Genomic DNA, 115343 nt, shown 5'->3' with positions numbered 1-115343 from the left:
AATTCTTGATGATAACCCTAATGGATAAAAGATTTTGGAAAAAGAAAAAATTTAATTTTTGAAATTCTTAAATAGTTAAATAAAAAATTAGGTGGAGAATAAAGATGAAAAAAGGATTTTTTTGGTTATTCTACTTATTGTTTTTAACATTTTTTGACATTATTTTGACGATTATAAGATTTAATAATAGCATTTATAGTTTTTTAGAAAGTTTAAATATAAAAAATAAGTGGGTTTTAGAAAGATTATTTTCACTAGAAGAAATTATTTTTATTATCATTAGCTTCATTTTTGCTTATTTAATTTCAAAAATAAAAGCGGGTAAAAAAAGTTTGTTAATTCCTCCATTAGCTATAGTAACAATAAAAGCGGTAATACTTTTTTGTATATTAAAATATATAACGTCCCTTGATGATACGGGAGAAAGTATATTTTTTGCATTTTTCATGGTAGCAGGCTTTGGAGCTTATATGGGAATGACAAATTTATACTTCTATTTGGGATTATTGTTCAATTTATTTAGAAGGAGAAGAAATGACAAAAATAATTCTTAGAAGTTCATACTTTGTTTACCTGCTTTGTTTTAATATTCTTGCATCAAGTTCATTATTTTGGTTAGGAGAATCGGTTTTAGGAAATTTAAAAATTGATGGAGATGCGTATTTTGGAATAAGTTATCTTTTATTGGCTTTGCTTAATATATTTTTATCATATTTTTATGCAAAAGCAAGAATAGAAAAAACCCCATTGATAATTTTAACAATAGTTGGAGTGGCAGTAAAAATATTATTATTTTTATTGTGGGCTCAAGAAGAATTTTCAGAAGTTGGAGATGATAAAATGGGAATATTTATGGTCGCTATTGTTTATGGGTATTTTGTTTACATAGGATCTTTAGATGTAATATTTCTTATAGGGATGGGTATAAATTTATTAATAAGGAGAAAAAATTGAAGGTAAAAAGCTGGATTTTTAAAATTTTATGGAGTTTTCTGGGACTGATTGTTATATTTCTGCTATATTCACATTATGAATACAGACATATAAAAATAAGGACAATAGAAATAAAGTCAAAAGATATTCCGAAAGAATTTAATGGGAAGAGAATATTATTTGTTGCAGATTTTCAGTATGATACGATGGCACGGTATAATAGAAAACAGCAGAAAAAGGCGATTGAGCTGATTAATGCACAGAAGAAGGATATGATACTGCTGGGAGGAGATTATGCGACTTGGGAGAAAAATATTCCTAAGTTTTATGAGGATGCGAAGGATATAAAGATTCCAGAACTTGGAGTGTATGCGATTTATGGTAATCATGAGTATCCAGGAGCAGAAGAAACGGCTGAAAATATGAAAAAACTTGGATTTAATCTGCTCGTAAATGAAAATAGGAAAATAACAATAAATAATGAAAATATATATATCGCAGGAGTAACAGACTTGTGGCATGGAAAGCCTGATGCGAAAAAAGCTCTTGAAGGATTGAAAAAAGAGGACTTTGTATTATTTTTGACTCACAATCCAGAATATTTTGAGGAAATGACAGAGAATGAGAAGAAAAAGGCGGATATGACGCTTGCAGGACATACACATGCAGGACAGGTTACTTTCTTTGGGAAAATTATTATGTCGGCAATAAAGGATAAGAAGAAATATGGATATGGAATGAAGGAATATAACGGTCATAAAATATACATTACTTCAGGATTAGGTGGAGCTTTCCTTGAGATGTTTATTAGATTTTTTGCACAGCCTGAGATTGTGATTTTTGAGTTGAAGAAAATTTAAATGGAGGAATAATGAGCAAAAAGCATGAAATGGACGAAATATTAAAAGAAGTGAATAAAAAATATAATTTAAAATATATAAATGAAAATTTCTCTGAACCTGCTATAGGTAGTATAGAATCAATAGAAGGAATTGTAGATGAATTTTATATAAGTATAAAAAAAGATGGATTTAGAGATTATATGATAATATTAAATGTAGATATACGTAAAATGAAAGATAAAGATATGATGTTTCTTAATAACGAAAAAATAGACATGGCTCTTAAACAAGAGAAAATAGAAAAATTGTTTAAAAGATTAAAAAAACATGTTGAAAAATTTAAATCAGCAAATTTTACAGAAAATTATATAGAACTAGAAATTGGTGAAAGTGCAAAAGATATACAACAAGCAATAGACATATCATTAAAATTTTTAAAAAAAGAAGAAATAAAAAGTAAGTGTGCTTTATGCGGGAAAGATGATAGTCCGATAGAATATACAATAATAATAAAAGCGATTGGTAAAGATGGCTATCATTTGTGTGATAGTTGTACTAAAAGAAAAGAAATTGAATTAAGAAGAAAAAAAGAAACAGCAAAAGAGAAGAAACTGTTAGGCTTTTTAGGTTCTTTATTAGGTGGCTTAGTTGGAGGTATATTTTGGCTCCTGACATTGATATTTAACTTAAATTTGTTATTAAAAGTTTTTACGTTAATTCTAATACCACTTGGAGTAATATATGGATTTTTAAAATTAGGAAAAATAGTTAATAAAAATGGAATAACTCTAATTTGTATTTCAACTATAATGAGTGTTTGGTTTTATCGTTTATTATTTATATTAATAGCAGGAAAATTAAACTTTACCAAAGCTGGATATATAATTTTAGATAATAATATGATAATAATTTCTGTTATATGTTTTATACTGTCGATAATTGGGGGATATTTAGCAGCAGTAGGTTCTTCAACAGATTATATAATTAAAAGATTCGGAAGAGATAACAACACTTTATTTGTATCTTCAAACTCTAAAGAAGCGGAAAATAGTAAAGAGATTTTAGATATAAAAATACCAGCAAGTTTAATTGATAATTTTGAAATGACTGAAAAAGATAAGGAAAGAATGGCTAGAAATATTGAAAAAATCAAATTGGAAGGGTTGCCGTTTCATCTGGCTATGCCTGTAAGTATTTCTGAGAGCAAAGCTGTTATTCCAAATAAGGAAGCAATTATAAAAAGGGCGGTTGCAATGCAAATGACAGGTGTTGTTTCAGAATTGTATAATGAATTTGGAGAAAATGCACAAGAAAATATAAATCAAGTCTTAGAAATGTTTAATCAAAAATATGGAATTAAAGAAATTTTAACAGATGAAGAAAAAAAATATTTAGAAAAATATACAGATGATGAAATAGTGCAGACAAACTTTAACTGGCGTTATGAATGTCCACCTGTATTATTATGGACATTATCTTTGAAAGAATTGACAGATTTGAATACAATTTGTGATTTCAGAAAAACAATAGAATATTTTATGGAAAATGATTTAGAAACGTTGATGAATAAAGCAGAATTACGTTCAAAAGATGAAATAATGGATATGCTTGATTATTTGTACAGACTTAACTGGAGTGCAGTGGAACTGAGAATACGTCCTGAAAATCATAATAATAAGAAATTTCCTTATGATGAAAGTATTATTCATTTCAGAAGATTGGCACTAGAATGGCTTGTACAGCCTGAAAAAAGTATTGCAGATGTTGAAGCGGAGATGCATACTTAGAAAATTTGATAAAATGAAAAACTAAATAAAAAGGAGTTGCTGGATTATGGATAAAAAGATAATAATTGGGATATTTGCAGTATTATTTCTTGGTAGTGGTTTTTTACTTTATAATTCCTATCAGGAAGCTAGAAAGTTGAATGTACAGACAAAAAAATTAGAGAATAGAGCTAAGGAGCATGAAATTTTAAAAACTCAATCTGAAAAGCAAGCAACAATAAGTACACCTGTATCCACAACAGATAAAACTAAAAATATAACTCAACAACTAACAACTTCAGTAAATAATACTAATGTTGTAAAAAATAAAACTACTTATGAAAAAGATTTGAAAAGTAGAATGACTTCTGCAAATGAAGGTAATGTTAGTTCTGAAATAGATGCTTTAAGAAATAATGAAGATGCTAATGAGGCATGGACTAAGGAGCTTAATAAAATATATTCACTTTTAATGTCAGAACTTTCAGGAAGTCAGAAAGCAAAACTTCAAAATAGCCAGAAAGCATGGATAAAAAGTGTAGAAAAAGAAGTAAATACAGCAATGGATGAATATTGTCCTGCGGATTCAAATGGAGAAAGGGTAGGATGTGGAACATTAGGAGGATTGGAAGAGATGAGGATAAGAGTAAGAAGAACAAGGTCAAGAACGTTGGAATTAGCAAGAATGTATGATGAAATGCACAACTAATAAATTTAGTATTTAAAAAAATTAAGAAGGAAAAAGTTTATGAAAACAAAAAAGAAAATATTATCAGTTTTGGGAATTTTAACAATATTTTTTTGATTTGTCTAATTTATGCACATTATGAGTACACACAGCTCAAGGTTAGAACAATAGAAATTGCCTCAAAGGACATCCCACAAGAATTTGATGGAAAGAGAATTGTGTTTGCGGCAGATTTTCAGCTGGATACTTATGCGAGGTTTAATCAGAAGCAGCTTGATAGAATTATTAAACTGATAAATGAACAGGAAAAGGATATTATAATTCTGGGTGGCGATTATACCAACTGGACTGGTAAAATTCCACGATTTTACAAAGGAATGGAAAAGTTAGAAAAGCCTAAATATGGAATTTATGCAGTTTTGGGAAATCATGATTATAATTCTGTGGAAAAAAATATGGCTGGACTGAAAAGCCTTGGGTACAAAGTGCTGGTAAATGAAAATGACAAAATAACAGTAAATAACCAAAGTATCTACATTTCAGCAGTTGATGATTTACTAAAAGGGAAACCTGATGCAAAGAAGGCGCTTAATGGTATAAAAAAAGATTATTTTAATATCTTCATTACACATAATCCTGAATATTTTGAATATATGACAGATGATCAGAAGGAAAGGGCAGATATGACTTTGGCAGGGCATACTCATGGTGGGCAGATAACACTGTTTGGACTGATACTGCATGCTGAGATTAAGCATCCATGGAAGTATGGTTACGGTCTGAAGGAATATGACGGACATAAGATTTATACTACTTCAGGTGTTGGTGGCGGAGCTTTTGAGATGTTTATAAGATTTTTTGCACAGCCTGAAATTGTGATTTTTGAACTTAAAAGAGGATAAAAAATAATAAACATTTATTATAAACTTTTTGAAACACAGAATATTATTGGTAAGTATGAAATTTTGAAAGGAGTTAAATTGATGAGAAAAAATATAAGTGGAAATTCTCCATGGGAGGACATTGTAGGATATTCGAGAGCAGTAAGGATAGGAAATATTTTTGAAATAGCAGGAACAACAGCCGTTAGGGATGGAAAGCCTTATGCAGCAGGAAATGCCTATGAACAGACAAAATATATTCTTGAAAATATAAAAAAACTTCTTGAAAAGGAAGGATTGGGGTTAAAAAATGTTATTAGAACAAGAATGTTTGTTACAGATATTTCAAAATGGGAAGAATATGGAAAAGCACATGGAGAATTTTTTAGGGACATTAAACCAGTTGCAACAATGGTAGAGGTGTCTTCATTAATTGATAAGGAATTGATGATAGAAATAGAAGTAAGTGCAGTTGCTGATTAAGAAATAAATAGAAAAGTTATAAATTCAAAATTAGAGAGAAAATAAAACAATTGAAAAGGAAAATTTTATGATAACTAAAAAAACAGTATTTTCAGTTTTAGGAATTTTAGCAATATTTTTTATAATTTGCCTAATTTATGCACATTATGAATATACACAGCTCAAGGTCAGAACCATAGAAATTGCTTCAAAAGATATTCCACAAGAATTTGATGGAAAGAAGATTGTCTTTGCGGCAGATTTTCAGCTAGATACTTATGCGAGATTTAATCAGAAGCAGCTTGACAGGATTATTGATTTGATAAACAAGCAGGAAAAGGATATTATAATTCTGGGTGGTGACTATACTAACTGGACTGGTAAAATTCCACGATTTTACAAAGAAATGGAAAAGTTGGAAAAGCCTAAATATGGAATTTATGCAGTTTTGGGAAATCATGATTATAATTCTGTGGAAAAAAATATGGCTGGACTGAAAAGCCTTGGGTACAAAGTGCTGGTAAATGAAAATGACAAAATAACCGTAAATAACCAGAGTATCTACATTTCAGCAGTTGACGATTTACTAAAAGGGAAACCTGATGCAAAGAAGACGCTTAATGGCATAAAAAAAGATGACTTTAATATCTTCATCACACATAATCCTGATTATTTTGAAGAAATGACAAATGAACAGAAGGAAAGGTCAGATATGACTTTGGCAGGGCATACTCACGGTGGGCAGATAACACTGTTTGGACTGATACTGCATGCTGAAATTAAGTATCCATGGAAGTACGGATATGGATTAAAGGAGTATGATAGACATAAAATTTATACTACTTCAGGTGTTGGCGGCGGAGCCTTTGAGATGTTTATAAGATTTTTTGCACAGCCTGAAATTGTGGTATTGAAATTGAAGAAAGTCAAGTAAAGAATTGAAAGAGGTGTAAAATGGAAGAGAAAGAATTAAAAATTTCAGCAAAAGATATTTTTAAGGAAATAGAGAAAAAATATCAGGAAACGGCAAAAGAAATGATGGTTGCAGATGCTTCGGTCAATGCTTCAAAAGAAATAAAAATAACGGATAGCAAAATTGAAGGGATTCCGTACATTCCAATAGGGAAAAAAATTCCAACAAATTCAAAAGGACAACAATTTATGTTCCTTGCACAGATAAATTGTGAAGATTTGAAGGGGCTTGAAGATTTCCCGCAGGAAGGGATTTTGCAGTTTTGGATTTTGGGAGAAGATTTGCTGGGATTGGATTTTGACGATTATACAAATCGAGATGGTTTTGATGTGATTTATTATGAAAAAATTGAAGATTATCATTCGGAAGTTGAGTTTAAGAAAATGTACAATCCTTATAGAGAAAATTCAGGAAATTTAGAAATAGCAAATAAGCCTTGTAAAATGAATTTTTCTTTGAAAAGTAGTGAAAAAGAGACTTTTGATTATACGCTTTTGGAAAAGTTATTTGAAGAAGTGCTAAAAGAAAAAAATATCGATGTAAATGAAAAAGAAAAATTGTATCAAAAAGTTGAGGGAATATTTGAAAGTAATTCTGATGGGGAAAATGGTGGAACAAAATGCAATGGATTTCCCTTTTTTACTCAATTTGAGCCAAGAGATGAAGAACAATTGAAAGAATATGACACTTTGTTATTTCAAATTGACAGTGGAGGGGAAATTATGATTGGAGATTGTGGAGTGATGAATTTCTTTATAAATCGTGAAAAATTGAAAAATAAAGATTTTTCAGATGTTTTTTACAACTGGGATTGTTATTAATTTTATAAGAATAGAAAGTTGGGAAAATGGATATAAAAACTATAAATTATGAATATTTTTTAGATTTATCAGTAAGAATAAAACAATTTTAATAAAAATATTATAGAAAAATTTGGAGAGAAAAATAAAATTGGAGGATAAAAAGATGTCAGAAATGAAAAAACCAAAAACTTTGTTTGATAAAGTTTGGGAGAAACACGTAATTACAGGAGAGCCTGGAGAAGCACAACTGCTTTATATAGATTTACACTTAATTCATGAGGTTACTTCGCCACAGGCGTTTTCGGGATTGAGACTTGCTGGAAGAAAGGTAAGAAGACCTGACCTGACATTTGGGACAATGGATCACAACACTCCAACCATAATGTCACAAAGACTAGATATAAAAGATAAGATTTCTAAAGCTCAGCTTGATGCACTTGCTGCGAACTGTAAGGAATTTGGGATTGAACTTGTGGATATGTTTAATGAAAATAATATGGAATTGTGCATATGGTGGGGCCTGAACAAGGACTTACACAGCCTGGAAAAACTGTAGTTTGTGGGGATAGTCATACTGCGACTCATGGAGCATTTGGAGCAATTGCATTTGGAATTGGGACAAGTGAAGTTGAGCATGTTCTGGCAACACAGACAATTTGGCAAAAGAAACCTAAGACAATGGGAATTGAAATTACTGGAAAATTACAAAAAGGTGTATACGCAAAAGATATTATTTTACATATAATTAAGACTTATGGAATTGGACTTGGAAATGGATATGCTTTTGAATTTTTTGGAGATACGATAAGAGGGCTTTCAATGGAAGAAAGAATGACAATATGCAATATGGCGATTGAAGGTGGGGGAAAATCAGGAATTATCGCACCTGATGAAACTACATTTAATTATGTGAAAGGAAGAAGATTTGCACCAAAAGGTGAGGAATTTGACAAAAAGGTGGCTGAATGGAAGGAGTTGTATACAGATTCTGTAGAAGCCTTTGACAAGCATATAAAAATAGATGTTACAAATCTTGAACCGCAAGTTACTTGGGGAACAAATCCTGAAATGGGAATCAATGTTACTGAAAAATTTCCAGAAATCAAAGATCATAATGATGAAAAAGCATACGAATACATGGGCTTAAAACCAGGACAAACTCCATTTGACATACCTTTGAAACACGTATTTATTGGTTCGTGTACAAATGGAAGGCTGAGCGATCTGGAAATTGTTGCAAAAATTGTAAAAGGAAAGAAAGTTGCACCAAATATCACAGCAGTTGTAGTTCCTGGCTCACAAGTTGTTAAAAAAGCGGCTGAAGAAAATGGAATTGCACAAATATTAAAAGATGCGGGATTTGAATGGAGAGAAGCTGGGTGCTCCACTTGTCTTGGAATGAACCCTGACTTGATACCAGCTGGAGAGCACTGTGCCTCAACTTCTAACAGAAACTTTGAAGGAAGACAGGGAAAAGGGGCAAGAACTCATCTGGTAAGTCCTGCGATGGCTGCTGCGGCTGCAATTTATGGGAAATTTGTGGATGTTAGAGAATTGGAAGAAGTGAGATAAGAGTATTAATACTGGTTAATGATAATTAATAAAAATAAAAGAATTGAAAGAGAGAAAAATACTATGAAAAAGATAACTTTTTATACAAATCCATATTCAAGAGGAGTGTCTGTAAGATGGATGTTAGAAGAATGTGGAGCAGAGTATGATGTGGTGCCTGTTCATTTTGGTAAAGAAATGAAATCTGAAAAATATCTTTCAGTAAATCCAATGGGGAAATCTCCAGCTCTGGAGATAGATGGAAAAGTTATTACAGAAACAGCGGCAATTTTGACATTTTTAGCGGATATGTATCCTGAAAAAAACTTGATTCCTCCAGTTAATTCTGTGGAAAGAGGAGAATTTTATCGTTGGATGTTTTTTGCGATTCATCTGGAGTATGCTTTTATGGATAAATTTTTTGATGTTCCGTCAAGTGAAAAGAAAAGAAGGAGCATAGGATATGGAGATTATGATACAGCTTTAAAAACATTAACTGAATTTTTAAAAGACAAAAAATATGCGATAGGAAACAGTTTTACTGTTCTAGACTTATATTTGACAGGATTATTGAGATGGGCGACATTTGTAGCTGGAGTTCTTCCAAAAGAAGGTATGCTCGCAGATTACATGAAACTGCACGGAACAAGAGAAGCTAATATAAAAGGACAGGAGCTAGATCAGGAATTAGCAAAATCAATGGGATTAGATTAAAAAATTAATAAAAGCAAGGAGAAAAAACATGAAACCATTTACAAAATATGAAGGAACAATCGTTCCAATAATGAATGACAATATTGACACGGATCAATTAATTCCAAAACAATATTTAAAAAGTATCGAAAAAACAGGATTCGGACAATATGTATTTGATGAATGGAGATATAATGAGGACAGAACAGATAATATGGATTTTAATTTAAATAAGTCTGAATATAAGACAGGGACAATTTTGATTACAGGAGATAACTTTGGTTGTGGTTCAAGCAGGGAACATGCGGCTTGGGCATTGCAGGATTATGGATTTCATGTAATTGTTGCAGGAGGATATTCTGGGATATTCTATATGAACTGGCTGAATAATGGGCATTTGCCGATAACTCTACCGGAAGCGGACAGACTGGAGCTGGCTAAACTTCCTGGAGATGCAAAAGTGACAGTTGATTTGGAAAATAACAAGCTGACAGCAAATGGGAAAGATTATTTCTTTGAGCTGGAGGAAAGCTGGAAACAGAGATTGCTGAAAGGATTGGATTCGATTGGGCTGACTTTGGAGCATGAGGATGAGATTAGGAAATATGAGGAGAATCATAAGTAGTCAAAAAAGGAGTAAAAATGAAAAATTGGGAAATCATAGATGGAGAGCATACTCGTAAAGTGATGTGGATAAATCATGAAATAGAGATGAAATTATACTGTAATGGTGAAGATGATATTGATGAAGATGAACTTGATGAAGCAGAAGTCGAAGAAATGGTTGAAAAAATTTTAGAAAATAAAGAATATTGGGATACAAAGTGTAAAAATTTGTTTGCTGAAGAGTTTGTTGACTGGTTTAATGAAGAAAAATGGGTAAAGCCTGAGTATGCTGAAATTTATTATGAAACAAAGAGTATTGATGAAGTGGAGAAAAAATTACTTAAAATTATTGAAAAAGAAGATACAGAAAAGATTATGAAAAATAATTTTCTTACAAAAGAAGCGTTTAAAAAGTTACTTGATAATGAAGATATGGAAATAACAATTGATTTAACTGACGATGATGAAAATAGTTTTTCTATTACTATGTACGAAAGATTGTTTTTTGTTGATAAAATGTTTTATGCTGAGTGTAATTTTAATGGTGAAATAGACGAGTTTTATATGGATTAATTTTCTTAAATTTTTTTAGAAAGGAAAATCAGATATGGAAATTCAGGATTTTGGTGAAAATACATCTAGTAGTTATTTTAAAGAATGGTATGGGAAAGTTATTTGGAAAGGTGAAGAAATACGAGTAAGTCTAACAATTTCCAAAAAATGTGATAATGTTGAACTTGAAAAAAATGTTTAGAATTTTGAAAGAATTGTATTTTAATCAGGATGAATTGACTAAAAAGATTAATTATGTTAATGATGTTACTGAGGAAGAATTTATTTTCTGAAAAAAATAGGAAAGAGAACTTTTTAAATGCCAGAAAAATCAAAAGAACATTTGAAAGTAGAAGAGTATTTCAAGCAAAATGGGATAGAGTACCATAAAATTTTATTTATGGTATTAATTAAAAAAGAAAGAAATTTAAATTTGTAACTGAAATTTTTTGTATTTTGCGAAGGGAGAATATTGATTTATGTTTTCAATATTAGGTGCAGTATTATTTGGAGTTATAGCAACTATGACAGTTCTTGTTGCCTGCGGTTTGCCTCTGGGCGAATTTACAATGGGTGGACAACATAAAATCTTACCTAAGAAATTTAGAGTTATGGCAGTCATTTCAGTGGGTATCCAAATTTTTGCAATGATAATTATTTTGCAAGCTGGAGGTTTTATTTCCTTGTGGCTGTCTTTTAAGGTTACTAAATATATTTGTTTCTTCTTTGCTGCCTACCTATCTTTGAATACTATTATGAACATGATTTCAAAAAGCAGGAAAGAAAAATATGTGATGACTCCGCTTTCGTTTATAGCCGGAATATGTTTTTGGATAACGGCATTTCAGATGTAGTATGTAAGATAAGGATAATTTATAGTGTATCAAATTCAAAATTTAAAGTAAAAAATATGTACAAAAAAATTTGTTTTTAGTATTGATTATTTATAAGCTCATGTATTTTTAATTATATATACAAATAAAACATTACATTTTTTTGGTTGGTACTATTTAATTTACAAAATAAAAAAATATAAATGAAAAATATTGGAAATGGAATAAAAATTATTGGTAACGAGCATACAGAAAGATTAGCACTAGGAAAAATTACAAAGTTTAATATTTCAAAAGATGTTTTGGAAATTACAGAAAATATTAATAATTAAATATATAGAGTTTTAAAGAATAATTTAGTATTATATGGGCTAATTTCTCCGATTATTTGTGAAAAATTGACAAAAAAGTTTAACGATATTGCTGAGAAGGAAGTTGTTTATTGAAATAATAGAATAAAAATTAGAAAGGAAAATTTAAAAGATGGCAGAAAAATCAAAAGAACAGTTGAAAGTAGAAGAATATTTCAAGCAAAATGGGATAGAATATGATAAAAATTGTATTTATGGTATTAAAAGAGAAAGAAATTTGAATTCATTTTTGATGATGGGACTTATTGGATTGATTATGAAAGCAGGAATGAAGCCGTGTTATATACTTTTTAAGGAGAAGGAAATATTATTTTTCGAAGTTGGGATGCTTGGCGGAATTAAAGGGCTTTTAACAAGAATAGATGTTGATGATATAGAAAAAATTGATTTAAAAAAAGGAATCTTAAACTATAAATTGACAATATCAGTAAGAGTTGGGGATAAAATAAAAAAAGAAATAATAAATTTTGCCCAAATTAATGGAAAGGCATGGTGGATGCAGAATAGAAATAACTTGATTGAAAGTGGATACTTTGAAAAATTGGCTGAAAGAGTGGGCAAAAGAAGAATGTTGGAACAATAAATAAAAAAAGAAAGGTGACTTTATGAAAAAAATATTACTTTTATTGCTAATTTTAACAACTTTTGTAGTATCTTGCGGGAACGGAGGTAAAAATTCAAACGCAAATACAGAAGTTCAAAAGAGTGAAAAAAATAGCAAAGAAATTGATAATAGTTTTGATTTTGAGATATATGGAGAAACATTGGAAGAGGCTCATAAAAATTTTAAGACAAAGATTGTCGATGGGCAAAAAACGGAATTTGTACCAGATGGAAAACCAGGGATTCCGCCTAAAAATAGCAAGTTTTCATTGGTAAATTATCCAACAAAATTAGGAGAAATGCCAATGTATATTACAGCAAAAGAAAATAACGGGAAAAAATATCCAGCAATCATATATTTAAATGGTGGATTTGGTGGAATTGGAGATAGTGAGTTTGGCTGGGATGAAGAATCGCCTAAAAATAATTATCAAGGGGCAGGTGCATTTAAAAGAGATGATTTTGTACTTGCAATACCAAGTGCTAGAGGAGAAAATGCAAATGCTGGAAAATATGAAATGTTTTATGGGGAAATTGAAGACTTGGAAGAAGCCAGAAAATATGTGGCATCACTTCCTTATGTTGATCCAAATAGAATTTATCTCGTTGGACACAGTACAGGTGGGACAAAGGCTTTGCTTCTAAGCGAATATTCAAAAGGTTTTCGAGCAGTTTTTGCAATAGGTGCCTTGCCAGATTTCTTTTGGGCAACAGAAAAACCAGATGAATATGGCGGAGTTCCATTTGATTTAACAAATCCTAGAGAAATAGCAGTAAGATCATCACTTCGATACGTCCGTTCAATAACAGCACCAACTTTTCACTTTGAAGGGCAGGAAGAAAGAAGAGATATTCTATTTGAGCCTATGCAAAAAGCCGCAGACAAATACAAAATACCATTCAAGAAATACCGAATTGCAGGTGGAGATCATTTTAATATACTTTATCCATTAACGACAATGATTGCAAAAAAAATACTAGCTGATACAGGGGCAAAAACAAATATTCAGTTTAGCAATGGGGATTTGGATGTGATTTCAAAAGGGATTGTAAGAGAATAAAAAATAAGTAGGAGATAAAAATGAAAAATCAATTTTTTAAAATAGTGTTATTAGCTGTTTTATCTTTCGGAATTATAAGTTTTTCTGCAAAAAATAAAATGATGACTGCAAAAGAATATACAGAGTATCAAAGAAAAAAAGCTGGAAAAGTAACTGCAATAATTGAAGATGGTTTTTTAAAAGAATTAGAAAGAAAAAGTGAAATAACTAATGGAAGTTTTAATTATAAGCAGATAAAAGGCGATAGAGGCATCTTAACTAAAATTTATGAAAATCAAGAGAAGAAAGTTGCAGAAGCTAAAGTAGAAATAGAAGATAATAATGGATTTAAAATAAATCCTTCAAGTGTTGAAGGAATTCCTTTTGAAGATAAATATATTAAATTTATAGAGATAGGAGTATCTAAGTGGTATGATAAATTTGGAAATTTAAAAACTGAACGAACTCATAGTGAAGATGGTGTATTAATGAATATAAATTTCTATGATGAAGCGGGGAAACTAATTAAAAATTATAGAAGAGAAGGTGACAAAGGAATAGTTGAAGAATATAGTCCCGTGAAAAAAACTTATGAAGCAATATTATTAGAAGATAGTGCAGAATCAAAATTAACAACTCTTACTTGCTGTTTTCTTGATTAATTTTTATAAAAATTGATTTTAAATAAAAAAATTATTGAGGCAATACAGGAAACTGAAGATGCTTCGATTAAGAAAATTTAAAGAAAAGGGCATCATATTACAGAGGAATTATTTTAGGATTTGGAATTTAACATTGGAAGTAATTGAGAGATTTAATAATTAGATGGAGGAAGTAAATGTTAAAAAAACTTATATTTTTAATAATGTTGTTAAGTATGCAACTAATTTTTGCAGATATAAATGAGATTAAAAAATTAGGAAAGGCAATGGATGATTTGTCATTTGAGAAAGAAGCAGTAAGTGGTTCTAAAACAGCATATAAATTAGGAGTAGCAAGTTATACTTTTAATAGACCATATAAAAGTGGAGAAAAGCAATTAGAAGTAAAATATCTTAATGGAAAAAGAGAAGGAGAAGCAAAATTTTATTATCAAAATGGAAATTTGATAGGAAAAGGTAATTATAAGAATGATAAAAAAGATGGACTTTGGGAATTTTTTGCTAGTGATGGTGGAAAAATTGTAGAAGTAAATTACAAAAATGGTCTTTTTGATGGGATTGTTACGGAATATTTTGAAAATGGGCAAATAAATACAGTTTCAAATTATGTTCAAGGGAAAAAAGAGGGTGAAGAGAAACAGTATTATATGTCTGGAAAATTACAATCAACTGGAACTTATATAAATGATAAAGAAGAAGGAAAGGTTGTGATTTATTATCCTAGTGGAAAAATTTATATGACAAGTAATTTTTTGAATGATAAACATAATGGTGAAATTAATTATTTTTATGAAAATCAAAAACCTCTTTTAAAAGGAATTCTCAAAAATTCCGAAGCTACTGGAATTTGGGAATTTTATGATGAAAAAGGAAATCTAAAATATAAAGGTGAATACAATAGCATAAAAAATAAATTTATGCCAGAATTTGAAAGAAATAGACAGAAAATATTGAAGAAAAATTAAAAAAGATGTAAAAAGTTTAAATGAATTAAGAAAGGAAGTATAAAAATGAACTACAAAATTGCAGTATTAAATGGAGATGGAATTGGACCAGAAATAGTGGCTGAGGCGATAAAGGTTTTGGATAAGGTTGGAGAGAAGTTTGGACATCAATTTGAGTATGTTCGGGGGTATCTTGGAGGGGAGTCTGTGGATAAGTATGGATTTCCTTTGTCAAGTGAAACTGTGGAAGTTTGTAAAAATAGTGATGCTATTTTGCTTGGAGCTATTGGTGGGCCTAAATGGGATAATATCGAGCCTGAGAAACGTCCTGAGAGAGGGCTTCTTGCGATTAGGAAGGAACTTGGAGTTTATACGAATTTGCGACCTGCTATTTTGTTTAAACCGTTAAAAAGTGCGAGTCCTTTGAAGGAAGAAATAATTGGAGATGGACTTGATGTGATGATAGTAAGAGAACTTACTGGAGGGCTTTATTTTGGGCATAGGGAATATTCTGATGAAAAGGCGTTTGATACACTTCCTTATACAAGGGATGAAATTGAAAGAATTGCGAAAAAGGCGTTTGAAATTGCAAAACTTAGAAATAAAAAACTTACGAGTGTAGATAAACATAATGTTTTGGATACTTCAAAATTGTGGAGAAAAGTTGTGGAAGAAATTTCAAAAGATTATCCAGAAGTGGAAGTTTCGCATATGTATGTGGATAATGCCGCAATGCAGCTGATTGCCAATCCTAGACAATTTGATGTGATTTTGACTGAAAATATGTTTGGAGATATTTTGTCAGACGAGGCCTCAATGCTTACAGGATCACTTGGAATGCTGCCATCAGCGAGTCTTGGGGATGGAAAAGTTGGACTTTATGAGCCAAGTCACGGTTCAGCACCTGATATAGCTGGAAAAAATATTGCAAACCCAATAGCAACAATACTTTCAGCAGTAATGATGTTAAGATATTCATTTAATCTTCAAAAAGAGGCTGATGTGATAGAAAAAGCTGTGGAGGAAGTGCTGGAAGCAGGATTTAGAACGGCTGATATTTATACAGATGGTATGAAAAAGGTTGGAACTGATGAAATGGGAACTGAGATTGCTAATAGAATTTAATAAATTTTACATTATGAGAAAAAGAAAGGAATAAATATAGATTTATGAGAAAAATTTTATTGTTTTTATTATTGATTCTGTCTTTTCAAATTATTGCAAAGGAAGAAGAAGTAAGAATTTGGTATCAAAATGGTAAAATAACCGAAGTTGGTATAACAATTGAAGAAATAGTCGATTTAAGAAATATAGAAATTAATGAAATTAACAAAGTGGAAATAGAAATGAAAAATTATAAATTTTTTGTTGACAAATCAGATTTGATACAGGAATATAACAATAATAAAGAAAATATTCAAAATAAAGTTTCTAAATTAAGTAACTTAGGAAGTAAAATTGATAAGAAACAACTTAAAGATATTGATTTTAGAGAAACTTTATTTTCATTAATAAAGAATAAAAAAGTTATTATTTATGATAAAACGAAAAAGAAAAATTTACAAGAAGTAGCTATTTGTAGTGGTTATTCTGAAGAAACAAATCAAAAAAGACAAGATTTTTCGGGAGTTATATATGAAAAACTTATTTATAGTGTTGATTTGAAAGATAAAATAATTATTCCTGATTGGAGATTTCACTATAGTGGAGTGGTGAATAATAAGCCAAAAGATAATACAAAACGTAGTGAAAAATCCGAGAATGTAAAAAAATTTAAAGAAGAAGCTATAAAAAATCCAGGAAAAGAATTTAGATTTCATGTGACTAAATAAATTATAAAAAGAAAATGAGGAATAGTTATGGAAGAAATATTACACTATGAAAATGTAACTTTTAAGCGTAATGGCAGAGAAATATTGAAAGGAATTGACTGGCACATAAATAAAGGTGAGAATTGGGTACTTCTGGGGCTTAATGGTTCTGGAAAGTCAACTCTTCTTGGAATGATACCAGCCTACATTTTTCCAACTTCTGGAGAAGTGAGAGTTTTTGGGCATAAATTTGGTAATTATTCTTGGAAAAAAATAAAGAATCGAGTCGGATTTGTAAGTTCCACATTAAATAATTTTTCAAGCACATTAAATGGCGAAAAACTCGGAGATATTGTAATTTCTGGAAAGTTTAATTCGATTGGGATTTATGATGAAGTTACGGATGAGGACAGGGAAAAGGCTGATAAGATTATTGAGGATTTTAAGATTTCGTATATAAAAAATAATCACTTTGGTACTTTGTCACAAGGAGAGCAGCGACGGACATTGCTTGCAAGAGCGTTTATGAATGAGCCTGATTTGCTTATACTGGACGAGCCTTGTTCAGGGCTTGATGTAACTTCGAGAGAGTATTTTTTGAAAGTGCTTGAGGAAAATTCCAAAAATGATAATGCAATACCGTTTATTTACGTAACTCATCAGATTGAAGAAATTATGCCATCGATAACTCACGTGGCACTTCTTCACGATGGAAAGATTTTGGCAAAAGGGCTTAAAAAGGATATTTTGACTGGTAAATTGCTTTCTCAGATGTTTGGTTTGGATGTGAAGATTATTTGGGAAAATGAAAGACCTTGGCTGATTGTGAGATGAATTTAGGATTTATCTAAAAGGAGATGATTTATTAAACATGGATAAAAGCAGAAAATTTATGGCGGTAATTTTAGCATTACTTGCAGCTATTTTTTATGCAATAAATACACCATTTTCTAAAGTGCTTTTAAATAAAATTCCACCCACATTGATGGCATCTTTTCTATATCTGGGAGCTGGAACGGGCGTAGGTATTATGTATTTGTTTCATAAAAAAGTCGAAGAAAAGTACGAAAAGTTGAATAAGTCAGATTTACCTTATACTATTGGAATGATTGTCCTTGATATTGTGGCACCTATATTCCTGATGATTGGTATAAATATTGGGTCAGCCTCAAATGCTTCACTGCTTGGTAACTTTGAAATTGTAGCAACAACAATTATTGCTCTTTTAATATTTAGGGAAAAAGTAACATCAAAGTTATGGATTGCTATTGGCTTTATCACAGTATCAAGTATAGTTCTTTCAGTTGAAGGGGCTGAAAGTTTCAAGTTTTCATTAGGTTCATTGTTTGTTATACTGGCAACTTGTTGTTGGGGACTTGAAAATAACTGCACTAGAAAAATTTCAGATAAAAGTACTTATGAGATTGTTTTACTAAAAGGCTTTTTCTCTGGTAGCGGTGCATTTATAGTCGCCCTTATTTTGGGAGAAAGAATTCCTGAAATCAAATATATAATAGCTGCTTTGCTACTTGGATTTGTGGCATATGGACTCAGTATTTTTATGTATATCAGAGCACAAAGAGATTTAGGTGCTTCAAAAACTAGTGCATATTATGCTGTAGCTCCGTTTGTAGGAACTTTTTTAGCATTTATAGTAAATGGAGAAAAACTTACTTTGGTATATTTCATTGGTCTTGTTTTTATGATAATCGGCAGCGTAATTGTTGTATATGATACAATAGTTAAACGTCACAGTCATAGTCATTCTCACATAATTGTTCATACTCATGATGGAAAAACACATACTCATATTATCATGCATAAACATGAGCATAGTCATTTTATATCAGAGAAAAAGCATAATCATAAACATAAAGATTATATGAACAGCAAAGAACATAAATTGATACATGAAAAGGGATTGTAGATTTATAAAAGTGCTGTATTTGAAACATAAAAAATTAAAGTTTCAAATAAAAAAAATTAAGTAAGATTAAAATTGTTCAAGAAATTAGAAATTTGTAGAGGTGAGAAAAGTGTAATGGCAACACATTTAACTTAAATCGAAATAGTATAAAATTACGAGGAGATTATAAGATGAACAATTATATAAAATTAAATGAAGATAGATGGAATAATGTAAAAAATGACTATACTGAGCCATTGACACATGAAGAATTAGAAGAAGTTAGAAATAATCCAATTTCTGTTGCATTAACTGTTGGGAAAAAAGTTCCAAAAGAATGGTTTGAAAAAGCAAATGGAAAAAAGATATTAGGTTTAGCTTGTGGTGGTGGACAGCAGGGTCCAGTTTTTGCTATAAAAGGTTACGATGTAACCATAATGGATTTTTCTAAATCACAATTACAAAGAGATGATATGGTTGCTAAAAGAGAAGGTTTAAAAATCAATACAGTTCAAGGCGATATGACAAAACCATTTCCATTTGAAAATGAAACTTTTGATATTATTTTTAATCCAGTTTCAAATGTATATGTAGAAGATTTAGAAAATATATATAAAGAAGCCTCTCGAGTATTGAAAAAGGGTGGATTGTTAATGGTCGGATTTATGAATCCTTGGATATACATGTATGATGCTGATATTGTATGGGACAAACCTGATGAGGAATTACTTTTAAAGTTTTCAATACCTTTTAATTCAAAAGAGCTTGAAGAGGAAGGCAAAATAACCATAAATCCAGAATATGGATATGAATTTAGCCATACCTTAGAAACTCAGATTAGAGGACAACTTAAAAATGGTCTCGCTATGATAGATTTTTATGAATCGTGTGATAAAAGACATAGATTATCACGTTATGGAAATGACTATATAGCTACACTTTGCATTAAATTATAATGTTATAGAACATACTTCAGGAGAATAGCCCGTTTTATTTTCCGTAAGGGTTAAAATCTAAAAATTAGAATTTTGTAATTAATAGAAATTAATATTTTTAATAAAATGAAAAAAGAGGAAACTTATGGATTTTAATAAACTTTATGAAGAAATGATTCGGCATAAAAATGAAGAACAGGCTCAAAAAATGTCAAAATATATGCTTAATAAATTTGAATATATTGGGATCAAGACACCTGAAAGACGGGAAATATTTAAAATTTTTTTTAAGGAATACAAGAATGAAGAAAAAATCGACTGGGAATTTGTAAATAAATGCTGGGAAAATAAGTACAGGGAATTTCAGTATATTGCAGCAGATTACCTAAAGAATATGAAAGATAAGTTGACAATAGATGATATTCCAAAGTTTAAACAGTTAATCTTGAAAAAATCGTGGTGGGATACGATAGACAATTTAGATATGACAATAGGAGCTTTGGGATTAAAGGATTCAAATGTGAATAAAATATTGCTGGAATGGAGTATTGACGAAAATATTTGGCTTAGAAGAATTGCGATTGATCATCAACTTTTGAGAAAAGAAAAAACAAATACTGAATTACTGGAAAAGATTTTAAAGAATAATCTGGGTCAGGCGGAATTTTTTATCAATAAGGCGATAGGCTGGGCATTGAGAGATTATAGCAAGACTAATCCTGAGTGGGTAAAAAATTTTATTGAGAAAAATAGAGAAAATATGGCAAAATTAAGTATTAAAGAAGCAAGTAAATATTTGTAAGTATTAAAGCAAAAAATATTTATAAAAAAATGAAAATATATAATTTTAATGATAGAATACCTGAAATATGCTGGAATTACAATAAAATATTTTAAAGTTAAACTCAAATGGTTGTAATATGTTATCAAAATTGGATATTTATTTAATTTTTTTAGATAAAAATAAATAGGGCAACTATAATTTTACTGTATTGTAAGCATAAAAAATATCGAAAGGATTTAGTGAATTATGAAAAAAATACTAATAATAACGGGAACGGCTTTAGTTCTTTCATCTTGTGGAGTTGTTGGAGCGACAGGAAGTATTGCTGGAGGGACAATTAAAGCGGCTGGAACTGTTACTGGTGCCGTAATTAAGACAACTGGAAATATTATCGGTGGGATAATTGGCGGAAATGATGGAGAAATTAATGCGAAAGGCGTTAAGTATAAATTTTCTAAGGCGAAAGTTGAAAACGATGGAAATACGACAATTGTAACAGGAGTTTTAACAAATAGTGGAACTAAAAAGGAAAATGTTACTATTGAAATCCCTTGCTTTGATAAAAAAGGAACAAAAATCGGAGATGCTGTGGATAGCGCTGATTCCATTGATAAAAATAAAAAATGGGAGTTTAGGGCTGTTCTAAATTCAGGAGATGTAAAGGCGTGTAAAGTGAAAGATGCTTATGTAAATGCACAATAAATTTGATAATAACATCCTATACTAAACACAGTTTAAATAATGAAATTATTACAATCTCTTCTAATAAAAGATAAAATATAATTTTTATTTTTTAAACAAAGTCTAGTATAAACTAATCTGTAGGATTTTTGACAATAAGCTATCCTATAAAAATAAAAAAACATAGCGATATGAAAAAATATTTATTAATAAAAATATCTAAAAAATAAAATTCAAAAATATATAAAATATATCATTACATTAAAAAGAAATATTTGCAAATATTTTTAAAAAGTGTATAATATATACATATAAAATTTAGGAGGATAAAAAATGGCAGGAAATATTTTAGGAACAACAGTTTATTATGATGCTGACTGTGATTTGAGTAAATTGGAAGGTAAAAAAATTACTGTATTAGGGTATGGTTCGCAAGGGCATGCACACTCTCTAAATTTAAGAGAAGGTGGATTTGATGTAACTGTTGGACTTAGAAAAGGTTCAAAATCTTGGGATGAAGCTACTGAAGCTGGGTTTACAGTAAAAGAAACTGCAGATGCTGTAAAAGGTGCAGATATAGTTATGATTTTGATTCCAGATGAAATTCAGGCTGATGTATATGCATCTGATATTGCACCAAACTTGAAAGAAGGAGCATATATCGCATTTGGACACGGATTTAATATTCATTTTGGGAAAATTGTTCCAAGAGAAGATATAAGCGTATTCATGGTTGCGCCAAAAGGACCTGGACACTTGGTAAGAAGAACTTTCCAAGAAGGAAGTGGAGTACCTTGTCTAGTAGCTGTTTACCAAGATGCTAAAGGAGACACAATGGAAGTTGCTAAAGCATGGGCATCAGCTATTGGTGGAGGAAGATCAGGAATCCTTGAAACTACATTCAAACAAGAAACAGAAACAGATCTATTTGGTGAACAAGCTGTATTATGTGGTGGAGTAGTAGAACTTATGAAAGTAGGATTTGAAGTATTGACAGAAGCTGGATATGATCCTGTAAATGCTTACTTTGAATGCTTACACGAAATGAAACTTATCGTAGACTTAATTTATGAAGGCGGATTGGCAACAATGAGAAGTTCAATTTCAAATACTGCTGAATACGGAGATTATATTACAGGACCAAAAATTATAACTGCTGAAACAAAAGAAGCTATGAGAGGTGTTTTAAAAGATATTCAAGATGGTAAATTTGCAAACGACTTCTTAGCTGACTCAAAAGCGGGGCAACCGTTCTTAAAAGAAAAAAGAGCAGAATTTGCAAATCATGGTGTAGAAAAAGTTGGGGCTGAATTAAGAAAACTTATGCCTTGGATTAAAAAATAAAAATTAGAAAATAAAAGAACAACTTTAGAATTTTAGCAGTCTTTCAAATAAGGCTGCTAAATTTTTAGTAAATGTTTTTTATAAATAGATAAGAAAAAATAGGATTAGATAAGGAGTAAAAAATGGGAAAAAAATTCTTTGATGAAATTGAACTGTTTTTGTTTGATATGGATGGTTTGTTGTTTGATACTGAAACTATTTATGTGGAATATGGACGTGAAATTGCAGAGAAAATGGGATATACAATTACAAAAGATGTTGTGGAAAAAACAACGGGCGTTACAAATGATAAGGCAAGAATATTGTTTAAAGAAGCCTTGGGACAAGATTTTCCGTATGATGAAATGATGGGAACAGTTAAGGATCATATAATGGAAAAAGCTGAAAAAGGCGAAGTTCCATTAAAACTTGGTGCATTGGAATTGCTTGAATTTTTGAAAAAAAATAATAAGCAGATGATTTTGGCAACTTCATCGGACTTGGATATGGCTGAAACTTTGACTAAAGGAAAGGATATAAAAAAATATTTTTCCCATTTTGTTACGGCAGAAGATGTAACTCATGGAAAGCCAGATCCTGAAGTTTTTCTTATAGGAGTAGAAAAGGCTGGAACATCTCCTGAAAAAACAGTTGTATTTGAAGATTCGTTCAATGGAATAAGAGCGGCTCATGCAGCTGGGACATTTCCAATTATGGTGCCAGATAAATTAAAACCGACAGAAGAAATTAAAAAATTAGTTTATAAAAAATTTGATAATTTGTTGGAAGTGCTTGATTACTTTGAGGGAAAGTAAATTACTAAAAATAAAATAGAAATTGATTAATAGGAGTTATTTGTGGGAAATAATATAACTTCTATTTTTTTGTGAAAATTATTTTATTAAAAGATTTAAATCAATTGAAAAAAAATAGCAAATATAGTAAAATAAATAGTAAAAAGATAAAATTTTAGTAAGTTAGATTTTTTAGTTTTTACGGTTCAGTTTTTAAAAAAGTAAGAAAATTCTAAAAATTTAGGAGGAATGAAATATGGAAAATAATACTTTTGTAATTGTGGGAACGCAGTGGGGAGATGAAGGAAAAGGTAAAATTATCGATGTACTCTCTCCAAAAGCGGATTATGTAGTTAGATTTCAAGGTGGTAACAATGCCGGGCATACTGTCGTTGTAAATGATGAAAAATTTATTTTGCATTTATTGCCGTCTGGAATTATTAACTCGGCTGGAAAATGTATAATTGGGGCTGGAGTTGTTGTTGATATCGAAGTATTATTGACGGAAATTGACGAACTCGAAAAAAGAGGGAAAAAGCTGGATAATTTATTTATCGACGAAAGAGCGCACATAATAATGCCTTACCATATCGAGATTGACAAGGCTAAGGAAGAAGCTATGGGTGAAAACAAAATTGGGACTACTCAAAGAGGAATTGGACCTTGCTACATTGATAAAATTGCAAGAAATGGAATTAGAATTGGTGATTTACTGGATCCTGAAAGATTTAGGGATAAACTTACTTGGAACGTAAAAGAAAAAAATGATATGCTGACTAGATACGGTAAAGGAACTTTCGATTTGGAAGAACTTTATGAAAAATTTATGAAACTTGCTGAAAAAATAAAATTTAGAATAATTGATGCGGTTGTAGAAATCAATGAAGGAATTGAAAACGGAAAAGTAGTGCTTTTTGAAGGGGCTCAAGCGTTAATGCTTGACATTGACTACGGAACATATCCTTACGTAACTTCATCATCGCCAACATCTGGCGGAGTAACAGTCGGAACAGGAGTCGCTCCAACAAAAATCTCAAGAGTGCTGGGAGTTATGAAAGCCTATACAACAAGAGTGGGAGAAGGGCCTTTTCCAACAGAGTTAGAAAACGAGGACGGAGAAACTTTGCGAAAAGTAGGACACGAATTTGGAGCAACAACTGGACGTCCAAGAAGATGTGGATGGCTTGACTTGGTAATTGGGAAATATGCGGTGTTAATCGATGGATTGACAGACATTGTATTGACAAAACTGGATGTATTGACAGGATTTGAAAAAATAAAAGTGGCAGTAGGTTATGAAATTGACGGAAAAGTATATCATTCTTATCCTGGAAACTTGAGAAAATCTAAAGACTTGAAAATAATTTACGATGAATTAGATGGCTGGAAAGAAGATATTACACAAATAAAAAATTACGAAGACTTGCCAGAAAATTGTAAAAAATATGTTGAATATATTGAGAAAAAATTAAAATGTAAAATCTCTATGATTTCAGTAGGACCTGAAAGAAGTCAGAATATTTATAGATATGATTTGGGAGAGTTTGTGAAATAATTTTTGAAAGTTGGAGGAAATTATGAGCAAAAGGTTGATATTGTTTCTTTTGATAAGTTTTTGTAGTTTTTCTGGTTGTGTAGATGGAAAAAGTATTGAGGAAAGTTTAGAGGAAATTTGTGATAGAATATCTCATTGTCGTTCTGATGAAGAAGAAAAAAAATCTAGTATCCGAAGAATATTGGATAATTCTTTGTATGAATTTGATTATAAAGATAAAAATGGGAATTATAAATTTTATATTCCTGAAGATACAGAAATTGTAAAAGGAAAAAATAAAAATATATTTTTAATAATATATAAAATTCATTTGGCATATAGTACAGAAAACATTATAGTGGCAGAATTAACAAAAGGAAAAACATCGAAGTTTACGTTTAATACTGAAAAATTTGAAGATTATGTGAGCTGTCGTTTAGGAAATGAAGTAAATTCAAAAGATAAGATTTTGGAATTTAGGAAAAAACTTTTGGATAGAAATAAAAATTTTATAAAAGAAAAGCAAGATATTGAATTTGAGAAAAAATTATGAAATAAAAAATTTGAATAATGAAATGGAGAGATAAAATGAAAATAAGAAAAATAGCGTTATTAACAATGGTTGGAGTAATTTCTGTGTTGGGATTTTCGTGTAGTAAATCAGGAAATGAAAAAGAAACTTTAGCGATGTCAAAAGAAACGAAAGCTGCGAAAAAAGCAGAATATAAAAAGATAACTTCAGATGAAGCTAAAAAGATGATGGAAACTCAAAAAGTTATAGTTGTAGATGTTAGAACTTTGGAAGAATATAACGAAGGGCATATTCCAAATGCGATTTCTGTTCCGTTGGAAACCATTGAAAATGAGGCAGAAGCAAAATTGAAAAATAAAGATGCTTTAATTCTAGTTTATTGCAGAAGTGGAAGACGAAGTAGGGAAGCAGCATTAAAATTGATTGAAAAAGGTTATACAAACGTGATTGATTTTGGTGGAATAAAAGATTGGAATGGAGAAGTTGTAAAATAAAAAATGTAGTATTTAAAGATGTAAAAGAAAAAATACTGTATTTTGAATAAGAAGGGAATAGGTAATGAAAAAAATACTAATAATGTTAATGCTAGGGATTGCAATTATTTCCTTTTCAGCTCCAGCACAAAATGGTAAAAAGTCTAAAATTGATAAAACTGTGAATGAAAGTGCTGCTCAAAATTTGTCTTTTAATACGATTACATTGAAATTAGTTGGAACTAGAGTTTCAAAAACTGATAAAAATAAAATAGAATTAGAATATGAAAATTTTAAGGCAACTGGAAATAATAAAAAAGTTTATACAGAAAAAGACTTTCAAGTAAATGGAAAAAATCCCAAAATTATTATAAATAAAACAATTTCAACTGCAATGATGGAAAATTTTGTTAATAGTGATGAAGAAATTTCTATAATAGGATTTTTGGAAAATAATGAAGGAATTAAGTATAAACCGTTTAATTTTAGTTTTACTGTGAATAAAGATGAAGTGAAAAAGATTTATTTTAAGGACGGAGCAATTTATATTTGGGATAATTAATTTTTTAATTTTATAATCTTTTGTCAAGAAAGGAATGAGAAATGAAAAAAGTCTTAATTTCAATCGTATTTTTAATTTCAATAAATGTATTTGCAGATATTAATAGTGAAATAAAAAATTTGAAGCAACTTAAAGTAGAGAATGAATTTATTGAAGGATATAAAAAGGCAGTAAATGAATTTTCTTCTACGAAAAAATTATCTGAGAAATATATGACAGAATATCTTAATATCGGTATGATTTATTTAAAAAATTCAAAATACGATGAAGCAATAGAGCTGTATAATAGAATTTTAAAAAGTAATTTAAAAAATGTAAGTACTAATTATTGGGCTTATTATGGAATTTCATCTGCGTATTTTTACAAAAAGGATTTTAAAAATTCATTTGAGTATGGGAAAAAAGCAATAGAAATGGATATTAAGCAGAAAAAAGAATTACCGTTCATTCCAAAAGATGAAATGGAAGATTATAGAAGAAAAAATTTAGCAGAAAGAACTTTTTTATCAGGGTATTCACAAGAAAAATATGAAGAAATATTAAATATATTTTTAGAAATAATCAAAGACGAAAATTATAAAAATGTTATTTCAAAAGATGAGGTAATAATAAAAGCGTTAGTGAGTGCAACGATGCAAATTAGGAAAAAAGATGAAAAACTTTCTGATAAGTATTTGAAAGAATTAGAAAAGTTAAAAATTTTTAAAGTTGTCAAAGTTGATTAAAAAAGTAAAATTTGTGTATATAAAGGAGAATTATGAATAAAATAGTAATTATATTATTTGGAATTTTGAGTATTTTATCATATTCTTCCGAAGCTCAAATAATAACATGTTGTGAAAATTGTTATCGTAAAAACTCAAAAATAAAAAATAAAAATTATGATTGGGATAAATTAGGTACTGGATTTAACTGGAATTTAGATTCAGAGTATAGATTTTTAAAAAAATAAATCAAATCAAGTAGGAGGAAATGGGAAAATGGAAAATATGAGTATATATTCAAATCCGTTGGCGGAAAGATATTCTAGTAAGGAAATGTTGCATATTTTTTCACCAGAGTTTAAATTTAGAACTTGGAGAAAGTTGTGGATAAATTTGGCTGAGGCTGAGAAGGAACTTGGGCTTGATTTTATTACAGATGAGCAGATTGAGGAACTTAAAAAATTTAAGGATGATGTGGATTTTGAAGTTGCGGCCGAATTTGAGAAAAAATTGAGACACGATGTGATGGCTCATGTTCATACTTATGGAGAACAGGCAAAAAATGCAAGAAAAATTATTCACTTGGGAGCAACAAGTGCGTATGTTGGGGATAATACTGATTTGATTCAAATTAAGGAAGGACTTTTAGTTATTAAAAGAAGAATGCTTACTTTGATTGAAAAAATGAGAGATTTTGCATTGGAATATAAAGACTTGCCTACTTTAGGATTTACGCATTTTCAGGCGGCACAGCTTACAACGGTTGGAAAAAGAGCGACATTGTGGCTTCATTCTTTGCTTCTTGATTTTGAAGAGCTGGAATTCAGACTTGAAAATTTGAGATTTAGAGGAGTCAAAGGGACTACTGGTACACAGGCTAGTTTTAAAGAATTGTTTGAAGGAGATTTTGAAAAAGTGAAACAATTGGATGAACTGGTTACGGAAAAAGCTGGATTTAGTAAGAAACAAGGCGTTTCGGGGCAAACTTATGATAGAAAAGTAGATGCACAAATTTTAAATTTATTGTCGAATATTGCTCAATCTTCTCACAAATTTACGAATGATTTTAGATTACTTCAGCATTTAAAGGAACTAGAAGAGCCATTTGAAAAAAATCAGATTGGTTCAAGTGCGATGGCCTACAAGAGAAATCCGATGAGAAGTGAAAGAATTTCATCACTTGCCAAATACGTGATTTCAAGCTCACAAACAGGAGCATTAGTTTTTGCAACACAATGGTTTGAAAGAACATTGGACGATTCTGCAAGCAAAAGACTTTCAATTCCGCAAGCATTCTTGGCAGTGGACGCAATTTTAATTATTTGGCTTAACATTATGGACGGAGTTGTCGTTTATCCAAAAGTAATTGAGGCAAATATTCAAAAGGAATTACCATTTATGGCGACTGAAAATATCATTATGGAATCAGTTAAAAAAGGAATGGACAGACAAGAAGTTCACGAAATTATTAGAGAACTTTCAATGGAAGAAACAAAGGAAATTAAATTGAATGGAAATCCGAACAGACTAATTGACAGAATTATAAAAGACGGCAGATTAGGGTTGAAAGCAGAAGATATGGAAGGAATCTTGGTTTCAGCTAATTATACTGGATTTGCTGGACAGCAGACTGAAGATTTTGTGAAAAATGAGATTAATCCGATTTTGGATAAGTATAAGGATGAGATTGTGGAGGATAGGGAGGAATTGAGGGTTTAATGGAAAAATAAAAAAACTCTTACAAGAAACTAGAATATGAAAACAAAATCTCAAAATGCAAAAACTAATATCGAAATATCAGTTAAAATAGGAATATATTTAAGTGAAATATATAATTACATCGAGAATATTTTTCAAAAATTAGTAGAAAAATTAAATCGTATAAATAATTTTAAGAAATGCAAAAAATAAATTTACCAAGGAGAGATAATAAAAATGAAAAAAACAAAAATTTTAGTAATATTATTAATGTTGGTATTGTTAATTTCATGTGGGAAGAAAGGTAATAACAAGGATAAAGGATTTGATTTGAAAAATTCTGGTGGAACGAATCAGAAAGTTGATGAGGTTGAAAAGTATAATTCGTATATTGGGGTTTATAATAAATTAGTTAGTTTTGAGAAAACGGCTAATTCTTATTTTAAAGAAGCAGGTACAGAAGCACAATTTAAAAAATCAGAAGGAAGTATAAATGCCAATTTTTACGATGTTAAGAGTATCATAACAGAATTAGAAAAGGCAATATCAGCAAAACCTAAAATGGGAGAACTTGATAAGGTTTCCGAAAATTTACTTGGAGTATTTAAAGAGTTGAAGCCATTAGCAGAAGATATGGATTCTTATTATTCTGGGAAAGATTATACGAGTGATAATTATAAAAAAGCTCAAGAATTTCATACAAAATTTTTGGAAATTATAAAAAAATATGATGCAGCAGTTTTGGCATTTAGAACAGAAATGGATAAAAAAATAGTTGAGCAAAGGGAAAAAGAAGCTCAAAAATTGCAAAAAGAAGGAAGAGTTATTGCGTATAACAGAATGGTAATTTTGAGTGTGGGAGAAGAAGTTTTAAATGAAATTAGTAAACAAAAATTAACTGGAGCAAATGTTGTTTCTGGTGATGCTGCTAAATTTAAAGCTTTACAGGAAAAATTGATTAATGCAGTGGGAGAATTTAATAAACATGCAAAAGATCAAAAACAAATGGAAAAAGAAGGTTACAAAGATTATCAATTAAGCAGTTTTATACATGAAGCTGATAGATTTAAAGCAAGTTTAGCTAGTCTTGTGGAAAGAATCGAAGCAAAAAAACCAATATCAGAATTTTCATTAAGAGATCAATTCTTCTTGGAAAATGAAACAGGTTCGCCTGAAAATGTTGTTAAATCATTTAATGAGCTTGTAAAAGCATATAATGATATGAATAGATAATAATGGTGTGTAAAATAAAAGCTATACTATTAAATATTTAGTATAGTTTTTATATTTTGTAAATGTATTTGAATTATTTGAAAATTAGTCAAAAATAAAGGTTAGTTATAATTTTTGAGTTTTATTTTAAAATTTTTATAATAAAAAATATAGAGAGGGAAAATATGATAATAACAGGAGAGCTGAAAAATAAAATTGATAAAATATGGGAAATATTTTGGACAGGAGGAATAACAAATCCTTTGTCTGTAATAGAACAGTTTACATATTTGATATTTATAAAATTATTGGATGATAAGCAATTAAGAGCTGAAAGAGATGCAATTTTATTGGGAATAGAGCCTAAAAAATTTTTTAATGAAGAACAGCAAAGTCTTAGATGGAGTAATTTTAAAGAATTAGAAGCACAAAAAATGTACGATATAATGGTAAATGAAGTGTTTCCATTTATTAAAAACTTAAATGGGGATAACAGTTCATCATTTTCAAGATATATGAAAGATGCGATATTTCAAATACCAACTCCACAAATGCTAGAAAAAATTGTTACAGGAATTGAAGATTTGGCTTTAGAAGGGGATATAAAAGGTAATTTATATGAATATTTGTTATCTAAATTGGCTACTTCTGGAACAAATGGACAGTTTAGAACTCCTAGACATATTATTGACATGATGGTAAAACTTGTAAAACCAGTGCCTACTGATATGATAATTGATCCTGCCTGTGGAACTTCTGGATTTTTAGTTGGAGCTGGTGAATATTTGAAAGAAAATCATAATGAAATTTTTAATTCTGAAGAGTTGAAAAATCATTATCAAAATAATATGTTTTATGGAAATGATATGGATACAACTATGCTTAGAATAGGTACAATGAATATGATGTTACACGACATAGAAAATCCAGATATAGATTATAAAGATTCCCTTGCAAAATCAAATACAGACAAGGAAAAATATACCTTAGTGCTTGCTAATCCTCCTTTTAAAGGTTCGCTAGATGCAGAATCAGTTGCTGATGATATATTAAAAATAACAAAAACTAAAAAAACAGAACTGTTATTTTTGGCATTAATGATAAGAATTTTAAAAAATGGTGGAAGATGTGCTGTTATTGTACCTGACGGAGTTTTATTTGGTGCCAGTAATGCTCATAAGCAATTAAGAAAAGAAATTATTGAAAATCACATTTTACAAGGAATAATATCGATGCCAAGTGGAGTATTTAAACCATACGCAGGAGTCAGTACAGCTGTATTGTTATTTACGAAAACAGGTGTTGGTGGAACAGACAAAGTATGGTTCTATGATATGCAGGCAGATGGTTATTCACTAGATGATAAGAGAACTAAAATAGAAGATAACGATATAGAGGACATCATCAATAGATTTTCAAATTTAGAAAATGAAACTGACAGAAAAAGAACTGAAAAATCTTTTTTAGTTCCAAAAGAAGAAATCATTGAAAATGACTATGATTTATCAATAAATAAATACAAGGAAATAGAATATGAAGAAATCGTTTATGAAAAGCCTGAAGTTATTATTGGAAAAATAAAAGAACTAGAAAAAGAGATAACATTAGGTTTGGAAGAACTTGAAAAGTTGGTGAAGTAGATGGAAAATAGAAAAGTCCAATTAGCTGAATTAATTGAAACTCCAATCACAGGTGAATGGGGCAATGAAATTAAAGATGCTGATAATCAAAATATAGTAAAAGTTATAAGAACAACAAATTTTACTAATAGTGGAGAAATAGATTATTCAGATATTACATTGAGAGACATTGAATATACAAAGTGTGAGAAGAAGAAATTAAAATATGGAGATATAATTTTAGAAAAATCTGGTGGAACTGATGTAAATCCTGTTGGAAGAGTTGTTTTTTTCGATAAAAATGATTCTAATGATGTATATTTAACAAATAATTTTACTACGACATTAAGAGTTAAAGATAATAAAATAAATAGTAGATTTTTATTGTTATTTTTATTATATAATTATAAATACAAAGGAGTACATAAATTTTATAATAAAACAACAGGGATACAAAATTTACAAGTATCAAATTTGATAAAAAACATATATGTACCTTTACCAGAAATAAATATACAAAGTGCAATAGTAGAAATATTAGATAAAATCAAAAATATAATAAAAAGAAGAGAGAAACAAATAATTTTATTTGATGAATTGATTAAATCCCGATTTTTAGGGAGGGAAATTTTATGAAATATGTTACTTTAGAAGAAGTATGTGAAAATAGAACATCCAATATATCGCAAAAAGATTTAAAAGGAAATGAAGGAATTTATCCAATATATGGTGCAAGTGGATTGATAAAAAAAGTAGATTTTTATATACAAGATAAAGAATATATAGGAATAGTAAAAGATGGAGCAGGAGTTGGAAGAACAATGTTGTTACCTTCAAAATCTTCTGTTATTGGTACAATGCAATATATAATTCCGAATGGAAGTTTAAACATTAAGTATTTATATTATGCTTTAATTTCTAAGAAATTATCAAAATATTCTTCAGGAGCTACAATTCCACATATATATTTCAGAGATTACAAAAAAGAAAAAATATTATTAATTTCTGAAATTGAACAGCAAAAAATAGTTAGTATTTTAGATAATATAGTTAGTCTAATAGAAAAAAATAAAAAAAGAATTATTTTGTTAGAAGAATTAGTGAAGTCCCGATTTATAGAGATGTTTGGAGATCCGATTAAGAATGATAAAGGTTGGAAAAAAGAAAAATTATTAGAAAATGTAGTAGAGAAAGTTGAAAATATATCAAAAAATTCAGAAATTAATAATTTCTTACATAGATATTTCTTCAATAAATAATTTAAAAAATAGAATAGAAACATATAAAAATTATTATATAGACGAAGCTCCTAGTAGAGCAAAAAAAATAATAAATAGAAATGACATTTTAATTTCTACAGTAAGACCTAATTTAAAAAATATAGCATTATTTGATATAGAAACAGAAAATAAAGCAATAGCTTCAACAGGTTTTTGTATATTAAGAACAAAAACTAAACTAAATACCCTTTATTTATTTAATGTATTGTTATCAAATTCATTTACCAATGAGTTATCAAAAAAAGAAATAGGTGCGAATTATCCTGCAGTTACTGAAAATGATATAAAAAATGTAAAAATAGCATTACCACCATTAACTCTCCAAAACGAATTTGCAGAGTTTGTAACTAAAATTGACAAATTAAAGTTTGAAGTCGAAAAATCGTTAAAAGAAATGGAAAATTTGTATGATTCTTTGATGCAAAAATTTTTTAAACAATGATAAATTAGTTTGATAAATCAGAATTTCGATGTTTTATTTCAAATAATTATTGTATAATTTATTATATAGACAATTGAGAGGATGATTTATTATGAAAAAAATAATTACTGAAATTGAACAAAAAATGCTTGGAATTTTGGATAATGCTCAAATGGAACATTTACACAAGGTTTTAGTTTATTATTTGGAAAGTGAAGATATTTTAGTACAAGAAGATGTTTCTAATGAAAAAATTTTAGAAATGTTTTTATCAGCGAAAAAAATTGAAGGATGTTCAGAAAAATCCATTTTGTATTATCAGTCAACTATCCAAAATATGTTTAAACATATTGAAAAAACTATTAAACATATTGATACAAATGATTTGAGAGAATACTTGTCAAATTATCAAGAAAAAGGAAATGCTGGAAAAGTAACTATAGATAATATAAGAAGAATACTTTCTAGTTTCTTTTCTTGGCTTGAAGAAGAAAATTATATACTAAAAAGTCCTGTTAGAAGGATAAAAAAAGTAAAAACTGGACAAGTGATAAAAGAAACATATTCAGACGAATCCCTTGAACTATTAAGAGATTTTTCAGGAAATATACGTGATTTAGCAATGATAGATTTGCTTTCTTCAACGGGAATGAGAGTTGGCGAACTCGTAAAACTTAATATATCAGATGTAGATTTTGAAAATAGGGAATGTATAGTTTTAGGAAAAGGTGATAAAGAAAGAAAAGTGTATTTTGATGCAAGAACAAAAATTCATTTAACAAGATATCTTGAAAGTAGAAAAGATAATAATGAAGCTTTATTTGTCAGTTTATTAAAACCATATTCACGTTTAAAAATCAGTGGAGTAGAAATAAGACTTAGAGAATTAGGAAGAAAATTAAATATTCCTAAAGTTCATCCTCATAAATTTAGACGAACATTAGCTACAAGAGCTATTGATAAAGGGATGCCAATAGAACAAGTTCAAAAATTGTTAGGACATACAAAAATAGATACAACTTTGCAGTATGCAATGGTAAATCAAAGTAACGTAAAAAATTCACATCGAAAATATATTGGATAGTTTGAAAATTTCAAATCCCGATTTATAGAGATGTTTTTTAAAAATAAAAAATATATTGTGATGACTTTAGAACAGTTAACGAGTAATAAAAAAGAAAATTTAGTAAGAGGTCCTTTTGGTGGTAGTTTAAAAAAAGATGAATTTATAGAAGATGGTTATTTAGTATATGAGCAAAAACATGCTATATACAGTGATTTTAACTATCAGAAATATTATATATCAAAAGAAAAATATCAAAAAATGCTTAGATTTAAAGTAGAATCTGGAGATTTAATAGTCAGCTGTTCTGGTACTTTGGGGAAAATAGCTGAAATTCCTAAAGAATATAAAGAGGGAATTATAAATCAAGCGTTATTAAAAATAAAATTAGATAAAAATATTATCAATAATAAATTTTTTATGGTACTGTTTAGAATGAAATATAATGAAAAAGAATTACAGCGTGTGTCGTTGGGGAGCGGAATTTCAAATTTTCCTTCGATGAAAGAAGTAAGAAATTTTGATTTTATAGTTCCTCCACTTTCGCTCCAAACTGAATTTTCACAATTTGTAGAGAAAACGGATAAATTAAAGTTTCGTTTATTTTCATCGATTATTTTAGGCAAAAATTTGTTTAAAAACTTGACATTATTGATATTTTTGGATAATATAAGATTAGTTTTAGAATTAGATAAGAGAAATAAAAATAAAAAATTAAATATGGGAGTGAAAAAGGATGTCTAACTTTGAATATTTGAGAAAAGATAGAAGTTATAGAGTATTTGCGGATGTTTGTATTGAAGCAGAAAAGTTGATGAATGTTTCTTATACAGCGTCAGTTACATTTGCTAGAAAAGCATTGGAGTTAGCTGTAAAATGGGTGTATAAGAATGATCAAGATTTAAGATACAATTATCAGGATACACTAGCAATTATGTTAAATAGCAGAAAATTTAAAGAGATAATTCCTTATAATATGCCAGGTTTACTTTCATATATACAAAAATTAGGAAATAAAGCTGTTCATTCCAAAATAGTTGTAGAAAGAGAAGAAGCAATTTTGAGTTTGAGAAATTTATTTTCGTTTACTTCGTGGATTGATTATTCGTATTCAAGACACTATTCAGATGTAAAATTTGACGAGTCGATACTTGGTGAAATAAATAATATTGTCAAAGTTCAAGATGAAAAAAATAAATTAACTAAAATGCTTGATGAAATGGATAAAAAACTTGAAAAATTAACAAATGAAAATGAGACGTTGAAAAAAGAGAACGAAGAAAAACGTAAGATTTATCAAAGAGAAAAAGAATTTCAAGTAGATAAAATATCTGAAGCTGAAACAAGAAAGAGATATATTGATTTGATATTGGAAAGTGAAGGCTGGGTTATAGGAGATAATTGCTTGACAGAAGTTGAAATTTCAAATATCTCTACTCCAAGTGGCAAAGGGAAAGCTGATTATGTTTTATATGGAGACAATGGAAAGCCTTTAGCTGTAATAGAAGCAAAGAAAGTAGATGTTGATCCTAGAATAGCGAAAAATCAAGCAAAAGAATATGCAGATGCACTTGAAAAAAAATATGGCACAAGACCTGTAATATTTTTTACAAATGGTTTGGATTATTATATTTGGGATGATACCGATTATGCTGAAAGGAAAGTTTCGAGCATATATAGTAAAAAAGATTTAGAAAAATTGATATTTAAAAGAAAAAATAAAAATAGACTAAAAAATCTAGCTATAAAAGATGTTATTACAAATAGAGCTTATCAAAAGGAAGCAATTATAAGAGTAACGGAGGCTTTGGAAAGCGGGCGTAGAAAAATGCTGCTTGTAATGGCGACTGGAAGTGGGAAAACTAGAACAGCGGCTTCTATTGTAGATGTGCTAACAAGACACAACTGGGTAAAAAATATATTATTTCTTGCAGATAGAACGGCATTAGTAAAACAGGCAAGAGACAACTTTAAAGAATATCTTCCAAATCTATCTTTGTGTAATTTATTAGATAATAAAGATGACATAAACAGTAGAATGGTTTTTTCTACTTATCCAACAATGATGAATGCCATTGATGAAGCAAAAGATAAAAAAGGCAATAGAATTTTTACAAGTGGGCATTTTGACTTGATAATAGTTGATGAAAGCCATAGAAGTATTTATAAAAAGTATCAGGCGATATTTGATTATTTTGATGCAAGTTTATTGGGATTGACAGCAACGCCAAAAAGTGAAATTGATAAAAATACGTATAAAATATTTGAATTGGAAGATGATAATCCGACATTTGCGTATGAATTAGAAGAGGCAATAAAACAGGGATATTTGGTTCATTATGGAAAACCACTGGATGTTGGATTGAAAATTGTAAGAGATGGATTGAAATATAGTGAACTGAGTGAAGAGGAAAAGGAAGAATTTGAAGAAACATTTGATGGAGAAGAAAAAGAAGAGATTTCAAGTGAGGAAGTAAATACAACATTATTTAACCAAGATACTGTGGATCTTGTTATCAAAACCTTGATGAATAATGGACTAAAAGTCGAAGGTGGTGATAAACTTGGGAAAACGATAATCTTTGCAGTAAATCAAAAACATGCAAATTTTATTGTGGAAAGATTTAATAAATTGTATCCTGAATATAGAGGAAAGTTTGCAGAAGCAATTTATCATAATATAAAATTTGTAGATAATATAATTGCTCAATTTAAAGATAAAAATTCTTATCCTCAAATAGCAGTGTCTGTTGATATGCTTGATACAGGGATTGATGTTCCTGAAATACTTAATTTGGTATTTTTCAAGAAAATACGATCGAAGGCTAAATTTTGGCAAATGATAGGTAGAGGAACAAGACTTTGTAAGGATTTGTTTGGACCTGGAATAGATAAGAAAAGATTTTTAATTTTTGATTGTTATAAAAATTTTGAGTTTTTTGAAGTAAATGGGGATGGAAAAGAGGTAAAAAATTCTAAATCAGTTTCAGAAAATATATTTGGAGCTAAAATAGAAATAATAAAATCATTGCAACATTTAAAATACCAAGAAAAACCGTTTATTGAATATAGAGATAAATTAATAAGTGAAGTGATATTGGATATTTTGGGAATAAATGAAAATCGTTTTGATGTGCGGATGAAAGGTGCGATTGTTGATAAATATAAAAAATTGGATAAATATGAAGCACTTGATGAAAAAGATGTGAAAGAAATTAAAGATGTAGTTGCTCCTTTGGTAATTTATGAGGAAAGTGATGAGTTAGCCAAAAGATTTGATTATTTAATATATACAATTGAAAATGCATATTTACAAAATAAATCTTTTTTAAAGGCAAAAAATAAAGTTAAAGAAACAGCAGAAAGTCTTAGTGAACTAGGGACATTACCAAAAGTATTGGAAAAAAGGCAACTTATAATGGATATTCAAAAAGATGAATTTTGGAATAATATAAATATATTTCAGCTTGAAGAAATACGAAATGAACTTAGAGAATTAATAAGATTACTGGATAAACCAGCGACAAAAATTTATTATACAGATTTTAAAGACGAAATAGTAGATTATAGTGAGCACGAGTCAGTGGGTGAATTTAAAATTATAAATCAGCTTGTAAATTATAATAAACGTGTAGAACGATATTTAGAAGATTTTAAAAATAATGATGTTATTAAAAGACTAAAAAATAATCATCCATTATCATTAAATGATATAAAATATTTGGAAAAAGTTTTATGGGATGAATTGGGAACAAAAGAAGAATACACAGAAACTTATGGTAAAATTCCGTTATTGAAAATGGTTTCTAAAATCATAGGAATGTATAGAGAGGCTGTTGAAAAAGAATTTTCTGAATTTTTAAGTGATGAAAACCTAAATTCAAATCAAATAAATTTTGTTAGACATATTGTAGATTATATTGCTCAAAATGGAAGTATTGATAAAGAAAAATTACAAGAATTTCCAATTGTAAATAAATTTGGTGGAGTAGGGGAATTGTTTAAAAATAAAACTGACGTTTTGATAGAAATTATAGGTGCAGTTGAAAAAGTAAATGGCAGATTTGAGCATATATCACAGGAAAGAGAATTTAGTAGTAATTAAAACGAAAACAGAATAAAAAAACAAAATAAAAGCTATATATTTTTTCTATTTTTATTAGAGAAAGTGTATAGTTTTTTATTTTAATAAAATATGTTATAATTTTAAAACTAATACTAAATCCAGTTTAAAAATAGGAATAAATTTTTATAGTAGGGTTGTTTGATAGTTAATTCATAATCATTCAACTAAATTGTTTTTTATTATTTTTTAGATATTTTGATTAATAAATATTTTTTTCTTTTTTATTTTCGTAGGATTGCTCATTGCCGCAAATCCTACAACCTATGGCTAGTCTACGACATTTTTCTGCACTGCCAAAAAACTCGCTATGCTCAGACAGTTTTGCCAGCACATAAAAATGCTCCGACGGGTTATTTATACTAGAATCTGGTTGAAAAATGAAAATTATATTTTAATTATTTAAAAATATTAGATTTATACACTTTATTAGAAAAGTTTGTAATAATTTCCTCATTTAAATGGGGTTTAGTATAAAAATTAAACGAAAAGGATGATAAATATGAATAAAAAATTTAATTACAAGCCATTAATTGAATATACAGATTATGCTGGGAGAAAATATATTAAACCTGAAAAAGCTGGGGATTTGAAGAAAGATATGGAGCTTTTTAGGAAAAATGGACAGGCTGCACGAAAGATTTTTACTGAAATAGTTAAATCTGTTGAGGAAAATGTGGAGGGATTTCATTTGCAGAAAGTTAGCAGCTGGATGAATCAGGCACAAATTGCTCGTCCTTATCTTTGGGTATTTTTTAAACAGGAAGGGGATACTGAAAATGAGTCGGGGATTGCACTTCGAGTATTTAAAAATGAGAAAACTAAAAAAGTTGGAATTTCGATGGAAGTGAGTTTTGTTGAACGTAAAATTGGTAAAAATACGCTTGAAAGACAAAATAAGGTTTTGGAATTACCTATTAAAAATCCACTTTATTATTTTGTGCAATTTTCAAAAAGTAAGGAAAACTGTATGTTGGATAGAATTGAAGGAAGTGAGAAAAATAGGAAAAAGTTAATTGAAGATATGGAAGAAGGGAACATCAGAAAAGTACTTGTTAAATTTGATGTGGAAGAAATTGAAAAATTTGAAAATCTTGAAGATTTGACAAAAGAATTTTTAAAAGGCTTTAAATTGCTGATGCCATTTTATTTGAAAACGAAAGAAGTTTAGGAGGTAATGATTTTGGATTTTGCAGAAGCATTTAAAATACTGGAAATAGAGCCGACAAGTGATAAAAAGAAAATAAAAGTTGCTTATTCCAAGATGTTGAAAAAATATCATCCTGAAGATTTTCCTGAGATGTTTATGAAAATTAATGAGGCTTACGAAAAAGCTTTGGGATATGCAGAAAATAATTTTTCTGAAAATTTGTATGAAAATACTCATAATTTTAGAAAAACGGAAAAAATGAAAGAGAGTGATTTTTCGGATATTTTTGATTCAAAAAAATTTGAGAAAAAAGAAGATAAATTTACTGAAAAATCTGAAGAAAGACAGTCAAAGGAAAAGTTTTTTGAAAAAAAAGATAATAAAAATAAATATGAAAAACTTAATATTTTTGAATACTTAAAAAATTCTATGCGAACAGAAGATAGATTTACAGAAGCATTTAAAATACTAGAAATGGAACCTACAACTGATAAAGAAAAAATAAAAAAGAAATATAAAGAGCTATTAAAGAGGTATCATCGTAACAATCTTGAAAATTATGATGAAATATTTAGCAGAATTAACGAGGCTTACGGAATTGCTTTGGGATTTGAGCAATCGAATTTTAATGAATATGAAGGGGATTCTATTGAGGATATATTTGATAAATTTTTTAATTCTAGCAATAATTCAAATAATAAAAGTTTTTTTGAAGAAACACAAGATTTTTCAAATGGTTTTGATGAAAATGAAATAACAAACAAATCAATATCTGAGTGGCTAGGACGGCTTAAAAATCTTCTTTTATCTGAAAAACGTCCATTAACAGAATATCGAGAAATTTTACGTGATTTTCATTTTAATTTTGATGTTTCGGAAAAAAATCAAATTAGAGAAATTTTACAAAAAAATGGATTACGTGGTTATGCTTGGAGAAATATAACGAGAATTGAAATGGAACTTTTGATTTATAATCTAAATAATTCTAATATGAATGCAGATATTTTAGGAGAAACTTGGGTAGATACTGGTAAAAGTGAAAATGTAAGTTTAGATGAAATTGTAAAAAATATTGTAAGTGAAAATTTTTCGGAAAATGAAAAAGGATATGAGAAATTTATTAAGGATTATTTTAATATTAAAATTTTTAGATTATTTGGAAAGAATATTGCGTTATACCCCTACAGAGATATAGAGCAAGTAGGCACAACTTTTAAATTTATAACTTATAAAATACGAAATGAATATGTTGATGTTAATAAATATATAGAAATTTTTGATAGAGAACAAAAAAATAATAAGAAAGTAGGAATAAGTTTACGCATAACGCCTTATTTATGGAGTATTTTTGGTGCAATAGTCTTATTTTTATTCTTTTTATCTCCTATTGTTGACTGGTACATAGGGATTTTGGGGACTATTTTTTTCATAATTTTAGACTGGGTTAATATAGCTAGGGAAAAAGAATTTGAGTGGAGTATGCGATATGGATATTCAAGTTACTTGTCGATTTTAATGAGTATAATTTTTGTTGTAAATCTTATTGTTATTGGCAGTATAGAAAGTGAAATACCAATTATATCATCTTTACTGTATTCACAGTTAATATTTCAATTTATATTTTTAAATATAATCTTATTTGTAAAAATGGTAGTAACTACAAATATAAGATATAAACGGCTAAGAAAATTTTCAAAACAAATTCTAGATACGTTTATTTTAGAAAAGTAAGGAGTGGTGATTTTGGAGTTTGGTGAGGCGTTTAAGATACTGGAAATAGAGCCGACAGATGATAAAAAGAAAATAAAAGTTGCTTATTCCAAGATGTTGAAAAAATATCATCCTGAAGATTTTCCTGAGATGTTTATGAAAATTAATGAGGCTTATGAAACTGCTTTGGAGTATTCGGAAGAAGAGGAGTATGAAGAGTATGATTATTATGAAGTTTTTTATGAAACAGACTTTGAAATACTGGATGAGGAAGAAGAGGAATTTTCTGATGTTTTTAGTGGTGAATACGAATGGAAAGAAAAAGACTTTGAGGCTTGGCTAAAGAAATTTTATAGAATTTTGAATGGTGAAAAGATTTCATTTATTAATTTAAAAATTTTTTTGAAGAAGTTTGATAGATTTTCAGATAGTGAAAAGAATAGAATTAGAGATATTTTAGATTTGGAAAATATTGATTATGAGAGTAATTTGATTTTAAATTCAGATAATATTATTGAATTTGAAAAAGAATATATTATTTCACGTTTAACAGATAGCAAAACTGAGCTTGAGAAAATAAGGAGGCTTTATAGTAGTAAGAAGGAGAAAGATAAGAACAAGGCTGTGGAAAATTTTGTGGAAAAATATTTTCATGTAAAAAAATTGAATTTTTTTGTATTTTTCGTATTTTGGAATATTTATCATGGAGATTATGAATGTTTTGATATAAAAATAAATAAAAAAATATATAATTTCTTTTTTGTTTTGACAAATAATTTGTTTTTAAAAAGAATCGTTTACAGTTACAAGGAAATTCAGAAGATATTTTACCGTATGGGAATTAAATGTGAGGACGATATTAAGGAAGAAGATGAGATATTGTACAGCTTAGTATTTGTCCTTAGCAGTCTTGCATTGGTTTTTATTTGGATATTCAGCTTACCGGTAATTACAAATATGGGTTTAGAGGAAATTGGTTATGAAGATATTATAGTTAGTTTTGAGTCAATGAAAACTTTTTGGATTGTATTGACAATTACGAGGGTTTATTATGACATTATGATAGCAAAACGTGGGAATAATCTGAATATGACAAGTATGCTGTATGTAGAGATTATATTGCTGGGAAGTTATTTGATTTTTGGTTACTTTAAATATGAAATTAAAGATATACTGCTTCTAGCGATATTGGTGTGGCTGGTTATAAAGTTGATGATAGTAAATAGTATAAAATATTATAGATTGACAAATTATGCGAAAAAGATACTGGATAAAATATATTGACTAAATATTTAACAATTTTAAGTTTTGAGATTCATAAAAAAGAATACTGTTAGAGGAGAAAAATAAAAATGGGAAGAATGATTGGAATTGATTTGGGGACAACAAATAGTTTGGCGACATATATTGATGATAATGGGGAAATACAGTTTGTAAAAAATGAATATGGGAATATTTTGATTCCGTCTGTTGTGGGAATTGATGAAAATGATGGAATAATAGTGGGAGAACTGGCGAAGGAAAGAAGAATGATGAACGCTGGGGAAACTGCGAGCAATTTTAAAAGAAGAATGGGAACGGAAGCAAAAATTAAAGTAAAGAATAGAACTTTTGATGCACAGATGCTTTCTTCGTTTGTACTGAAACATTTAAAGGAAAGTGCTGAAAAGCAACTGAATGAAAAGATAGACAGAGCAATAATAAGCGTACCCGCATATTTTAATGATAAACAGAGAAAAGATACTAAAATAGCGGCAGAACTGGCAGGGCTTACAGTGGAAAGGCTTATAAATGAGCCAACAGCTGCGGCATTGTCACTTGGAAGCCATATTTTAGATCAGAATTTGAAGTTTATCGTGCTTGACTTGGGTGGAGGGACATTTGATGTTACTTTACTTGAAACATTTGAGGATATTATGGAAGTAATTTCGATAAGTGGAGATACGATGCTTGGTGGAGAGGATTTTACTACCAAAATATGTGAAATTTTCTTGAAAAATATAGGATTATCAATATCTGACTTGAGCCGTGATGAAAGAACTAAATTGTACACAAAGGCAGACAGGGCAAAAAAACTGATAAGTTTAAAAGATGTGGAAATTGAAATGGAAATTAAAGGAAAAGACTATAAAGTAGAAATTACACAGGCAGATTTCAGGGTGGCTGTAAAACCATTGCTTGTAAAAATAAAAGTTGCGATTGACAAGGCTTTGCAGGATGGAAATACGGATGCAAGAGAAATTGAGAAAGTTGTGCTAGTCGGCGGGGCTGTAAAATTGGGAATTGTGAAAGAATTTGTGGAAAAGTATTTTAATAAAATGCGTGGAGAAAAAACTTATTTTGACAATACTGATTTTATTGAAGGCAACAAACTCGTATCAATAGCTCGAAATCCTGATACTGTCGTAGCTTACGGCGTTGGTGTAACTGTCGGAATGAAGGAGAGAAACAAGGCATTTAAGGAAAGAATTTTGACAGATGTGTGTCCATTTACACTCGGAATTGAAGTAATTGGACAGAGATTTGCACCGATTATTCCAAGGAATACAACGGTTCCTACAAGCAAGTCGGAGTATTTTTCAACAGCAGAAGACAATCAGACAATAATAAGAATCGCAATTTATCAAGGGGAAAGCTTGAATATAAATGATAACCTATTTTTGGGAGAATTTGAAATAAATGTTCCAAGAAATAATGCAGGAAATGAAAAAGTGAACGTAAGATTCACTTACGATATAAATGGGATCTTAGAGGCAGAAGCAACTGCAATAAGTACGGGAGAAAAGAGAAATAAATTAATTATAAATGGCGATTTATCCGAAGAAGAAAAAAACGAAAGAATTAAAACTTTGGAAGAAATAAAAATTCAGTCAGAAAATCAAAACAAAGATAAATTGCTGATTGAAAGGGCAAACCGAATTTATGCAGAAATAGTAAATACAGAAATTAGAAACTACATTTCAGAATATTTGGAAAATTATCAGATGATTGTAAGAACAGGCGATAGAATCCGTATTCAAAAAGTAAAAAAAGAATTTTCAGCTTTTCTTGATAAAATAGATCCAGAACTGAACGACTTGAGTGTTGATGATATTTTGAAAGATATTGATGAAAAGGAAGAAGATGAGGCTGTGGAAGACGAAGATGAACTGGAGTTTTGGAATTAGAAAAATAAATTTTAAAATATTGTGTTTATTGAGATTTGTGGACTTTTATAAATAATTAGCGTAACTTTTTATAAGGAGAAAATAATTATGAAAATAAAAAAATTGTTGAAAATATTTGGGTTGTTAATTTTGGCAGGAAATATTATGAATGCAGAATACATAAAAAGAAATGGAGAAATTTATTATCGGGACTGGAGTGAAGAAAAGACAAGAATATTAAAAAATATAGATAAAAAATCATTTGAAATCTTGGAAAATGATTTTGCAAAAGATAAGAATAATATTTATTATCAAGGGGAAAAGATTGAAAAAATAGATCCTAAAAGTGCTAAAATATTTGGAAGCCATTTTCTGAAGGATGAGAAAATTGTTTTTGATGCTTATGAAAAAAAGGAATTGAAAGATGTGGATACAAAGACACTTAAATCAGTTGGAGATTATTATTTTAAAGATAAGAACAATGCTTATTTTGATATGAAAAAAATTGATGAAAAAGTTGATTTGGAGACGTTTGTTTATTTGGATTATTTTTATGCGAAAGATAAGAATAATCTGTATTTTTATGGGCAAAAAGTGAAGGGTGTAAGTCCGAATAATTTTAATTTTTTGACTTTGTTAAGTAGCGTTCCTGATAACATAATTAAAAGCGGGAATGATTTTTATCTTGTTTATGAAAATGATTTGAATGAAAAAATATATGCGAAAAAAATGGATTTCCCGATTGACAGGGATACTTTTGAAAGTTTTTCCATGAGAGTTTATAAAGATAAAAATAATTTTTATTATTACGATGAAACTGATGACATAAAAAAAGGAAAAACGCTTATTAAATTTAAAAATGAGGCTGATATAAAAACACTTAAATTTTTGAAAGAAAAAAATGGCGAAAAAAGTGATGAATATATAAAAGATGAAAAGAATGTCTATTATGTGGATGAAGAAAATGCAGAGATAAAAAAGATAGAAAATGTTGATTACAAAACGTTTCAAGTTGTTGAATACTTATATGCAAAGGATAAAAACAATGTTTATTATAAAGGGAAAAAGTTAAATAATATTAATCCAAACCATTTTAAAATTGTAGACAATGAAATAAAATATAATAATGAATTTTATAAAATTGATGACAATATGAATCTTATAAAAATAGAAAGAGAATAAAAAGTTGAAAAGTTAAAAAGGTATTTTATTTACTAAAAATTAAAGATTATAAAAAAAGGAGTAAGTGCATGAAAAGAAAAAATTTATTAAAAATATTAACTTTATTTATCCTAGCAGGAAGCATTGCAAATGCTGAATATTTAAAGGAGAATGGTGAAATTTATTATCAAATACCGTATTATGAGATTAAGTCGAAAGTAAAAGATGTGGATATTGAAAGTTTTGAACCTTTAAGGGAAGATAGAGGTCTTATTGGTGATTATTATGCAAAAGATAATAAAAGTGTTTATCGTTTTGGTAAGAAACTTAAAGATGTTTTGCCTGAAGAATTTGAAATAGTAAAAGAAAATTATGTAAAAGATAGTAAAAATGTATATAAAATTGAATCTGAGATTACAGATATTATACCAATATTTTCAGATAATAAAATAAATACGAAAAAAATATCTGTAGACGGACTTGATGTTAAAACTTTTAGAGCTTTAGAAAATAGCAAAGATGTTACTAGCATAGATTATTTTGTTGATAAAAATAATATTTACTATGCCTATGAGAATTTGGAAAAAATACAAGGAGCAGATAAAAATTCTTTTGAGATTTTGGGTTATTATATCGCAAAAGATAAAAATAATGTTTATTACAAAGGAACAAAAATGGAAAATGTGGATTCTGCGAGTGTTAAAATATTCGGAAATTTTATAGGGAAAGATAAAAATAGAGTTTTTTATATCCAAGGAAATGAGGATATTAAAGATGCTGATGCGTCGAGTTTTGAGATAATGGGAGATACTTATTATTTTAGAGATAAAAATAATATTTTTGTTATTAAATACAGTAATGATTTTCCTGATGGAGAAGGTTTTATAAAATTACCAAATATTGATAGGAACAGTTTTATTACTTTGAGTGAGGAAATTGGAAAAGATAAAAATGGAGTTTATTATATTGATGAAAAAATAAACGGAATTAATCCGAATAATATTAAAGTTATTGAGAAAATAGGACAGGATAATTATATTCTTCAAAGCGGGAATAATTACTATTTGACATTTAATATCAATGAAGGGATGTATGACAGTAAAAATGATAAAATTGAAGTGAAAAAAATAAATAATTTAAACATTGATTTTGATACATTTAAGTATTTTGAAATTTTGAACTACTATAAAGATAAAAACAGTTTTTATTATCATTCAGATAATGATTTTAAAAAAATCAAAAGCGGAATTGATGTTGGAAGTGCTGATAAAGTGCTTGAATTGAATGATTTTGTAAAAGATAAAAATAATCTTTATTATTTTTCTAATGGAAAGATTGAAAAAATAAATTTGAATATTGATGTAAACAGTTTAGTATTTTTGAACAATAACAATTCTTCTTACAGCAGTTATATAAAAGACAGAAATAACATATATTTTGTGGATAATGAAAACAGGAAAGTAAAAATAGTAAAAGATGCTGATAAAAATACATTTCAAATTGTAAATGGAAATTATGGGGTAGATAGGAAAAATGTTTATTATAAAGGAGAAAAGCTAGATTCTGTTGGAGTTGAAGGGCTTAAAATTTTTGATGATTATTACTTGAAGGATAATAAAAATGTCTATGAGATTTATACGACAGATGATGAAAAGATAAAAATAAGAGCAATAAAAAATTTGAACATTGATGTGGCAAGTTTTGAGAATATTTTAAAAGGAACATTTTATAAAGATAAAAGTAATGTTTATTACATTGATACGGCTGAAGATAAACAAGAATTAAAAAAATTAGAAGGAGCAGATGCTGATACATTTGAGCCAGGAATTTTTTCAAAAGATAAAAATAGTGTATATGTTGAAAAACAGAGATTGGAAGGTGTTAGTCCGAAAGGGTTTGAAATACTAGACAATGATCTGAATTTTATAAAAGATTATAAAAATCTATTTTATTTGGATAGAGCAGAGGATGGTATAACTTTCATACCAAGAGTGCAAAATACAGAAGGAGTGGATGTTGCAACTTTAGAATCTGTTGGAAAATCTTCTTTTAAAGATTATTTCAAGGATAAAAGTAATGTTTATATTGTAGCAAGTGAAAGAGAATTTATATCAGATGACTCTATCAATACAAAATTAAATTTTTATAAATTAATTGGTGCAAATCCTAAGACTTTTGAATTGATTGACAATTTTGGAAAAGATGACAAGAATGTCTATTTTCTTGATAAAAAGTTAAAAGGAATTGATGCTAAAACTTTTGAAGAAATAAGTTTTAGTATTGTAAAGGATAAGAATGGTTTACATATTTTGTTAAATTCTGATGCTTCTGGAATAAAGACACGAAATTTGAAAATAAGTGGACTTGATTTGAAAACGTTTAAAAAATTGGAGAATGGTTACTATAAAGATAAAAATAATATTTATTATGATTTGGATAATAACCTTTCTACAATAAAAAATGCTGATTTGGCGACATTTGAAGTTTTAAATTCACCTTACAGCAGTTCTGTTTATTTTGCAAAGGACAAGAATAATGTTTATTATCAAAATAAAAAAATAGATGGGCTTGTCGCTGATGGTTTTGAACAAATACAAAGCAATTTTATAAAAGATAGGAGCGGAATTTATAAATTTGAGGAAGATGAAAATGAAAAAAGGTTAAAAATAACTCCAATTAATGCAAAAATCGATTTTGAAAATCTTAAGAAATTAGATTGGAAGTATTTTGGCGATGATAAAAATATTTATTATTTTGATGAAAATGATTTCAAGAAATTAGATAATGCTGATGTGAATTCATTTGAACGAATAGAATATACTGGCTTTTTTAAAGATAAAAACAACGTTTATTATGATGGAGAAAAAGTAGAAGGAATAGATATGAACAGTATCGAAGTAATAAATGGAATGTGTATAAAAGATAAAAATAGTGTCTTTTATGAAGGAAAAAAATTAAGAAATATCAGTCCTGACAATTTTAATATTTTTGATGGCGGATTATCGTATGATAAAATTTTAGTTGATAAAAATGGAATTTATAAATTTTTGAAAAATGAAGATAATGAAAAATCAGTAGAAATAATTCGACTTGATGTGAAAGAATTGGATTTGAAAACTCTCGAAAGAATTGCTTCTCTAATGGACAGTTCCAATTATTTCAAAGATAAGAATGGCGTTTATTTTATGGATGGAAATAAATTTGTGAAAGTAAATGGAGCGGATAAAGACAGCTTTGAAGTAACAGAGAGCGGGAAATACGGAAAAGATAAGAATAACGTTTACTTCGAAGGGAAGAAAATGGAAAGGAAAAATCCAGTTGACTTTGAGGAGGAAATGGAGATTAAACAATAGAAATTATTTTGTTTGAATTGTTAATAAATCAAAAACTTGAGAATAAAAAAGGAGAGTTGTTATGAACATTAAAGGACATTTATTAAAAATTCTGCTGTTGTTTGTTTTGGCGGGGAGTATTGTGAATGCAGGGTATTTAAAAGATAAAAATAAAATTTATTTTATTGACACAATGGAGGCTTCTGAGAAAAAAGAAATTGTGAAAAATATTGATTTTAGGACTTTTAAAATTTTTGAAGAGAATGATAATTTTGCAAGAGATAAAAATAATATTTATTATAAAAATAAAAAATTAGAAAATGTAGATGCGGATTCTTTTCAGATAGAAAATTCTTTTATTGCAAAAGATAAAGATAATGTTTTTTATATTGCAAATAATGAGATTATAAAAATTAAAGGCTTTAGTCCAGAAAAAAGTAAAGTTATTGATCAGTTTTACGTACCAGCTATACTAATTAATAAAAATGGGATTTATACTTTTGATAAATATGAAAATGGAGAAATTACAATAAAATCAATAAAACCTGTGGGAATAGATATGAATACTCTAGAAGTCGTGGACGGAGAAAACATGATGATGCTTCTGTACTTAAAAGATAAAAATAACGTTTATTTTATTAATTATAAAGAAAGTGAACAGAAAATTTCAGATATTGATGTCGAAAATGCAGAGGATGCGGGAAATGATAACTATAATATCGATATTGAAATAAAAAAATTAGAGAGTGCAGATAGCGACAGTTTTAAAATAGATTCTACATATGGGAAAGATAAAAATAACTTATACTTTTTAAATAAAAAAATAAAAGATGTAAATCCTAAAACTTTTGAAGTTGTTGGCTCAAATAAACTTATTATCAAAGATGATAAAGGGGTTTATTATCTTGGAAGAGAAGAAGTGAAAAAAATTCAAAATGCTGATATAAATAGCTTTGAAGAAGTATCAAAAGAATATTATCGAGATAAAAATAATGTTTATTATTATGATAATTATGATGGCGATGTAAAAAAAGTTAAAGGGGCAGATGCAAAAACTTTTGAAACAATAGAAGGCTATGCGTTAGGAAGAGATAAAAATGCTGTTTACGACAAAGGAAAGCTGATAAAGGGCTTAGACCCTATGACATTTGAAGATTTGAACAGAGATTTTTATAAAGATAAAAATGGAGTTTACTACGAAGGAATGCTAATGAAAGGAATTGATTCAAAATCTTTTGAGCCATTTGTAAATTATACACATGTAAAAGATAAAAATGGAATATATTCTTTTTATCAAAAAGAAAATGAAGTTGTTGTTGAAAAAGTTGAAATTTCTCCAGAAATTGATTTAAAAACTTTACAACCTATCGAAAATTATTCTGAATATTCAAAAGATAAAAATAACGTTTATTATCATTTTCAAAAAATAGAAGGTGCTGATATAAAAACTTTTGAACCTGAAGGGTATTCTATTGGAAAAGATAAAATGGGAGTATATTATGAAACTCGTAAAGTAAATGGAGTGGATGTAAATAGCTTTGAATATTTAAAAAATGATTTCTTTAAGGATAAAAATAATGTTTATTATAAAAATAAAAAGTTAGAAATATTCAAACCAAAAAACTTTGAAGTAATAGATTATTCTTTAGTAAAACAAAATGAAGATTTGTACTATTTTACTGAAGATGAAAATAATAATACAAAATTTGTTCCATTAGAAAGTAAAAATGTCGATATTGATACTTTTCAAATTCTTGATGATGATTATGCAAAAGATAAGAATAATGCCTATTACAAAGGTAAAATTTTTAAGGAAGCAGATTCAAAAACTCTTGATAAACATTATAATGAAAATGATAATGGCTATAAAATAAGAGATAAGAAGAAAGTGTATAAAATAAAAGAATTAGACTAAATAAAATAGTTATTTTATAAAAATGATAATAATTCAAATATAAAATATTAAAAAAATTTACTAAAAAGATTCTGGATGTATTTACAGTTTATAAATTGTGTTATTGATGCATCCAGCTTTTTCATTGTAGTTGACACTTTTGTTACTAATGTTCGGATAAATGATGATATTATGAAGTAAATTTTAACTTTTTCATTTATTCTCCTTATGTTCTTTATATTTATTATTATTTTTATTGAAAATAATTTCCTCTTAACTTCTCCTATTTTTATTCTGAAATATAGTATAGCCATTATATTAGTTCTATTTTAATTTTGTAGTAAAAATATTCATATTATCGCTATTATTCTTAATCTTTAATTTTTACTAATTTTTCCGAATTTCTGAGAATTAAGGTAGGAGATACAATAACTATTTTCTTACTTCTGCTACTATTTTTCATTTCTTCAAGTAAAAGTTTTGCTATTTCCATTCCTGTTTCCTCTATATCTCTATTTACTGCACTTATATTTATTCCTAATATTTCAAAATATTTATGATTGTCATAGGATACTATTGCTATGTCATCAGGTATTTTTAGATTTTTTTCTCTTATTGCTTGTAATGCTCCTAAAGTCATTTCATTATTACATATAAAGATTGCAGTTATTTCCTTATTTTTTTCAAGAATTTTTTTTGTGTTTTCATATCCGCTATCAAAGTGAAAATTCCCTTCATATATATTTTCTTCAGATATTTTTTTGTTTTTTTCCAACATTGCTTTTTTGTATCCTTCTAACCTATTTAATCCATTTGTTGTAGAAAAAGGTCCTGTAATTATCGCAATATTTTCATGTCCTGAATTAATTAATGCTTCTGTTGCTAAATAACCACCTTTTATATCATCAAAAAATACTCCCGTAAAAGTTTCATCAAAAATTTGTCTGTCAAATAAAACAAAAGGAATACCTGAATCAAGCAATACTTTTATATCCTTTTTTTTATGATGCTGAAGAGATATCGAAAGGATAATACCACTTGGTCTTTGTTCAATTACATTTTGAAATACTTTTTTTTCTTTTTTTATATTCTCATCAGTACTGTAAACAAGCATATGTAAATTATTTTTATCCATTATGTTAGAAATTCCCTTTATTATATCTCCAAAATATGAATTTTGAATATCTGGTATAATTACAGCTACTGTATTTGACTTATTGCTAGATAAGGAACGGGCGATTCCATTTGGTATATAATTTACCTCTTCAATAATTTTTAATATTTTTTCTTTTGTTTCTTTACTAACATAACCATTATTTGAAATCACACGAGATACTGTTGATTTTGAAAATCCTGATAATTTAGCTATTTCTTCTATTTTCATTATATTACTTCCTTAAATCATAAATATTATTTTTTTATTTCAATCATTAATAAATGTTATATCATATTTTACCATTTAAATATTAAATATCAGTTTAGAATTTTTTATTTTTTGAATATGATAAAATTATTTTTTAAATTTGGTGTAATAGATTAATTTATGATATATAAATCTTTTCTCAGTGTTCCTATTCAAAAATATAATACCATGAATTCATTATTTACGCTATCTTTTTCTTTATTTATAGAACTACATAGTATTTTTTATTAAAAAATATTTAATAATTGTAATCTATAAAAAGAACACGATTTAAAGATTAAAATTTAAAGCTTAAAAATCTATAAAATCGTGTTCCCTTATTTTGATATTTGTTATTTATACGTTATTTTATAATTCCTTTCTTTAAAATAACATTTGCATAAATAGCTTCTTCAGATGTAGCAATTATGGCGTATGCCTTTTTTGCTCTTTCATAAAATTCAAATCTTTCTACAAATTCAAAGTCTTTAAATTCTTCATGTTTTTCTAAAGTTTTTCTATAAACACTCCATACTTCAGGTTCTCCTACATACTCGCTTCCTGTTTTCATTAATGAAACTGCACTTTCTACATACGTATCAAGGGGCAATATTTCTAGTATTGATTCTAGAAGTTCTGCTACACCGCTTGCATCTGATCTGATAAGTCTTTGTGCATGACTTGCAGCAGGAAAGTTTCCATCTCCTATCACAATTTCATCTCCGTGTCCCATTTCACATAATATTTTCAGTAATTCTGGACTTAAATTTTTAGGTATATTTTTAAGCATTTTTTTACTCCTTCATTTAGATATTTTTTATTTACCTATTTTTTTATAAATTGGTCCAAAATTTTCACATGCTCTGTAATCAGCACCTTCTTCATTCATGTCTCCAAAACTTGCCCAAACTTTAGGACGGAATATTCTGTCAGGATTTACATTGTGCATACATACTGGAATTCTAAGCATAGATGCTAATGTTATAAGTTCATCACCTATATGTCCATAAGATATTGCTCCATGATTTGCTCCCCAGTTATTCATTACAGAATAAACATCTTTAAATGCTCCTTTACCAGTAAGTATAGGTGCAAACCAAGTTGTTGGCCAAGTCGGATTTGTTCTGCTGTCAAGTGATTCATGAATATCTTTGTCTATGTCAATTGCATATCCTTCAGCAATTTGAAGTACAGGCCCTTGCCCTTTAACAAGATTTATTCTGCACATTGTAACAGGCATTTCTCCTTTTGTAAGGAAGCATGAAGAGAATCCTCCACCTCTGAAATAGTCATAATCTGCTGCAGGCCAGCTTGTAGATTTTAAAGCATTGTTAACTTCTTCTTCTGTAACTTCCCAGTATGGTTTCATAACTCGTTTACCATCTCTTATTTGATCTCCAGTTGCGTCTAACGTAGCTGATCCTGAGTTAATTAAGTGAATTATTCCATTTTCAGCTTTTCCTGTCAATTTTTTACCTGTAACTCTTTCTACAGCTTCTGGACTCCAGTAAGTTCTAACATCTGCAAATATTTGTGCAGTTCCAGTCAAAAGATGTCCAAATAGCATTGATATTCCATTTAAAGCATCATTTTCAGTTGCAACTGTAAAAGCTTGTCTTATTCCATTCCAGTCAAAAGATGAATTTAATATAGCCTCAGAAAAGTCGCCGTTAGGCATAAAATCTGTCCATTGTCTTTGTCCTTGGAAACCTGATACTATTGCATTATTTCCTTCAGATTCTTCAACAAATCCCATTTCAGCCAATTTAGGATTTCCAATCATCATGTCTCTTATTATAAGAGTCATTTTCACAACTGTTTCCCATTCTTTATTTTTAACTTCCTCTGTTCTAGAAACTTTATTTATATCTAATCCTTCTTTACAATGTTCTTTAACCCATGTTAAAGCTTTTTCATATTCTTCCTTATCGTAAATCTCATTTTGTATTCTTCTAGTAATTTCACTCATATCTTTAAATTCAGGACGAATTCCTAAGTAGTCTAAAAGAAATTCATTATTAACCATAGATCCTGCTATACCCATGGAAACTCCACCTACAGATAAGTAAGATTTATCCTTCATTGTTGCAACAGCCAATCCAGCTTTTGTGAATTTCAGTAATTTTTCTTTTACATCGTCAGGAATGGAATCATCAGATAAATCCTGTACATCATGTCCATAAATTCCGAATGCAGGAAATCCTAGTTGTGCATGTCCTGCCAATGCCGCTGCAAGATAAACTGCTCCTGGTCTTTCTGTTCCATTAAATCCCCAGATTGCTTTTGGAATGTCAGGTGTCATATCAATTGTTTCACTTCCATAGCACCAGCAAGGTGTTACAGTTATTGACAAACCTACATTTTGATCTTTAAATTTTTGATTACATTTTGCTGCTTCAGAAAATCCTCCAATTGTTGTATCAGAAATCACGCACTCTACTGGTTCTCCACTAGGATGTTTTAATGTGGAAGAAATTAACTCTGCAAGTTTTTTTGCCATTCCCATTGTTTTTTCTTCTAAAGACTCTCTAACTCCGTTTCTTCTTCCATCAATAACAGGTCGAATTCCTACTTTAGGAAGCTCTCCTCTTAATCTGTTCATTAGTCTCACTCCTTAAATCTTTATTTATTTTCTTCCGAAAGGAAACATCTTTTTAGTAATATCTGGATTGTTTATATTTTCTTTAGTTACAAGAATTGCTCCTGTATCTATTCTTTTTTCAACTTTTTCACCTTTTGAAAGTTTATATAATTGTTGTACTGTTTGATATCCCATGTTATAAGGATCTTGTATAACTAATCCTGAAATAACACCTTTTTCAAGGAATTTAGCTAAATCTTCAGATGAATCTATTCCTACTAGAGCTACTTTACCAGTTAACCCTTTTTCTTCTACTCCTTTAGCAACACCAAAAATAGAAGGTTCGTTTGTTCCATAAATTCCTGCAATATCTGGATTTGCATTGATAATGTCAAGAGTTATTGCCAATGCTTTTGATTTATCTCCATCACTAAATTGTGTATTTAATATCTTAATATCTGGATATTTTGCCAATGCTTCCCTAAATCCAGCTTCTCTTTCTATAGCTGTTGTTGTTCCAGGATTATGAGAAACTACTGCCACTTTACCTTTTCCGTTTATAAGTTTTGCTAGTTGTTCTCCAGCCATTGCTCCTGCAGCTTTATTATCTGTTGCAATGAAACTTGATGTAATATCATCTTTTACATTTGAATCAAATGTTACAACTGGTATTTTTGCATCCATAGCTTTTTTCGCTACTACTGCCAATGCGTCTGGGTCAAGAGCTGCAATTCCTAATGCAGATACTTTTTTGTTAATTGCGTTTTCAACCATACCTACTTGTTTACCAATTTCAGTTTCTTTTTCAGGCCCAATAAAGTTTACTTCTACTCCTAATTCTTCTCCAGCTTTTTTCGCTCCTGCTTCTACTGATCTCCAAAATTCATGTTGGTAACCTTTACTTACCAATTCAATTTTAATTTTGTCTCCAGAACTTGCTGCTTGTCCTGTTCCAGCATCTTTTTTCTCTTCACTTTTTCCACAGCTAAGAATTGCTGCAAACACTACCAAAAATAATAATAACTTTTTCATAAGAAATCTCTCCTTTAAATTAAATTTATTTTTTTATTTTTTATTTTTTATTTTTTAAACTATCTATATATACTGCCACAAGCACTACTACTCCTATGGCAAATTGTTGCCAGAATCCTGATACATTAAGCATATTAAGTCCATTTTTCAATGTACTCATTATAAAAGCTCCTAATATTGTTCCTAAAATTGATCCAGAACCTCCCATAAGGCTTGCACCACCGATTACTACTGCAGCAACGGCATCCATTTCATATCCTGTTCCTTCAGTAGGTTGTGCTGAAATTAGTCTTGATGCAAGAAGGATTCCCGAAATAGCACATAGAAAACCACTTAATCCGTATACAAATAATTTTACTTTATCTACATTTACTCCTGAAAGTTTTGAAGCGGCTTCGTTACTTCCAACTGCATAAGTATATTTTCCAATGACTGTTTTTTTCAGTACAAATGAGAATATTGCTGTTATTATAATTAGATAAATTACTGGATTTGGAATACCTAATACTGTTCCACCTGATAATTTATCAAAACCATCATTTAATCCTGAAACTGGGATTCCATTTGTTATTGCCAATACAAGTCCTCTAGTAATCATCATTAATCCCAAAGTAGTTATAAATGGAGGTAAATTAGCTTTAGATACTAATAGTCCATTTATTATTCCACATGCTATACCACTTACTAGTCCTAAAATTATTGCTAGAATTGTAGGAATTCCAGCTTTCATTGCCATTCCCATTATAACTCCTGAAAAGGCTACAATGGAACCAACTGATAAATCAATACCTCCTGTTATTATTACAAATGTCATTCCTATAGCTATGATCCCAATGATAGCAGTCTGTAAAGCGATTGTCATAAAATTTGTTATTGAAAAAAACTGACTGGATGTTATTGAGAAAAATATTATCATTATTATTAAACTGGCAAATGTAACTAATTGTTGCATTATTTTATTCTTTTTCATATTTATTTATTCCTCCTGTCGCGAAATATAGTATTCTTTCTTCTGTGGCATCTTTTATATCTATTATATTACCTATTTTTCCTTCATGCATTATCATTACTCTGTCACTCATTCCAAGTATTTCAGGTAATTCAGATGAAATCATTATAATCCCTGCTCCTGTTTCGACTAGTTCATTCATAAGATTGTAAACTTCTCTTTTTGCTCCTACATCTATTCCTCTAGTAGGCTCATCAAATATTACTATTTTCTTATTTTGACAAAGCCATCTTGCCAATATAACCTTCTGTTGATTTCCTCCACTCAGATTTTTTGTAAGCTGTTCTTTTGATGGAGTTTTTATTTTCATTTTTTCTATGTATTTCTTCGTTATATTTTCAGATTTACCTTTATTTAATACTGATTTATCTGATATTAAATTTAAATTAGCAATCATAATATTGTCTTCTATTGATAAATTAAGAAAAAGTCCATCTTTTTTTCTGTCTTCTGTCAAGTATGCGATACCTAATTTTATCGCTTCTTTAGGATTTTTTACATGTACTTCTTTCCCCTCCATGAAGACTTTTCCACCTGATTTTTCATAAGCTCCAAAAATAACTTTTGCCATTTCTGTTCTTCCAGATCCCATTAATCCTGCAACACCTAAGATCTCTCCTTTTTTTACAGAAAAGTTTATTGCTTTTACATGTTTTTTATAAGACAAATCTTCAACTTCTAGTAAAGCTTCACCAATTTCAACATTTCTTGGTGGATATTGTTCAGTTATATCTCTACCTACCATCAGCTTTATTAAATCATCATTTGTTGTATCTTTATAATTTAAAGTGTCTATATATTTACCATCTCTCATTACTGTTGCTCTATCTGCAATTATTTTAAGTTCTTCCATTCTATGTGAAATATAAATTATACCTACACCATTCTTTTTAAGGTTTTCAATGACTTCAAAAAGTTTTTCAATTTCCCTGTCTGTAAGAGCTGCAGTTGGTTCATCCATAATCAATATTTTTGCATTTGTTGAAAGTGCTTTTGCTATTTCCACCATTTGTTGTTCAGCTACACTTAAATTCATTACCTTTTCCTCAGGTGATATTTTTAATCCTAGTTGATTCAGAATTTTTTGAGCTTCTTCATTTTGTTTGCTTTCATTTACAATCCCCTTCATCCCTTGGAATTCTCTTGTAATAAATATATTGTCTGCAACTGAAAGATGAGGTAGCAGGTTAAATTCCTGATAAATTATACTTATTCCATTTTCCTGTGCTTCTTTAGGATTTTTAAAATTTACACTTTTTCCATTGTAAATTATCTCACCTTCATCCTTTTGATATACTCCAGTAAGAACCTTCATTAATGTTGACTTCCCAGCACCGTTTTCTCCTAGAAAAGCATTTACTTCTCCAGCATACAAATCAATGTAAGCATGATCCAGAGCTTTTACTCCTGGAAAAGTTTTAACTATATTTTTCATTTCCAGTATTTTTTCAGCCATTTATTTTTCCTCCTTTCTTTTAGATTTATATTCTATTATTTCTACAGAATTTTTTACAATTTCTCTTCCTTCTTCTAAATTTTTAACAAGTCCAAGAGCAATAAACTGTGTTATTATATTTCCAAACGCTGACGCTTCTATTGGCCCTGCCTTAATTACTCTATTTGTTTCATCTGAAATTTCTTGACATAGGAATTTATCCTGTATTCCTCCTCCAATTGCTATAATTGAAGTAAATTCATTTCCAACCAGTTTTTCTAGTTCCTTTATACTCTTATTGTACTGTTTCTTTAAGCTGTTGTATGCTACTCTTAGTAAATCCTCATCTGTTTCTGGAACTTCTTGCCCAGTTTCCTTGCAATATTCTTTTATTTCCATGTCCATCTTTTCAGCGTGTAAAAATCTTTCATTTTCTAAATCGACAAATGAAATCAAGTTTGATTTCTTAGCCATATTTCCAAAATCTGAATAATCTATATCAAGATTTTTTTCATTAAATATTTTTTTCAGCTGCTGCAGTATCCACAAACCTGGTATCATTTTCAGCACTCTTGCTTTTTTTTCTATTCCGCCTTCATTTACAATATTATTTTTAAAAGCTTCTTCATTTACAACGGGAACATCTGATTCAAAGCCAATTATTGACCATGTTCCGTTTATTACATATAAAGAATTTTCTACTAACGGTGCCCCTGCTATTGCGGCTGCTGAGTCATGAGATGCAGTCAAGATTACATTCAAAGGTTTTATTCCCAGTTCCTTCTGAATAGTTTCCTTCAATGGTGCAAGGACTTGACCTCCATGTTCTATATCTCCAACAATGCTTTCAGGAATATCTAACTTTTCAAATATTTTTTTGCTCCATTTCTTATTATCAATATTTACCATTCCGCTAGTGGAACTGATTGTATATTCCCATGATTTTTTTCCTGTAAGAAAATATGCAAATAAATTTGGCATAAATTGAAGCTGTTTTGCTCCTTTTTCAAGAACTTTTCTTTTATGTATATCATAAAATATTTGATAAACGGAATTAAAAGAATAAAACTGAACTCCTGTTTCATTAAATATTTCTTCAAGAGAAACTTTATCGTGAACTTCTTCAAAAACTTCTTCCGTTCTCGTATCTCTATAGCATATAGGAAGCGACAATAATTCTCCTTTTTCATCAATCCATCCGTAATCTACTCCCCAAGTATCTACACCTAATCCCAGAACCTCAATATTTTCACTAGTAACAATACTTTCCTTCGAAAATACTTTTTTTAGTCCTTCTTTTAATTCATTGTATAAATAAGGGAAATCCCAATATTCATATTGATTTAATTTAACAGAGCAATTTTTAAATCTGTGCATTTCCTTCAATTCTATTTTCTTAGTATCCTCATTTAAAATACCCAAAACCAATCTTCCTGACGAAGCTCCGTAATCAAATGCCAGAACTGCTTTTTTTCCCAATGCAATCACCTACTTTATAGATTTTATTTGTCCGTATGTTTTAAATCTCTCAAGCATGCTGTTCATTTCGTTGTCAGGTAATATAATAGGTTCTCCTATATTTCTTGCCTTTATATACAAATTAGAGATATACTCTACCTGAACTGTTATATTGAAAGCATTTGCTATATCCTTTCCAGCTGTTGTCAATCCATGGTTTGCCAGTATAACTGCAAGACTGCTTCCCATTGCTTTATATGCATTTTCAGCTAGTTCCTTTGTTCCATACGAAGCATATTCTGCACATCTTACTTTCGTTGCTCCTGTAACAGCAATCATATAATCAATTGCTGGTAAATCTTGTCTCAAGCATGCTAATACTGTAGTGTACACTGGATGGGTATGTATAACAGCATTTACATCTTCACGATTTCTGTATAAAATCATGTGCATTTCCAATTCACTTGAGGGTTTCAATCCTTCGATAAGTTTTCCTTCCAAATCAACTATTGAAATCATTTCTGGAGTTAATTCTGAATAGTTTACTCCAGTTGGGCTTATTGCAACCAACCCCTCTTCTCTGTTAAAAATACTTACATTACCAGCTGTTCCGTTTGTAAGTCCTTCTGATAATAATTTAAGAGAATATTCAATTACTTGTTCTCTTTCTTTTTCAAGAATCATAATTTCCTCCTTTTAATTGTGGGAGCGTTCCCAGTTAATTATTTTACTCTTTTCCACGAATTATAATCTCCTTCTTTTATTCATAGGAGCGTTCCCAGTTCCCTGTTTTACTTCTTTTTCAAGAATCATAATCTTGTCATTTACTTATAGAAACGCTCCCGATTACCTGTTCACTTTCTTTTTTAAGAATCATACTTCCCTCCTTCTGTTTATGAGAGCGTTCTCTTTAAATAGCCTCTTTTATAGCATATTATCGGTATAATCTAATTAATTTAAGTATGTGAGAACGTTCCTATATATATCTTACTACTAATATAACCTATTTTTTAAAAAAGTCAATACCCTTTCTTAATTTTTTTTAATAAAAAATGATGTTTTGATTTAATTTTCTCGACATCATTTTTATATCTATTATTTATATACTTGAAATTTTCTGCCTTATTCTTGTCTCCACCAATATAAGTTGCTACCTTCAGATATGGACAAAATGGCTGTTCCTTATTTTGATCTGGGTATTCTTTTCCAGCTTTTCCAACTATATAATCTGGTGTGATATTTTCTTCAGTCCATTTTTCAAGAGCTGTCAACGCATCAAAATTTTTCATTGCAGGAACTATGAATAAACGTGTTAAACTATTTACATTTCACATATTTTTGATGAATTTACTATTACTAATACAACAAAAAATATATATTTTGAAGTTTTAAATTTTTTAAGAAAATATTTTTTGAATAATTGACTTTTTTGAAAAATATGATATAATTAAATTGTTAAAAACCCTAAGGGGAAAAACTTTGTATTAAAGTAAAAAAATATTGGCAAATTAAACTGGAGTTTTCCAGTTTTTTTTGTTATAATAATTTTAATGAGTTCCAATAACTCATACTTTAATACAAAGGAGGTTTAGAGCAGTGAATAGCGATGAACTTATTAGACTTCTAGTTCTTTTGTATATTGTTTACAGAATAACTAGATAGTCAAAAAATCTCGAATTTCACCTCTGCCTCTACCCTTAGGGGATTTCGATTAATAAAATTAACAATTTTCTAAAGTCCAGATAAATCCTTTTCCCATCCGTATGTCAGAATCTCCGAAATGATTTCCCTCATTCCAATCTAAAATACTGTTTTCAACATTTTCAGAATTTTTTAAAATTTCAATATATTCTCTTATATTATCTCCGATTTTTGATAAAATCTGATGTTTAGTCTTCTCTTCCAAATCTCCAAGACTTAAATAAATATTATTTACTAAAGGTTTACTGTCCTTTACAAAATCCATCCAGTTTTTATACCAAACTGATGGTGAAACTCCAGCTATTCCAGCAAAAATATCTACCTTATAACCACTCCACAGCGAAAATAACCCAGCAAGAGAATATCCACCTAAAATATATTTCACATTCTTATCTTGAATATTTATAAATTCTGCCAAACTCGGAATCAGTTTATCCTTTATAAACTCTAATGTTTTATCTGCTTCATTACCAAAGTTGCCTTTTCCACGAAGAAGTGGCATTTCCCACGGAGTCAGTTCGCTGTTCCAGTCGTTTATTTTAAATGCAATAAGACTAAAATTTTTATTTGTATTTTCAGAAATATATTTAACTTCATTATCTAGAACTTTGATATCATTTTCGTCTACAGGCTGTATCAAAACGTAGTCCGGATTTTTATTTTCTTTTATATATAAAATACAATCTTTTTCTTCTGTTCTTAAATTTAATTTTTTCATAGCAGCTCCTTTTTAATATTTTTTAAATATTGAATTTATTTTAAATAAATTTAGATTAATATAATTAATTATATCATATATTTAAAAAAATTTTATTCAAATTTATCTATGATATTATTATAGTTTTTTTTTAATAATATATATTTAATTTTTTTTGAAATTGTAGTAAAATAAATTATACAGCAAAAGCTTTATTTTATTACTTTAAATCTATTATCCAAGAAAAAAATGATAAATTACAAAACGCAAAGAAATTAAAAAAGGGCAATCACTTAAATAAATACGCGATACGATAATAGAACGATAAAAAATTATGAGTATCAGATACAAAATATTAAGATGGAGAGTTATTTTTATGAATAAGGAAATTATACAAATATGTAATATTACAATAGCATTAAAATTTGCCTTAAAAACAAATACTAAAATCGAATATTTTCCTTTTGAATATGAAAAAAGTATAGAATTTCTATTTTCTAAAAATAAAATAGATTTTTTAGAAAAAAACTACAAGGCTAAAAACGTTGAAGAATGGTTTGACTATTGTTTAAATTTAGGCTTAGAAGATATAAAACTTTTATTACCTGTTTCTTCTAAAAATTTAAATATTCCCAACGATTTAAATACAAATAAGATTAAACTCATTTGCTATTTTAAGAATAATTTGATTCTTTATTTTACACCAAAATGGAAAAAAATAAGTGGTGGATGGAATGTTATTTATACTGCTCACAAATACGGGAATTTTATCAATGGAAAACTTAAATTTTATGATAATACAGAAGATTTTAAAAATGTATTAAGTAAAATAGCAATTTTGGCTGATAAAATTAATTTTTCAAATTTTGGAAATATCTTTAGAAAAGCTATCGATATTTTAAATGGAGAAAAGATTGAAAATATACAAAAAACTTTTTATGGACTATATTTTTCTGAATTAACCAAAATTAACAAACACCTTTTTTATGCCTCAGATATTTCTGATGTTTTTGGTGTAATGGGTTCCTGGAATGACAGCCCTCATTATTATGTACACGAAAAAGGTCTTGAAATAGAATATGACAGTCTTACGGAAGAACTTTTGACACAAATTAGGCTTGCTCTTTTATATTCTGTAAATGAATGGTAAAATATAGAAAAATTATACTGTAGGAGTTATAGTGTAAATGTGATGTTGAACAAGCATGTGAATCATTAGATTAAAATAAATATAGATTTATAGATGCTTCGTATATTATGGTTGAACCGTTAAATAGGGAAGAACTTTTAGGATTAGTGAAATAAAAACTATGGAGAGTGAGTAATGTTATTTTTAGCATATTTGTTTATTTTTTCTTTATTATCAGTTTTAATGGATTTATCAATATTTTTTTCAATACTTTCTTTTGTATTAGGTGGAATATTGTTTTTTAATAGCAGCTTTTTTTTACAAGGAATGGCAATTTGTGTTTTTGGATTATTATACTTAATTTCAAGATTATGTTATCATAGTAAAAAAATGCGTACCAGTGGTAATTCATATATTAATTATAATACAAGTTATAATTTTCTTTCAATTTCTATAGCATCTGTTATTTTTTCCATACCCATTTGCTATATCATTATTAAGTCAAAAATAACATTAGAAATTTCACCTATATATATTTTTATTGTAAGTCTTTTTATATCTTGGGCTATACTTTTTAAGATAGCAGATAGAATTTTTATACATAATAGAGAAACTCAAGAAGTAGTTTTAGGAGATTATTTTACTATTTATAAAAGTAGAAGATCTCTTACACACATTTATATTTTTAAATTAAAAAATTCTCCAGATTTATATTCTACAGGAATGTGGAGATACAGAAATTTTATAGATAAGGTTGGCTCTAGATTTTCCTGTACTTTTGGAAAAGGAATTTTTGGAACAAGTTATATAACAAGTATAAAATTAATTGAAGATGCAGGTGAATATGCTCCTACAGAAACAAATTCATATAGAACCTCAAAATTGTGATGTGAGATTATTGACATATATTGAATTATATAAAATTATTGGAGCTGGTGGAATTATTTCAGGTACTGCTCTTGTCATAATATCTATTTTTCTTCTCATTAAATTTATTAGAAAAAAATAAAATCCGGAGGATATTATAATGGAAAAAAATCGTAAATGGGGATATGTTTTTGATGAAAAATTAAATATGTATATTCCTAACTTACCAAAACAAAGAAAAATTGCAAAAGTGCTGCTAGTTTTATCAGTAACCTCTTTTATTGCTGCATTAGTGCAAGGATATTTTTTAGATAAAACTTCTTATGAAAAAATATCATTTTTAGCTTACACCAGTGTAATGGCTTTCATTCTTTTAGCTTTATACACTATTATAAAAATAAATATACACTTTATCAAAAAAAGATTAAAATTAATTGGAGGAATCAAAAAAATAAATTCATCTGAAAAATTTGAAATTCGGCCTTTAAGCAAAAATAGGTATCTTTTTTTCTGTATAATTTTCTTTGTTATGTTGATTTTTGCGTTATCTTTCCAGATAAATAAATTATTAGAAGATTTTTCGTTTGAATATATCAGCTATCTCGTTTTTCTTATTGGAATGATAATATTCAGCTATATTAATTTTCTGAGAGAACTTAAAAATAGAAAATATTCCCTACTTATAGACAAAAAATTTATCAAAATATACTATGAAAATGATGAAATAGAATATATAAAAACAGATAATATAGACTATGTCAGATTTTATTCAATCAGACACGGAAGGAAAGGAAGAAGGGAAAAATATCCTACTTTGAAGATTTTTGACATTGAAGAAAAAAAAGTTGCTGAAATGACTATAAATTTAAATGATTACTATTTATTAAAGAAATATTTTGCAGAAAATAACGTGGCAATAAACGACCAGTATGAAGATTTTTAACAGGAAAAGGTGAAGAACTGTGGAGTTATCAGAAAAAGATGAGGAATATGTTATTTCCTTACTCAAGCAAGCAAAAAAAGTGGAGGCTATTGCCTTTGTTAAAGATAAAACAGGAATGACTTTAAAAGAGGCTAAAGATTATATTGATAAAAAAGACGATAATAAATATTATGATAAAAACATGTCTATTTCTGAAGAAGATGAACAATACTTATCTTCTCTGATTAATGAAAATAAAGAACTGGAGGCAGCTGCTTTTCTTCATAAAAATATGGATATGTCTTTATTGGAAGCAAAAAATTATACAGATAGGTTAATTTTAAAGAAAAATATTGAAACTAAGAAGGAAAATACTCATAAAAGGGGATATGTTTTTGATGAAAAATTGAATCTTTTTGTTCCAAATTTATCTAAACAAAAGAAAGCACAAAAAATAATAATAAATATTTTCTTGATACTTGTACTTATTTCTTTAATTCAATTTATATTTTTAGATAGAAGTTCAGATTTACAAATGATAATTTTAGCATTTTCTATCTTGGGTATTTTACTTTTGACGATAGTTTTACCTTTGGTTAGCTTAGATATCTATAATACAGAAAATAAATTAAAAACTCTTAGAAATTTAGAACTTTCAGATCAATTAGAAGTTAAAGCTTTCATTAGTAATTTTGATTTATTTGCAAATCTTCTATTACTTCTTATACTTATCATTGTGATACCTATTGTTCTTATTAAGGCATATAAGAAAGGGGAATATAAAGATATTCTTTATCTTATTCCGTTAATTATTTTCACAATTTATGGAGTTTATGAGCTTTTAAAAATGCTTAAGTATAAAAAATATTCGTTAAATATAAGTAATAAAGAGATTACTCTGTTATATAATAAAAATGAAATAAAATCTATAAAAATTGAGAACATAAATTTTATTAATTTCTATACTAAAGAATTTAAGAAGGGAAGAAAGTATAATATTCCTATTATTCAAATTTTAGATAGAAAAAAGAATATATTTGCTGAGATGGATATAAAAACAAGCGATTATATTTTATTGAAAAAGTATTTCAAAAAATATGAAGTATTAATAGACGATGAGTTTAATAAGATTTAAAAAATAAGATTATATGTAAATATTTAAGGAGGAATATAAAATGATTATTAGTATGATAATACTACAACTGGTAATACTTATTATCTCTAGTGCAACTCTTATATATTTAATAGTCAGAAAAAATACAATGGAATGTTTTTATGTAGAAAATGAAAACTTACATCTTAATTCTGTACCTACAAAAAAAATCCCGCTTTTCGACATCGATTATGTAGAATTTTACTGTACTCGTATTCGTAATTCTTACAGAGGGCAAATAAGGATTCATAAGAAAAATGCAAAAGTGGTTAAACGTTTTTTTCAGACAAGTAAAATTTCACTTATTGTCACTGAAAAAATGGTTTTAGATGAAATACAGAAATTAACACCTATTTTAAAAGAATATTCTATACCGTATACCGTTAAATATGACTAAATTAAAAATGTAGAATTTAGAAAAAAATTACTGTTGCTTCACTTATGTAAAAATGACAATATTTTATATTGAAAAGGAAGTGTTTTAAATGAGAATGTTTAGAATGATTGGCGAGATAATGTTTATACCCTTAATTTTTATTTTATCAATATTTCTTGCTTTAGCAGCAAGAAAAAGAATAATAAAAAAAACTGTATTCGTAGAAATTGATGATAATTTAAAAGATTTGGAGCCACATGAATTTTTTTATAACATATTAAAAATAGAAAGGGCGGCAAAACCGATTTATTGTATAGAAATTTTTTTGTTAATAGTAGACACTGTATATATTTTATTTGGTGGATATTTAGAGTATCTTGAAGAACTGGAATTTGTAAAGGAGTATCCTGATTTTTCCATAAGCCCTATAACTTCTGTGCTTACTAAATTTGGTATTCCAATTTTTTTATGGTTTGTTATACTTTTTCTATTATTACTTGCATTGTTTATGAGAAAGAAAGAAAATAAAAGAATTTTTAAAATGTTAGATGATTTAGATAAGCAAAACCTTTTAACTTATGCAAAAGAAGATTTTATTAATTCTGATAGAATAGTTAGAACTGGAATAATGTTGCAAAGTGATTTAAAACTTGGAAATAGATATTTGTTTTGTGTTTATCCCGCATATATAATCCCTTATTCTTGGATTTATGATGTGAAAGTTGATAAATTTCTTAGTCGAGGAGGAAATTATTATTCTTTAAATTTTACTCTTAATAAATCTTTTGATTCTATACAAATATTTTTTGCTAAAAAAAATATTGCTGAAAAGGCTAGAGATTTTATTTTAAAAAAATAAAAATTATATTAAAGTTATTTATAGATGTATTCGACAATTTAAGTTTTTTTATTTTTACAAGAGGTTAAGCCTCTTTGTTTCAGAACATTTATTTTATCAAATCTTAAATACATATAGTTTTCGAACAAGTCTATTTATTTTTCAAAAATTTACAAAGATAGTATTTTTTGATATAATAAAATTATGTAATTTTTTAGAAAGAGAAGTGAGAATAAATGGATTCACGAGGAATAAATGAGTTTATAAAAGAAAATGTTGATAAAATTTATGATGAAATGGTAAAAGTCAGAAGAGTTATTCATGAAAATCCTGAACTTGGAGATGAAGAATTTGAAACAAGTAAATTTATAAAAAATTTTTTAATGGAAAATGGAATTGAATTTTCTGAGATTATAAATACAGGAGTTGTTGCGACAATTTATAATGATAAGGAAAATATTAAAAATAAGACAGTTGCGACTCGTGCGGATATTGATGCATTACCAATTTTCGAAGAAAATGAAGTTGAATATAAGTCAAAAAATATTGGAAAAATGCACGCTTGTGGACACGATGCACATACAACTATTCAACTTGGAGTAGCAAAAATTTTGGCAGACAACAAAGATAAATGGAATGGAACAGTGAGATTTTTCTTTCAGCCTGCGGAAGAAACAACTGGCGGTGCTGATAGAATGATAAAAAATGGAGCATTAAAATTTGAAAATGATAAAAATCGAAAAATAAATGCATTTTTTGCATTGCACATGGCTCCAGAAATAGAACTTGGGAAAATTGGGATAAAATATGGAAAAGCACATGCTTCATCAGCAAGAATCCACCTTACAATAAACGGATTTTCTGCCCACGCGGCATTGCCTCACAAAGGAGTTGATGCAATCTTAATCGGAGCAAAAGTTATGGAATACTTGCAGTCAATAGTTAGCAGAAGAATTGATCCAAGAGAAGAAGCAGTAATTACAATCGGGGCATTCAATGGAGGCTTTGCTGATAATGTAGTCTGCGATAAAGTCGAAATGAAAGGAACTGCAAGAACAATGTCTGAAGAAACAAGAACATTTATAATCGAAACAATTGAAAAAGACCTGCCTAAATTTGTAGAATCACTAGGCGGAACAGTAAATGTGGATATTAAGCGTGGCTATGCTCCTGTAATTAACAACGAAGAAATAACAAAAAAAGTAGAAAATAATATTGTTGACTTATACGGAGAAAATGCTCTGGAATTAATAAAACAGCCTAGAATGGATGTTGAAGATGTTAGTTATTTCCTAAATGAAATCCCCGGGTGTTTTTTCAGACTAGGAACAAGAGTGGAAGAAAAAGGCTTAATTTATGATTTGCACCATCCAAAATTTAATATTGATGAGGAAAGCTTGAAAATCGGAATGGGGTTGCAATTGAAAAATATTTTAGAATATTTGAAATAAAAGTTTTTTTATTATAAATTTATTGATTAATGTTTATTTTTCCTATTTATATTTTTAAATTTTTTAACGTAAGGGCATCAATCGCCATACCCTTTTTCGCAATACTAGTTATTTTAATTATAATACTTTAGATATTAGCGAAAGTGCTACGCACTAATCCCAGCTTGTCTATGTATTTTTTGAAATATTCCCAAGAAAGTTGTCTAGACATTTATTATTTAGATAAATCTAGATTGCTATAAAAATGAAACACATAAATATGTTTAGTCGTTTTCAATCCAAAAAATCACGACATTTTTAGTTTAATTATAGAAATTACTTTGATAAAGAAATTATAATTATACTAATCTCCATTTAAATAACGAATTTATTAGAAACTTTTCTAATAAATTATACAAGCCTTATGTTTTCAAGTAATTTAAGATATAATTCTTATTTTTTTAGACAGAGTTTAGTATAAATTAATCCGTCGGAGCGTTTTTCTGTGCTGGCAAAACTGTTTGAGCATAGCGAGTTTTTTGTCAGTGCAGAAAAATGTCGTAGACTAGCCATAGGTTGTAGGATTTGCGGCAATGAGCAATCCTACGAAAATAAAAATGAAAAAACATAGTAATGTGAAAAAATATTTATTAATCAAAATATATAAAAATTAATAAAAAATAATTTATTTGGATATTTGAAAAGAATATTTGAAATAAAAAAGGAATGAGATGAATAAAATAAAAAATAATTATGAAATTGGGCAAAAACTAGAAATTCAAATAGAAAAAATAGTGTTTGGTGGAGAAGGCCTTGGAAGAGTTGATGGATTTACAGTATTTGTACCGATGAGTGTGCCAGGAGATAAATTGGAAGTGGAGATTATCTCGGTAAAAAAGTCGTATGCAAGAGGGCTTATAACTAGGATAATTGAACCATCAAAGGACAGAATTGAGGATTTGTCCAAAATTAGTTTTGAGGATTTTGATGGCTGTGATTTTGGAATGCTTAAATATGAGAAACAGCTTGAATATAAGGATAAAATGCTTGAAGAAGTGTTGACAAAGATTGCTGAAATTGATTTGAAAAAGGTAAAAATTAGCAAAATTATTCGAAGTGATAAAAAAATTAATTATAGAAACAAGACGGCTGAACCATTTTTCAAAAAGAATGGAATTATTCAGACAGGATTTTATTCAAGAAAGTCCCACAATGTATTTTCAGCTAAAGAAAGTCTTCTAAAGTCAGAAATTGCCAAAATAATTATTGATAAATTTTTGCAGAAAGTAAATAGTTTTGCAGGTACAAAAAAGGAATTTAAAGTTTTTAATGAAGTGAATAATACTGGATTTTTGAAGCAGATAATGGTTAGAAATAATGAAAAAGATGAAGTTATGATAGTTGTTGTCGTAAATAAAAATTCGCAGTATAATCAGCTTTCAAAGGTGCTGGAAGAAATGTATGATGAAAATGACTGCATAAAATCAATCTATATTTCTGTAAAAACTGAACAGAATAACGTAATTTTAGGTAAAAATGTCCATTTATTTGGAAGCCAGTATTTGGAAGAGGAAATGGAAGGATTAAAATTCAAGATTTATCCAAATTCATTTTTCCAAATTAATAAAAAACAGGCACTAAAACTTTACGATGTTGCAATAAACTTTTTGAATGGAGAAAATAAAAATATTGATAAAATCTACGAAAAAACAGTAATTGACGCATTTTCAGGGACTGGAACAATTGCGATGATGCTTTCAAAAAACATAAAGAAGGTTATTGGAATTGAAAGTGTGGAAAGTTCAACACTTGCCGCAAAACTGACTTCTTATGAAAACTCTATTCAAAATGTAGAATTTGTAAATGGAAAAGTTGAGAAAGAACTCCCAAAAATTTTGAAGAGAGAAGATGTCGGAGCAATAGTTTTTGACCCGCCAAGACGAGGAATCGAGGAAACTGCCCTAAAAAGTGTTATAAAAAATAAAATTGAAAAAATTGTTTATATTTCTTGCAATCCTGCCACTTTTGCACGAGATGTGAAGATTTTGGCTGAAAATGGATATGTATTAACGAAAGTTACTCCTGTGGATATGTTCCCGCAGACTGGGCATATTGAAGTAGTGGGTTTATTGGAAAAATAAAAAAAAGTAAATATTAGTCTAATATTTTATAGAAAAAGCATGGAAATTGTTAGCGAATGAAATAATAATTAATAGGAGAAAATATAAGAAATGATGGAGTATTTTGAACTGGATAAAAGAAAAAATTTTGATGAAAGGAAATATTTATCAACAGAATTACTTGATAAATTGGGATTAAATAAATACAGAAAATTGATAGAAGAAAATGATGCTATTTATTGTTCTGGAAAATATGGTTATAAATTAAAAAATGAAACTTATGAAAAAATTAAAGAAAATTTATGTGAAATGTATAAAGATGCTTACGATTTGGAAGATGAAGAAGAAAAAGAAATGTTTAATGAAGAAATAGAAGCCTTTTTTGACGATAAAAAATTATTAAGTGTATGGCAATTATTCTTTGAAGATAGAGTTTTAGAGAAATGTGTGGAAAATTGGAAACACTCTCCTCATATTGGATTAGATAATGAGGAAAAATTAAGAGATGATTTGATTCCGTTTGATTTAATTGAAAATAAAGAAGATAAAATTTTTCTTTTACACAAAGGGAATGGAGGAATTTATTTTTATTACGCATTTACATTTGTTATAAAAATAGCGGATAATTTTGATGAATTTATAGATAATTTATATGAAATTTAAAAAATTAAAAAATTATTGCAAAATAATAAAAATATATTAAAGGAAGTTGATATTTATGAAAATATACACAAAATATGGTGATGAAGGTTTTACAAGACTTGCTGGCGGGGAACGTGTGAGTAAGACTCATGTGAGAGTAGAAGCGTATGGAACGATGGATGAAGTCTGTTCACTGCTTGGAGTTATTGTGGCAGAAATTCGTGAAGATGAAAAATTAAATAGCGTGCTTGGGGAAATCCGTGAAGAATGTGAAAATATACAGCAGCAGCTTTTTGACTGTGGAAGTGATTTAGCAGTACCTGAAGGGATACGAGAATACAAGCAGAAAATTGGTGATGTAGAGTGGCTTGAGCAGAGAATGGATGAATATATTCCGTTGCTGCCTAGATTAGAATGTTTTATCATTCCAGGAGGAAGTAAAATTTCGAGCATGTTTCATCTTATGCGGACAAGTACTCGTAGCTTGGAACGAAAAATGATTGCTGTAATTGAAGCAAATGAAGGAATAAATAAAGTTGGACTTCAATATATCAATAGACTTTCTGACTATTTCTTTGTAGTAGCATGCCTTACAAATCTAAAATTAGGAAATAACGAAACTATCTATAAAAGAAGTGCAAAAATTTTTAGAAATAGCAAATAGTGTGTATTTAAATTAGAATTTTAAAATTTCTAGAATAATTTTTTTTATATTAGAATAAGGAGCAAAATTAAATGAAATTAGGAATTATTGGAGCAGGAAATATGGGAAGCTCTATATTGAAAGGCGTTACATCTTCAAACTTTCTTGAAAATAAAAATATAGCTATTTTTGATTTAAACAAGGAAAAAATTGAAGAATTATCAAAAGAGTACAGTGTAAAAAAAGCAGAAAATGAAAACGAACTTGCAAAAGAAAGCGATATTCTCATCCTTTCTGTAAAACCAAATATTATTCCAAAAGTACTGGATAAAATAAAAGATGACTTGTCAGAAAAAACTATTGTTTTATCAATTGCTGCTGGAATTAGCATTGGTTTTATTGAAAATATTATTGGAACTGACAAAAAAGTTATTAGAACTATGCCAAACACACCTGCTCAAGTGATGGAAGGAATGACGGCAGTTTCTTTTAATCATAACATTCAGGAAAATGAAAAAAGTATGATTTTTAAATTACTGAATAGTTTTGGAAAAAGTATTGAAATTGAGGAAAAACTTATGCATGCCTATACAGGAATTAGTGGCTCTTTACCAGCCTATGTTTACGTATTTATGGAAGCTCTTGCAGATGGTGGGGTACTGGAAGGGATGCCAAGAGACAAGGCTTACGAAATCATTGCTCAAACAGTTTTGGGCTCAGCTAAAATGATACTTGAAACAAAAAAACATCCAGGAATTTTAAAAGATGAGGTAACTTCTCCAGGAGGAACTACAATTGCCGCCTTGAAGGTGTTGGAAGATGGTAAATTTAGAGGAACTGTAATGGAAGCTGTTAAGGCTTGTACAGAAAAGTCTAAAGAAATGGCAGGGGAGTAAAATCCCCTCTTTTGTTATATTTATAAATATTCTAAGACTAAACCCATTTAAATAATGGATTTACTTTTACATAATCTGATATTTTTCCACATATTTTAATTTATGATTTATCCAATATTCCAACTGATTTTCAGACTGATTTACACGAAATTCAAGATTATATTTCGCCATATCTACAAATAAAGAGTTATCTTTTTGATAAATAGTTAAATAATGTTTTCCTTTTTTATCCACAGCCACTACTTTTCCATTCTCAACTGAAAATGTATATTGAATACTGTTATAGTCACGATTTGGACTCGACACCAAATTTTTATCTCCTGTCATTTTTATATAAAATGCTGAATTTGTCGGAATAAATGCCAAGTTTAACCAATTTAGCCCTTTACTGTCAATTCCTCCAGCAATTCCCTTATTTCCATAAGCAGTTATTTTATATTCTCCTATTCCTACATTTTTTACTCCTGCAAATACCATTCCTAGCGACTTTAGCTCAGCTTTCTGAAAATCTACATTGTCTTTGTAGTTTAGAAAAAAATCATTTGACGAATATTTTATAATTTTAGATTGATCCGTTATTTTTCCTTTTTTATTTACCTTTATAATTTTAAAATCTTTTTTCAACGTATCAGATAAAAATTCATAAACATTAACTGCAGCATATCTTGAAGGCATGAAAGCCAGATAATTTCCCCCATTTAGTTGAACAGGATATTTATTCCCATTTCCTGATATTATTCTGTAGCTTATATAATCGGGGTTATTTGACATTCTAAATGAAAATTTTTCAAAATTGTTAAAACTTTCTTTATTTCCAGCGTTTAATGTGAAACTTAGTAAAATAGCGATTAACAGCATAAATTTTAATAATATATTTTTTTTCATAAAAATCTCCTAAATTTATAGTAATTTTAGTTTAAAACGAGAGTAAGAAGTTAGACTCATCTATAAAGTTATTTTTTTTATATATTTTTTTCAATCTCAAAAAGACTAACTATCATTTTAAAACTTCGTAAAAAAAGGAGTTAATTCAAAATTTAATTTGAAAAAACCCCTAAAAATTTTTAAAGATTATTGTTGATTTGCGATTATAGCAATTTCTACTCTTCTGTTTTGAGCTCTTCCAGCTTCTGTCGAATTACTTGCGATTGGTTGTTTGCTTCCATACCCACGTGAAGTTATTCTTGAGCTTGAAATACCTTGTGACTCAAGGTAAGATTCTACTGAATTTGCACGATTTACAGAAAGTGGATTGTTAATTGCATCATTTCCTGTTGTGTCTGTGTGTCCTGATACTACGATTGTTGAATCAGGGTAAGTCTTTAATACAGTTGCTACTGAATCTAGTGTATTTCTAAATTGTGGTTTAATTACATAACTGTTTATATCAAAAGTAATATTTTCAGGTGCTGTTAATTTAATTTCACCTTCTCCAGTTCTTTTTACGTCTACTCCAGTTCCTTTTAATTTATTTCTTAATTCTTTTTCTTGTCTATCAAAAATATTTCCAATAGCCGCTCCAACTGCAGCTCCTCCAGCTGTACCAATTAATGTACCTTTTGTATCTTTTCCTATAGCTTGTCCGATTACAGCTCCCGCAGCCGCTCCAATTCCTGCACCGATTCCAGTTTTACTAACTTTTCTCGTTCCATCAGTAGCAGTTGTACAAGAAACTACTGTTAATAATGATAATAGAATAATTGCTAATACTTTTTTCATATTGACTCCTCCTTAATAAGAAAATATTTATTTTCAATATATTGTACTCTATTATTCTATTATTTGAGTTTATTTTCACTTTGAAAATATTTTATCTTGAGGAATTAAATGTTTTAGTAAAAAAAATTGATAAATTTTAAATTTTTAGAATAAAAACTTTAGATTTTTTGAAAAAATGAGATAGTTTTTAAATAAAAAACAGGAACAAATTTTTCTCTGTCCCTGTTTTAAAATCAAATATAAAATAAATTAGAATGAAACACCAAGTCCGACACCAACGTGTGAATTTTTATCCTTCGTATCATATCCACCATTTACTGTGAAATTAAAGTTTCCTGCTTCAAATCCTACTTTTACGTCGCTCTTGAAGTTTCCACGTCTTTCGTATTTTGCACCTTTTAAGTTAATTTTAGTGCTTGTGTTCGTAAATTTAGCTTCGTTTGCCTTGCTTTCAACTTTTCCTAGTTCATGTTCATAACCAAGTCCTAAAGATGCCTTGAATTTAGTATTTTCTGTAATTGGAGCGGAATATCCAACTTCAACTCCTGCAGATGGTTTTACAGAATAGTAATTGCTTCCTTTAACTTCCATATTTAAAGTTCCGTCTTTTTCCTTAATTTTTGAAAATTTACTATAGCCAAGTTTTAGACCAGCGTAAGGCTTAACTGTAACATTTTCTCCAACTTGGAAAGTTTTTCCTAATTCGTTCTTAATTGCAAATCCGTAAGCATTGTAGTTAGCCTTGTTTTCATAAACATTATTTCCGATTACAAATCTTCTCTTCATATCGTTTTTGGAAACAAATCCATCTCCGCTTAAAGTCCATTCAAGATTATTTAAGTCAAATGTCTTGTAAGCACCTAATTTAAACATTGTTACATTTTCTTTTGATTTTCCACTGTCTTTAAATTTGAAGTTGTTAATAACTGTTCCGACATAAATTCCCTGTTTTGCATCAGCATTATTGAATAAATATGAAATTCCGTAAGCTGAGCTGTTTGAATCTGCTAATTCTGGCGTTCTTGCCTCATGTTTATCCCTGTTAAAGAAAGTAGAAACATGATGTCCAGATTTATCAGCATTTTCTTTTTGTAAAGCAGAAAGTTTATTGTCTAAAATATCATCAGTCTGTGCTATTCTTTGTTGAACATTGATATATTGACTTCCATTAATTTCACGATAAGTTCTTGCCAACGCCTTTCTGTCGCTCAATGTATTTAAGTAGTTGAATACTTGTTTATCTTTTGAATCTGCCACAGTTCCAGTATATTTTTCATCTAGCCCATTAGCCACTTCTGCAGTTGTTTCACTATCTGCAAATTTTGCATAGGATTGTTTTTTCAAAGTAACTTTTTCCACTTTGTTATTTTTAATTTCTGAATCGGCTTCCCATACTAAAGAACCTGTTTTTACATTCCAGTTTGCAATATTGCTTGACTGAATAGATTTGTTAAATGGATCAAGCACATCATTTCCAACAGTTACTTCAGTAGCATTAGTTTTTTCAGTAGCTTCTGCACCGATTAATAAATCTGCACTTTGTAATCCTAAGTTTGAAAGACCTTCAATTGGTTTTGTTTTTCCTAATGTGTCTACGTAAACTCCCAAATCTCCGTTGATTGGTTTTGTTTTGTTTGAGAGAACTTTAATAGTTCTTGTGTTGTCTACACGGTCTCTTACGGCACCGCCACTAACTTCAATATCTCCATAATTCTTAATTATTCCGCCAGCAACAACAATTCCTGCACCGCCAGCAGATTCAATGTGGATTTTACCATTATTTGTGAATTCAGAATCTTTTCCTACAACTACACCAATTGCATCTTTTGGAGTTCCAACAGTTGTTATCGTACCGCTGTTTGTACCTTTAGAACCATTTGCCAAGTACATTCCGATACCGCCATCCTTAGTGATGCTGATAGTTCCTTTGTTTTCTAAAGTATTTCCGTTGATTCCTGCCATACCGATTGAATCTTTACCGATTTCTATAATTCCGTTATTTATCATTTTTGCATTTGGATTATCGCTGTACATTCCCATGCTTGGGTTGTTTCTGTCAGATGAATCACCTATTCTGATTTTTCCAGTAGAACCAAAATATTTTTGATTTTCTACATTATAGGCACCGTCTCCGCCAGCGTAGATTCCGATTGACTTATCTCCATAAAGATTGATTTCTCCAACACTTCCAATTACGTCTTGTGGAGTATCTGAAGCTGCAGGATCTTTCTTCTGGTTACGGACATTTGACCACATTCCAATTACATTAGGTGCTGTACTTTCAATTTTTCCATTGCTTAAATTTGTAATAAATCCTTTGTTGTCATAGTAAGGCTTGTCCATATACATTCCTGTTGAATTTTCCCCAAGGAGAATATCTCCATCGTTTCTTGCAGAGTTGTGCGGAATAGGAGCAGAAGGTCCAAGCAGTCCATAGTCAAATTCAGATTCTGCACTCCAGTAAACTGCAACAGAGTTTTTACCAACAGAAATTTTTCCACGGTTATCAAAGTTTGACGCAGTACCGTATGCTCCGATTGAGTTGCTACCTTTCATATCGATAGTACCACGGTTATAATTCATATCGTTTGGAACAAATTCATATTCAAATCCATACAATCCTTTAATTCCAATTTGATTGTCTTTTGTTCCAGTAATTGTTTTACCAGAATTAATAGTGAAAGTAGAATTTGTAACATCTACTTTATTATACAAGTCGTTAGGATCATCCAAGTTTACATCTTTGTCTACAAGAAGTCTGGAATTATCAAATTTAACCAGTTTATAGCCAGTACCATTAATTGTTGGTCTTTGATTTGCAGGAATTTTGGCAAGAAGATTTGAAACATCAGTTTTAGACAATTCTACTTCAACACCTTTAAGTACGAACAAATATGAATTAGGCTCCATATTAAATGTCAATTTATCAGCATTGTTTATAAGTTTTGTGAAATAATGCTTAACGGCTTCCTGAGGATCTGTAAAAAAGTGTGTGTTTCCACTGTAAACGCTATTTCCTTCAAAAAATGCCATTGCTCCTCCGCCTGCTTTTACATCCATTGTTGTTGGAACAGCTATAGTAAGAGGTTTTGTAGCTGAACGGTTCAAGTAAAATCCAATTTCCCTGTCTTTAACTTCATAGTGATTTCTGCTGGCAGTTTTAGGTACATCTAGTTTTTCTCCAGCAATGTTATATGCAAAAATGTCTAATTCCGAATTAGGAATTGCACTAAGATTTATTTTTGGAAATCTTGCATTTGGACTTAATGATGGTGCTGCAGGATTTTGAGCAGCTGGGTTAGTTGGGGAATTTGGATTGGTAACTGATGAATTTCCGATACCACTATTATTTCCACCAGTTCTACTGGTTCCGCCAATACCTCTTTTTCCAATTCCAGTTGTTGAATTATTGCTTGTACAACTTAATAAAGCAATTAATGAAATTGCAAGTAACATTAATTTTTTATTTTTTTTCATAATAATCCTCTCCTTTAAAGAATATATATACCAAAATTATTAAACAGTAAATAAAATTCTGTATTATATTATATTTTCATTGTAACTTATATTTTTAAAAAAGTCAATACCTAATTATATATTTTTTTTAGGCAATTAAATTTCTGTTTTTAAAAAAGGTTTTATAAATTACTTATTTTTTTGAAATTTGGTAAATAAAAAAGCTGTCTTACTTTAAATAAAACAGCTAATTTTTGTATTTATTAATTTAAGATTTTAACTTCAGAAACAGAAATTAAAACAGGTGTAAAATGATGTCCTGTATGAGAATGAAAAAATGAACCTGTAACTTGAATACGTTTACCGTAAGCATTGTGTGATTTTAAATAGTTTATGTGTTCTTCTGAAGGAGCCATTTGGATTGTGCGTTGGTTAGTTTCTGTTTCGTTAAATTCATCTCCTCCATTTGCTACGACTGTAATTGGCGAACTTAATTTTAAAACATACGGTTTTTGAATTCCCGTTTCTGTTTCAAATTCCTTAATTCCAAAAGTTCCAACTATTGTAACTGGCTCATCATATTTGTATGTGGATTTATTAGGATTTTCAGAAACATGCTTTTGTTTATTTTCAACATTTTTATCAGAAATCAAATCGCTTTCCAAAATCAGTTTCCATTCGCCATTTACATTTTCAAAAACAAGATAGGAAGGATATTCTTTTGTACCTTTTTTAGTTGTAACTTCCTTGATAAATTCAGCTTTTGCTTGCTTATTGGAAATTTGAGTAACAGTGATGTCTCCTTTTATTTTTTGTCCGTAAATAGGATTATTTGCAAAAAATTTTTTTTGATCTGAAATATAGTATGCTTTAGTAACAGAGGACTGATAATATTCAATTTTATCTCCTAAAATTTTTTCTAAGGTATCAAAGTCAGCATTACTTGAGGCTTCATTCCAGACATTAACCATTTTTTTAATTTGTTCTTCGTTTGTTTCTTCCTTTTGTATAGGTTTTTCGATGCTAGATGAGGAAATGTTATTTTCTTTTTTTTCACATGAGAATAAAGATAGAAGTACCACTAGTAATAATAAAATTTTTTTCATCCATTGCTCCTTTCACGATTAAATTTTTATTGAAATCAATAATCTTAAAGTTGTTAAATAGTTAAAAAATTTTTAGTTTATAAAATTATTAGTATTTCTTCTATTATATTCATTATACTATGATTTTTATAAATGTCAAATTTTAGCTTTACTTAATTTCAAAGGAAATAATAAAGTTCTTTAACAAATCCTTTTATAATGTTCAAAAATAAAAAACACTCAGAAAGTAGCTTTTTAAGTTATTTCTCCAAGTGCTTTTTAATTTTATTTCTTACAAGGGTTTTCTATAACATCATTTTATAAATTTTTTATTTAGTCAACGAATTCAGCATCTTCTAAATATAAATTGTTATATCCATTTCCATAAAATTCAACTGTATAAGTATAACCTTCTTCAAGTCTATCAAAAATACCATCTGTAAATGTAAAGTATTTACCAGAATCTAAACTTCTACATGTTGAAGAGTTATAATTAACATCTGTAACCCTACAACTTACAACATATCTTGAAAATCCCAACATCCCACATACTAAAAAGATTCCTAAAATCAATTTTTTCATCTTAAATCACTCCTTGTTTACTTTTTTTAATTTTCTTGATTTAACAATATTAATAATATCCGCTATCTATTAGTGCTCCTGTAACAGCTCCCTCTACTCCGCCAAAAGCTGCTCCTAAAAGTGTCGCACAACTTGTACAGCTCAACATAAGAACCAAAGCTAATAGAAATAATTTGATTTTTGCTTTCATAACTATTTTTTCCTCCTGTTATAATGCATCTAATAACTTCATTTCTTTTTACAACATAATTATACAACATAATTTTTCAAATGTCAACATTTTTTTGTAAAAATATTTTACGTTTTTAAAAAAAGTAATAAAATAACCGTTTTTATATCTGGAATATAAAAAATAATTATTTATAAATACTTTATAATTCTTCAAAATCTAATTGAGAATAATAAAATCTACTTAAAATTTGAAAATGTACTAGAATTATTAAGTTTAGCCTGTTATATAAAAAAACTGTTTTTAGTTTGATTTTTAAAGAGTTTAAGTGTATAATATAAAATAAAAAAAAGTAGGAGAAAAAATGAAAATATATACTGCCCCAATGGCTGGTACTACAGATTATTCCTTTAGAAAGATACTTGAAAAATTTGATCCAGATTTTTTGTTCACAGAAATGGTAAATGCTAATTTATTAAATCGTGAAGATGATACTACAATAAATGAACTTTTAAAATGTGATGATAAACAGCGAACTGGAACACAAATTTTTGGCGGAGATAAGGAAGAATTGATTTCAGGAATTTTAAAACTGAAAAATTTTGGATTTAAAAAAATTAATATAAATATGGGATGTCCACAGCCTAAGATTATAAAAAACGGAGCAGGTTCAGCACTTCTTGAAAACTATAACTTAGTTGATCAGGTTCTTTTTGAAACACAAAATATTGGTGCTGAAATTTCTATAAAAATACGTATTGGCTATAAAGATTTTAACAATCCTGAAATATTTTTGAATTTGGCAAATAAGCATAATCTTGATTTTATCTGTGTGCATGGACGGACTCAAAAGCAAATGTATTCTGGAACTGCCAACTGGGAAATTGTTGAAAAACTAAGCAAAATGCCAAGAAATATAGATTTTTTTGGAAACGGCGATTTATTTGAGCCTTCTGAAATACATCAAAAAATAGCCTCCTGCAACCTTGACGGCATAATACTTTCACGAGGCATAATCGGTAATCCTTGGCTAATTCCACAAACAAGGGAATTTCTGAATATTGGTAAAATAAACACAATTCAAACTTTTGATGAAACAAAATCACTTGTTTTGGAACATTTGCAAAATATCGTGAAATATAAAGGAGAAATGAAGGCTGTACTTGAAATAAATAAATTTCTACGTCCATATTTTCAAAAATTTTGGGATAAAAATTTGAATAGAAATAGTGAAATTGCAGTAATTGAGAACTTTTATGATGAAAATTTAAAAAGTAAAATTGATAAAATTATTTTGGAAAAAGAAATTATGAAAAAGATAAAAATGATTGAAATGTTGTAAATAAAGTTTTAAATAAGTTTTTTTATTGAAATTCTTAATAAAAAAGGGTATAATCACAGTTAAGAATTAGCTGTGATTTTTTAAAGGAGAGTGTAAAAAATGATTTTTACAAATATGAATGATGAAGTGCAAAACAAAAGTTTGGCAAAGGATATTCAATTTTGTATTGAATATGCGAAAAGAAATGGAAATAAAATTTTATCACTTGTACATGGGAGTTATGATGTAGGATATAATGATATTAAAATGAATGTAGGAAAATATTTTACAAAACAAGAAAATGAGAAAATTTGGGAAAGTCACAAAAAATATTTGGACGTACAAATCATGATTAATGGAACTGAAAAAGTTGCAATTAGTAATATTCGTAATATGGAAGTTAAGAGCTTTGATTCGGAAAAGGATTTAGTAATTTTGGAAGGTGAAAAAGAATTTGATTTAGTAATGAGAACAGGAGATGTACTCGTATTTTTTCCAAATGATGTGCATAAGCCTGAACTTAATATTTCTGAAACTGATAATTCTGGAAGTATAAGAAAAATCGTTACAAAGGCTGTTTTTAAAATTGAAATTGACAAAACAAGAATGTTCAATAAATAATAAACACAGTTAAGTATAAAGATATAAAGTTGAAAAAAATAAAAAGGAGTTTAAGGATGAATTTTCCAGAACCATTGAAGCAAGGAGATAAAGTTTTTTTAGTATGTACTTCTTCACCTATTTTTGCAGAAGATATTAAAAAATGTAAGGAAACTATTAAAAACTTAGGTTTTGAGCCAGTATTAGGGGAAAGCCTTTTTGAGAATATTGGAGGATATATGGCGGGAACGCCTGAAATTAGGGTAACAGATTTGCACAGGGCTTTTTCTGATGATGAAATTAAAGGAATTTTTTGTGTGAAGGGCGGATTTAGTGCTTCACAACTTTTGGATAAGCTGGACTATGAATTGATAAAGAAAAATCCTAAAGTTTTTGTGGGTTATAGCGATGTTACAAATTTGAGCATTTCTTTTAATCAGAAGTGTAATTTGGGAGTTTTTCACGGTCCTATGGTAAAATCGAATATGTTTAATGATTTTAATGAGTTTACAAAAAAATCTTTTTTTAATGCCTTGGATAAGAAAAAAGATGAAAAATGGTTATTTGAAAATCCAATAGATGAAAAAACTGGAACAGAAAAAGAAACTTCACTTCTGTATAAAAAGGATTTTGAAAATAAAAAAATAAACGGCGAATTAACTGGTGGAAATCTTTCAATAATTGTTACAACTTTAGGAACAGATTATGAAATTGATACAAAAGGAAAAATATTTTTTATTGAGGAAATCGAAGAAGAAATCAGCAGAATTGACAGAATGATGACACATTTGAAATATGCTGGAAAATTTGAAGACTGTAATGCAGTTTTGTTAGGTAATTTTGCAGGCTGTGAAAATACTTATGGGGAAAATTATGAGTTAATGGACTTTTTAAAAGATTTTTTCAAGGATTATGAAAAACCTGTAATTTATGGACTTGAAAGTGGACATGAAAAGCCTGACTTGGTAACAATGCCGATGGGAGCAAAATGTACTTTGAAAATTAATGAAAATAAGAATGAAATTTATTTTGAAAAATAGAAGTACAGAAAACAGTATAAATAAATTTACTTAGAAAGAAGGAAAAATCAATGTTTTTTGATATGCATGCAGATGTGTGGACAGATAATTTCTGGGAATATCAGAAGAGAAATAAAGATGTTATCAGAAATAAATATAAGGAAAAATTCTTGAAAGGAGGGCTTTTTGGAGGGATTTTTGTTATTTATTTGAATGTAAATGAAGTGGAGAATGCTGAAGAATATTTTTTTGCAGATTTGCGAGCAATGACTGAGGAATTGTATCACGCAAGAGATTTGATAAAGGTTATAAAAGAGCCATCTGATTTTAAAATTTTTGAAAATTGGGAAAATATTAAGGAAGAAGATAAAAAGTTTGGAGTTATGCTTGGGATAGAAGGGCTTCCAGGGATTGGAGATAAACTTGACTATATTTATTTATTAAATCAGCTTGGTGTGCGACATATTGGAATGACTTGGAATGAAACAAACGCTTTTGCAACAGGGCAGAGCGGAGATAAAAACAGGGGATTGACTTCACTTGGAATTGACGCTGTGAGAATAATCAATGAATTGGGAATCCTACTTGATGTTTCACATGCCAACGATAAAACATTCTGGGATATTGCCAAACATTCTAAAAAGCCTTTTTTTGCTTCACATTCTAATGCCAGAAGCCTTTGTCCGTCAATGAGAAACTTAACTGACGATCAAATTTTGTGTATTGGTGAACAAGGGGGAATGGTTGGAATGAACAGTTACCATAATTTTGTCAGTCAGAATGAAAATGAGAAAAATTTGGAAATGCTTTTAAATCATTTAGAGTATGTAGCTGAAAAAATTGGACTGGATAAAGTTGGATTTGGACTTGACTTTGCAGAGTATTATACTCCAGAAGGAGAAGAAGCTGGTGGACTTCTTGGTCTTCACGATGTTACAGAGTTAGGCAATGTAAAAAAAGCCTTGAAAAAAAGAGGATATTCTCAAAATGAAATTGATATGGTAACTTATAAGAACTTTATTGATTTTTTTGGAAGAGTGAGAAATTTCAAATAAAAAATAATAGCAAAAGTTAGAAAAGAAAGGAACTTAATAAATGAACAATAAAAGAAAACCAATTATAGGGATTACTACTTCGTTGGAATTAAACCCAAACAGACTGAATGATCATAAGACAATAGTTTCTGTGGATTACAGCAAGGCGATTATAAATGCTGGAGGAATACCGTTTATTTTGCCAATAACAGAAAATATGGAAGTTATAAGCGAGCAAATTCAGCATTTAGATGGTCTTTTACTTTCTGGAGGAGGAGATCCTGATCCGATTTTATATGGAGAGGACTGTCTGCAGGAAGTTGGGAGCATTACGCCAGAGCGGGATAAATTTGAGCTTACAATTTTGGATGAGTTTATGAAAACTGGAAAGCCTATTTTTGGGATTTGCCGTGGATTACAAATTGCAAATATCTATTTTGGCGGAAGTTTGTATCAAGATGTAAAATATACAGGAACAACTATTAATCACATGCAAAAGTGGCTTCCTGACCTGCCTACGCACGATATAAATATTGAAAAGGATAATATTTTATTTGAAATTTTTGGTGAAAAAACAAGAATTAATTCTTATCATCATCAAATGATAAAAGATTTGGGAAATGATTTGACTGCTATTGCAAAAGCAAATGATGGGATAATAGAAGCTTTTCAAAATAAAAATCATAAATTCTTTTACGCAGTACAATGGCATCCTGAAATGATGGCAGTTCGTGGCAATGAGAAAATGCAAGAGATTTTTGATAAATTTATTGAAAGTTGTGGAAAATAGAAAATATTTTAAAATTAAAATTATATAATGGAATTCTAATCAAAAAAAAAAACGATAATGAAAGCATATTATAAAAAATATCTAGTATAATTTTAATAACTAAAATATTTTAAAGGAAGTGTAAAAAGGTATGAAAAACTTGATTAAAATTTTAACAGTAATTTTGCTGGGATTAAGTTTGACTGGATGTGAATTGTTTGATCCAAGAGAGTGGCAAAAAGCTACAGAGTATCGAAGAGAAAGAGGTATACACTGTTATAAGCAATATGGAAATGTTCGTTGTGAGGATAAAGATGGAAATGACGTAACGTATGGAATGTAAAAAAATATTGAAAGGAATGTTATTAAGAAATATATGTGCAGGACAGAGGAATAGTATTATTTTATTTAGCAAAACCCGTTTAATAAAAAAGTGAAAAACTAAAATTAATTAGTAATTCACTTTTTTTTCATTTCAGATTTTTTATTTTAGTACCATAAAAGATTAATTCCATTTTCTTTACATTCTTTTACGATTTCAGGAGTCCAAACTGAAGCCTGAACTTCCCCAATGTGAGCTTTTTGTAATAAAAACATGCAAATTCTTGACTGTCCGATTCCTCCCCCGATTGTCAATGGCAATTCATCATTTAAAAGCATTTTATGAAAATCAAAAGTTTTTCTTTCTTCCAAGTTCAGTTCCTTCAATTGACGTTCCAGAGCTGTTTTGTCTACACGGATTCCCATTGACGATAATTCTAACGAGCTGTCAAGAATTGGATTCCACATAATCAAATCTCCGTTTAATTCCCAATCATCATAGTCTGGAGCACGTCCATCGTGTTTTTCTCCTGATTCCAGCACTTTTCCAATTTGCATAATGAAAATTGCACCATTTTCTTTGGCAAATTTATCTTCTCTTTGACTTGGAGTCAATTCAGGATATAAATTTTCCAGTTCTTGTGAGGTAATGAATGTTACTTCCTTTGGTAAAAATTTTTCAAATTTATTGAATTTGTCTGTCAATTCTTTTTCTGTATTTAAAAAGACTTGATATATTTTTTTTACAGTGTTTTTTAGAAAGTCCAAATTTCGGTCTTCTTTTGAAATAACTTTTTCCCAGTCCCACTGATCCACATAAATTGAATGTGTATTATCCAGATCTTCATCTCTTCTAATGGCATTCATATCTGTATAAATACCTTTTCCAGCCTCTACCCCATATTGCTTCAGTGCTATTCTTTTCCATTTTGCAAGTGAATGCACAATTTCCAATGTTGTGTCTGGCATTTCCAGCATTTCAAAAGCCACAGGACGTTCAACGCCATTTAAGTTATCGTTAATTCCTGCTGACTTTCTAACGAACATAGGTGCAGAAATTCTTGTTAAGTCCAATGCTTTCGCAAGCTCTCTCTCAAAACAGTCTTTTGCCACTTTTATAGCAATTTCTGTTTCCATAATCCCGTATTTTGGATCATAATTTTTTGGAATTATAATACTTGACATATACTCTCCTTCTTTCACAGTTTTTTTATTCTACCTGTAAATGTTATCAAAATTCTTATTTATTGTCAAATTTTTTATTTTTCTTAAAAAGAATATTTATAAATACTCAGATAAAAGATTTTTTTAACTTAAATTGCAATATTAATTGTGCCAATTTTTTCTAAAACAACACCTCTTATCTTAAAGTTGAGAATGAAAATACTGTTTTATCTATTTTCTGAATGTAATACAATAAAATCTGTTATTCCATAAAAAGTCTGTCTTCTTTTCTTTTACACTTTCAGGTATGCATTTCTGAATTTCACTTAAATCAAAATCTGTATTCCTGTAGTAATTTTTTGTAAAAATACTTTTCTTATATTGAGTTCCGATAAAATCTGCGGTTTCATCTGCTATCATTATTTTTGAACCAGGTTTTGATACACGAATCATTTCTTTTATAGCCAGAGCCTTATCAGTAAAAAAATTAATTCCTCCTACATGAAAAACAATATCAAAAACATTGTCCTTAAAAGGTAAATCTTCTGCACAGCAATTTACTAGTGTGAGATTTGTTTTTTTTCTCCAAATTGAATGACATTTTTTTAACATACCACGGGAAATGTCTATACCTGTAAAATCTAAAGATTTTAAATCAACATTCTGTGGAATAAAATTTAAATCCTTTCCAGTACCGATGGAAACGTACAAAACAGAAATACCATTTTTCCATTCCAGATGTTCCATAAGATTTTTTCTCATTTCAGAAATTGTATTCCCATATCTGAGCAGTCCTATCCATTTTTCACCAAAATCATACCAGAACGATAATTTATCATACATATTCATATATTTTTTATTATCTCCTGAAAGATAATCCCTGTTTACATATGAAAAAATTTTTTCTTCTCCTTTTAAGCTTTCAATATTGATATTTTCTTTCAATTTTTTCAGAAATTTTTCGTCATCGGTTCTTATCATAGTGCTCTCCTTTAATTTTTTATTGTATAAATTAAATATATTTATAGTGAATTTTTTTTAAATTAAGTAGATGATTACTATATAAATAAAAAAATAGATATTATTTTTAAATTTTGTTTTAAAACATTATGATTATATTATTTTTATTCTAAATTACAATATTAAATGATCAAACGAGCTGGGATTAGTGCATAACACTATCACCTAAACATTTAACTCATAAACATGTAAAGCATATAGGAATAACTGTTATTGCGATGTGAAAGGGACGATAACTGATACTCTTTATGCTTAAAAAAAGGAAAAATCTAAAATAAAGTTACCCTTTTATTAATTTAACTGAATAATTTAGATATAAATTGAAATTGTTTTAGTTTGTCAAATAAATATTAGGCTGTTTGTAATAAAAAAACTATTTAAAAATTTAGCGAGAAATCTTTTTTATATTATTTACAATATTTTCTATATCATTCATTAATAAAGATTGATTTTCTTCTGAATACATATGTGAAAAAAGAGAATTTAGATTTTCTTCAAAGTTTTCAGGCAAAATTTTGCATTGTTTTTTGCAAAGTTGAATTAAACGTTTTTCACCAGGGTGTGTTATCTCGTTTATTGCGAATAATAAGTCAAAATATGAAGCTAGAAATTCTGTTATTCTGTGATTTATACTGACAAAATCTTTTCTTAAAATTGCTTTTTTTATTTGGTTTGGGTATGCTGGCATTGAAGAGTCTATTAATTCCAGCTGTCTTTTTATGATGTTTTCTTTTAGCTGTTTTGGGTAATTTATGGTATATTTATTTTTGTATTTTTCAAGAGTTCCATTTTTATCATATAAAATTTTGCAAGTAATTAGATTGTGCCACATGCAAGTTGTGTAAGAATTGCTTGGGTGATATTCAGCAACAACCCTTTCGATACCTTTCATAAAATCTTTCATGTCTCGGTAAAGAATGTCTATTTCGATTCCGTTATTTAGGACACAATTATCTTCGTATTCCCAAAAGCTGTTTCCAATTTCCATATAACTGCAGAATTTTTGTAGAATATTTTTTCTTTTTTCTTCACTAATTGGGGAATTTACGTAAAGATACACATCGTAATCTGATTTTTCATCATAATTTTCTCCCGCTCGTGAGTCTCCTAATGCAATTGCTTCAACTTCTTCCAATAAAGACAGTTCTTTAAATAATTGTTCTACCATTTTTCCTCCTAGTTTTAAAAATTTAATTATGTTAATGTTTGTATTCTATCATTAAAATATTAGATTTTTCTATAATTTTTTGATAGATAGAAATAATTAAAACGTATTTTGAAATTATTATTTTACTTTAAGATATTTACAACAAAACAAAAATAATTTGATTGTCAAAATAAATAATGATATAATATTTATGCATTTTAAAACAAGTATTTAAAGTTTTGAATAAAATATTTTCAAAAAAATCTAATCATTAAACAAAGTAATTTTTAAATGAATTCTTTCATTCTTCAATGTTTTATTTACTAGACAAAAATATATGTATGAGTTATAATAGTACAAAGAATATATGATTGGAGAGAAATAAGTGTGGATGTACATCATTTAAAAATTTTCTTTGAGGCGTGCAAGGAAAAGAGTTTTACGAAAGCTGCAAAAAATTTATTTATAAGTCAATCTGCGGTATCAATACAAATAAAAAAACTGGAAACAAAACTTGGAATCCAGCTTATTGAAAGAAATTCTAAAAATTTTAGATTGACTTTTGCGGGAAAAGAGCTTTATCGGATGTCAAAGGATGTTTTTGACAAGATTTTGCGAGTGGAAAAGGAAATGGAAAAAATTTCGCATTATGGCAAAGGGAAAATTTGCATAGGGGCGACTCATAATATTGGAGAGCCTGTATTGCCAAGAATTATGGTGGAATTTAAGAAACATAATCCTGAAATTGAATTTGATTTGTATATCAAAAATCGTGAATCCCTTGTGAAACATCTGAAAGAAGGAACAGTTGACATTGCTTTAATGGAGGAATATTTCATTGAAGATAAAGAAATAAAAGTTATTGAAACTGAGGAATATCCTTTTGTCGTTGTGGCAGGGAAAAAAATATCAGATTACAATGAATTAAAGGAAATGCAGCTGTTAAAGCGAGATACTGTATTGACAAGCAAATACTTGGATTTATTTGAAAAAATAATAGGATTTAATTTTGAAAACAGAATTGTCATAAATGGAAGTATCGAAACGATGAAAAACCTTATAAAAAGTGGTCTTGGTTTTGCCGTTCTGCCATATTACAGCGTTTATGAGGAAATCGAAAAAGGCACATTAAAAGTAATTCATAACTTTGAAAAATCTGAAGATAAGTTTCAAATTGCTTATATTCGTGAAAATGGCGAAAAACCTGGAATTTCCAAATTTGTGAAATTTGTGAAGGATTACAAAATTACACCAGCGTTATTTTCAGTAAAAAATAAATAGTAATTTAAACAGATAATTTATAAATAAATTTTAGGAGGAAAATTGTGTTAAAAGAAAATATCAGAAATTCTTATTTAACAGCTTTTGAAACTGTGAAGACTTTTGTGGAAAATGAGGAAAATATTGAAAAAACAGAAAAAATTGCACAGGAGTTGGCACAAGCGTACAAAAATGGTAAAAAATCGCTTATTGCAGGAAATGGTGGAAGTAACTGTGATGCAATGCACTTTGCTGAAGAATTTACAGGAAGATTTAGAAATGATAGAAAAGCATTGCCGTCTATAAGTATTAGTGATTCTTCGCATATTACATGCGTTGGAAACGACTATGGATTTGACTTTATTTTTGCAAAAGGCGTGGAAGCGTTTGGGCAAGAAGGTGATTTTTTCTTTGGAATTTCAACTTCGGGAAATTCTAAAAATATAATTGAAGCTGTTAAATCAGCTAAGGAAAGAAATTTAAAAACAGTGGCATTACTTGGAAAAGATGGTGGAAAATTGAAGGGAGTATGTGACTATGAATTCATAATTCCTGGAGAAACATCAGACAGGATTCAGGAAGTTCACATGATGATTTTACACATTATAATTGAAGGTGTAGAAAGAATTTTATTTCCTGAAAATTACTAGAAATAACAATGCTTTTTGTAAATTCAAGGAGGAAGATGAAAAAAAGTGTAAATATAGAAAAAACTAGAAACTGGGAATATCTGAAATTAGCATTTGGATTTACATTGTCAACGCTGACAGTTCCTTTGCTAAATTCTGTTGACACAGCAGTTGTAGGAAATCTTTCAAATCCAGTCTTTATAGGTGGAGTAACACTTGGAGGAACGATTTTTAATACAATTTATTGGCTTTTTGGATTTTTACGTGTTAGCACATCGGGATATTCTGCAAAAGCTTTTGGAGAAAGCAACAGAAGGGAAGAAATTACAGTTCTAGTACGTCCAGTGTTAATTTCCGTTTTATTAGGAATTTTCTTTGTTTTGTGTCAAAAACCTATTTTATGGGGATTTACACATTTTTTTGATGCTGGCAGGGAAATTACGAAATATATAGCAGTCTATTTTAATATTTTAATATGGGGAGCACCGTTCGTGCTTCTAAATTATACATTTTTAGGCTGGATAATGGGACGTAAGGAAATAAAAAAATGTCTGATTTTGCAGCTTATGACAAATTTTGTAAATATTGCTCTAGACTTATATTTTGTAAAAGTTCTGAAAATGGATGTTGCGGGAGTGGCAATTGCTACCTTAATTTCTCAAATAACAACAACTCTTTTATCAGTTTTTATTATTTTAAAGACTTTTTCATTAAAGGAGATTTTATACAACATAAATTTAAAAGAAATTTTTGACAAAGCTGAAGTAAAAAAGGTTGGAGCGGTAAATTTGGATTTAGTATTAAGAACAGTATGTCTTTTGGTAACAACAAATTTATTTTTGGAAAAGGCTGCACACAATGGAAAAATCATATTGGCTGCAAATTCCATATTATTTCAGGTTCAATATTTGATGTCATACATTTTTGACGGCTTTGCCAATGCTTCAAGCGTATTTTCGGGTATAGCAGTGGGAGAGAAAGATTTTAAAAAACTAAAATGGGTAATGAGAAAATCAATTCATTTTTGCATTATAATTTCAGCCTTTTTGAGTACAGCATTTATTTTAGGTGGCGAAAAACTGTTATTATTTTACACAAAGAATGCAGAAGTTATAAACACTGCAAACCAATATAAAACGTGGATAGTTATATTTCCAATAGTTGTAAGTTTTGGATTAGTAATTTATGGAAATTTTACAGGAGCAACAGAAACAGGATATATAAGAAATTCAATGCTGCAATCATTAGTAATTTTCCTGATATTGTATTTTACAGTGGTGCCGGCATATCAAAATCATGGATTATGGTTATCTTTCATCGTTTTTTCATTAGCAAGATCATTATTTTTAATGAGATATGTTAAAAAATTTTTGGAAAAATATAAATCGGAATTAAATGTAAAACATCTATAAATAGAGGTATCTAGCTAGGTTTTACAATTGCAGGTTAAAAAGATTTGGATATAAGGAATTTTATTATGATTTCATTTTAAATAAATAGCTTTTTATAAGAAATTTAACAGTTTTATATGGTACATTACTGTTGAAACAAAATTTAAAGAAAAGGAATGATGAAGATGAAATTAATGAAAAAATCTATGTTAGTATTGTCTGTAATGACATTAATTGGAGGAATGAGTTTTGCTGCAACAGCTAAGAAAAGACCCGCTGCAAGAAAGGTAGCTTCAGAATCATATACTTGCGGTTCTGAAAGAATAACAGTTTCTTATCCAGCAACAAATGCTGCTAGAGTAGTGACTAAAGCAGGGAATGTTTATAATCTTAAAGTAGCAGTATCAGGTAGTGGATCAAGATATGTTTCTAAAAATGGAAATGTAGAATTCTTTAAAGGTGGAAAAGATGCCATTTATAGAGGACCTAATGGTATTGAAAAATCTTGCACAAGAAGATAACAAAATTTATTCTTAATTAATTGAAAAACATAGCTGACAGATTAGTAGAAAGTCTGAAGGCTATGTTTTTTCTTTTATAGTTTGATTTCAGGCAATATTAAAAAAAGAACTAAAGATGTGGATTTATTTCAGGATTTTCAATTTGAACTGTCACATGCTCTATTCCGTATTCATTTTTTAAAATTTTTACTACATCATTTACAATTTCGTAATCATTTACACCATCGTACTCATCAAGTAAAATATGAAATGAGATACTTATATTTTCTTCAGAAATATTCCATAAATGGAATTCATGAATATCTTTTATTTTATCAATTGTCAAAATTTTAGCATGAATTTCGTTAATGTCTAAATCACTGGGAACAGCTTCCATTAAGATAAAAAACGCCTCTTTTGCAATTTTTAATCCGCCAGTAAAAATAACAACACTTATAATCACACTTATTATTATGTCAAAAATAACAAGGTTAGTTAATTTCAAAATAATCGCCGCAATTATGACTCCAACAGAATTTAACGTATCGCCTAAAAAATGCCACAAAGCACTTTTCACATTAAGATTTTTTTCTTTTTTCAAACTTTTCATAAGTACAAACATAAGTATTATATTAACCAAAAGTCCGATTACTGCAATTGTGAACATTGTAAAAAAATCAACATGCTCTGGATTGAAAAGCCGTTTTACAGCCTCAATAACTATTCCGACTGAAATTATCATAAGAGCCAGTCCATTTATGAATGCAGAAATTATCTCAATTCTCAAAAATCCGTAAGTAAAATTCTTGTTTGGCTTTTTGGCTGAATAAAATACTGCTATAATGCTGAACAAAAGTGCAACAACATCCGAAAACATATGAAATGAATCTGAAATAAGCGCAAGCGAGCCACTAAATATTCCGCCGAACAATTCAACTAAAGCAAAAAACAGTGTCAGCAAAATTGAAGTTATCAAGGTTTTCTTTGATTGTGCCTGATATTTATAATGCTTTATATGATGGTACTTAAAATCAATTTTTTCTTTATTCATTTTATCTTTCCTTCTTTCCTATAAAAATATTTAATCTATTTTAATTATATAATAGGAGTTTTTTTATTTCAACAACATAATTTTATTTTATAGTAAAACTATTTTGAAATCTTAAAATTATTTTTAATACTGTTGCAGATTGTAATTTTGTATGGTAAACTTTTGTTATAAATAATAAATTTAAAATTGAAATGTATTCAAATTATATTTTTGTAATACTAAAGTTAAGCAATAAATTCTAAGATAAAGGAGAAATACAAAATGTCAAATATATTTGAAAAAAAAGTTAGAATAAATGAATTGACAAACTTGAGAAAAGAACTTATGCAACAGGGGAATGTTGTGGAAGAGGTTAAAGTATTAAAGGAGTTAGCAGAACTTACAGAAGATGTTTTTGGTGAGGAAAGTGATGAAAATATTAAAATTTTGAATGAAGTTGGGGGAACTCTTAAATATGTTGGAGAGTTTGATACGGCAAAAGATGCTTTGCTGAAGGCACAAGGCTTTATTGAGAAAAAATATGGCAAGGACAGTATTCCGTATGCGACTTGCAGCCTGAACCTAGCTGAAGTTTACAGGTTTATGAAAAAATATGATGAAACTGAAGATATGTACCTTAATACTATGAAAATTTATGAAAGTAATAATTTGCAGAATGACTATGTTTATGCGAGCGTGTGCAATAATTTGGCTTTATTTTATCAGGAGCTTGAAAGATACGAGGAAGCGATTGAGTTGCAGGAAAAAAGTCTGGAAGTATTGGAAAAAGTTGGAGAAAATCCTATTCAGTATGCAATTACGCTAAGTAACCTTGTACAGCCTTACTTGAAAGTAAAAAATAAAGAAAAAGCAGAAGAATACTTGCAAAAATCACTGGAACTGATCGAAAAGGAAGTTGGAAAAACTCATAACTTGTATGCAGCAATCCTTAACAATATGGCAACTTTTTATTTTGCAGAAAATGAATATGAAAAAGCATTGGAATTATTTGAAGAAAGTGCTGAAATTTGTGAAAAGACGTTTGGTAAAGAAAGCAATAATTACAAAAATATTTTGGAAAATATTGAAGTTGTGAAGGAAAAAATGGTTTAGATGGAAGAAGGAGAAAAAATGGATTCAAATAAAATAAAAGGACTGGAACTTTCTAAAAAATATTTTGAAGAAGTTTATCTTCCAGTTATAAAAAGTGAATTTCCAGAAGTTTTTGAAAAAATGGCGGCTGGACTTGCGGGGGAAGGTTCGGAGTGTTTTGGGTTTGATGATGAGATTTCACAGGATCATGATTTTGGACCGTCCTGCTGTATTTGGCTAAGTTCAGAAGATTATGAAAAATATGGACTAAATTTGCAAAAAAGGCTTAATGAATTGCCAAAGGAATTTTTGGGATTTAGAGCATTGAATGTGAGCGAGTTTGGAGATGGACGGCGTGGTATCCTTAATATGGAAGACTGGTTTTTCAAGTTTTTGGGAGATGTAAAGGCACCTGATAATTTGTATGATTGGCGATTAATCCCAGAAGAATTGCTAGCAACGGCGGTTAATGGAGAAATTTTTATGGATAATTCAGGACAATTTACAAAAATTAGAAATGATTTAGAAAAATATTTTCCAGAAGATATACGGCTTAACAAAATTGCCACAAGATGTATGAAAATGGCACAATCTGGGCAGTATAACTATTTACGGTGCATGAAAAGGAATGAAATTGTGGCAGCAAGGCTTGCGGAAACTGAGTTTATAAATGAGGCGATACATATGATTTTTTTATTAAATAAAAAATATAAACTTTTTTACAAATGGATGCCAAGAGCTTTAAAAAATTTGAAAATTTTGGGAGAAAAAACTTATTTTCTAACTGAAGAACTGGTAAAATTGCCAACTGGTGCGATTAATCGAAAATTTCAAATTATTGAAGAAATAAGTGCCGATGTAATTTCGGAAATGAAAAATCAAGATATTGTTCCAAGACAATTAACAAGTGACTTTTTACAGGATTATGGACCTTTTGTGCAAAATAAAATAGAAGATGAGAAATTAAGAAACTGGAATCCTGCCATGGATTAAAATATAAAGTTTAAAAAACAATCAACAAAATTAAAGAATATTGGATTTTAAAATAGGAGAATCGAAAATGGAAAGAGAAATTAGCAAAAAAGAAAGTTTTATTAGACAAATTTTAAAAAGGGAATGGGAATTTTTTCAAAATGTGCATCATACGGAAGGAAGAGCAGAATGTCAGGATAATCCTCAGGAATTTGAGATTATGAGAAGAAGCCAATGGGAAACATTGCCTGATGAAATTTTGGAAAGTTATCTGGAAGACTTGATTTTGGCAAAACATCGTGGTGAAAACATTGTTCAGGACAAATATGCCAGAATGATGAAATACAGCGTTCCAAAAGAATACGAAATAATCAAGGATTACTTGCCTGAAATCTCGCCAGAAAAGGAAGAGCTGGTACAAAAAATAGTAGAAATTTATTTGCATTGGGAAGAAGAAATAATACAAAAATATCCAAAAGTTACAGCAAAAGGGCGACCGCTTCATTCTGAATTTGACACACCAAATCATACTTCAATTGAAACTTATTTAAAAGGTGAGTTGTCTTCATATTCAGTGAAAACATTGAAATTATATTACGAGTATATCCAAAGTTGTGTTACAAATAATGTAAACTTGGCAGAAAATAATTTGGAAAATATTGTACTGGAAAAAGGTTACAAGACTATTGATGAAGCAGAGAAAAGTTTATAAAATTTGGAAAATAAAGTTGTTTAAAAAACGGAGAATAATTATTTAGTTAAGGAAAAGGGGAAATTTATGAATGCTGTGTCAGTAAAAGGAATTGTGAGTATAGATGGAAATTTTTTATTGAGGCAGAATGAAAGGAACGAATATGAACTGCTGGGAGGAAAGCTGGAAAAAAGTCATAGTGATTTGGAAAGCAGATTAAAACAAGAGTTTTTGGAAGAATCAGAAATAAAAGTGGATGTGGAAAAAGGATTGGAACCTTGTTTTTTAAGTGTGAATAATAAAAAAATATTGATTGTTCCTTATATTTGTAAGATAAAATTTATTCCAGATATTTTGTTTGATGAAGATGGCGGAAAATTATTTTGGATAAACAAAGCAGAATTGGAAAATTTAAATATGCCAACAAGTTATCTTGATTCAATTAATCAGGTTTCTCCAAGAGATTCGGAAATAAAAATAAATGGAATAAAACATTTTTATGAAGATTATCAGTTTTCCATTTTTGTCAGAATTTTAAATCAAAATTGTGAAGCGATAGAAATAGTAGAAGTTGAAAATCAAATACTTTTTGAGATAAAACAAAAATATGAAATTAAAAAAAATAGTAAATTAGTATTTAATAATTGTATTGTAGAAGGAAACAATCTGTATATTGATTATAGTTATGAGATATAAAATTGTGGAAAAAGTTTCTTATTCATCGAATGAGGAATTTTTTTGTAAATATATTTTAAAAAGAAATAATTTGATTTTTTCAAAAAATGATGTATAATAATATTAATTAAAAATTAAATTTTATATAAAAATAATTTTTTAAAAGGGGGAAAAATGAGAATAAAGGGGAATAACAATGGTTTTACACTCATTGAGGTTTTGTTATACATTTCAATTATGGCAGTTTTGTTTACGGTGGTTTCTGTGAATTTGCAGAAACAGAGGCAGAATCAGGAGTTTGCAATTCAAAAGAGAAATATCAGCCAGTTTATTAGAAAAATTCAGCAGTATGCACAGCACAACAGGAAGGAATATGTGCTGGATTTTAAAATATCTGAAAAGATAGCTTATTTTTTGGATGAGAAAAATGGGCAGAAGGATATTATCGATAAAATGGAGATTTCTAACAGCTTATCTTATATGACAAATAATTCTAATAAAAATGCTGATTTTAGAAGACGTACCACAAATGAAGGGAATTTTGAAAAAGGATTTTCCGTTTATTTGCTGGATAAAAAGGGAGAAAAAATTTATTACAGGATTTCTACAAACACAATAAATGCGGCGAAATATCCGATTATAAGTATTTACAGGGCTAAAAAGCCAATTAATCTTTCGGATGACTATTCAAAGGCTAACTTGTGGGAGGAGGAAATTTAAATGAAAAATGGGGGAAATGTTGAGAATAATACAGCAACTAGACAAAACAGTAAAAAAAGAGATTTTGAGAATATAAGATTTCGTAAAATTGTGAAAAAAACGAATAGAAAAGAAAATTTTAAAAATTATGGGAATACAAAAATAAATAAAAATAGTGGAAGTAATGAAACTCAAGAAAATGTAACTAAATTTGAAAATAAGGAATTTGACAAATATATTTTGGAAATGCAGAAATTCAGAGAAAAAGAAGCTAGAAAAAAGTATATAAAATCTGAACTTTCACGCAGGAAACAAAATTTAGTAAGGTTTTTTAATATAGAAATAGGAATTGAAGAAGTGAAAAGAACTTGGCAATTTGGGATTTTAATTTTGGTAGGAATTTTTTTGTTTGTGTTTTATCTGAATTTTGTTACTTTTAAGGGGGAACTTTCTGGTGAAAAGACTCTTTATGTGAAAATTGACGGAAATCGTGGAAGTGTTTTGAAGGTTAATAACAAATATTTGAAAAGTCAAGCGAGCATTGAAAATAAGAAGGGGCTTGAATATGGATTTTATCTTATGCGGTACAAAATTAGAAAAGTTGTAAATAAAAATGGCAATATTAAGCTTGAAGGGAAAGTATTAGGATATAAAGAATCACGATTAAATGAAGTTCGTAAATATATTTTGGAGATTTTTGATAATTTGTTTATAACAGAAGAAAATTTGTATGCTTTTTCACGTGCTGCAGTTTTGGGAGAAAAGGCAGAGGTTTCTAAGGATATGAAGGATAAGTTTAAATATACAGGACTGGCTCATTTGATTGTAATTTCTGGAACTCATATTAGTCTTGTTGTTATTGGAATTGTGAAAATTTTGGACGGGCTGTTGCTAGGGTACAGGTTTAAGTATTTGATGGCACTTGTGGCACTTACTTTTTACTGTGCATTAATTGGATTCTCGCCAGGAATTTTGCGTGCCTATATTATGGGAGCAATGATGATTTTGGCAAGGATTTTATTTGAGCAGGAAGACAGTAAAAAATCTCTTTTGGTGTCATTTATTGTTATAATTGTGCTAAATCCATATTCACTTTTTGATATTTCTATGCAACTTTCATATGCAGCTGTTATAGCAATAATTTTTGTCAATCCTGAATTTAAGAAATTTTATGAAAAAAAGATTTTGGATAAAATAAAAAACGAAGTATTGAAAAATACTGTAGATTTGATATTTTTAAGTTTAACAATACAAATTACGAGTATTCCTTTATTTTTGTATTATTTTGAAAAACTGCCATTATTTTCATTTTTACTAAACATTGTGGGAATACCGATTGGAACTGTTGTTATACAATGTTTATTTTTTGCAGTGCTTTTAAATATTTTTAAATTATCTTTATTTAATGGAATAGTAGTTTTTATTACAGAAGTTATTTTTAAGGCTTTTGAAGGATTCATTTACGCTGGAAGCAAAATTCCACTTTTACAAATTAGTATCAATGGAAAAGTACCGTTGTGGACGGTTTTTGCATATTATGGAATGTTATTTTTTATAACATTTTTTGTAATGCCCTTGTTTACTGCAAAAATTGATATGTATTCAAGTTCTTTTAATACTAAGCAATAAAATAATTATAGAAATAGATTTGAGAATGTTATTAGCAGTATAAATGAAAATTATGATAATAAACATATTTTATAAGTTCCTGTTTCGTGGTATAATGATATGATAAAAAAATAATAAAATTTGAAAGGGAGAGATAGAATATGAGTTTACCAAATTGTCCAAAATGCGGATCAGTATATGTTTATGAGGATGGAAATATGCTAGTTTGTCCAGAATGCTTTTACGAATGGTCTGAAAATGGGGAAGAAAACAGTAAGGAAAATGTTGTAAAAGATTCAAACGGAAATATTTTACAGGATGGGGACAGCGTTACAATTATTAAGGATTTGAAAGTAAAAGGTGCATCATCAGACTTGAAGAGAGGGACAAAAGTTAAAAATATAAGATTAATCGATGATGGGATTCATAACATTGATTGTAAAATAGATGGTTTTGGTGCAATGAAACTGAAATCGGAATTTGTTAAAAAAATATAAAAAATAGATTTTTTAATAAATTACTTTATAAGTTTTTTCTTTAAATATTCAACAAAGTAATTTTCATAAGTTTAGATTATTTTAGTTTTTTTATTTTATGTTTATTTAAGCAGGGAGATCAGACGCCATCTCCCTGCACCCACGCTTAACGCAAAACTTTCTTATAAAAGAAAAATAGAACTCGCTTTTGAATTTATATTATTCTAATACAAACAACTTTGTACAACTTAAAATTGTTCCAAAAGCTCAAACAGCTATTTTTCTTCTAACGAAATTTTGCTTATTAAAGTTTTTACAGATTATTTTGAATAATTATAATTTCCTAATCAAAATAATTGTTATAATTAAATTAAAAATACTTAGACAAGCTGGGATTGGTGCGTAGCACTTTTGCCTATATCTAAAAATATTGTAATTTGAAGAAATTAAAATAACTAATATTGCGAAATAAAAGAGGATGGTGTCTGCTCCCTTTTATGTATAAAAAAATATATATAAATTATAGAAAAAATATTTATTAACAACAAATTATTTTATCCAAAAAAACTGTTATTTAGATAAAAATTACTTAGTTAAACATTTAAGAATTGAATTTATAACATAAATTGTTAAATAAATTTATTATCATAATTAAATTAAAAAAATAGAATTGGAGAAAGAATGAAGTCAGGATTTATAACAATTGTTGGGCGTCCAAATGTTGGGAAGTCCACGCTTATGAATAAGCTTGTGAAAGAAAAAGTTGCGATTGTGTCGGATAAGGCTGGGACGACTAGAGATCAGATAAAGGGAATTGTAAATATTAATGAAGATCAGTTTATATTTGTGGATACGCCAGGGATTCACAAACCTAAACATTTGCTTGGGGAACACATGACTAATGTGGCACTAGAAGCACTAGAAAATGTTGATTTGATAATGTTTATGCTGGATGGGACACAGGAAATTTCAACTGGGGATATGTTTGTTAATGAAAATGTGAGAAGTGTAAAGACACCAATTGTACTTGTTATTAACAAAATTGATAAAATGTCGGATGAGGAAATTGAGGAAAAGAAAAAGGAAATTCGTGAAAAATTGGGAGAATTTGATGAGATAATAACTCTTACGGCGGAATATGCGATTGGGATTCATAAAATATTTGAAGTTGCTGAGAAATATTTGTCAAATGATGTATGGTTTTATCCAGAAGATTACTATACAGATTTGCCAGTAAATAAAATCGTTGTGGAAACAGTCAGAGAGAAAATTTTACATCATACAAAAGATGAAATTCCACATAGCGTGGCTGTGGAAATTATTAATGTGGAAACAAAGCCTGCGATTAGGAAATATGATATAAATATTTATGTTGAAAGAGATAGCCAAAAAGGAATTATTATTGGAAAAGATGGAACTATGCTTAAGAAAATTGGGATAGAGGCTAGACGTGAGATTGAGCATTTAATTGATTTGAAGGTTAATTTAAAATTGTGGGTAAAAGTTAAGAAAAAATGGAGAAAGAATAAGAAATTTCTTGATGAAATGGGTTATGGGAAATAATTTTATTTTTAGGTTATATTAAATAATTATAAAAATTGAATAATAACAATCTTTATATTAAACCCTATTTAAAAATAGGAATAAATTTTTATAATAAGGTTGTTTGATAGCTAATTCATAATCATTCAACTAAATTGTTTTTTATCCTTTGTTAGAAAAGATTGTAATAAATTCGTTATTTAAATGGGGGTTAGTATTACTATAGCAGGGGTTTGTCAGAAAATAATAAAAAATAAAAAAATAAAAAATGAAAAATTGTATTATTTGAAAGTTTATAAACTTTTATAAATAACCAAAAGATTTGTATTGAAAGGAAGAAAAATAGAGATGGATTTTAAAATACATTCAAAATTTCAGCCGACTGGAGATCAGCCTCAGGCTATCCAAAAAATTGTGGAAAACTTGGAAGATGGTATTACAGATCAGATTTTGCTTGGGGTTACGGGATCGGGAAAGACATTTACAGTTGCGAATGTTATTGAGAAAATAAATCGTCCAGCTTTGATAATGGCACCGAATAAGACGCTTGCAGCACAGCTTTACAATGAATACAAGCAGTTTTTTCCTGAAAATGCTGTTGAGTATTTTGTGTCTTATTACGATTATTACCAGCCTGAAGCATATATTATGCAGACTGATACGTATATTGAAAAGGATTCTTCAATCAATGATGAAATTGATAAATTGCGGCACGCAGCAACAGCGGCACTTTTGAATAGAAGAGATGTTATTATTGTGGCTTCGGTTTCGGCAATTTATGGATTAGGGTCTCCAGAGGCATATAAAAAGAGATCGATTCCGATTGATGTGGAAACAGGATTTGAGAGAAATGAGCTTATAAAAAGGCTTATTTCACTTAGATACGAGAGAAATGACATTGCCTTTGAGCGTGGAAAATTCCGTGTGAAGGGGGATATTCTTGATTTACATCCGTCTTATCAGGATACAGGATACCGTTTTGAATTTTTTGGAGATGATTTGGAAAGCATTTCAGAGATTAATACGCTTACTGGACAGAAAATTAGAAATATAAAAAGAATCACAATAATGCCTGCGACTCACTATTTGACAAATGAAGATACAAAAGTGATGTTTGAGGCAATAAAAAAGGAAATGGAAGAAAGAGTGCATTTTTTCCAGAAAGAGGGAAAACTGCTGGAAGCACAGAGAATTGAGCAAAGAACGAAATATGATTTGGAAATGATTGAGGAAATTGGTTATTGTAAAGGTGTGGAAAACTATTCTAGATATTTGACAGGAAAGAGTGAAGGGGAAGCGCCTGATACGTTAATTGACTATTTTCCAGAGGATTTAGTCGTATTTCTGGATGAGTCGCACATTTCAGTTCCGCAGATAAATGGGATGTATAAGGGAGATAGGGCAAGAAAGCAGTCTTTAATTGACAATGGATTCAGGCTTCCAAGTGCTTATGATAATCGTCCGTTGAAATTTGAGGAATTTTTTGAAAAAGTTCCACAAGCTGTGTATATTTCAGCCACTCCAAGTGATTACGAGCTGGAACATTCAAATGGCGAAGTTGTAGAGCAGCTTGTTCGTCCAACAGGAATTGTAGAGCCAAGTATCGACATTCGTGAAACAAAAAATCAAATTGATGATTTGATGGATGAAATAAAAACAAGAACGGCAAGAAAAGAACGAATTTTAGTTACAACCTTGACAAAAAAAATGGCAGAAGAACTGACAGATTACTATTTGGAATACGGAATAAAAGTAAAATATATGCACTCTGACATTGACACGCTAGAAAGAACAGAGATAATAAGAGGCTTGAGGAAAGGTGAATTTGATGTTCTGGTTGGAATAAACTTGCTGAGGGAAGGGCTGGATATTCCAGAAGTATCATTAGTGGCAATATTGGAAGCAGACAAGGAAGGGTATTTACGTTCGAGAAGATCTTTAATTCAGACAATGGGACGTGCCGCAAGAAACGTGGAAGGACATGTTATCTTATATGCTGACAGAATAACAGGCTCTATGCAGGAAGCTATTGACGAAGTAAACAGACGGCGTGAAGTTCAGGAAAAATACAACTTGGAAAACAACATTAATCCAAAATCAATCGTAAGAGAAATCGCAGAGTCAATCGTAGACTATGAAATCAAAAAAGAAAATGAAGCAAACAAAGCAATTAAGCAGTATAAGAGCGAAAAAGACGTGGAAAAGGAAATCAAGAAGCTCGATAAGCAAATTAAAAAACTGGCTGAAGAGCTTAATTTTGAAGAAGCTATTAAATTGAGGGATAAAATGAATGAATTGAAGAAGTTGTTAATTGAACTGTAAATTATAAAAAATTAATTAAAAAAATGATTGACAATTGAAAAATTCTATACTATAATATGCATAGAAAATAACTTGGTCAGATGTAATTTTATTACAGGACTATCTAATCCATTATGCGTAGTGGATTTTTTTGTGGAGGGGGAAATGGGAGAAATTGTGTATGATAAACCTTTTAAAACTTATAAAGAGCAAATAGAAATATTAAAAAATAAATATAAACTAAATATAAAAAATGAAAATTTTGCTTTAGAACTTTTAAGTACGATTTCATATTATAATTTGATTAATGGTTCTAAAGAATCTTTTTTGAGAAAGATTCTGAAATATTTGAAGAAAACACAGATATTATAGATTTGTTTCTTTTCAAAATATTAGATAAAAATATTCAAAATACATTGTTTAAGTATAGTGTCTATGTAGAAAATATATTTAAAACAAAAATGGCATACCTTATATCAAGGAAATACGGAATTTCGATTGAACAGTATTTAAATGAAAAAAACTACTATTTGCCTATTAATTTTCAAAGAAGAGAAAAAAGAAATCAAACCTTAAAAGCAATTTTGGCAGTAGCAACAGATAATAAGTATAAAAATGATCCTACAGAATATTATAAAAAATATCATAATCATATTCCAGCTTGGATATTATTTAAAAATGTTAATTTTACAGACATTATTGATTTATATTCCTTTTTAAAATTAGAAGATAAGCTGGAGATAGCAAAAGAATATTGTAATAATGCGAGTCAACTCAAAGATGAAGAATTAGTAGAACTATTAAAAAATTCAATTACTATCGTAAGAAAGTTTAGAAATAGAATTGCCCATAATTTAAAAGTAATAACCTATAGAGCTAAAGGTAACAATTTGAAATTGAAGAATATTAAAAATTTTCTTCCAAATCAATTTATAGGGAAAAATGATTATAAAAATAAAATAGGAATTAATGACTTGTTTTCTATGATTTCCTCAATAACTTTTTTGTTAAAAAATGAGACATTAATATTTCAGATGTTTAGTGAATTAAAGGTTGATTTTAATTTAATATCCTTACAGAAAATGGTAAAAAAATATAAAAAAGTAACAAATTTTCCTCAAAATATTGAAAAAAGATTTGATATAATTTTAGGAAAAGAAAAATAATAGCAAGAAGGAGTTGATATGATGTTTATTTTGAAAATGTTGTTAGAAATAGTAATAATGCTTATTTTGTGTGTAATTTTAAGTTTAATTTTTGTAAAGAAGATTCTTAGAGTAAAAAATAAGAAGAAATTGCCTTTAAAAAAAGTAAAAACTGTTGTTTTTGATGTGAAAAAATTAAAGGAAGATGTGGCTATGCCTGCATTAAAGGGGAAAGAGAAATTATCGTATTATCAAATATTGCAAGGATTAAATAATCTTGCGGAAGATAAGAATATAAAAAAAGTAATTATTGATGTGGATAAGTTAAATTTGACACTTTCACAGCTGGAAGAAATTTCTAAAATTTTTGACAAGATTAGGAAAAATAAGGAAGTAGTGGCAATAGGTACGCTTTTTGAGGAAAGTCGATATAGAGAGGCTTTGCTTGCGGATAAGATTTTTATGTTTGATACAAGGCAGTCAACTCTTATTTTTAGGGGATATTTGCATAAGGAATTTTATTTGAAGTCGTTTCTGGAAAAGTTTGGGATAAAGATGAATGTGCTTCATATTGGTGATTATAAGGTGGCTGGAGAAAAATATAGCCATAACCAAATGTCAGAAGAGAAAAAGGAATCAATTAAAAATATAAAGGATAAAGTTTTTGAAGATTTTGTGGAACTGGTAAAAAGTAAAAGAGGCATTGATATTGAAAATGAAATATTAACTGGAAATTTGATTTTTGCTGGAACGAAAAAGGCTTTGGAGTATAAATTGATTGATGGTGTTGTTGATTATGATGAGATTGGGATAAATTATGAGGAAGACACTGTTTCGATTGAAGATTACATAGGAATGTTGAAAGAAAAAAAAGAAAAATCAAAAGATACGATTGCAGTAGTGAATCTTGAAGGTGTTATTGATGTGAAAAATCCTAACAAAAATATTACTTATGAAAATGTATGTGAAAAATTGGAAGAATTAAAAGAAATAAAGAATTTGAAAGGGTTGGTGTTAAGAATAAATTCGCCTGGTGGAAGTGCCTTAGTTTCTGAAAAAATATATAAGAAATTAAAAAAATTGACTGTGCCAATATATGTTTCAATGGGAGATGTATGTGCAAGCGGTGGTTATTACATTGCCACAACTGGAAAAAAATTATTTGCAAATAACTTTACTTTGACAGGCTCAATCGGTGTTGTTATGATGTATCCTGAAGTTGCAGGAACAATGAAAAAGTTAGACATTAATTTGGAAGGATTTGGAAAAGGTGCTGGCTTTGATATGCTGAATCCGTTTGAAAAACTGGGAGAAGATTCAAAAGAGAAATTAATTCATAATATGGACGAAGTTTATGGCGAGTTTAAGGAACATGTAATGGTAGCCAGAGGAATGAATGATGAGGAACTTGAAAAAATTGCACAGGGAAGAGTGTGGCTTGGAAGTGAAGCCAAAAATATCAATTTAGTTGATGAAATTGGAACTCTTGAAGATTGTATAAAATCAATGGCAAATGATTTAAAACTCGATAAATATAAAGTGCAGATAGTGGAGTTAACACAAACTTTAAAAGAAACTCTGTCAGATATAAAAATGCCGTTTGTATCTGAGGAAATTAGGGAAAAGGTTGAATTTTTGCAAGGAAATATGAATCAAGTTTTGTATTATGAGAGTGATTTTCAACTGTAGGAAGTTTTTCAATTTGGAAAGAAATGAAACTGTTCAGTAATTATATAAATTTGAATATATAGTAAAACTGCCTTAAAACTAAACTCAGAAGCTATAACTATTTTACTCAAACCCTAGATTTTTATAATTTTTAACAGTTGTATTTTAAACAGGTTCGAGTATCTAATGAAATAAATATTATTCGCAAGGAATTAAACACAATTGTTAAAGATAAAGTGTATTGAATTGTCAGACAAGTCTAATGGAGCAAAAATGGAGATTTTTTAATTAAAATTTTGTAAAATCTAGATATTTTTTATATTTCTAATTATAAATTTATTCAAAATATCTAAAAAAGACTATATTTTTGATTACGCTAAACTTTATGGATTAAAAAATGAAAAAATGTAAAATTTTCAATTATAAAAATATAATTTTAGCATTAACTTGAAAAAACTTTATTTTTTTAAAAATATAAGGTATAATATGATAAATATTTAAAAAATAGGAGTTTTTTTATGAATAATTATTTGGAATTGTCAAAATTATACTATCAAAAAGCTAATATTGAAGAAGAATTGAATAAAAGACTTGAAAATCCATGTGTTTATAAAACATCCTTATATATTTCGCCAATTTTACGAGGAGAAAGAGTTTCAGAGGAAGTGGAATTATTTTTTTTGCCAATAAAAAATGTATTAATGTTGCAAGATGAAATAATTCAAAATAGTAGAGATATTTTAAATTTGTCTAACGAACTGCCTAAAGTGGCTTTAAATTATTGTATAAGAGAAATTATGGTTAATGAAATAATAAAAAGTAATGGGATTGAAGGAGTTCATACAACAAAAAAAGATGTGTATGATAGCATGAATTCCAATAAAAAATATAGATTTTCAGGAATTATAAAAAAATATAAGCAAATAACAGAAAATAAGATTGAAAAAATTAATTCAGCAGAAGAAATACGAAAAATATACGATGAAGTTTTTAGTGAAGAAATTATGATTAATCCAGAGAATCAATTAGATGGAAAATTATTTAGAAAAGGATTGGTTTATGTTACAGATTCGAGCATGAAAAATGTTCATTTAGGCGATTCAAATGAAGACCTGATACTAAAGCATATTCAAAATCTAATAATATTTATGAATAAAAAAGATATAAATTTCTTGTTAAAAGCCTGTATTACTCATTATTATTTTGAATACATTCATCCGTTTTATGATGGAAATGGACGATTTGGAAGACTGATTTTCTCAATGTACCTGGCAAGAAAATTAGATGTATTTACGGGATTGTCACTATCTTATGCAATTTTTTCTGAAAAGGAAAAATATTCAAAGTTATTTCTGAATACTTCAAATTCTAAAAATTTTGGTGAAATAACATTTTTTCTTATAGGCATGTTGGAACTAATAAAAAAAGGACAGGAAAGCATAATTAAAATGCTGGAAGATAAAATAGAAAAATTGAATTTTTCGAGAAATTATTTGAATAATCTCAATTTAAGCGATTTGGAGAAAGATATAATGTTTGTATATATTCAAAATCATATTTTTTCTAATTCTGATTTAGAAGATAAAGAACTATGTAAAATAATAAATATGAGCAGACCTACACTAAAAAATAATATAGAACAATTAATAAAAAAAGAATACTTAACAAAAATTTCTAAAAAACCAATAACACATGTTCTAAGTGATAAATTACAGAAAGTTATTGACTAAAAAAACCAGTAAATATTGATTAAATTAATAAAGTTTAGATTTTAAAAATTAAAATTGAAAGAGGAGATAAAAAATGAACAAAGTATATTGCTACCCAAGATGTACAACTTGTAAAAAGGCTGTGAAATGGCTGGAGGAAAATGGGATTGAATATGAATATAAGCACATTGTGGAAGAAACACCGTCGAAGGAAGATATTAAGAAATATTATAAAGAAAGTGGATTGCCGTTAAAAAGATTCTTTAATACAAGCGGGAATGTTTACAAAGAGCTAAACTTAAAAGAAAAATTGGCAGAGATGTCAGAAGATGAACAGTTTGAATTACTTGCAAGCAATGGAATGGTATTGAAAAGACCACTTTTGGTAGGGAAGGATTTTGTTCTGGTTGGATTTAAGGAAGCTGAGTGGATTGAAAAATTGAAATAAACTTGAATTTGCTTAAAATTTATAATTTAATATAGATATTTGATAAAAAGATTATAATTTTTGAGTTTGAAATATTTAGATTAAAAAAAGTATTTTAGGAAAAAAGAATATGATTTTAAAAATTTTGAAAAAATTGAAAAAAATTTTGTAATTGTATTGAAAATTAATGGAAAATGTGATAAACTTAATAAGTTATTGAATAAAAGATATTCCGCTTTTATTGTTGCTACCAGTTTTGTGAAGGATTTATAAGCAAGAAAAGTTTTTGAATCGGTAAGATTGGTATAGATAGAAAGAATGTCTTAGAAAGAAGGGAGTGAATTTCTTGAAAGAGAAATTAATCGAATTAGTAGAAAAAAATTACTTGAAGGCTGATGTACCTCAATTTAAAGCAGGGGATACAGTTGCAGTTCACTACAAAGTAAAAGAGGGAAACAAAGAAAGAATACAGGTTTTTGAAGGTGTAGTTATCAGAGTTTCTGGTGGAAGTGTTGCTAAAAACTTCACAGTTAGAAAAGTATCTTCAGGAATCGGTGTAGAAAGAATCATTCCTTTAAATTCTCCATTAGTAGAAAAAATCGAAGTTAAGAGAATTGGTAAAGTAAGAAGATCTAAATTATACTACTTGAGAAACTTATCAGGAAAAGCTGCTAGAATTAAAGAAATTAGAAAGTAGCTTCAAGGCTAGCAAAATGCTAGCTTTTTATTTTTTATGCAGACTAAAAATTTAATATTTTAATAAAAAAATAAACCTTACTGTATTAAATATATTTTAGGCAAATAAAAATTTAAAAAAAAATAAAGTTTAATTATGTATAATTCAGTAATTGCTACTTTAAAAGTGAACTTGAATGTTATAATTTTTATTGTTTCAGTTTTAAAGAGAGTTTTAAAATTTAAAAATTACAAATTAGGAGAGAGAAAATTATGAATATGTTATTATGGGGAGCATTTTATATTGTTGCATCGTTATTTCTATTATTTTTCTTTTTTAAAGAAAAGCAGGTTATCCATTGGATAAGAGTGAAAGAGGATGAAATATTGCAAAAAGTCTCACTTGAGAAAAATCAAAAAAATGCTATGATTGGGAATTTGTTAACAGTTGTAGCGTTGATTATATCGGCGATATTTTTTGTAATTGTAGATAAAACTGAAGATCCAAATATTTGGATTAAGGTTTGGGGAATTTATGGAGTTTTTGGATTAAATGTTGTATTTTATGTACTTAGAATGCAGCATGAATGGATTTTTTTATTGGATTTAATTATGCTGTTTTTAGGGAAATTGATGTTTAATATTTTAGATACAAATTTTTATATTTATTTGATAATAAATGTTGTAATTTCGTTGATTCTTATTTATTTATTTAAAGATTTATCGAAGGAAAAAGTTACAGAACACTCGATTTTAAAAGAAGCCACACATGATAATAAGAAATTGGAAAAAATATTGACAGAATCAAGAGTAAAACAAGAAAGTACAGAAGAAATATTTAAAAAGATATTTCCAAATGACAATCTTTCAGTAGATGAAAGAATTGCAAAGGAAGAAAGAAAAAGAAGTACATTTGGAAAAGCTTTAACAAGAATTGATAATGCTTTGATTGCTGTTATTCTAGTGGCTGTTATCCAATTGTTTTATATTGGTAATTACGTTATTCCGACAGGTTCAATGGAGCCTACGATTTTAGTGAAAGATAGAGTTTTTACAAATATGGTGAAATATCATTTTTCAAATCCTAAAATTGGACAAATAATTGCATTTAAAGAGCCGATGACTGATAAAGTGATGTATACAAAAAGAATAGTCGGAGAACCAGGAACAACGCTTCAAATTGAAAAAGGTAAAATGAGTATTAATGAATTTGAAATTTCCAATGTTGATAATAAGCCAAGTTATCCAGTTTTTTCAGATGATAATCAACAATATAGGGAAGATTTGAAAAAATATAATCAGGAAGTGAATAAATTTAATTCATATAAAGTTCAGACTGTTGGTGGAGCTATATTTATAAATGATAAAAAATCAGAAGTTTTGGAAAAGGTAACACCACAAAAAGCCTACTTGCCAGAAGGACTTCTTATGAACAACAAAATTTATATTCCTAAAAAAGGAGATAAAGTAAAACTAGATAAAATTGTTGCAATTGACAAAATATTTGGAGAAATGAAAGACAAAGACCATACTTTAATTGGGCAAGTAGACTGGGAAAGCTACTATGATGGAAAAGGATTTAAAAATCTGACTGGTAAAGAGTTTTTGGATTTAATAAAAACTGATAAGAATTTTAAAGATATAATTGGAAATGATGATGAATTTAATTCTAACCCAACAAATATATTGACAAATACATATTATACATTTACTTTAAAAGTAGAAGGAAGAGATGAAATGGTTATGCCAATTATGGACTTTAAGTATGATGATGAATTGTTTAAGAGACTGTTGAATGGTGAAACTATAACACTTGATAAGAATTATTATATGGCTATGGGAGATAACACTTCAAACAGTAAAGATACGAGATATTTTGGGCTTGTGGCAGAACCTAGAATTAAAGGTGAATTACTTGTAAGATGGTGGCCGTTGACTAGAATTGGGCTATTATAATTTGAGAGTATTTACAAATGTGTTCGTTTTTAATATTATAAATAAGAGTTTGATAAAGGTAAAGAAAAAATGGAGAATAAAATGGAAAATATTGTCAGTGAATTGGTTAAAATTCATAATGAAAACTTTAAAAATAAAGTTGGGGATAAATATTTTTCTGAAATGATGTTAAGTGAGCAGTATGAGATATACTGCTTATTTAATTATATGAAAGAAAATATTTTTGTGGAGAAATTAAAAAAAGAAGATAAAAATAAAATTTTAGAAAAAAATCAAAAAGAAAAAACAGATTTGAATAAAAATGAAAAATTTGAGAAAAATGTGTTGGGATATGTCGCATTTTATGGTACAATAGAGAGCATAGATATTTTTGAAATTGCAATAAAAAAAGAATATCAGGGGCAATGTTTTGGTGAAAAATTATTAACTGAAAGCATGGGAAATTTACTTAAAAATAATAAAAATCCAGAAATTAAAAATATACATTTTTCTGAAAATAAGTTTTTGCTGGAAGTTAATGAAAATAATATAAAAGCACTAAAACTTTATAAAAAAATTGGATTTGAACAAATTTCTGTAAGAAAAAATTATTATGGGAATAATGAGGATGCGATAATAATGATGAAAATCATTTAGTTTGAGCATAAATAAAAGTAAGGGAGAGAAATGGGACAGAATAGTATTTCATTAGAATTAAAAAAACAGATAACACCAAGTATTTTTGTAATTGGACAGGAATATTATAATAAAAGTTTGGGGAATATAACTGCACTTTTTGCCGATGGGAACTTTATGACGGTAGAAGGTGAGTACAAGGAAAATAGCCTTTGTAAGACATCGATTACGGTGGAGCAGAAAAAAGGTGAATTTGTTGAAGCAGACTGTGATTGCATGTTTTTTAAGAACAATAAGAAAAATTGCTGCAAACACGTTGTAACATTGGGAATGATGGCGGACCATTCAGAAAAAATTTCAAAAGTTATTGGAACTGACGATATTGAAATGATGTTTGAAGATGACTTTGAGGAAGATAATAAAAAATTAGCTAAAATTAAAGAAAAAGAGCAAAAAGCCAAAGCTGAAAAAGTTGCTAAGCAAAATTTAGAAAATGATAAAAAAAATAAATTACGACAAAGCCAAAAATTAAAAGCCGAGAATATAAATATAAAAAAATTAGATAGATCAAATAAAACCTCTGAAAGAATAGAAAATATTAAAAATGAAGAATTGCAAAATTTTGATAAAAAAAGTAAAAGTGTGGAAGTCAAATTTGAAACTATTGAAGGGGATACTGAAAATACTTTAAAAGATAATAATATAAAAGTCGAAATGGATTTCCAGAATACTCAAAAAATTAAAAATAATGAAGAAATAGTGGAAAATCTTGAAAGTGTTTCTGCAAAAATCAATGAAATTTATAATTTACATTTGGAAAATCAAAATATCGAAGCGGAAGAACAGCAGGAAATGCGACTTGAAGTTGAAATTGACGAGGGAAGTTACAGTGACTATAAATATGGATATGATTATAATCAGGAAAATAATGCACGGGGATATATTTTAAGACTAAAAACAGGGCTAAAGAAAACTTACTATGTGAAAGATATTTTAAAATTTATCGAATCGGTTGTAAAAGACAGAGAATATGAAGTAACTTCTAAAATTACTTATAATCCAAAAACTTATTTTTTCAATGATATAAATAAAAAAATAATCCATGCAATTTACGAATACAGTAAAGAAATTCAAAGCGTAATTGACAGCGGAATTAAGGATAAAAAAGGGCTAAAAGTGTATGAAATGCTCTTAAATAGACTGCTTATAGCTATGGAAAAAGGAAAAAGCCTAGTTCTTTTGGGAGAGCAAAAGCAGATAATGAATTCGTATGAACCGTTATTTGTATTGGAAAATGAAAAAATTACAATGAGAAATATCGAAAGAATTTCTGAAAATAGTCCATTTTACGCTTTTTCAAACGACACAACAAAAGTTTTTAAAATGGATAAAAATGAAATAAAATTTTTTGAAAAATTTGATTTTTTAGATACGGAACTGTTTAATCAGCTTTCTAGTGATGAAAATCAGAAGTTAAAGGCAGTTTTGGGATATGAAAATATTAATGTTGCCGAATATGCTGATGAGGATGGAAATATTGACATTTTTGTTACAGAAACTGATGAAAAGGAACTTGTAAAAATTAACTTGTCAAATACTGTTTGTGCGTTGGAAAAAAATGGGAAATATTTTATTCCCAGAAAAAATGCACAATTATGTGAGGAATTGAAAAAACTTGTGAAAAGTTATTCTTTTATGTATTTGGAGTCGATGGAAGGCAGTTACAATGTAAATTATGAAGGGCTGGGGAAGATTTCCGAATATATTAATAAAAAGTATCCAGATAAGGTAAAAATTCATCTGGATAACAAAATAAAAAATGCACGAAATATAGATGTTCATGTTGGAATAAAAAAGGTGGAAAATAATTTTTTGAATGTTAGCTTTGACATTGAGGGGATAAAAACTGAAGATGTGGAAATTGTGATGGAAGCAATTAAAAATGAACAGAAATATATAACGCTTTCAAGCGGTGAACTTGTAAAAATTGCCAATAAAAGCATTGAAGAACTGGTTGGAATTACAGATTCCATTTCTAATCTGAAAGTTGGAGAAAATAAAATTTCTAAAATAAAAGCTTTACAGCTTGCTCAAATTTCAAAAAATATTCAGGAAGAACTTGTAAAAATGGATGAATTTAAGGATTTGTTCCATAAAATAAAAAATCGACAGGAAATAGAGCCGCATAACATAAATGTACAATTATTTCCGTATCAGAAATTAGGTTTTAATTGGTTGAAAAATATGTATGATATTGGATTTGGAGGAGTTCTAGCTGATGATATGGGGCTTGGGAAGACTTTACAGACAATTTCGCTGTTAAATGAGATTTATCAGGAAAACAGAGATTTTTCGGCTTTGATTATTGTGCCGAGTTCACTGCTATATAACTGGAAGGAAGAAATTATCAAGTTTACAGGGATAAGTCCAACTCTAATTGAAGGAACGGCGGCCCAAAGAAAGGAAATTATATCCAAAAAATCAAGAGGATTTATGATAACAACTTATCAGGCTTTGAGAAATGATATTGAAGAGTACAAAAGCAGAGATTTTGATGTAGTAGTGCTGGATGAGGCTCAAAATATAAAAACAACAACTTCTCAAATAAAAAAAGCTGTTATGAAAATCAACAGCAAAGTGAATTTTGCATTGACAGGAACACCAGTAGAAAACAATATTTTAGAACTGTGGTCAATTTTTGATTTTGTAATACCGGGATATTTAGATAATTTGACAAAATTTAAAAAAACCTATAAAGAAGCAATTGTAAATCCAAATTCTTCCAAAATACACAATTTACGTGAAATTATTGCTCCATTTTTATTAAGAAGAACAAAAAAAGAAGTGCTCACAGAATTGCCAGATAAAATTGAATCAAATATGGTTGTAACATTGAGCAATGAGCAAAAACAGTTATATATGTCGTACATAAAGAAAGCTAAAAATGAAATGAAGAAATTTAACGAAAATGAAAACAATCGGATGAAAATACTGGCTATATTGACAAAATTACGTCAAATATGTAATTCTCCAACTTTATTTAAAGAAGATTATAAAGGCGAGGTAGCCAAACTGGAAGTATTGCGTGACTTAATGCCAGATATAATTGAAAATGGGCATAGACTATTAATATTTTCACAATTTGTGGGAACTTTAAAGGAAATTGAAAAAGAACTTGAAAATATGGGAATTGAGTATTTTTATATTGATGGAAGTGTGAAATCTAAAGAAAGAGTTGATATTTGTAACAAATTTAACGCTGGAGAGCGACAAGTGGTTCTAATTTCGTTAAAAGCAGGGGGAACAGGACTAAACCTTGTTGGAGCTGATGTTGTGATTCATTATGATCCGTGGTGGAATATTGCTGTGGAAAATCAAGCTAGTGACAGGGCATATAGAATCGGACAGAAAAAAAGCGTGCAAGTTATAAAACTTGTGACAGAAGGTACAATTGAGGAAAAAATTATAAAAATACAGGAAAGTAAACGTAAGTT

General features: G+C 28.7%; 112 protein-coding genes and 1 pseudogene (2 of these 113 only partly in view). 92 read left to right on the top strand and 21 right to left on the bottom strand.

Annotated features, from left to right (window positions below; all coding sequences use genetic code 11):
• The 45 genes and pseudogenes from QU666_RS09510 to QU666_RS09285 form a co-directional block, all read left to right on the top strand.
• A protein-coding gene (locus QU666_RS09510) for a PspC domain-containing protein (protein WP_021769594.1) crosses the window boundary here: on the top strand, positions 1-28 show its end. Its footprint begins 164 nt before the window's first position; the window shows 28 of its 192 coding nt (coding positions 165-192); the start codon falls outside the window, past its left edge; the stop codon is at positions 26-28.
• A gap of 76 nt (positions 29-104) precedes the next feature.
• Positions 105-554 carry a hypothetical protein gene (locus QU666_RS09505; protein ID WP_021769593.1) on the top strand — a complete coding sequence of 150 codons (450 nt, stop codon included), beginning with the start codon at positions 105-107 and terminating at the stop codon, positions 552-554.
• Positions 535-954 (top strand): hypothetical protein, encoded by a 420-nt coding sequence (locus tag QU666_RS09500; protein WP_021769592.1) that lies wholly within the window; start codon positions 535-537, stop codon positions 952-954. Before QU666_RS09505 ends, QU666_RS09500 begins: the two co-directional genes overlap by 20 nt.
• Positions 951-1793: a metallophosphoesterase gene (locus QU666_RS09495; protein WP_021769591.1), complete on the top strand. Its 843-nt coding sequence runs from the start codon at positions 951-953 to the stop codon at positions 1791-1793. Before QU666_RS09500 ends, QU666_RS09495 begins: the two co-directional genes overlap by 4 nt.
• Before the next feature lie 11 nt (positions 1794-1804).
• Positions 1805-3562 (top strand): DUF4272 domain-containing protein, encoded by a 1758-nt coding sequence (locus QU666_RS09490; protein WP_021769590.1) that lies wholly within the window; start codon positions 1805-1807, stop codon positions 3560-3562.
• A gap of 46 nt (positions 3563-3608) precedes the next feature.
• Entirely contained in the window at positions 3609-4250 is a 642-nt protein-coding gene (locus tag QU666_RS09485) for a lysozyme inhibitor LprI family protein (protein WP_021769589.1), read from the top strand.
• 92 nt (positions 4251-4342) lie between these two features.
• Complete coding sequence (locus QU666_RS09480; RefSeq protein ID WP_304984814.1) at positions 4343-5131, top strand: metallophosphoesterase; 789 nt, start codon at positions 4343-4345, stop codon at positions 5129-5131.
• 81 nt (positions 5132-5212) lie between these two features.
• The gene (locus tag QU666_RS09475) at positions 5213-5593 is read left to right on the top strand and encodes a RidA family protein (protein ID WP_021768093.1); all 381 of its coding nucleotides are present in this window, start codon (positions 5213-5215) and stop codon (positions 5591-5593) included.
• 67 nt (positions 5594-5660) lie between these two features.
• Positions 5661-6506, top strand: coding sequence for a metallophosphoesterase (locus QU666_RS09470; protein WP_304984813.1), 846 nt, complete (start codon positions 5661-5663; stop codon positions 6504-6506).
• 20 nt (positions 6507-6526) lie between these two features.
• The gene (locus tag QU666_RS09465; RefSeq protein WP_021768706.1) at positions 6527-7366 is read left to right on the top strand and encodes a YwqG family protein; all 840 of its coding nucleotides are present in this window, start codon (positions 6527-6529) and stop codon (positions 7364-7366) included.
• 145 nt (positions 7367-7511) lie between these two features.
• Positions 7512-8920, top strand: a pseudogene (gene leuC / locus QU666_RS09455) (3-isopropylmalate dehydratase large subunit).
• Between the two features lie 18 nt (positions 8921-8938).
• Positions 8939-9613: a glutathione S-transferase family protein gene (locus tag QU666_RS09450; protein WP_021768704.1), complete on the top strand. Its 675-nt coding sequence runs from the start codon at positions 8939-8941 to the stop codon at positions 9611-9613.
• 28 nt (positions 9614-9641) lie between these two features.
• The gene (leuD, locus tag QU666_RS09445; protein WP_021768703.1) at positions 9642-10217 is read left to right on the top strand and encodes a 3-isopropylmalate dehydratase small subunit; all 576 of its coding nucleotides are present in this window, start codon (positions 9642-9644) and stop codon (positions 10215-10217) included.
• A 17-nt stretch (positions 10218-10234) separates the two neighbouring features.
• Positions 10235-10771, top strand: coding sequence for a hypothetical protein (locus tag QU666_RS09440; protein ID WP_021768702.1), 537 nt, complete (start codon positions 10235-10237; stop codon positions 10769-10771).
• A 34-nt stretch (positions 10772-10805) separates the two neighbouring features.
• Positions 10806-10952, top strand: coding sequence for a hypothetical protein (locus QU666_RS09435; protein WP_021768701.1), 147 nt, complete (start codon positions 10806-10808; stop codon positions 10950-10952).
• Between the two features lie 277 nt (positions 10953-11229).
• Entirely contained in the window at positions 11230-11604 is a 375-nt protein-coding gene (locus QU666_RS09430) for a hypothetical protein (protein ID WP_021768699.1), read from the top strand.
• A 182-nt stretch (positions 11605-11786) separates the two neighbouring features.
• A complete protein-coding gene (locus QU666_RS09425; RefSeq protein WP_021768698.1) occupies positions 11787-11915 on the top strand; it encodes a hypothetical protein in 129 nt (42 codons plus the stop codon).
• Positions 11916-12066: 151 nt separating this feature from the next.
• On the top strand, positions 12067-12537 hold the full coding sequence (locus tag QU666_RS09420; protein WP_021768697.1) for a hypothetical protein: 471 nt from the start codon (positions 12067-12069) through the stop codon (positions 12535-12537).
• A 22-nt stretch (positions 12538-12559) separates the two neighbouring features.
• A complete protein-coding gene (locus tag QU666_RS09415) occupies positions 12560-13618 on the top strand; it encodes a S9 family peptidase (RefSeq protein ID WP_021768696.1) in 1059 nt (352 codons plus the stop codon).
• A gap of 20 nt (positions 13619-13638) precedes the next feature.
• Entirely contained in the window at positions 13639-14259 is a 621-nt protein-coding gene (locus QU666_RS09410) for a hypothetical protein (RefSeq protein WP_021768695.1), read from the top strand.
• 176 nt (positions 14260-14435) lie between these two features.
• On the top strand, positions 14436-15224 hold the full coding sequence (locus QU666_RS09405) for a toxin-antitoxin system YwqK family antitoxin (RefSeq protein ID WP_021768694.1): 789 nt from the start codon (positions 14436-14438) through the stop codon (positions 15222-15224).
• Positions 15225-15269: 45 nt separating this feature from the next.
• A complete protein-coding gene (gene leuB / locus QU666_RS09400; protein ID WP_021768693.1) occupies positions 15270-16328 on the top strand; it encodes a 3-isopropylmalate dehydrogenase in 1059 nt (352 codons plus the stop codon).
• A 44-nt stretch (positions 16329-16372) separates the two neighbouring features.
• Complete coding sequence (locus tag QU666_RS09395) at positions 16373-17035, top strand: hypothetical protein (RefSeq protein WP_021768692.1); 663 nt, start codon at positions 16373-16375, stop codon at positions 17033-17035.
• 27 nt (positions 17036-17062) lie between these two features.
• Positions 17063-17848: an ABC transporter ATP-binding protein gene (locus QU666_RS09390; protein ID WP_021768691.1), complete on the top strand. Its 786-nt coding sequence runs from the start codon at positions 17063-17065 to the stop codon at positions 17846-17848.
• 37 nt (positions 17849-17885) lie between these two features.
• On the top strand, positions 17886-18941 hold the full coding sequence (locus QU666_RS09385) for a DMT family transporter (protein ID WP_021768690.1): 1056 nt from the start codon (positions 17886-17888) through the stop codon (positions 18939-18941).
• Positions 18942-19111: 170 nt separating this feature from the next.
• Positions 19112-19876, top strand: a complete 765-nt coding sequence (locus tag QU666_RS09380; protein WP_008694117.1) for a class I SAM-dependent methyltransferase — start codon at positions 19112-19114, stop codon at positions 19874-19876.
• A 124-nt stretch (positions 19877-20000) separates the two neighbouring features.
• A complete protein-coding gene (locus QU666_RS09375) occupies positions 20001-20657 on the top strand; it encodes a DNA alkylation repair protein (protein WP_021768689.1) in 657 nt (218 codons plus the stop codon).
• Between the two features lie 228 nt (positions 20658-20885).
• Positions 20886-21341 (top strand): FxLYD domain-containing protein, encoded by a 456-nt coding sequence (locus QU666_RS09370; RefSeq protein WP_021768688.1) that lies wholly within the window; start codon positions 20886-20888, stop codon positions 21339-21341.
• Between the two features lie 312 nt (positions 21342-21653).
• Positions 21654-22664 carry a ketol-acid reductoisomerase gene (ilvC, locus tag QU666_RS09365; protein WP_021769980.1) on the top strand — a complete coding sequence of 337 codons (1011 nt, stop codon included), beginning with the start codon at positions 21654-21656 and terminating at the stop codon, positions 22662-22664.
• A gap of 122 nt (positions 22665-22786) precedes the next feature.
• Positions 22787-23458: an HAD family phosphatase gene (locus tag QU666_RS09360; RefSeq protein WP_021769981.1), complete on the top strand. Its 672-nt coding sequence runs from the start codon at positions 22787-22789 to the stop codon at positions 23456-23458.
• Positions 23459-23693: 235 nt separating this feature from the next.
• A complete protein-coding gene (locus tag QU666_RS09355; protein ID WP_021769982.1) occupies positions 23694-24992 on the top strand; it encodes an adenylosuccinate synthase in 1299 nt (432 codons plus the stop codon).
• Positions 24993-25014: 22 nt separating this feature from the next.
• Complete coding sequence (locus QU666_RS09350; RefSeq protein WP_021769983.1) at positions 25015-25524, top strand: hypothetical protein; 510 nt, start codon at positions 25015-25017, stop codon at positions 25522-25524.
• Between the two features lie 35 nt (positions 25525-25559).
• The gene (locus tag QU666_RS09345) at positions 25560-25997 is read left to right on the top strand and encodes a rhodanese-like domain-containing protein (RefSeq protein ID WP_051285859.1); all 438 of its coding nucleotides are present in this window, start codon (positions 25560-25562) and stop codon (positions 25995-25997) included.
• 64 nt (positions 25998-26061) lie between these two features.
• A complete protein-coding gene (locus QU666_RS09340) occupies positions 26062-26538 on the top strand; it encodes a hypothetical protein (protein ID WP_021769985.1) in 477 nt (158 codons plus the stop codon).
• Positions 26539-26579: 41 nt separating this feature from the next.
• A complete protein-coding gene (locus QU666_RS09335; protein ID WP_021769986.1) occupies positions 26580-27263 on the top strand; it encodes a tetratricopeptide repeat protein in 684 nt (227 codons plus the stop codon).
• A 32-nt stretch (positions 27264-27295) separates the two neighbouring features.
• Positions 27296-27490, top strand: coding sequence for a hypothetical protein (locus QU666_RS09330; protein WP_021769987.1), 195 nt, complete (start codon positions 27296-27298; stop codon positions 27488-27490).
• A 28-nt stretch (positions 27491-27518) separates the two neighbouring features.
• The gene (purB, locus tag QU666_RS09325; protein WP_021769988.1) at positions 27519-28961 is read left to right on the top strand and encodes an adenylosuccinate lyase; all 1443 of its coding nucleotides are present in this window, start codon (positions 27519-27521) and stop codon (positions 28959-28961) included.
• Between the two features lie 216 nt (positions 28962-29177).
• Positions 29178-30173 (top strand): YiiG family protein, encoded by a 996-nt coding sequence (locus tag QU666_RS09320; RefSeq protein WP_021769990.1) that lies wholly within the window; start codon positions 29178-29180, stop codon positions 30171-30173.
• A gap of 164 nt (positions 30174-30337) precedes the next feature.
• The gene (locus QU666_RS09315; protein WP_021769991.1) at positions 30338-31792 is read left to right on the top strand and encodes a class I SAM-dependent DNA methyltransferase; all 1455 of its coding nucleotides are present in this window, start codon (positions 30338-30340) and stop codon (positions 31790-31792) included.
• Positions 31793-32407, top strand: a complete 615-nt coding sequence (locus QU666_RS09310) for a restriction endonuclease subunit S (protein ID WP_021769992.1) — start codon at positions 31793-31795, stop codon at positions 32405-32407. It begins immediately after the preceding gene.
• Entirely contained in the window at positions 32404-33030 is a 627-nt protein-coding gene (locus QU666_RS09305; protein WP_021769993.1) for a restriction endonuclease subunit S, read from the top strand. Before QU666_RS09310 ends, QU666_RS09305 begins: the two co-directional genes overlap by 4 nt.
• Positions 32966-33493, top strand: coding sequence for a restriction endonuclease subunit S (locus tag QU666_RS09300; RefSeq protein ID WP_021769994.1), 528 nt, complete (start codon positions 32966-32968; stop codon positions 33491-33493). The genes QU666_RS09305 and QU666_RS09300 overlap by 65 nt, the downstream gene beginning before the upstream one ends.
• A gap of 88 nt (positions 33494-33581) precedes the next feature.
• A complete protein-coding gene (gene xerA, locus QU666_RS09295) occupies positions 33582-34556 on the top strand; it encodes a site-specific tyrosine recombinase/integron integrase (protein WP_036071695.1) in 975 nt (324 codons plus the stop codon).
• A gap of 30 nt (positions 34557-34586) precedes the next feature.
• A complete protein-coding gene (locus tag QU666_RS09290) occupies positions 34587-35279 on the top strand; it encodes a hypothetical protein (RefSeq protein WP_021769996.1) in 693 nt (230 codons plus the stop codon).
• Positions 35272-38640: a DEAD/DEAH box helicase family protein gene (locus tag QU666_RS09285; RefSeq protein ID WP_021769997.1), complete on the top strand. Its 3369-nt coding sequence runs from the start codon at positions 35272-35274 to the stop codon at positions 38638-38640. Before QU666_RS09290 ends, QU666_RS09285 begins: the two co-directional genes overlap by 8 nt.
• Positions 38641-38860: 220 nt before the next feature.
• Here the strand turns inward: QU666_RS09285 and QU666_RS09280 are convergent, their stop codons facing one another.
• Positions 38861-38992, bottom strand: coding sequence for a hypothetical protein (locus QU666_RS09280; RefSeq protein WP_304984810.1), 132 nt, complete (start codon positions 38990-38992; stop codon positions 38861-38863).
• A gap of 168 nt (positions 38993-39160) precedes the next feature.
• Between QU666_RS09280 and QU666_RS09275 the strand changes: the two genes are divergently transcribed.
• From QU666_RS09275 to QU666_RS09245, 7 genes are all read left to right on the top strand, one after another.
• The gene (locus QU666_RS09275) at positions 39161-39829 is read left to right on the top strand and encodes a hypothetical protein (protein ID WP_051285803.1); all 669 of its coding nucleotides are present in this window, start codon (positions 39161-39163) and stop codon (positions 39827-39829) included.
• 6 nt (positions 39830-39835) lie between these two features.
• A complete protein-coding gene (locus QU666_RS09270; protein ID WP_021768754.1) occupies positions 39836-41539 on the top strand; it encodes a J domain-containing protein in 1704 nt (567 codons plus the stop codon).
• A gap of 12 nt (positions 41540-41551) precedes the next feature.
• Positions 41552-42802 carry a DnaJ domain-containing protein gene (locus tag QU666_RS09265; RefSeq protein ID WP_036070285.1) on the top strand — a complete coding sequence of 417 codons (1251 nt, stop codon included), beginning with the start codon at positions 41552-41554 and terminating at the stop codon, positions 42800-42802.
• Between the two features lie 68 nt (positions 42803-42870).
• Positions 42871-44685: an Hsp70 family protein gene (locus QU666_RS09260; protein ID WP_021768756.1), complete on the top strand. Its 1815-nt coding sequence runs from the start codon at positions 42871-42873 to the stop codon at positions 44683-44685.
• A gap of 87 nt (positions 44686-44772) precedes the next feature.
• A complete protein-coding gene (locus QU666_RS09255; RefSeq protein ID WP_021768757.1) occupies positions 44773-45846 on the top strand; it encodes a DKNYY domain-containing protein in 1074 nt (357 codons plus the stop codon).
• Positions 45847-45914: 68 nt separating this feature from the next.
• Positions 45915-49178: a DKNYY domain-containing protein gene (locus QU666_RS09250; RefSeq protein WP_021768758.1), complete on the top strand. Its 3264-nt coding sequence runs from the start codon at positions 45915-45917 to the stop codon at positions 49176-49178.
• A 61-nt stretch (positions 49179-49239) separates the two neighbouring features.
• Positions 49240-51072 (top strand): DKNYY domain-containing protein, encoded by a 1833-nt coding sequence (locus QU666_RS09245; protein ID WP_021768759.1) that lies wholly within the window; start codon positions 49240-49242, stop codon positions 51070-51072.
• 349 nt (positions 51073-51421) lie between these two features.
• Here QU666_RS09245 and QU666_RS09240 read toward each other — a convergent pair whose 3' ends face one another.
• The 10 genes from QU666_RS09240 to QU666_RS09195 form a co-directional block, all read right to left on the bottom strand.
• Positions 51422-52435: a LacI family DNA-binding transcriptional regulator gene (locus tag QU666_RS09240; protein ID WP_021768760.1), complete on the bottom strand. Its 1014-nt coding sequence runs from the start codon at positions 52433-52435 to the stop codon at positions 51422-51424.
• A gap of 382 nt (positions 52436-52817) precedes the next feature.
• Positions 52818-53243, bottom strand: coding sequence for an RbsD/FucU family protein (locus tag QU666_RS09235; RefSeq protein ID WP_006804696.1), 426 nt, complete (start codon positions 53241-53243; stop codon positions 52818-52820).
• Positions 53244-53270: 27 nt separating this feature from the next.
• Complete coding sequence (locus QU666_RS09230; protein WP_021770262.1) at positions 53271-55055, bottom strand: L-fucose isomerase; 1785 nt, start codon at positions 55053-55055, stop codon at positions 53271-53273.
• Between the two features lie 24 nt (positions 55056-55079).
• Entirely contained in the window at positions 55080-56066 is a 987-nt protein-coding gene (locus QU666_RS09225) for an ABC transporter substrate-binding protein (protein WP_021770263.1), read from the bottom strand.
• 40 nt (positions 56067-56106) lie between these two features.
• The gene (locus QU666_RS09220; protein WP_021770264.1) at positions 56107-57036 is read right to left on the bottom strand and encodes an ABC transporter permease; all 930 of its coding nucleotides are present in this window, start codon (positions 57034-57036) and stop codon (positions 56107-56109) included.
• On the bottom strand, positions 57023-58531 hold the full coding sequence (locus QU666_RS09215; RefSeq protein ID WP_021770265.1) for a sugar ABC transporter ATP-binding protein: 1509 nt from the start codon (positions 58529-58531) through the stop codon (positions 57023-57025). Before QU666_RS09215 ends, QU666_RS09220 begins: the two co-directional genes overlap by 14 nt.
• Positions 58532-59989 carry a rhamnulokinase family protein gene (locus QU666_RS09210; RefSeq protein ID WP_036072013.1) on the bottom strand — a complete coding sequence of 486 codons (1458 nt, stop codon included), beginning with the start codon at positions 59987-59989 and terminating at the stop codon, positions 58532-58534. It abuts the gene before it with no gap.
• A 9-nt stretch (positions 59990-59998) separates the two neighbouring features.
• On the bottom strand, positions 59999-60652 hold the full coding sequence (locus tag QU666_RS09205; RefSeq protein WP_006804688.1) for an L-fuculose-phosphate aldolase: 654 nt from the start codon (positions 60650-60652) through the stop codon (positions 59999-60001).
• Positions 60653-60987: 335 nt separating this feature from the next.
• On the bottom strand, positions 60988-61257 hold the full coding sequence (locus QU666_RS09200) for a tannase/feruloyl esterase family alpha/beta hydrolase (RefSeq protein ID WP_021770267.1): 270 nt from the start codon (positions 61255-61257) through the stop codon (positions 60988-60990).
• A 431-nt stretch (positions 61258-61688) separates the two neighbouring features.
• On the bottom strand, positions 61689-62387 hold the full coding sequence (locus QU666_RS09195; RefSeq protein WP_304984809.1) for an alpha/beta hydrolase: 699 nt from the start codon (positions 62385-62387) through the stop codon (positions 61689-61691).
• A 355-nt stretch (positions 62388-62742) separates the two neighbouring features.
• Here QU666_RS09195 and QU666_RS09190 point away from each other — a divergent pair, with 355 nt between their 5' ends.
• The 12 genes from QU666_RS09190 (at position 62743) to proC (ending at position 73382) form a co-directional block, all read left to right on the top strand.
• Entirely contained in the window at positions 62743-63516 is a 774-nt protein-coding gene (locus tag QU666_RS09190; RefSeq protein WP_021768827.1) for a hypothetical protein, read from the top strand.
• A gap of 174 nt (positions 63517-63690) precedes the next feature.
• On the top strand, positions 63691-64383 hold the full coding sequence (locus QU666_RS09185; protein ID WP_232218419.1) for a hypothetical protein: 693 nt from the start codon (positions 63691-63693) through the stop codon (positions 64381-64383).
• A gap of 139 nt (positions 64384-64522) precedes the next feature.
• Complete coding sequence (locus QU666_RS09180; RefSeq protein ID WP_021768829.1) at positions 64523-65305, top strand: hypothetical protein; 783 nt, start codon at positions 64523-64525, stop codon at positions 65303-65305.
• 19 nt (positions 65306-65324) lie between these two features.
• The gene (locus QU666_RS09175) at positions 65325-66419 is read left to right on the top strand and encodes a hypothetical protein (RefSeq protein WP_021768830.1); all 1095 of its coding nucleotides are present in this window, start codon (positions 65325-65327) and stop codon (positions 66417-66419) included.
• A gap of 40 nt (positions 66420-66459) precedes the next feature.
• A complete protein-coding gene (locus tag QU666_RS09170) occupies positions 66460-66834 on the top strand; it encodes a hypothetical protein (RefSeq protein ID WP_021768831.1) in 375 nt (124 codons plus the stop codon).
• 88 nt (positions 66835-66922) lie between these two features.
• The gene (locus QU666_RS09165) at positions 66923-67672 is read left to right on the top strand and encodes a hypothetical protein (protein WP_021768832.1); all 750 of its coding nucleotides are present in this window, start codon (positions 66923-66925) and stop codon (positions 67670-67672) included.
• A 215-nt stretch (positions 67673-67887) separates the two neighbouring features.
• Entirely contained in the window at positions 67888-69102 is a 1215-nt protein-coding gene (locus QU666_RS09160; RefSeq protein WP_021768833.1) for a M20 family metallopeptidase, read from the top strand.
• Positions 69103-69586: 484 nt separating this feature from the next.
• Positions 69587-69712 carry a hypothetical protein gene (locus QU666_RS09155; RefSeq protein ID WP_304984808.1) on the top strand — a complete coding sequence of 42 codons (126 nt, stop codon included), beginning with the start codon at positions 69587-69589 and terminating at the stop codon, positions 69710-69712.
• A gap of 100 nt (positions 69713-69812) precedes the next feature.
• Positions 69813-71222, top strand: a complete 1410-nt coding sequence (rlmD, locus tag QU666_RS09150; RefSeq protein ID WP_021768834.1) for a 23S rRNA (uracil(1939)-C(5))-methyltransferase RlmD — start codon at positions 69813-69815, stop codon at positions 71220-71222.
• Between the two features lie 90 nt (positions 71223-71312).
• Positions 71313-71864 (top strand): CDP-glycerol--glycerophosphate glycerophosphotransferase, encoded by a 552-nt coding sequence (locus QU666_RS09145; protein WP_036070408.1) that lies wholly within the window; start codon positions 71313-71315, stop codon positions 71862-71864.
• A gap of 55 nt (positions 71865-71919) precedes the next feature.
• Positions 71920-72507, top strand: coding sequence for a cob(I)yrinic acid a,c-diamide adenosyltransferase (locus QU666_RS09140; protein ID WP_021768836.1), 588 nt, complete (start codon positions 71920-71922; stop codon positions 72505-72507).
• A gap of 71 nt (positions 72508-72578) precedes the next feature.
• The gene (proC, locus tag QU666_RS09135; protein WP_021768837.1) at positions 72579-73382 is read left to right on the top strand and encodes a pyrroline-5-carboxylate reductase; all 804 of its coding nucleotides are present in this window, start codon (positions 72579-72581) and stop codon (positions 73380-73382) included.
• A gap of 66 nt (positions 73383-73448) precedes the next feature.
• Here the strand turns inward: proC and QU666_RS09130 are convergent, their stop codons facing one another.
• The 6 genes from QU666_RS09130 to QU666_RS09105 all read right to left on the bottom strand — a co-directional run bounded on the left by QU666_RS09130 (position 73449) and on the right by QU666_RS09105 (position 80414).
• Complete coding sequence (locus QU666_RS09130) at positions 73449-74267, bottom strand: hypothetical protein (protein WP_021768838.1); 819 nt, start codon at positions 74265-74267, stop codon at positions 73449-73451.
• Positions 74268-74453: 186 nt separating this feature from the next.
• Positions 74454-75101 (bottom strand): OmpA family protein, encoded by a 648-nt coding sequence (locus QU666_RS09125; RefSeq protein ID WP_021768839.1) that lies wholly within the window; start codon positions 75099-75101, stop codon positions 74454-74456.
• 249 nt (positions 75102-75350) lie between these two features.
• Positions 75351-78578: an autotransporter domain-containing protein gene (locus QU666_RS09120; protein ID WP_021768840.1), complete on the bottom strand. Its 3228-nt coding sequence runs from the start codon at positions 78576-78578 to the stop codon at positions 75351-75353.
• Between the two features lie 242 nt (positions 78579-78820).
• A complete protein-coding gene (locus tag QU666_RS09115) occupies positions 78821-79663 on the bottom strand; it encodes a DUF4431 domain-containing protein (protein WP_021768841.1) in 843 nt (280 codons plus the stop codon).
• A 312-nt stretch (positions 79664-79975) separates the two neighbouring features.
• Positions 79976-80185: a hypothetical protein gene (locus QU666_RS09110; RefSeq protein WP_304984807.1), complete on the bottom strand. Its 210-nt coding sequence runs from the start codon at positions 80183-80185 to the stop codon at positions 79976-79978.
• An 88-nt stretch (positions 80186-80273) separates the two neighbouring features.
• A complete protein-coding gene (locus tag QU666_RS09105; RefSeq protein ID WP_021768842.1) occupies positions 80274-80414 on the bottom strand; it encodes a hypothetical protein in 141 nt (46 codons plus the stop codon).
• A 343-nt stretch (positions 80415-80757) separates the two neighbouring features.
• Here QU666_RS09105 and QU666_RS09100 point away from each other — a divergent pair, with 343 nt between their 5' ends.
• The 6 genes from QU666_RS09100 (at position 80758) to QU666_RS09075 (ending at position 85479) form a co-directional block, all read left to right on the top strand.
• Positions 80758-81735, top strand: coding sequence for a tRNA-dihydrouridine synthase (locus QU666_RS09100; protein ID WP_021768843.1), 978 nt, complete (start codon positions 80758-80760; stop codon positions 81733-81735).
• 99 nt (positions 81736-81834) lie between these two features.
• On the top strand, positions 81835-82335 hold the full coding sequence (locus QU666_RS09095) for a YhcH/YjgK/YiaL family protein (RefSeq protein ID WP_021768844.1): 501 nt from the start codon (positions 81835-81837) through the stop codon (positions 82333-82335).
• Between the two features lie 56 nt (positions 82336-82391).
• The gene (locus QU666_RS09090; RefSeq protein WP_021768845.1) at positions 82392-83354 is read left to right on the top strand and encodes an LD-carboxypeptidase; all 963 of its coding nucleotides are present in this window, start codon (positions 82392-82394) and stop codon (positions 83352-83354) included.
• Between the two features lie 50 nt (positions 83355-83404).
• Positions 83405-84388: a dipeptidase gene (locus QU666_RS09085; protein WP_021768846.1), complete on the top strand. Its 984-nt coding sequence runs from the start codon at positions 83405-83407 to the stop codon at positions 84386-84388.
• A 40-nt stretch (positions 84389-84428) separates the two neighbouring features.
• Positions 84429-85157, top strand: coding sequence for a gamma-glutamyl-gamma-aminobutyrate hydrolase family protein (locus tag QU666_RS09080; RefSeq protein WP_021768847.1), 729 nt, complete (start codon positions 84429-84431; stop codon positions 85155-85157).
• A 130-nt stretch (positions 85158-85287) separates the two neighbouring features.
• Complete coding sequence (locus QU666_RS09075; protein WP_021768848.1) at positions 85288-85479, top strand: hypothetical protein; 192 nt, start codon at positions 85288-85290, stop codon at positions 85477-85479.
• 146 nt (positions 85480-85625) lie between these two features.
• Here the strand turns inward: QU666_RS09075 and asnA are convergent, their stop codons facing one another.
• The 3 genes from asnA to QU666_RS09060 form a co-directional block, all read right to left on the bottom strand.
• Positions 85626-86642, bottom strand: a complete 1017-nt coding sequence (asnA, locus tag QU666_RS09070; RefSeq protein WP_036070410.1) for an aspartate--ammonia ligase — start codon at positions 86640-86642, stop codon at positions 85626-85628.
• A 210-nt stretch (positions 86643-86852) separates the two neighbouring features.
• A complete protein-coding gene (locus QU666_RS09065) occupies positions 86853-87602 on the bottom strand; it encodes a class I SAM-dependent methyltransferase (protein WP_021768850.1) in 750 nt (249 codons plus the stop codon).
• A gap of 424 nt (positions 87603-88026) precedes the next feature.
• Positions 88027-88809 (bottom strand): DUF4037 domain-containing protein, encoded by a 783-nt coding sequence (locus tag QU666_RS09060; RefSeq protein ID WP_021768851.1) that lies wholly within the window; start codon positions 88807-88809, stop codon positions 88027-88029.
• 366 nt (positions 88810-89175) lie between these two features.
• On the opposite strand from QU666_RS09060, the gene QU666_RS09055 reads away from it, so the two are divergent.
• The 4 genes from QU666_RS09055 (at position 89176) to QU666_RS09040 (ending at position 92589) form a co-directional block, all read left to right on the top strand.
• Positions 89176-90069 (top strand): LysR family transcriptional regulator, encoded by an 894-nt coding sequence (locus QU666_RS09055; RefSeq protein WP_006804637.1) that lies wholly within the window; start codon positions 89176-89178, stop codon positions 90067-90069.
• 44 nt (positions 90070-90113) lie between these two features.
• Entirely contained in the window at positions 90114-90698 is a 585-nt protein-coding gene (gene gmhA, locus QU666_RS09050) for a D-sedoheptulose 7-phosphate isomerase (protein WP_021768852.1), read from the top strand.
• A gap of 35 nt (positions 90699-90733) precedes the next feature.
• Entirely contained in the window at positions 90734-92089 is a 1356-nt protein-coding gene (locus QU666_RS09045; protein ID WP_051285807.1) for an MATE family efflux transporter, read from the top strand.
• 164 nt (positions 92090-92253) lie between these two features.
• The gene (locus QU666_RS09040) at positions 92254-92589 is read left to right on the top strand and encodes an MliC family protein (protein WP_036070413.1); all 336 of its coding nucleotides are present in this window, start codon (positions 92254-92256) and stop codon (positions 92587-92589) included.
• A gap of 109 nt (positions 92590-92698) precedes the next feature.
• Here QU666_RS09040 and QU666_RS09035 read toward each other — a convergent pair whose 3' ends face one another.
• A complete protein-coding gene (locus tag QU666_RS09035; protein ID WP_021768855.1) occupies positions 92699-93619 on the bottom strand; it encodes a cation diffusion facilitator family transporter in 921 nt (306 codons plus the stop codon).
• Between the two features lie 261 nt (positions 93620-93880).
• Between QU666_RS09035 and QU666_RS09030 the strand changes: the two genes are divergently transcribed.
• The 18 genes from QU666_RS09030 to QU666_RS08945 all read left to right on the top strand — a co-directional run.
• Entirely contained in the window at positions 93881-94711 is an 831-nt protein-coding gene (locus QU666_RS09030; RefSeq protein ID WP_021768856.1) for a tetratricopeptide repeat protein, read from the top strand.
• A gap of 18 nt (positions 94712-94729) precedes the next feature.
• Positions 94730-95683, top strand: coding sequence for a DUF4037 domain-containing protein (locus QU666_RS09025; RefSeq protein WP_036070422.1), 954 nt, complete (start codon positions 94730-94732; stop codon positions 95681-95683).
• Between the two features lie 67 nt (positions 95684-95750).
• Positions 95751-96374, top strand: a complete 624-nt coding sequence (locus tag QU666_RS09020; RefSeq protein WP_036070416.1) for a DUF4125 family protein — start codon at positions 95751-95753, stop codon at positions 96372-96374.
• Between the two features lie 66 nt (positions 96375-96440).
• Positions 96441-97049 carry a hypothetical protein gene (locus QU666_RS09015; RefSeq protein ID WP_021768859.1) on the top strand — a complete coding sequence of 203 codons (609 nt, stop codon included), beginning with the start codon at positions 96441-96443 and terminating at the stop codon, positions 97047-97049.
• Positions 97050-97202: 153 nt separating this feature from the next.
• On the top strand, positions 97203-97748 hold the full coding sequence (locus QU666_RS09010; protein WP_021768397.1) for a type II secretion system protein: 546 nt from the start codon (positions 97203-97205) through the stop codon (positions 97746-97748).
• Complete coding sequence (locus QU666_RS09005; protein WP_021768396.1) at positions 97749-99356, top strand: ComEC/Rec2 family competence protein; 1608 nt, start codon at positions 97749-97751, stop codon at positions 99354-99356.
• 140 nt (positions 99357-99496) lie between these two features.
• Complete coding sequence (locus tag QU666_RS09000) at positions 99497-99832, top strand: zinc ribbon domain-containing protein YjdM (protein WP_021768395.1); 336 nt, start codon at positions 99497-99499, stop codon at positions 99830-99832.
• Between the two features lie 660 nt (positions 99833-100492).
• Positions 100493-101374 (top strand): GTPase Era, encoded by an 882-nt coding sequence (era, locus tag QU666_RS08995; RefSeq protein ID WP_021768394.1) that lies wholly within the window; start codon positions 100493-100495, stop codon positions 101372-101374.
• A 327-nt stretch (positions 101375-101701) separates the two neighbouring features.
• Positions 101702-103675, top strand: coding sequence for an excinuclease ABC subunit UvrB (gene uvrB / locus QU666_RS08990; RefSeq protein ID WP_021768393.1), 1974 nt, complete (start codon positions 101702-101704; stop codon positions 103673-103675).
• Between the two features lie 144 nt (positions 103676-103819).
• Entirely contained in the window at positions 103820-104026 is a 207-nt protein-coding gene (locus tag QU666_RS08985) for a hypothetical protein (protein WP_049756109.1), read from the top strand.
• Between the two features lie 2 nt (positions 104027-104028).
• Complete coding sequence (locus tag QU666_RS08980; RefSeq protein WP_021768391.1) at positions 104029-104820, top strand: Abi family protein; 792 nt, start codon at positions 104029-104031, stop codon at positions 104818-104820.
• 21 nt (positions 104821-104841) lie between these two features.
• The gene (gene sppA, locus QU666_RS08975) at positions 104842-106488 is read left to right on the top strand and encodes a signal peptide peptidase SppA (protein WP_036069955.1); all 1647 of its coding nucleotides are present in this window, start codon (positions 104842-104844) and stop codon (positions 106486-106488) included.
• 497 nt (positions 106489-106985) lie between these two features.
• Entirely contained in the window at positions 106986-108197 is a 1212-nt protein-coding gene (locus tag QU666_RS08970; RefSeq protein WP_021768281.1) for a Fic family protein, read from the top strand.
• A gap of 73 nt (positions 108198-108270) precedes the next feature.
• Positions 108271-108624 carry an arsenate reductase family protein gene (locus QU666_RS08965; RefSeq protein WP_021768282.1) on the top strand — a complete coding sequence of 118 codons (354 nt, stop codon included), beginning with the start codon at positions 108271-108273 and terminating at the stop codon, positions 108622-108624.
• Between the two features lie 325 nt (positions 108625-108949).
• Positions 108950-109300 carry a 50S ribosomal protein L19 gene (gene rplS / locus QU666_RS08960; RefSeq protein WP_021768283.1) on the top strand — a complete coding sequence of 117 codons (351 nt, stop codon included), beginning with the start codon at positions 108950-108952 and terminating at the stop codon, positions 109298-109300.
• A gap of 251 nt (positions 109301-109551) precedes the next feature.
• A complete protein-coding gene (gene lepB / locus QU666_RS08955; RefSeq protein WP_021768285.1) occupies positions 109552-111234 on the top strand; it encodes a signal peptidase I in 1683 nt (560 codons plus the stop codon).
• Between the two features lie 69 nt (positions 111235-111303).
• The gene (locus QU666_RS08950) at positions 111304-111870 is read left to right on the top strand and encodes a GNAT family N-acetyltransferase (protein WP_021768286.1); all 567 of its coding nucleotides are present in this window, start codon (positions 111304-111306) and stop codon (positions 111868-111870) included.
• Positions 111871-111900: 30 nt separating this feature from the next.
• Positions 111901-115343 carry the 5' portion of an SNF2-related protein gene (locus tag QU666_RS08945; protein WP_021768287.1) on the top strand. Its footprint extends 85 nt past the window's final position, so 3443 of the gene's 3528 nt are visible here — the first part of the coding sequence; the start codon lies at positions 111901-111903; its stop codon lies beyond the right edge, outside the window.

This window comes from Leptotrichia sp. HMT-225 (genome assembly GCF_030644325.1).
Lineage (GTDB): Bacteria > Fusobacteriota > Fusobacteriia > Fusobacteriales > Leptotrichiaceae > Leptotrichia > Leptotrichia massiliensis.
Note: the sequence above shows the minus strand (reverse complement) of the source record. Positions and strands in the feature narration are given on the sequence as shown.

What these genes read in the sequence shown, in the direction of transcription:
- QU666_RS09215 (WP_021770265.1), bottom strand. Translation starts at nt 58,531, where the DNA reads ATGGCTGAAAAAATACTGGAAATGAAAAATATAGTTAAAACTTTTCCA.
- QU666_RS09195 (WP_304984809.1), bottom strand. Translation starts at nt 62,387, where the DNA reads ATGAAAAAATTAAATTTAAGAACAGAAGAAAAAGATTGTATTTTATAT.
- QU666_RS09240 (WP_021768760.1), bottom strand. Translation starts at nt 52,435, where the DNA reads ATGAAAATAGAAGAAATAGCTAAATTATCAGGATTTTCAAAATCAACA.
- leuB (WP_021768693.1), top strand. Translation starts at nt 15,270, where the DNA reads ATGAACTACAAAATTGCAGTATTAAATGGAGATGGAATTGGACCAGAA.
- QU666_RS09170 (WP_021768831.1), top strand. Translation starts at nt 66,460, where the DNA reads ATGATTATTAGTATGATAATACTACAACTGGTAATACTTATTATCTCT.
- QU666_RS09430 (WP_021768699.1), top strand. Translation starts at nt 11,230, where the DNA reads ATGTTTTCAATATTAGGTGCAGTATTATTTGGAGTTATAGCAACTATG.
- QU666_RS09230 (WP_021770262.1), bottom strand. Translation starts at nt 55,055, where the DNA reads ATGAACAGATTAAGAGGAGAGCTTCCTAAAGTAGGAATTCGACCTGTT.
- QU666_RS09375 (WP_021768689.1), top strand. Translation starts at nt 20,001, where the DNA reads ATGGATTTTAATAAACTTTATGAAGAAATGATTCGGCATAAAAATGAA.
- QU666_RS09235 (WP_006804696.1), bottom strand. Translation starts at nt 53,243, where the DNA reads ATGCTTAAAAATATACCTAAAAATTTAAGTCCAGAATTACTGAAAATA.
- QU666_RS09200 (WP_021770267.1), bottom strand. Translation starts at nt 61,257, where the DNA reads ATGAAAAATTTTGATGCGTTGACAGCTCTTGAAAAATGGACTGAAGAA.
- QU666_RS09095 (WP_021768844.1), top strand. Translation starts at nt 81,835, where the DNA reads ATGATTTTTACAAATATGAATGATGAAGTGCAAAACAAAAGTTTGGCA.
- QU666_RS09505 (WP_021769593.1), top strand. Translation starts at nt 105, where the DNA reads ATGAAAAAAGGATTTTTTTGGTTATTCTACTTATTGTTTTTAACATTT.
- QU666_RS09040 (WP_036070413.1), top strand. Translation starts at nt 92,254, where the DNA reads ATGAAATTAATGAAAAAATCTATGTTAGTATTGTCTGTAATGACATTA.
- QU666_RS09395 (WP_021768692.1), top strand. Translation starts at nt 16,373, where the DNA reads ATGAGAAAAATTTTATTGTTTTTATTATTGATTCTGTCTTTTCAAATT.
- QU666_RS09425 (WP_021768698.1), top strand. Translation starts at nt 11,787, where the DNA reads ATGAAAAATATTGGAAATGGAATAAAAATTATTGGTAACGAGCATACA.
- ilvC (WP_021769980.1), top strand. Translation starts at nt 21,654, where the DNA reads ATGGCAGGAAATATTTTAGGAACAACAGTTTATTATGATGCTGACTGT.
- rlmD (WP_021768834.1), top strand. Translation starts at nt 69,813, where the DNA reads ATGAATAAAATAAAAAATAATTATGAAATTGGGCAAAAACTAGAAATT.
- QU666_RS09185 (WP_232218419.1), top strand. Translation starts at nt 63,691, where the DNA reads ATGTTATTTTTAGCATATTTGTTTATTTTTTCTTTATTATCAGTTTTA.
- QU666_RS09465 (WP_021768706.1), top strand. Translation starts at nt 6,527, where the DNA reads ATGGAAGAGAAAGAATTAAAAATTTCAGCAAAAGATATTTTTAAGGAA.
- QU666_RS09125 (WP_021768839.1), bottom strand. Translation starts at nt 75,101, where the DNA reads ATGAAAAAAGTATTAGCAATTATTCTATTATCATTATTAACAGTAGTT.
- QU666_RS09000 (WP_021768395.1), top strand. Translation starts at nt 99,497, where the DNA reads ATGAGTTTACCAAATTGTCCAAAATGCGGATCAGTATATGTTTATGAG.
- leuD (WP_021768703.1), top strand. Translation starts at nt 9,642, where the DNA reads ATGAAACCATTTACAAAATATGAAGGAACAATCGTTCCAATAATGAAT.
- QU666_RS09490 (WP_021769590.1), top strand. Translation starts at nt 1,805, where the DNA reads ATGAGCAAAAAGCATGAAATGGACGAAATATTAAAAGAAGTGAATAAA.
- QU666_RS09245 (WP_021768759.1), top strand. Translation starts at nt 49,240, where the DNA reads ATGAACATTAAAGGACATTTATTAAAAATTCTGCTGTTGTTTGTTTTG.
- QU666_RS09415 (WP_021768696.1), top strand. Translation starts at nt 12,560, where the DNA reads ATGAAAAAAATATTACTTTTATTGCTAATTTTAACAACTTTTGTAGTA.
- QU666_RS09180 (WP_021768829.1), top strand. Translation starts at nt 64,523, where the DNA reads ATGGAAAAAAATCGTAAATGGGGATATGTTTTTGATGAAAAATTAAAT.
- QU666_RS09420 (WP_021768697.1), top strand. Translation starts at nt 12,067, where the DNA reads ATGGCAGAAAAATCAAAAGAACAGTTGAAAGTAGAAGAATATTTCAAG.
- QU666_RS09045 (WP_051285807.1), top strand. Translation starts at nt 90,734, where the DNA reads ATGAAAAAAAGTGTAAATATAGAAAAAACTAGAAACTGGGAATATCTG.
- QU666_RS09080 (WP_021768847.1), top strand. Translation starts at nt 84,429, where the DNA reads ATGAACAATAAAAGAAAACCAATTATAGGGATTACTACTTCGTTGGAA.
- QU666_RS09105 (WP_021768842.1), bottom strand. Translation starts at nt 80,414, where the DNA reads ATGAAAGCAAAAATCAAATTATTTCTATTAGCTTTGGTTCTTATGTTG.
- QU666_RS09435 (WP_021768701.1), top strand. Translation starts at nt 10,806, where the DNA reads ATGGAAATTCAGGATTTTGGTGAAAATACATCTAGTAGTTATTTTAAA.
- QU666_RS09085 (WP_021768846.1), top strand. Translation starts at nt 83,405, where the DNA reads ATGTTTTTTGATATGCATGCAGATGTGTGGACAGATAATTTCTGGGAA.
- QU666_RS09025 (WP_036070422.1), top strand. Translation starts at nt 94,730, where the DNA reads ATGGATTCAAATAAAATAAAAGGACTGGAACTTTCTAAAAAATATTTT.
- QU666_RS09010 (WP_021768397.1), top strand. Translation starts at nt 97,203, where the DNA reads ATGAGAATAAAGGGGAATAACAATGGTTTTACACTCATTGAGGTTTTG.
- QU666_RS09160 (WP_021768833.1), top strand. Translation starts at nt 67,888, where the DNA reads ATGGATTCACGAGGAATAAATGAGTTTATAAAAGAAAATGTTGATAAA.
- QU666_RS09120 (WP_021768840.1), bottom strand. Translation starts at nt 78,578, where the DNA reads ATGAAAAAAAATAAAAAATTAATGTTACTTGCAATTTCATTAATTGCT.
- asnA (WP_036070410.1), bottom strand. Translation starts at nt 86,642, where the DNA reads ATGTCAAGTATTATAATTCCAAAAAATTATGATCCAAAATACGGGATT.
- QU666_RS09190 (WP_021768827.1), top strand. Translation starts at nt 62,743, where the DNA reads ATGAATAAGGAAATTATACAAATATGTAATATTACAATAGCATTAAAA.
- QU666_RS09315 (WP_021769991.1), top strand. Translation starts at nt 30,338, where the DNA reads ATGATAATAACAGGAGAGCTGAAAAATAAAATTGATAAAATATGGGAA.
- QU666_RS09165 (WP_021768832.1), top strand. Translation starts at nt 66,923, where the DNA reads ATGAGAATGTTTAGAATGATTGGCGAGATAATGTTTATACCCTTAATT.
- QU666_RS09255 (WP_021768757.1), top strand. Translation starts at nt 44,773, where the DNA reads ATGAAAATAAAAAAATTGTTGAAAATATTTGGGTTGTTAATTTTGGCA.
- QU666_RS09270 (WP_021768754.1), top strand. Translation starts at nt 39,836, where the DNA reads ATGATTTTGGATTTTGCAGAAGCATTTAAAATACTGGAAATAGAGCCG.
- QU666_RS09115 (WP_021768841.1), bottom strand. Translation starts at nt 79,663, where the DNA reads ATGAAAAAAATTTTATTATTACTAGTGGTACTTCTATCTTTATTCTCA.
- QU666_RS09100 (WP_021768843.1), top strand. Translation starts at nt 80,758, where the DNA reads ATGAAAATATATACTGCCCCAATGGCTGGTACTACAGATTATTCCTTT.
- QU666_RS09140 (WP_021768836.1), top strand. Translation starts at nt 71,920, where the DNA reads ATGAAAATATACACAAAATATGGTGATGAAGGTTTTACAAGACTTGCT.
- QU666_RS08970 (WP_021768281.1), top strand. Translation starts at nt 106,986, where the DNA reads ATGAATAATTATTTGGAATTGTCAAAATTATACTATCAAAAAGCTAAT.
- QU666_RS09060 (WP_021768851.1), bottom strand. Translation starts at nt 88,809, where the DNA reads ATGGTAGAACAATTATTTAAAGAACTGTCTTTATTGGAAGAAGTTGAA.
- QU666_RS09470 (WP_304984813.1), top strand. Translation starts at nt 5,661, where the DNA reads ATGATAACTAAAAAAACAGTATTTTCAGTTTTAGGAATTTTAGCAATA.
- QU666_RS09320 (WP_021769990.1), top strand. Translation starts at nt 29,178, where the DNA reads ATGAAAAAAACAAAAATTTTAGTAATATTATTAATGTTGGTATTGTTA.
- QU666_RS08985 (WP_049756109.1), top strand. Translation starts at nt 103,820, where the DNA reads ATGGGAGAAATTGTGTATGATAAACCTTTTAAAACTTATAAAGAGCAA.
- QU666_RS09380 (WP_008694117.1), top strand. Translation starts at nt 19,112, where the DNA reads ATGAACAATTATATAAAATTAAATGAAGATAGATGGAATAATGTAAAA.
- QU666_RS09345 (WP_051285859.1), top strand. Translation starts at nt 25,560, where the DNA reads ATGAAAATAAGAAAAATAGCGTTATTAACAATGGTTGGAGTAATTTCT.
- QU666_RS09410 (WP_021768695.1), top strand. Translation starts at nt 13,639, where the DNA reads ATGAAAAATCAATTTTTTAAAATAGTGTTATTAGCTGTTTTATCTTTC.
- purB (WP_021769988.1), top strand. Translation starts at nt 27,519, where the DNA reads ATGGAAAATATGAGTATATATTCAAATCCGTTGGCGGAAAGATATTCT.
- QU666_RS09250 (WP_021768758.1), top strand. Translation starts at nt 45,915, where the DNA reads ATGAAAAGAAAAAATTTATTAAAAATATTAACTTTATTTATCCTAGCA.
- QU666_RS09015 (WP_021768859.1), top strand. Translation starts at nt 96,441, where the DNA reads ATGAATGCTGTGTCAGTAAAAGGAATTGTGAGTATAGATGGAAATTTT.
- QU666_RS09340 (WP_021769985.1), top strand. Translation starts at nt 26,062, where the DNA reads ATGAAAAAAATACTAATAATGTTAATGCTAGGGATTGCAATTATTTCC.
- proC (WP_021768837.1), top strand. Translation starts at nt 72,579, where the DNA reads ATGAAATTAGGAATTATTGGAGCAGGAAATATGGGAAGCTCTATATTG.
- QU666_RS09405 (WP_021768694.1), top strand. Translation starts at nt 14,436, where the DNA reads ATGTTAAAAAAACTTATATTTTTAATAATGTTGTTAAGTATGCAACTA.
- QU666_RS09355 (WP_021769982.1), top strand. Translation starts at nt 23,694, where the DNA reads ATGGAAAATAATACTTTTGTAATTGTGGGAACGCAGTGGGGAGATGAA.
- QU666_RS09130 (WP_021768838.1), bottom strand. Translation starts at nt 74,267, where the DNA reads ATGAAAAAAAATATATTATTAAAATTTATGCTGTTAATCGCTATTTTA.
- QU666_RS09370 (WP_021768688.1), top strand. Translation starts at nt 20,886, where the DNA reads ATGAAAAAAATACTAATAATAACGGGAACGGCTTTAGTTCTTTCATCT.
- QU666_RS09305 (WP_021769993.1), top strand. Translation starts at nt 32,404, where the DNA reads ATGAAATATGTTACTTTAGAAGAAGTATGTGAAAATAGAACATCCAAT.
- QU666_RS09310 (WP_021769992.1), top strand. Translation starts at nt 31,793, where the DNA reads ATGGAAAATAGAAAAGTCCAATTAGCTGAATTAATTGAAACTCCAATC.
- QU666_RS09005 (WP_021768396.1), top strand. Translation starts at nt 97,749, where the DNA reads ATGAAAAATGGGGGAAATGTTGAGAATAATACAGCAACTAGACAAAAC.
- QU666_RS09335 (WP_021769986.1), top strand. Translation starts at nt 26,580, where the DNA reads ATGAAAAAAGTCTTAATTTCAATCGTATTTTTAATTTCAATAAATGTA.
- QU666_RS09205 (WP_006804688.1), bottom strand. Translation starts at nt 60,652, where the DNA reads ATGATTCTTGAAAAAGAAAGAGAACAAGTAATTGAATATTCTCTTAAA.
- QU666_RS09075 (WP_021768848.1), top strand. Translation starts at nt 85,288, where the DNA reads ATGAAAAACTTGATTAAAATTTTAACAGTAATTTTGCTGGGATTAAGT.
- uvrB (WP_021768393.1), top strand. Translation starts at nt 101,702, where the DNA reads ATGGATTTTAAAATACATTCAAAATTTCAGCCGACTGGAGATCAGCCT.
- QU666_RS09330 (WP_021769987.1), top strand. Translation starts at nt 27,296, where the DNA reads ATGAATAAAATAGTAATTATATTATTTGGAATTTTGAGTATTTTATCA.
- QU666_RS09390 (WP_021768691.1), top strand. Translation starts at nt 17,063, where the DNA reads ATGGAAGAAATATTACACTATGAAAATGTAACTTTTAAGCGTAATGGC.
- QU666_RS09065 (WP_021768850.1), bottom strand. Translation starts at nt 87,602, where the DNA reads ATGATAAGAACCGATGACGAAAAATTTCTGAAAAAATTGAAAGAAAAT.
- QU666_RS09225 (WP_021770263.1), bottom strand. Translation starts at nt 56,066, where the DNA reads ATGAAAAAGTTATTATTATTTTTGGTAGTGTTTGCAGCAATTCTTAGC.
- QU666_RS09020 (WP_036070416.1), top strand. Translation starts at nt 95,751, where the DNA reads ATGGAAAGAGAAATTAGCAAAAAAGAAAGTTTTATTAGACAAATTTTA.
- QU666_RS09260 (WP_021768756.1), top strand. Translation starts at nt 42,871, where the DNA reads ATGGGAAGAATGATTGGAATTGATTTGGGGACAACAAATAGTTTGGCG.
- QU666_RS09090 (WP_021768845.1), top strand. Translation starts at nt 82,392, where the DNA reads ATGAATTTTCCAGAACCATTGAAGCAAGGAGATAAAGTTTTTTTAGTA.
- QU666_RS09450 (WP_021768704.1), top strand. Translation starts at nt 8,939, where the DNA reads ATGATAATTAATAAAAATAAAAGAATTGAAAGAGAGAAAAATACTATG.
- QU666_RS09485 (WP_021769589.1), top strand. Translation starts at nt 3,609, where the DNA reads ATGGATAAAAAGATAATAATTGGGATATTTGCAGTATTATTTCTTGGT.
- QU666_RS08950 (WP_021768286.1), top strand. Translation starts at nt 111,304, where the DNA reads ATGGAGAATAAAATGGAAAATATTGTCAGTGAATTGGTTAAAATTCAT.
- QU666_RS09440 (WP_021768702.1), top strand. Translation starts at nt 10,235, where the DNA reads ATGAAAAATTGGGAAATCATAGATGGAGAGCATACTCGTAAAGTGATG.
- sppA (WP_036069955.1), top strand. Translation starts at nt 104,842, where the DNA reads ATGTTTATTTTGAAAATGTTGTTAGAAATAGTAATAATGCTTATTTTG.
- QU666_RS09285 (WP_021769997.1), top strand. Translation starts at nt 35,272, where the DNA reads ATGTCTAACTTTGAATATTTGAGAAAAGATAGAAGTTATAGAGTATTT.
- QU666_RS09030 (WP_021768856.1), top strand. Translation starts at nt 93,881, where the DNA reads ATGTCAAATATATTTGAAAAAAAAGTTAGAATAAATGAATTGACAAAC.
- QU666_RS09035 (WP_021768855.1), bottom strand. Translation starts at nt 93,619, where the DNA reads ATGAATAAAGAAAAAATTGATTTTAAGTACCATCATATAAAGCATTAT.
- QU666_RS09145 (WP_036070408.1), top strand. Translation starts at nt 71,313, where the DNA reads ATGATGGAGTATTTTGAACTGGATAAAAGAAAAAATTTTGATGAAAGG.
- QU666_RS09290 (WP_021769996.1), top strand. Translation starts at nt 34,587, where the DNA reads ATGTTTTTTAAAAATAAAAAATATATTGTGATGACTTTAGAACAGTTA.
- era (WP_021768394.1), top strand. Translation starts at nt 100,493, where the DNA reads ATGAAGTCAGGATTTATAACAATTGTTGGGCGTCCAAATGTTGGGAAG.
- QU666_RS09360 (WP_021769981.1), top strand. Translation starts at nt 22,787, where the DNA reads ATGGGAAAAAAATTCTTTGATGAAATTGAACTGTTTTTGTTTGATATG.
- lepB (WP_021768285.1), top strand. Translation starts at nt 109,552, where the DNA reads ATGAATATGTTATTATGGGGAGCATTTTATATTGTTGCATCGTTATTT.
- QU666_RS09220 (WP_021770264.1), bottom strand. Translation starts at nt 57,036, where the DNA reads ATGAAAAAGAATAAAATAATGCAACAATTAGTTACATTTGCCAGTTTA.
- QU666_RS09385 (WP_021768690.1), top strand. Translation starts at nt 17,886, where the DNA reads ATGGATAAAAGCAGAAAATTTATGGCGGTAATTTTAGCATTACTTGCA.
- QU666_RS09500 (WP_021769592.1), top strand. Translation starts at nt 535, where the DNA reads ATGACAAAAATAATTCTTAGAAGTTCATACTTTGTTTACCTGCTTTGT.
- QU666_RS09275 (WP_051285803.1), top strand. Translation starts at nt 39,161, where the DNA reads ATGAATAAAAAATTTAATTACAAGCCATTAATTGAATATACAGATTAT.
- QU666_RS09350 (WP_021769983.1), top strand. Translation starts at nt 25,015, where the DNA reads ATGAGCAAAAGGTTGATATTGTTTCTTTTGATAAGTTTTTGTAGTTTT.
- QU666_RS08965 (WP_021768282.1), top strand. Translation starts at nt 108,271, where the DNA reads ATGAACAAAGTATATTGCTACCCAAGATGTACAACTTGTAAAAAGGCT.
- QU666_RS09110 (WP_304984807.1), bottom strand. Translation starts at nt 80,185, where the DNA reads ATGTTGGGATTTTCAAGATATGTTGTAAGTTGTAGGGTTACAGATGTT.
- QU666_RS09475 (WP_021768093.1), top strand. Translation starts at nt 5,213, where the DNA reads ATGAGAAAAAATATAAGTGGAAATTCTCCATGGGAGGACATTGTAGGA.